86 protein-coding genes and 1 tRNA gene (1 of these 87 only partly in view) are annotated in these 87,499 nt (G+C 63.7%); 47 read left to right on the forward strand and 40 right to left on the reverse strand.

Features of this window, described 5'->3' with window-relative positions; genetic code table 11:
- Window positions 1-201, reverse strand: partial view of an AAA family ATPase gene (locus tag C0V76_RS14495; RefSeq protein ID WP_101943328.1) — the start only. It extends 1,347 nt beyond the left edge of the window; only the first 201 of its 1,548 coding nucleotides appear in the window; its start codon is at window positions 199-201; the stop codon falls past the left edge of the window.
- A 170-nt stretch (window positions 202-371) separates the two neighbouring features.
- Between C0V76_RS14495 and C0V76_RS14500 the strand changes: the two genes are divergently transcribed.
- The 5 genes from C0V76_RS14500 (at window position 372) to C0V76_RS14520 (ending at window position 6,003) form a co-directional block, all read left to right on the forward strand.
- On the forward strand, window positions 372-1,025 hold the full coding sequence (locus tag C0V76_RS14500) for a cell division ATP-binding protein FtsE (protein WP_101943329.1): 654 nt from the start codon (window positions 372-374) through the stop codon (window positions 1,023-1,025).
- Entirely contained in the window at window positions 1,022-1,930 is a 909-nt protein-coding gene (gene ftsX / locus C0V76_RS14505; RefSeq protein ID WP_101943330.1) for a permease-like cell division protein FtsX, read from the forward strand. Before C0V76_RS14500 ends, ftsX begins: the two co-directional genes overlap by 4 nt.
- Before the next feature lie 215 nt (window positions 1,931-2,145).
- Window positions 2,146-3,162 (forward strand): D-xylose ABC transporter substrate-binding protein, encoded by a 1,017-nt coding sequence (gene xylF / locus C0V76_RS14510; protein ID WP_101943331.1) that lies wholly within the window; start codon window positions 2,146-2,148, stop codon window positions 3,160-3,162.
- Between the two features lie 85 nt (window positions 3,163-3,247).
- Window positions 3,248-4,777 carry a xylose ABC transporter ATP-binding protein gene (locus C0V76_RS14515; RefSeq protein ID WP_101943332.1) on the forward strand — a complete coding sequence of 510 codons (1,530 nt, stop codon included), beginning with the start codon at window positions 3,248-3,250 and terminating at the stop codon, window positions 4,775-4,777.
- 80 nt (window positions 4,778-4,857) lie between these two features.
- A complete protein-coding gene (locus C0V76_RS14520; RefSeq protein ID WP_101943333.1) occupies window positions 4,858-6,003 on the forward strand; it encodes a sugar ABC transporter permease in 1,146 nt (381 codons plus the stop codon).
- A gap of 22 nt (window positions 6,004-6,025) precedes the next feature.
- Here C0V76_RS14520 and C0V76_RS14525 read toward each other — a convergent pair whose 3' ends face one another.
- Window positions 6,026-6,892: a metallophosphoesterase gene (locus C0V76_RS14525; RefSeq protein ID WP_158239251.1), complete on the reverse strand. Its 867-nt coding sequence runs from the start codon at window positions 6,890-6,892 to the stop codon at window positions 6,026-6,028.
- Window positions 6,893-6,977: 85 nt separating this feature from the next.
- Between C0V76_RS14525 and C0V76_RS14530 the strand changes: the two genes are divergently transcribed.
- The 3 genes from C0V76_RS14530 to recG are packed head-to-tail and all read left to right on the forward strand — an operon-like array spanning window position 6,978 to window position 10,188.
- Window positions 6,978-7,652: a MarC family protein gene (locus tag C0V76_RS14530; RefSeq protein WP_101943335.1), complete on the forward strand. Its 675-nt coding sequence runs from the start codon at window positions 6,978-6,980 to the stop codon at window positions 7,650-7,652.
- 52 nt (window positions 7,653-7,704) lie between these two features.
- Window positions 7,705-8,085, forward strand: coding sequence for a RidA family protein (locus tag C0V76_RS14535; RefSeq protein ID WP_101943336.1), 381 nt, complete (start codon window positions 7,705-7,707; stop codon window positions 8,083-8,085).
- Window positions 8,086-8,091: 6 nt separating this feature from the next.
- Window positions 8,092-10,188 carry an ATP-dependent DNA helicase RecG gene (recG, locus tag C0V76_RS14540; protein WP_101943337.1) on the forward strand — a complete coding sequence of 699 codons (2,097 nt, stop codon included), beginning with the start codon at window positions 8,092-8,094 and terminating at the stop codon, window positions 10,186-10,188.
- Between the two features lie 6 nt (window positions 10,189-10,194).
- Here recG and C0V76_RS14545 read toward each other — a convergent pair whose 3' ends face one another.
- Window positions 10,195-11,025: an HDOD domain-containing protein gene (locus C0V76_RS14545; protein WP_101943338.1), complete on the reverse strand. Its 831-nt coding sequence runs from the start codon at window positions 11,023-11,025 to the stop codon at window positions 10,195-10,197.
- Window positions 11,026-11,144: 119 nt separating this feature from the next.
- Here C0V76_RS14545 and ubiA point away from each other — a divergent pair, with 119 nt between their 5' ends.
- Genes ubiA through C0V76_RS14565 form a run of 4 tightly spaced genes read left to right on the forward strand, consistent with a single transcriptional unit; the run spans window position 11,145 to window position 14,396 of the window.
- A complete protein-coding gene (gene ubiA, locus C0V76_RS14550) occupies window positions 11,145-12,011 on the forward strand; it encodes a 4-hydroxybenzoate octaprenyltransferase (protein WP_101943339.1) in 867 nt (288 codons plus the stop codon).
- The gene (locus C0V76_RS14555) at window positions 12,011-12,466 is read left to right on the forward strand and encodes an MEKHLA domain-containing protein (RefSeq protein ID WP_101943340.1); all 456 of its coding nucleotides are present in this window, start codon (window positions 12,011-12,013) and stop codon (window positions 12,464-12,466) included. Before ubiA ends, C0V76_RS14555 begins: the two co-directional genes overlap by 1 nt.
- 2 nt (window positions 12,467-12,468) lie before the next feature.
- Window positions 12,469-13,962: a 4-hydroxy-3-polyprenylbenzoate decarboxylase gene (ubiD, locus tag C0V76_RS14560; protein ID WP_101943341.1), complete on the forward strand. Its 1,494-nt coding sequence runs from the start codon at window positions 12,469-12,471 to the stop codon at window positions 13,960-13,962.
- Window positions 13,963-13,973: 11 nt separating this feature from the next.
- Complete coding sequence (locus C0V76_RS14565; protein ID WP_216821748.1) at window positions 13,974-14,396, forward strand: hypothetical protein; 423 nt, start codon at window positions 13,974-13,976, stop codon at window positions 14,394-14,396.
- On the opposite strand, the gene C0V76_RS14570 is transcribed toward C0V76_RS14565, so the two are convergent.
- The 4 genes from C0V76_RS14570 to C0V76_RS14585 all read right to left on the reverse strand — a co-directional run bounded on the left by C0V76_RS14570 (window position 14,397) and on the right by C0V76_RS14585 (window position 18,170).
- Window positions 14,397-14,579: a DUF3079 domain-containing protein gene (locus C0V76_RS14570; protein ID WP_101943342.1), complete on the reverse strand. Its 183-nt coding sequence runs from the start codon at window positions 14,577-14,579 to the stop codon at window positions 14,397-14,399. It abuts the gene before it with no gap.
- An 85-nt stretch (window positions 14,580-14,664) separates the two neighbouring features.
- Window positions 14,665-15,669, reverse strand: a complete 1,005-nt coding sequence (locus C0V76_RS14575; RefSeq protein WP_101943343.1) for a GTP-binding protein — start codon at window positions 15,667-15,669, stop codon at window positions 14,665-14,667.
- 141 nt (window positions 15,670-15,810) lie between these two features.
- Complete coding sequence (locus C0V76_RS14580; RefSeq protein WP_101943344.1) at window positions 15,811-16,005, reverse strand: YbdD/YjiX family protein; 195 nt, start codon at window positions 16,003-16,005, stop codon at window positions 15,811-15,813.
- 104 nt (window positions 16,006-16,109) lie between these two features.
- The gene (locus tag C0V76_RS14585) at window positions 16,110-18,170 is read right to left on the reverse strand and encodes a carbon starvation CstA family protein (RefSeq protein ID WP_101943345.1); all 2,061 of its coding nucleotides are present in this window, start codon (window positions 18,168-18,170) and stop codon (window positions 16,110-16,112) included.
- Between the two features lie 276 nt (window positions 18,171-18,446).
- Here C0V76_RS14585 and C0V76_RS14590 point away from each other — a divergent pair, with 276 nt between their 5' ends.
- The 4 genes from C0V76_RS14590 to C0V76_RS14605 all read left to right on the forward strand — a co-directional run bounded on the left by C0V76_RS14590 (window position 18,447) and on the right by C0V76_RS14605 (window position 22,615).
- A complete protein-coding gene (locus C0V76_RS14590; protein WP_101943346.1) occupies window positions 18,447-19,811 on the forward strand; it encodes a cache domain-containing protein in 1,365 nt (454 codons plus the stop codon).
- Between the two features lie 14 nt (window positions 19,812-19,825).
- Window positions 19,826-20,455 carry a response regulator transcription factor gene (locus tag C0V76_RS14595; protein WP_101943347.1) on the forward strand — a complete coding sequence of 210 codons (630 nt, stop codon included), beginning with the start codon at window positions 19,826-19,828 and terminating at the stop codon, window positions 20,453-20,455.
- Window positions 20,456-20,614: 159 nt separating this feature from the next.
- Window positions 20,615-21,598: a hypothetical protein gene (locus C0V76_RS14600; RefSeq protein WP_101943348.1), complete on the forward strand. Its 984-nt coding sequence runs from the start codon at window positions 20,615-20,617 to the stop codon at window positions 21,596-21,598.
- Window positions 21,599-21,754: 156 nt separating this feature from the next.
- Window positions 21,755-22,615 carry an NAD(P)-dependent oxidoreductase gene (locus C0V76_RS14605; protein WP_101943349.1) on the forward strand — a complete coding sequence of 287 codons (861 nt, stop codon included), beginning with the start codon at window positions 21,755-21,757 and terminating at the stop codon, window positions 22,613-22,615.
- Between the two features lie 76 nt (window positions 22,616-22,691).
- Here C0V76_RS14605 and bfr read toward each other — a convergent pair whose 3' ends face one another.
- Both bfr and C0V76_RS14615 read right to left on the reverse strand, forming a co-directional pair.
- The gene (gene bfr / locus C0V76_RS14610) at window positions 22,692-23,171 is read right to left on the reverse strand and encodes a bacterioferritin (protein WP_101943350.1); all 480 of its coding nucleotides are present in this window, start codon (window positions 23,169-23,171) and stop codon (window positions 22,692-22,694) included.
- Window positions 23,172-23,345: 174 nt separating this feature from the next.
- The gene (locus tag C0V76_RS14615; RefSeq protein WP_328824905.1) at window positions 23,346-23,642 is read right to left on the reverse strand and encodes a bacterioferritin-associated ferredoxin; all 297 of its coding nucleotides are present in this window, start codon (window positions 23,640-23,642) and stop codon (window positions 23,346-23,348) included.
- 198 nt (window positions 23,643-23,840) lie between these two features.
- Between C0V76_RS14615 and C0V76_RS14620 the strand changes: the two genes are divergently transcribed.
- Window positions 23,841-24,980, forward strand: coding sequence for a hypothetical protein (locus tag C0V76_RS14620; protein WP_101943351.1), 1,140 nt, complete (start codon window positions 23,841-23,843; stop codon window positions 24,978-24,980).
- 31 nt (window positions 24,981-25,011) lie between these two features.
- Here the strand turns inward: C0V76_RS14620 and C0V76_RS14625 are convergent, their stop codons facing one another.
- The 7 genes from C0V76_RS14625 to add form a co-directional block, all read right to left on the reverse strand.
- Window positions 25,012-26,415: an ABC transporter ATP-binding protein gene (locus C0V76_RS14625; protein ID WP_101943352.1), complete on the reverse strand. Its 1,404-nt coding sequence runs from the start codon at window positions 26,413-26,415 to the stop codon at window positions 25,012-25,014.
- Window positions 26,412-27,212, reverse strand: coding sequence for an ABC transporter permease (locus C0V76_RS14630; RefSeq protein ID WP_101943353.1), 801 nt, complete (start codon window positions 27,210-27,212; stop codon window positions 26,412-26,414). Before C0V76_RS14630 ends, C0V76_RS14625 begins: the two co-directional genes overlap by 4 nt.
- A complete protein-coding gene (locus C0V76_RS14635) occupies window positions 27,205-28,179 on the reverse strand; it encodes an ABC transporter permease (RefSeq protein ID WP_101943354.1) in 975 nt (324 codons plus the stop codon). The genes C0V76_RS14630 and C0V76_RS14635 overlap by 8 nt, the downstream gene beginning before the upstream one ends.
- On the reverse strand, window positions 28,176-29,735 hold the full coding sequence (locus tag C0V76_RS14640; protein WP_101943419.1) for an ABC transporter substrate-binding protein: 1,560 nt from the start codon (window positions 29,733-29,735) through the stop codon (window positions 28,176-28,178). The genes C0V76_RS14635 and C0V76_RS14640 overlap by 4 nt, the downstream gene beginning before the upstream one ends.
- An 8-nt stretch (window positions 29,736-29,743) precedes the next feature.
- Complete coding sequence (locus C0V76_RS14645) at window positions 29,744-31,879, reverse strand: TonB-dependent siderophore receptor (protein WP_101943355.1); 2,136 nt, start codon at window positions 31,877-31,879, stop codon at window positions 29,744-29,746.
- 83 nt (window positions 31,880-31,962) lie between these two features.
- Window positions 31,963-32,376: a hypothetical protein gene (locus tag C0V76_RS19685; RefSeq protein ID WP_143707435.1), complete on the reverse strand. Its 414-nt coding sequence runs from the start codon at window positions 32,374-32,376 to the stop codon at window positions 31,963-31,965.
- 344 nt (window positions 32,377-32,720) lie between these two features.
- The gene (gene add / locus C0V76_RS14655; RefSeq protein ID WP_101943357.1) at window positions 32,721-33,767 is read right to left on the reverse strand and encodes an adenosine deaminase; all 1,047 of its coding nucleotides are present in this window, start codon (window positions 33,765-33,767) and stop codon (window positions 32,721-32,723) included.
- Window positions 33,768-33,954: 187 nt separating this feature from the next.
- Between add and C0V76_RS14660 the strand changes: the two genes are divergently transcribed.
- From C0V76_RS14660 to C0V76_RS14735, 17 genes are all read left to right on the forward strand, one after another.
- Window positions 33,955-34,932, forward strand: coding sequence for a BMP family protein (locus C0V76_RS14660; RefSeq protein ID WP_101943358.1), 978 nt, complete (start codon window positions 33,955-33,957; stop codon window positions 34,930-34,932).
- Between the two features lie 18 nt (window positions 34,933-34,950).
- Window positions 34,951-35,958, forward strand: a complete 1,008-nt coding sequence (locus tag C0V76_RS14665) for a LacI family DNA-binding transcriptional regulator (protein WP_101943359.1) — start codon at window positions 34,951-34,953, stop codon at window positions 35,956-35,958.
- Window positions 35,955-37,538 carry an ABC transporter ATP-binding protein gene (locus C0V76_RS14670; RefSeq protein WP_173894004.1) on the forward strand — a complete coding sequence of 528 codons (1,584 nt, stop codon included), beginning with the start codon at window positions 35,955-35,957 and terminating at the stop codon, window positions 37,536-37,538. Before C0V76_RS14665 ends, C0V76_RS14670 begins: the two co-directional genes overlap by 4 nt.
- A complete protein-coding gene (locus C0V76_RS14675; protein ID WP_101943361.1) occupies window positions 37,535-38,689 on the forward strand; it encodes an ABC transporter permease in 1,155 nt (384 codons plus the stop codon). Before C0V76_RS14670 ends, C0V76_RS14675 begins: the two co-directional genes overlap by 4 nt.
- Window positions 38,682-39,632: an ABC transporter permease gene (locus tag C0V76_RS14680; RefSeq protein WP_101943362.1), complete on the forward strand. Its 951-nt coding sequence runs from the start codon at window positions 38,682-38,684 to the stop codon at window positions 39,630-39,632. Before C0V76_RS14675 ends, C0V76_RS14680 begins: the two co-directional genes overlap by 8 nt.
- 2 nt (window positions 39,633-39,634) lie before the next feature.
- Complete coding sequence (gene cdd / locus C0V76_RS14685; protein ID WP_101943363.1) at window positions 39,635-40,063, forward strand: cytidine deaminase; 429 nt, start codon at window positions 39,635-39,637, stop codon at window positions 40,061-40,063.
- 1 nt (window position 40,064) lies between these two features.
- A complete protein-coding gene (locus C0V76_RS14690) occupies window positions 40,065-40,856 on the forward strand; it encodes a purine-nucleoside phosphorylase (protein WP_216821749.1) in 792 nt (263 codons plus the stop codon).
- A 17-nt stretch (window positions 40,857-40,873) separates the two neighbouring features.
- Window positions 40,874-41,653: a deoxyribose-phosphate aldolase gene (gene deoC / locus C0V76_RS14695; protein ID WP_101943365.1), complete on the forward strand. Its 780-nt coding sequence runs from the start codon at window positions 40,874-40,876 to the stop codon at window positions 41,651-41,653.
- Window positions 41,654-41,664: 11 nt separating this feature from the next.
- Entirely contained in the window at window positions 41,665-42,990 is a 1,326-nt protein-coding gene (gene deoA / locus C0V76_RS14700; protein WP_101943366.1) for a thymidine phosphorylase, read from the forward strand.
- 1 nt (window position 42,991) lies between these two features.
- The gene (locus C0V76_RS14705) at window positions 42,992-44,212 is read left to right on the forward strand and encodes a phosphopentomutase (protein WP_101943367.1); all 1,221 of its coding nucleotides are present in this window, start codon (window positions 42,992-42,994) and stop codon (window positions 44,210-44,212) included.
- Window positions 44,209-44,547 (forward strand): hypothetical protein, encoded by a 339-nt coding sequence (locus C0V76_RS19690; protein WP_143707436.1) that lies wholly within the window; start codon window positions 44,209-44,211, stop codon window positions 44,545-44,547. Before C0V76_RS14705 ends, C0V76_RS19690 begins: the two co-directional genes overlap by 4 nt.
- A gap of 44 nt (window positions 44,548-44,591) precedes the next feature.
- On the forward strand, window positions 44,592-45,005 hold the full coding sequence (locus tag C0V76_RS14710) for a biopolymer transporter ExbD (protein ID WP_101943368.1): 414 nt from the start codon (window positions 44,592-44,594) through the stop codon (window positions 45,003-45,005).
- The gene (locus C0V76_RS19950; protein ID WP_158239253.1) at window positions 45,005-45,709 is read left to right on the forward strand and encodes an energy transducer TonB; all 705 of its coding nucleotides are present in this window, start codon (window positions 45,005-45,007) and stop codon (window positions 45,707-45,709) included. The genes C0V76_RS14710 and C0V76_RS19950 overlap by 1 nt, the downstream gene beginning before the upstream one ends.
- A gap of 79 nt (window positions 45,710-45,788) precedes the next feature.
- Complete coding sequence (locus C0V76_RS14720; RefSeq protein WP_101943369.1) at window positions 45,789-48,152, forward strand: TonB-dependent receptor; 2,364 nt, start codon at window positions 45,789-45,791, stop codon at window positions 48,150-48,152.
- A 33-nt stretch (window positions 48,153-48,185) separates the two neighbouring features.
- Complete coding sequence (locus C0V76_RS14725) at window positions 48,186-48,833, forward strand: MotA/TolQ/ExbB proton channel family protein (RefSeq protein ID WP_101943370.1); 648 nt, start codon at window positions 48,186-48,188, stop codon at window positions 48,831-48,833.
- A gap of 14 nt (window positions 48,834-48,847) precedes the next feature.
- Window positions 48,848-51,622: a S1/P1 nuclease gene (locus tag C0V76_RS14730; RefSeq protein WP_101943371.1), complete on the forward strand. Its 2,775-nt coding sequence runs from the start codon at window positions 48,848-48,850 to the stop codon at window positions 51,620-51,622.
- A gap of 200 nt (window positions 51,623-51,822) precedes the next feature.
- On the forward strand, window positions 51,823-54,507 hold the full coding sequence (locus C0V76_RS14735) for an ExeM/NucH family extracellular endonuclease (RefSeq protein ID WP_143707437.1): 2,685 nt from the start codon (window positions 51,823-51,825) through the stop codon (window positions 54,505-54,507).
- Between the two features lie 205 nt (window positions 54,508-54,712).
- Here C0V76_RS14735 and dacB read toward each other — a convergent pair whose 3' ends face one another.
- The 3 genes from dacB to C0V76_RS14750 are packed head-to-tail and all read right to left on the reverse strand — an operon-like array spanning window position 54,713 to window position 58,153.
- Window positions 54,713-56,119: a D-alanyl-D-alanine carboxypeptidase/D-alanyl-D-alanine-endopeptidase gene (dacB, locus tag C0V76_RS14740; protein ID WP_101943373.1), complete on the reverse strand. Its 1,407-nt coding sequence runs from the start codon at window positions 56,117-56,119 to the stop codon at window positions 54,713-54,715.
- Between the two features lie 56 nt (window positions 56,120-56,175).
- On the reverse strand, window positions 56,176-57,018 hold the full coding sequence (gene fghA / locus C0V76_RS14745; RefSeq protein WP_101943374.1) for an S-formylglutathione hydrolase: 843 nt from the start codon (window positions 57,016-57,018) through the stop codon (window positions 56,176-56,178).
- A 10-nt stretch (window positions 57,019-57,028) separates the two neighbouring features.
- Window positions 57,029-58,153, reverse strand: coding sequence for an S-(hydroxymethyl)glutathione dehydrogenase/class III alcohol dehydrogenase (locus C0V76_RS14750; RefSeq protein WP_101943375.1), 1,125 nt, complete (start codon window positions 58,151-58,153; stop codon window positions 57,029-57,031).
- 121 nt (window positions 58,154-58,274) lie between these two features.
- Between C0V76_RS14750 and C0V76_RS14755 the strand changes: the two genes are divergently transcribed.
- Complete coding sequence (locus C0V76_RS14755) at window positions 58,275-59,177, forward strand: LysR family transcriptional regulator (protein ID WP_101943376.1); 903 nt, start codon at window positions 58,275-58,277, stop codon at window positions 59,175-59,177.
- 404 nt (window positions 59,178-59,581) lie between these two features.
- On the opposite strand, the gene C0V76_RS14760 is transcribed toward C0V76_RS14755, so the two are convergent.
- Window positions 59,582-59,902 (reverse strand): helix-hairpin-helix domain-containing protein, encoded by a 321-nt coding sequence (locus tag C0V76_RS14760; protein ID WP_101943377.1) that lies wholly within the window; start codon window positions 59,900-59,902, stop codon window positions 59,582-59,584.
- Complete coding sequence (locus C0V76_RS14765; protein WP_101943378.1) at window positions 59,899-60,717, reverse strand: helix-turn-helix domain-containing protein; 819 nt, start codon at window positions 60,715-60,717, stop codon at window positions 59,899-59,901. The genes C0V76_RS14760 and C0V76_RS14765 overlap by 4 nt, the downstream gene beginning before the upstream one ends.
- A gap of 63 nt (window positions 60,718-60,780) precedes the next feature.
- On the opposite strand from C0V76_RS14765, the gene C0V76_RS14770 reads away from it, so the two are divergent.
- Window positions 60,781-62,178 carry an SLC13 family permease gene (locus C0V76_RS14770; protein WP_101943379.1) on the forward strand — a complete coding sequence of 466 codons (1,398 nt, stop codon included), beginning with the start codon at window positions 60,781-60,783 and terminating at the stop codon, window positions 62,176-62,178.
- 505 nt (window positions 62,179-62,683) lie between these two features.
- On the opposite strand, the gene C0V76_RS20475 is transcribed toward C0V76_RS14770, so the two are convergent.
- The 6 genes from C0V76_RS20475 to C0V76_RS14800 all read right to left on the reverse strand — a co-directional run bounded on the left by C0V76_RS20475 (window position 62,684) and on the right by C0V76_RS14800 (window position 66,442).
- Window positions 62,684-62,983, reverse strand: coding sequence for a hypothetical protein (locus C0V76_RS20475; RefSeq protein ID WP_101943380.1), 300 nt, complete (start codon window positions 62,981-62,983; stop codon window positions 62,684-62,686).
- A 69-nt stretch (window positions 62,984-63,052) separates the two neighbouring features.
- The gene (locus tag C0V76_RS14780) at window positions 63,053-63,370 is read right to left on the reverse strand and encodes a hypothetical protein (protein WP_101943381.1); all 318 of its coding nucleotides are present in this window, start codon (window positions 63,368-63,370) and stop codon (window positions 63,053-63,055) included.
- Between the two features lie 429 nt (window positions 63,371-63,799).
- Window positions 63,800-65,149 (reverse strand): HAMP domain-containing sensor histidine kinase, encoded by a 1,350-nt coding sequence (locus C0V76_RS14785; RefSeq protein WP_101943382.1) that lies wholly within the window; start codon window positions 65,147-65,149, stop codon window positions 63,800-63,802.
- Window positions 65,146-65,853: a response regulator gene (locus C0V76_RS14790; RefSeq protein WP_101943383.1), complete on the reverse strand. Its 708-nt coding sequence runs from the start codon at window positions 65,851-65,853 to the stop codon at window positions 65,146-65,148. The genes C0V76_RS14785 and C0V76_RS14790 overlap by 4 nt, the downstream gene beginning before the upstream one ends.
- Before the next feature lie 19 nt (window positions 65,854-65,872).
- Window positions 65,873-66,151: a hypothetical protein gene (locus C0V76_RS14795; protein ID WP_101943384.1), complete on the reverse strand. Its 279-nt coding sequence runs from the start codon at window positions 66,149-66,151 to the stop codon at window positions 65,873-65,875.
- 60 nt (window positions 66,152-66,211) lie between these two features.
- On the reverse strand, window positions 66,212-66,442 hold the full coding sequence (locus tag C0V76_RS14800) for a hypothetical protein (protein ID WP_101943385.1): 231 nt from the start codon (window positions 66,440-66,442) through the stop codon (window positions 66,212-66,214).
- Between the two features lie 179 nt (window positions 66,443-66,621).
- On the opposite strand from C0V76_RS14800, the gene C0V76_RS14805 reads away from it, so the two are divergent.
- On the forward strand, window positions 66,622-67,233 hold the full coding sequence (locus C0V76_RS14805; RefSeq protein WP_101943386.1) for a glutathione S-transferase family protein: 612 nt from the start codon (window positions 66,622-66,624) through the stop codon (window positions 67,231-67,233).
- 22 nt (window positions 67,234-67,255) lie between these two features.
- Here the strand turns inward: C0V76_RS14805 and C0V76_RS14810 are convergent, their stop codons facing one another.
- Window positions 67,256-67,501, reverse strand: coding sequence for a hypothetical protein (locus tag C0V76_RS14810; protein WP_101943387.1), 246 nt, complete (start codon window positions 67,499-67,501; stop codon window positions 67,256-67,258).
- A gap of 221 nt (window positions 67,502-67,722) precedes the next feature.
- On the opposite strand from C0V76_RS14810, the gene C0V76_RS14815 reads away from it, so the two are divergent.
- Window positions 67,723-68,652, forward strand: coding sequence for a VTT domain-containing protein (locus C0V76_RS14815; RefSeq protein ID WP_101943388.1), 930 nt, complete (start codon window positions 67,723-67,725; stop codon window positions 68,650-68,652).
- A gap of 22 nt (window positions 68,653-68,674) precedes the next feature.
- Here C0V76_RS14815 and C0V76_RS14820 read toward each other — a convergent pair whose 3' ends face one another.
- Window positions 68,675-69,583, reverse strand: coding sequence for a LysR family transcriptional regulator (locus C0V76_RS14820; protein ID WP_101943389.1), 909 nt, complete (start codon window positions 69,581-69,583; stop codon window positions 68,675-68,677).
- Window positions 69,584-69,686: 103 nt separating this feature from the next.
- On the opposite strand from C0V76_RS14820, the gene C0V76_RS14825 reads away from it, so the two are divergent.
- The 3 genes from C0V76_RS14825 to C0V76_RS14835 all read left to right on the forward strand — a co-directional run bounded on the left by C0V76_RS14825 (window position 69,687) and on the right by C0V76_RS14835 (window position 71,752).
- Window positions 69,687-70,577 carry an MBL fold metallo-hydrolase gene (locus tag C0V76_RS14825; protein ID WP_101943390.1) on the forward strand — a complete coding sequence of 297 codons (891 nt, stop codon included), beginning with the start codon at window positions 69,687-69,689 and terminating at the stop codon, window positions 70,575-70,577.
- 72 nt (window positions 70,578-70,649) lie between these two features.
- The gene (locus C0V76_RS14830) at window positions 70,650-71,345 is read left to right on the forward strand and encodes a DsbA family protein (protein WP_101943391.1); all 696 of its coding nucleotides are present in this window, start codon (window positions 70,650-70,652) and stop codon (window positions 71,343-71,345) included.
- Between the two features lie 14 nt (window positions 71,346-71,359).
- Window positions 71,360-71,752 (forward strand): nuclear transport factor 2 family protein, encoded by a 393-nt coding sequence (locus C0V76_RS14835; protein ID WP_101943392.1) that lies wholly within the window; start codon window positions 71,360-71,362, stop codon window positions 71,750-71,752.
- 19 nt (window positions 71,753-71,771) lie between these two features.
- On the opposite strand, the gene C0V76_RS14840 is transcribed toward C0V76_RS14835, so the two are convergent.
- The 11 genes from C0V76_RS14840 to C0V76_RS14890 form a co-directional block, all read right to left on the reverse strand.
- Complete coding sequence (locus tag C0V76_RS14840; RefSeq protein ID WP_101943393.1) at window positions 71,772-72,641, reverse strand: LysR family transcriptional regulator; 870 nt, start codon at window positions 72,639-72,641, stop codon at window positions 71,772-71,774.
- A 145-nt stretch (window positions 72,642-72,786) separates the two neighbouring features.
- Entirely contained in the window at window positions 72,787-73,914 is a 1,128-nt protein-coding gene (locus tag C0V76_RS14845; RefSeq protein ID WP_101943394.1) for an FAD-dependent monooxygenase, read from the reverse strand.
- Window positions 73,914-75,239 carry a Xaa-Pro aminopeptidase gene (gene pepP, locus C0V76_RS14850; protein WP_101943395.1) on the reverse strand — a complete coding sequence of 442 codons (1,326 nt, stop codon included), beginning with the start codon at window positions 75,237-75,239 and terminating at the stop codon, window positions 73,914-73,916. The genes C0V76_RS14845 and pepP overlap by 1 nt, the downstream gene beginning before the upstream one ends.
- Before the next feature lie 42 nt (window positions 75,240-75,281).
- Window positions 75,282-75,977 (reverse strand): N-acetylmuramate alpha-1-phosphate uridylyltransferase MurU, encoded by a 696-nt coding sequence (gene murU, locus C0V76_RS14855; protein WP_101943396.1) that lies wholly within the window; start codon window positions 75,975-75,977, stop codon window positions 75,282-75,284.
- Entirely contained in the window at window positions 75,974-76,990 is a 1,017-nt protein-coding gene (locus C0V76_RS14860) for a PhoH family protein (protein ID WP_101943397.1), read from the reverse strand. The genes murU and C0V76_RS14860 overlap by 4 nt, the downstream gene beginning before the upstream one ends.
- Before the next feature lie 21 nt (window positions 76,991-77,011).
- Window positions 77,012-77,764: an amino acid ABC transporter ATP-binding protein gene (locus tag C0V76_RS14865; protein WP_101943398.1), complete on the reverse strand. Its 753-nt coding sequence runs from the start codon at window positions 77,762-77,764 to the stop codon at window positions 77,012-77,014.
- Window positions 77,765-77,768: 4 nt separating this feature from the next.
- The gene (locus C0V76_RS14870; RefSeq protein ID WP_101943399.1) at window positions 77,769-78,422 is read right to left on the reverse strand and encodes an amino acid ABC transporter permease; all 654 of its coding nucleotides are present in this window, start codon (window positions 78,420-78,422) and stop codon (window positions 77,769-77,771) included.
- Between the two features lie 69 nt (window positions 78,423-78,491).
- Window positions 78,492-79,292 (reverse strand): amino acid ABC transporter substrate-binding protein, encoded by an 801-nt coding sequence (locus tag C0V76_RS14875; protein ID WP_101943400.1) that lies wholly within the window; start codon window positions 79,290-79,292, stop codon window positions 78,492-78,494.
- Window positions 79,293-79,382: 90 nt separating this feature from the next.
- Complete coding sequence (locus C0V76_RS14880) at window positions 79,383-82,055, reverse strand: zinc-dependent metalloprotease (RefSeq protein ID WP_101943401.1); 2,673 nt, start codon at window positions 82,053-82,055, stop codon at window positions 79,383-79,385.
- Between the two features lie 37 nt (window positions 82,056-82,092).
- Window positions 82,093-83,427 carry a tRNA (N6-isopentenyl adenosine(37)-C2)-methylthiotransferase MiaB gene (miaB, locus tag C0V76_RS14885; RefSeq protein ID WP_101943402.1) on the reverse strand — a complete coding sequence of 445 codons (1,335 nt, stop codon included), beginning with the start codon at window positions 83,425-83,427 and terminating at the stop codon, window positions 82,093-82,095.
- Between the two features lie 31 nt (window positions 83,428-83,458).
- The gene (locus tag C0V76_RS14890) at window positions 83,459-83,812 is read right to left on the reverse strand and encodes a hypothetical protein (protein ID WP_101943403.1); all 354 of its coding nucleotides are present in this window, start codon (window positions 83,810-83,812) and stop codon (window positions 83,459-83,461) included.
- A 200-nt stretch (window positions 83,813-84,012) separates the two neighbouring features.
- Between C0V76_RS14890 and C0V76_RS14895 the strand changes: the two genes are divergently transcribed.
- From C0V76_RS14895 to erpA, 6 genes are all read left to right on the forward strand, one after another.
- Window positions 84,013-84,089: transfer RNA gene (locus C0V76_RS14895), tRNA-Met, on the forward strand.
- Between the two features lie 525 nt (window positions 84,090-84,614).
- Window positions 84,615-84,866 carry a 30S ribosomal protein S16 gene (gene rpsP, locus C0V76_RS14900; RefSeq protein WP_101943404.1) on the forward strand — a complete coding sequence of 84 codons (252 nt, stop codon included), beginning with the start codon at window positions 84,615-84,617 and terminating at the stop codon, window positions 84,864-84,866.
- Between the two features lie 14 nt (window positions 84,867-84,880).
- Window positions 84,881-85,390, forward strand: a complete 510-nt coding sequence (rimM, locus tag C0V76_RS14905; RefSeq protein ID WP_101943405.1) for a ribosome maturation factor RimM — start codon at window positions 84,881-84,883, stop codon at window positions 85,388-85,390.
- Window positions 85,387-86,181, forward strand: coding sequence for a tRNA (guanosine(37)-N1)-methyltransferase TrmD (trmD, locus tag C0V76_RS14910; protein WP_256376425.1), 795 nt, complete (start codon window positions 85,387-85,389; stop codon window positions 86,179-86,181). Before rimM ends, trmD begins: the two co-directional genes overlap by 4 nt.
- A gap of 79 nt (window positions 86,182-86,260) precedes the next feature.
- On the forward strand, window positions 86,261-86,626 hold the full coding sequence (gene rplS, locus C0V76_RS14915) for a 50S ribosomal protein L19 (protein ID WP_101943407.1): 366 nt from the start codon (window positions 86,261-86,263) through the stop codon (window positions 86,624-86,626).
- 136 nt (window positions 86,627-86,762) lie between these two features.
- Window positions 86,763-87,116 carry an iron-sulfur cluster insertion protein ErpA gene (gene erpA / locus C0V76_RS14920; RefSeq protein ID WP_101943408.1) on the forward strand — a complete coding sequence of 118 codons (354 nt, stop codon included), beginning with the start codon at window positions 86,763-86,765 and terminating at the stop codon, window positions 87,114-87,116.
- Window positions 87,117-87,499 lie beyond the last annotated feature (383 nt).

The raw sequence follows: 87,499 nt of genomic DNA on the forward strand, positions 1-87,499 counted from the left end.
CCAGTTCTGACGGCGATCTCCGCCGTACTGGAAATTGGCGTGACTCAAACCGTCGGCAATACTCCATTCGTAGAGTGCGCCGCCTGCTTCCGCTGAAATCTTGCGCAACAGCGCCCGCGCGCGGGGCTCTTCATGGGTTTCAATGCACAGGATCGGAAAGCGCGAGGCCAGCGCGTGGCGAAGGGCGTCAAGATCGTTCATGGCGTGCTTTTCGCGTGGGAGATGACGGGCGATTGTAATCGCTGCCTTCGTTTGCCTGCCGTGGTCAGCCTGGGCTGCGCAGGACCAGTGGCAATGCTGCCGGTTTGCACGGGCGCCGATGGGCCGCTTTGCGGGTAAACTTCTGGCTTTCCCTGCCGGCCTCATTTTCCATGATCCGTTTCGAACGAGTCACCAAACGCTACCCCGGCGGCCACGAGGCGCTGGCCGACGTGAGCTTCGAGATCCGCCACGGCGAGCTGGTGGTACTGGGCGGCCACTCGGGCGCCGGCAAGAGCACCTTGATCAAGCTGATCGCTTCGCTTGAGAAGCCCACGGCCGGCAAGGTGTGGGTCAGCGGGCAGGACGTGGGCAGCCTGCGTCCGAATCAGGTGCCGTACCTGCGTCGCAGCCTTGGCCTGGTGATGCAGGAGCATCGCCTCCTCACTGACCGCACGGTGTTTGACAACGTCATGCTGCCGCTGCTGGTGACCGGTTATCCGCCCAAGGATGCAGCCAAGCGCGTGAGCGTAGCGCTGGAGAAGGTCGGCATGGGCGAGTTTGAGCAGGCCATGCCGCTGACGCTTTCGGGCGGCGAGCAGCATCGCGTGGCGATTGCCCGCGCGATCGTCAATCGCCCTTCGGTGCTGATCGCTGACGAGCCGACCGCCCATCTCGACCCGGCCTATGCGCGCGAGATTGCGGCGCTGTTCCGCTCCTTCCATCAGGCCGGGGTCACCATCCTGCTCGCCACGCATGACGAGACCCTGTTCTCGCCTTACGGCTCACGCCGCATCGAACTCGACCATGGGAGGCTGGTGGCATGAGCATCGCCCTGTTTCCGCACCGCTTGGCCTTGCGCCAGGCGTTTGCTCGTCTCACCGCCAAGCCGCTGGCGACCTTCCTTTCCGCGCTGGTGGTGGCCATTGCCCTGTCCTTGCCGGCACTGGGCCTGGTGCTGATGGACAACCTTGGCGGTCTGGCGCGTGGCGTGTCCGGCAAACCCGAGATCAGCGCCTTCCTCAAACGCGAAGTGAGTGCCGAGCAGGCCCAGCGCGTGGAAAACCGCCTGCAGGCCGATAAGCGCATTGCCGCGCTGCGTTTCGTGCCGCGTGATCTGGCGCTCAAGCAGTTGGCCGCACGCGGCGGCTTTGCTGATGTGAGCGGCGCACTGGTCGAGAACCCTTTGCCGGACGCCTTCATCATCGAACCGACCGGTGAGAATCCGGCGGTGTTCGAAGCCATCCGCACGGCACTGGCCGCCATGCCCGAGGTGGCGCATGTGCAGCTCGACTCGGCCTGGGTTGAGCGGCTGCATGCCGCTGTTGAGCTCGGGCGCTGGTCCATGTTGCTGCTCGCCGGCTTGCTGGGTGCGGCGCTGGTGATCGTGACCTTCAACACCATTCGTCTGCAGATTCTCACCCAGCGCCACGAAATCACGGTGAGTCTACTGCTGGGCGCCACGCGCAACTTCGTGCGTCGCCCCTTCCTCTATTTCGGCCTGCTGCAAGGCCTGCTCGGCGGGTTGGTGGCCTGGGCCCTGGTCGAAGGTGTAATGGCGTTGATCGCCCCGCGCATCCAGGATCTCGCCCGCAGCTATAACATCGTGCTCGACTTGCATGGCCCGACGCCGCTGCAGGCTGCCGGCCTGCTGGCATTCGCCGCGCTGCTGGGCTGGTTGGGGGCTGGGCTGTCGGTTCGCCGCCACCTGCACGACGGGGCAGTCGATTGAATGAGGCAGAAGCGGGCTTGCTAGTCTGGCGCGGCAAACCTGTATTGCAAAAGTAGTGTGGTCGCACTAAGTTGGCTGCCTGCTGCATGCATGACCTGAAAACAAGAATATGTTCGTCTGATGTGCCGCTGGACCCTGCTGCCGGACATCCGGCTGCGGGCATCGAGAGAGGCTTCGGGACTCCCGGTCTCTCTGTGCAACCAAAGGAGACCCTGATGAGCCGTTTTACTACCCGTCGTACCGTTCTGGCCGTTCTGGCGGCTGTATCCACCCTTGCATCCCTGCCGGCCTTCGCTTCGAAGGACAAGCCGGTGATCGGCTTCTCGATTGACGATCTGCGCGTGGAGCGCTGGACGCGCGATCGTGACTATTTCGTTGAGGCGGCCAAGGGGCTGGGGGCCGAGGTCAATGTGCAGTCGGCCGATGCTAACGAGCAGCGCCAGATCTCGCAGATCGAGAATCTGATTGCCAAGAAGGTCGATGTAATCGTGATCGTGCCCTTCAACTCCAAGGTGCTTACCAACACCGTGAAGGAAGCCAAGAAAGCCGGCATCAAGGTCGTGTCCTACGACCGTCTGATCCTGAACGCTGATATCGATGCCTACATTTCCTTCGACAACGAGCGCGTCGGCGCGATGCAGGCGGAAGGCATCGTCAAGGCCGTCCCCAAGGGCTCTTACTACCTGCTGGGCGGCGCACCGACCGACAACAATGCCAAGCTCCTTCGTGCGGGCCAGATGTCGGTGCTCAAGCCTTACGTTGACAAGGGGGACATCAAGATTCTTGGCGACCAGTGGGTCAAGGACTGGAACCCTGAAGAGGCCCTGAAGATCATCGAGAACGTGCTGACCAAGAACGCCAACAAGGTGGATGCCATCATTGCCTCTAACGACGGTACTGCAGGCGGTGCGGTGCAGGCGCTGGCTGCCCAGAAGCTCGCCGGCAAGGTCGCAGTATCTGGTCAGGATGCTGAGTTGGCGGCGGTCAAGCGCGTGATTGCCGGTACCCAGGCCCTCACGGTTTACAAACCGATCCGCGAAATCGCCGCAGGCGCAGCCAAGCTCGCCGTGCAACTGGTGAAGGGCGACAAGCCCGCCTTCAATGCCCAGCTCGACAATGGCGCGAAGAAGGTTGATTCGGTGCTGCTCTCGCCGACCACCATCACCAAGGCCAATGCCGATCTGCTGGTGGCTGACAAGTTCTTCACCAAGGAACAGTTGGGTCTGAAGTAAGAAGCGTCTGTCGCGTCAGCACTCCTGCCCGGTAGGGCGGAGTGCTGACGCGACGGCTTCTGTTCCAAGCCGGTCTGGAGGTTGCGTGGCTGAATACCTGTTGGAGATGCGTGGCATCGTCAAGGATTTCTCTGGCGTGAAGGCGCTGAATGGAATCGATCTGGCGGTGCGTGCCGGTGAGTGCGTAGGCCTGTGCGGCGAGAACGGCGCAGGCAAGTCCACCCTGATGAAGGTGCTCTCAGCGGTGTATCCGCATGGCAGCTGGACGGGCCAGATCCTGTGGAATGGCCGGGAGCTCAAGGCACGCGGCATTCGCGAAACCGAAGAGGCCGGCATCGTGATCATTCACCAGGAACTGATGCTGGTGCCGCATCTGTCGGTCACTGAAAACATCTTCCTTGGTAACGAAATCACCGGCTTTGCGGGCACGCTCGATTACGCCGCGATGCATCAGCGCGCGGCCGAGCTGATGCGTGACCTGAAGATGCCAGAGGTGAATGTGGCGCTGCCGGTGTCGCAGTACGGCGGTGGCCACCAGCAATTGATCGAGATCGCCAAGGCGCTCAACAAGAAGGCACGCCTGCTGATTCTCGATGAGCCGACGTCCTCGCTGACCAAGGCCGAAACGGCGATCCTGCTCGACATCATTCTGGATCTGAAGAAGAAGGGTGTGGCGTGCGTGATGATCTCGCACAAGCTCGACGAGATCGCCGCCGTGTGCGACACGATTAGCGTGATCCGCGACGGCACCCATGTCGGCACTCGGCCGATGGGCGAGCTGTCGGTGGACCAGATCATCACCATGATGGTCGGGCGCGAGATCACCAACCTTTTCCCGCGTGAAGAGCATCCGATCGGTGAGGTGATCTTCGAGGCGCGCAATGTCACCTGTTTCGACGTCGACAATCCAGCGCGCAAGAAGGTGGATGACGTCTCCTTCCAGTTGCGCCGCGGCGAGGTGTTGGGTGTGGCCGGGCTGGTGGGTGCCGGGCGCACCGAACTGGCGATGGCGATCTTCGGCTGTTACCCGGGTAAGTCCGAAGCCACAGTGCTGCTCGATGGCAAGCCGGTGCACATCAATTCACCACAGACGGCCGTGAAGTCAGGCTTGTGCCTGGTGCCGGAGGACCGCAAACGTCACGGCATCGTGCCGTTGATGGGGGTGGGGCACAACATCACGCTGTCCGTGCCCGAGCAGTTCAGTCGCTTTGGTGTGATCGATCAGGCCGCCGAGATGCAGACCATCGAGAAGATGATCCGCCGCATGCGCATCAAGACGGCGACCCCCATGTTGCCTATCCAGGGCCTTTCCGGCGGGAATCAGCAAAAGGCCGTCTTCGCCAAGATGCTGCTGCCCTCGCCACGGGTGCTGATCCTGGACGAGCCGACGCGGGGTGTTGATGTCGGCGCCAAGTACGAGATCTACAAGCTGATGATGGAGCTGGTAAAAGAAGGCATGTCCATCATCATGATCAGCTCCGAGCTGCCGGAACTGCTGGGCATGAGCGATCGGGTGTTGGTGATCGGCGAGGGGCGCCTGCGGGGCGACTTCATCAACAGTGGCCTGAGCCAGGAAACCGTGATGGCCGCCGCCATCGGGCAGACAGAGACGTAGGTGCGACTTCAGTCGCATGTCACAAGCGGATGGCCGACTGAAGTCGGCCCTACAAGAAAAGAAATGGGCAGGGTATTGATATGACATTTTTCCGCAGTCTTCAGCAGGTTTTTTCGCGCTACAAGATCCTTGCCTTGCTGATCGCCATCGCGCTGATCTGGAGCTTCTTCACCTGGCAGAGTGAGGGCGCTTTCCTGACCGCGCGCAACCTTTCCAACCTGCTGCGCCAGATGGCGATCACTGCGATGCTCGCCTCCGGCATGGTGTTCGTGATCATCGCCGGTGAAATCGATCTTTCGGTGGGCTCGATGCTGGGCTTGCTCGGTGGTGTGGCGGCGGTGCTGGATGTGAGCTTCCATCTGCCCTTTGGCCTGAACCTTGCCATCGTGCTGACGCTGGGTCTCTTGCTGGGGCTTTTCAACGGCTACTGGGTGGCTTACCTGCGTGTGCCGTCCTTCATTGTGGGCCTGGCTGGCATGCTGGTGTTCCGCGGCATCCTGTTGGCGGTGACGGATGGCTCCACCATTGCGGTCGAATCCGAGACCTTCATTGGCTTCGGTCAGGCCTACCTGCCGATCAGCGTGGGCAATGTGCTGGCAGTCCTGCTGTTCGTGATGCTGGTGGTGCTGACCCTGCGCGCTCGCGCCAACCGTGTGCGCTACCAGCTGGCGGTGCCACCGTTGTGGCAGGAGCTTGGCAAGCTGGCGGCGATTGCCATCATCATCGCAGGCTTCGTCACGGTGCTGAACAGCTACGAGGGCATTCCGGTGCCGGTGCTGATCATGCTGATCATCCTGGGGGCTTTTTCCTTCATGGCGCGCAACACCGTGTTTGGCCGGCGTATCTACGCGGTGGGCTCCAATCTGGAGGCGACGCGCTTGTCCGGCGTGAATACACGGCTGGTGAAGATGGCCCTGTTTGGCCTGATGGGCCTGATGTGTGCGCTGGCCGGCCTGACTAACACCGCGCGGCTGGCCGCTGGTTCTCCCTCGGCCGGCAATATGGGCGAGCTCGATGCAATCGCCTCCTGCTTCATCGGCGGTACCTCGATGCGCGGCGGCTCCGGCACCATCCTTGGGGCGATTATCGGTGCGCTGATCATGGCGAGTCTGGACAACGGCATGTCCATGCTCAGCGTCGAGAGTTACTGGCAGATGATCGTGAAGGGCTCGATCCTGCTGCTGGCCGTATGGATAGACGTGGTGTCGGGTTCCAGCGAGCGCTGAGCCTGGCTGCAATAGGGCCAGCTCAGGGCTTGGCCCGGCAGTTATCCATGCCGGCGTCGAGTGGAGCTTGGTCGCCTACCGACATGAAGGCCCAGCGGTAGCTGGCAGGCTTGAGGCGCAACAGCAGCACGCCATGCTGTCCGTAGATGCGCGCCTCGCTGCCCGCCTGCTGGGTGCCCTCGGGATACAGACCCGCGCCGCCCGTACCCACCACGAAGTGACGGATCCCGCCGCGGCTGACGGGCCGGCCTTCGGTATCGAGGCGGGCGAAACGCTCGTAGTGATGATCGTGCCCGCTCAGCACCAGATCGGCGCCGGCTGCTTCGAGCAGCGGCAGGGCGGTCCGCATGCTGGCATCGTTGCCATGCGGGCCGGAGCTGAATACCGGGCGATGCCACAGGGCCAGCAGACAGCGACTCCGATTCGCGGCGAGATCCTGGCGCAGCCAGTCCAGCTGGGAGCGGGCTTCTTCGTCCTTGAGTTCGCTGTTGAGTGACACGATGTGCCAGCCACCCAGCTTGCGGCTGTAGTAGCCACGGCGTTGCGGCCCGGCAATCCTGCCGAAGTAGTCGAAGTAAGCGTCGGCCTTGCCGGTGCCGTAGTCGTGATTGCCAGGCGCGGGCAGGCTACGGCGGCGGAAGCGGCCCCAGGTCGGCTCGAAGCAATCGGCATACTCCTGGGCTGTGCCCAGCGGGTAAGTCAGATCGCCGGTCAGCGCTACCCAGGCTCCGGGAATGCGTGCTGCCAGTGCGGCTGTGCGGGCTGCGGCAGACTCCGCTGCCGGTTTGTTGTCGCATTGCGCAATGTCGCCGACCACGATCAGCGGTACTTCGGCGGCCACGCTGGTCAGAGGCAGCAGTAAGGCGATCAGCAGGCAGAGTGGGCGCATGACGGCAGCGGGCAGGGCAGATGTGGCATGCTCGCACCCGGAGTGCTGCCGATCAAGCGCGGTGGCCCAGTTGAAGGGAAATTGAATGCAAGCCCTGATCGAATTTCTGCAGGCCACGCTGGTGGTTCCGCTGGCCTTGCTGCCCATCATCAATCCGCTCGGTGGTGCGGCGCTGTTCGCCAGCATCACGGGCGGTAGTGAGCGGTTGGCCAAGCCCATGGCGCGCCAGGTGGCGATCAATGTCTGGATCATCCTGATCGTGGCGATGCTGGTGGGTTCCTATGTGCTGGAGCTGTTCGGCATCTCTCTGCCCATCGTGCGGGTGGGCGGGGGGCTGTTGGTGGCCGTGACTGGCTGGCGCATGCTCAATGATGAGGGGAGCGATGCCGTGCGCGATGCGGTGGCGAACGAAACAGCCGAACTCTCATCGCAGGAGATTGCCAAGCGCAGCTTCTTTCCGATGAGCTTTCCGCTCACTTCCGGCCCGGGCTCCATCGCCACCTCCATCGCGCTGGGTACGCGCTTTCCGCATACGCCGACCAACTATGTGCTGGGCGTGATCGTGGCTGCGATTGGCGCCGCGCTTACCGCTGCAGTCGTGTTCTTCTGTTACCGCTATGCCGTGCGCCTGCAGAAAAAGCTGGGTGACATCGGTGTGATTGTGGTGGCACGCATGTCCGCCTTCATTCTGCTGTGCATTGGCATCGAGATGATGTGGGGCGGCTGGGTGGATCTGAACCGTGCCCTCCTTATCCACTGAAACTGTTTTGATCGGCTAGACTTTCCCGCTTCCCCCGTACCAGGAGTTCAGCATGTCCGCTCAGGTCATTTCCACTGCCGCAGCGCCTGCCGCCATAGGCCCCTACTCGCAGGCCGTGCGCGCCGGCAATACGGTCTATCTTTCGGGCCAGATCGGCCTCGATCCGGCCAGCGGCCAGCTGGCCGAAGGGTTTGAAGCCCAGGCCGTGCAAGTGTTTGCGAATCTAAAGGCAGTGATTGAAGCCTCCGGCGGCACGCTGGCGAATGCGGTGAAACTCACCATCTATCTGACCGATCTGGCCAACTTTGCGCGCGTCAATGAGTTGATGCAGCAGCATTTCGCAGCGCCTTATCCGGCGCGCGCCACGGTCGGTGTGAGTGCCCTGCCGCGCGGGGCGCTGGTCGAGATCGATGCGGTGCTGGTGCTCGACTGAAGCATCTTGAGCGACGCGCCCAAGCCCCGGAAAACGCGGGCGGCCCGGACTGACAGGCCGGCCGGTGAGGATGCACCCGCACGCAAGCCGGTCTCGGCTCTCACCGGCCGGCTGCACAAGCTCGGCATCTACAATGATGCCGACATGTTGCTGCATCTGCCGATGCGTTATGAGGACGAGACCCGAGTCGTCTCCATCCGCGAGGCCGCCCCTGGCCTGCCGGCTCAGATCGAGGCCGAGGTCGAGCATTCCGAGATCACCTTCAAGCCGCGGCGCCAGCTGGTCGCCAAATTGCGCGATGACAGCGGCGTGATCTATCTGCGCTTCCTGAACTTCTACCCTGCGATGCAGAAGCTGCTGGAGCCCGGGCGCCGCGTGCGCGCCTTTGGCGAAGTGCGCAGCGGTTTCTGGGGCGAGGAGATGATTCACCCGCGGGTTCTGGCGGTGACAGAGGGCGAGGCCTTGCCGCAATCGCTTACGCCGATCTACCCGTCCACCGCCGGCTTGGCCCAAGCCGCGCTACGCAAGCTGGTGCTGCGAGCTTTTGAGCGCTCCAGCCTGGTTGATTTTCTGCCTGAAGCCTTGCGCAAGAGCCTGCGCCTGGCTGGCTGGGAGCGCAGCCTGCGCTTCCTGCATCAGCCGCCGCCCGAAGCCAGCCAGGCCGCGCTGGAAGAGCGCAGCCATCCGGCCTGGCGGCGTGTGAAGTTCGACGAATTGCTGACCCAGCAGATCCAGTTGCGTCGTGCCTACATCGAGCGCCGCGCGCATGCTGCGGCGAGCCTGCCCGCGCAGGGGCGCCTGCCCGCCCAATTGATTGCCGCGCTGCCCTTTGCGCTGACGGGTGCGCAGGCGCGTGCGGTGGACGAAATCGCCCGCGATCTGGCTCAGGCGTATCCGATGCAGCGCCTGCTACAGGGCGACGTGGGCAGTGGCAAGACCATTGTGGCTGCGCTGGCCATGCTGCAGGCGGCCGAGAATGGTCTGCAGGCGGCCCTGATGGCGCCGACCGAGATTCTCGCCGAACAGCATTACCGCAAGCTGGACCAGTGGCTCACGCCGCTTGGCATCGGCGTAGCCTGGCTCTCGGGCTCACAGAAAAAGAAGGAGCGCGCTGCGATGCTGGAGAAGATCGCCAGCGGCAAAGCGCTTCTGGCCGTGGGCACTCATGCGCTGATCGAGGATACGGTGGGGCTGGAGAAGCTGGGCCTGGCGGTGGTGGATGAGCAGCACCGCTTCGGCGTGCGTCAGCGCCTCGCGCTGCGCGAGAAAGTGGCCGGCCGCCTGCCGCACATGCTGATGATGAGCGCCACGCCAATCCCGCGCACGCTCGCCATGAGCTATATGGCGGATCTGGATGTGAGCGTACTCGATGAACTGCCGCCGGGCCGCACGCCGATCGTGACCAAGCTGGTGGCCGACTCGCGCCGCGAGGAAGTGATCGAGCGCGTGCGTGATGCCTGCCGCGAAGGGCGCCAGGCCTACTGGGTGTGCCCGCTCATCGAGGAGTCTGAAACGCTGCAGTTGCAGACCGCAGTCGAGACCTACGAGACCCTGGCTGCCGAGCTGGCTGAACTCAGGGTCGGGCTGGTGCATGGTCGCTTGAAGCCGGCTGAGAAGGCAGAGGTGATGGAGGCCTTCCTGCGCAACGAAACCCAGGTGCTGGTGGCGACCACAGTGATCGAGGTCGGCGTGGATGTGCCCAACGCCAGCCTGATGGTGATCGAGCACGCCGAGCGTTTCGGTCTGGCGCAATTGCATCAGCTGCGCGGCCGAGTCGGGCGCGGTGCGGCGGCCTCCACCTGTGTGCTGGTGTATGCGCAGCCGCTGTCACAGAACGGCCGCGAACGCCTCAAGGCCATCTTCGAAACCACCGATGGCTTCGAGATCGCACGGCGCGACCTGCAGTTGCGCGGCCCGGGTGAATTCATCGGAGCACGCCAGAGCGGTGTGCCGCTGCTGCGTTACGCCGATCTGGAGGCTGACGTGGATCTGATCGAAGTGGCCAAGCAGGCCGCTGAAGAACTGCAGGCCCGCTATCCCGAAGCGGCAGATGCCTTGCTGCGCCGCTGGTACGGCGGGCGGGCGGAGCTCCTCAAGGCCTGATATTGCTCAGGAGTATTGCTCGGAGCCGGCGCCAGCCGCCTCGCGCATCTTCACCAGTTCGACCAGCCAGTCGACTTCTTCCAGCCCCAGGGTGCGCACGATGGCGTGGTTGACGCGCGAGAGGATCACTTCGTCCGGCAAATCCTGTTCGATACCGAAGGCCAGCGAGGCCGCTAGATGGACGACGCCCGCGTAGGGCGTTGCACCCTCGGCATCCGGCTTGATGTAATGCAGCAGCGCATCCTGAATCTCCAACGGGAAATGCCACTGCCTTGCCAGTTCGGCGCTGACTTCGGCATGGTTGAAAGACAGGTTCAGGCGCTCAAGCGCCGCCAGTTCGCCCACCGAGAGGTTGCGGCAATTTTTGGCCACCTGCTGCCCGATCTCCGGGAAGCTTAAATTGATCAGCAACTGTCCGATGCGGTGCATCAAGCCTGCCGCATAGGCATATTCTGGATTGATGCTGGCCAGCCTGGCGAGCGCCTTGGCAGTCTGCGCCGTGAGCTGCGAATGCTTCCAGAAGCGCGCCAGATCGATGCCTTCCACCCGGGCGATGGCGCCGGTGACGCCCGAGGCGATCACGATGGAGCGCAGCGAGTTCAGGCCAATCATGGCCACTGCGTCATCGATTCCGCCCACCGTCTTGCGTCCGCCGTAGTAGGGCGAGTTCGCCAGGCGCAGGACGCGCGCGGACAGCGACTGATCCTGCCGGACCTTGGCGATCAGGTCTGCGAGGTCTACATCGTCCCGGCCCAGCGAGGAGATCAGTTCCTGAACGATGGCAGGGATGGTCGGAAGCTGGGGCAGTTTCTGGAACAGGCGATCAACGGGGCGCATGGTGTCTCTCTGCTGGTGGTGGGCTTGTCGACCGGCTTACGGCTTGCCAGGAGTCGCCTTGAGTGCCCTTTGGGGGCGACGCGGGCTATCATCGGCCCATCTCACCCGGAACTGCCCTCATGACGCTACTGGAACGCCTGGATGCCTACGAAAAACTGATGCGTCTGGATAAGCCCATCGGCACCCTGCTGCTGCTGTGGCCCACCTTGTGGGGGCTGTGGTTTGCGGCCAGCGGTCTGCCCAATCTGTGGGTGCTGTGGATCTTCGTGATGGGCACGGTGCTGATGCGCTCGGCTGGCTGCGTCATCAACGATTGGGCTGACAGAGACTTCGACGGTCATGTCGGCCGCACCCGGGAGCGCCCGCTGGTGATCGGCTTGGTGTCCGGGCGCGAAGCCCTGTGGCTCGCCGCCGCGCTGGCACTGCTGGCCTTCGTCCTGATCCTGCCGCTCAACCGGCTGGTGATCTGGCTCTCTATCCCGGCGGTGTTGCTGGCCGCGAGCTATCCCTTCACCAAGCGCTTCTTCGCCATCCCTCAAGCATATCTGGGGGTGGCCTTCGGTTTCGGCATCCCGATGGCTTTTGCGGCGCAGACCGGCACGGTGCCGGCGCAGGCCTGGTGGCTGCTGGCGGCCAACGTGTTCTGGGCGATTGCCTACGATACGGAGTACGCCATGGTTGACCGTGAGGACGATCGAAAGATCGGCATCCGCACTTCAGCGCTCACCTTCGGCCGCTTCGACATTGCTGCGATTGCGATCTCCTATGCGGCCTTCCTCGGTTTGATGGCCTGGATCGGTTATGCCGACGGGCGTCGGGGCGCCTATTTCGTTGGCGTCGGCCTTGCCACGCTGATTGCGCTGCATCACCTGTTCCTGATCCGTGATCGTGAGCCCGCTGCCTGCTTCAAGGCTTTTCGCCATAACAACTGGCTCGGGCTGGTGGTGCTGGTAGGCCTGTTGGCCGATCATCATCTGCATCCCTGATGACCCAGAGCGAACTCGTGGCCCTGATCTGCGCCTCGCATCAGCGTCTGCTGGGCGTGCCGCTGGCCGATCCTGCATTGAGTGCTCTGGCCGCTGCGCGCTGGCTGGCTGAAGAGGCGCCGTTTTGCGTGCTGGCGCATGAGGCGGGAGTGGATCCGCGCTTCATCTTCGCCAATCGCGCGGCCTGCGAATGTTTCGAATATCCGCGCGAAGAACTCGTCGGGCTGCCTTCGCGCCTGTCGGCCGAAGCGCCGGATCGCGCCGAGCGCCAGGCTTTGCTCGATGCCGTGGCAAGCAAAGGTTTTGCGACCGGCTACCGCGGGCTGCGCATCGCGAAGAGTGGGCGGCGCTTCTGGATCGAGGACGTGACGGTGTGGAACCTTGTCGATGAGGCGGGCGTCACACAGGGGCAAGCGGCCACTTACCGGCGCATCACGCCGCATGAAGGAAACTGAAGATGCAATACAAGGACCTGCGCGACTTCATCGCCCAGCTCGAAGCCATCGATGAACTGAAGCGCATCCGTGTGCCGGTGGATACCTATCTGGAAATGACCGAAATCGCCGACCGCGTGCTGCGCGCGGGTGGCCCAGCATTGCTGTTTGAAAAACCGCATACACAGGGTGTGGCGCAGGCCATGCCGGTGCTGGCCAATCTTTTCGGGACGCCGCGGCGTGTTGCGCTCGGCATGGGGATTGGTGAAGAGGCTTCGACAGACTGGCAGAAGCCGCTGCGCGAAGTGGGCAAGTTGCTGGCCTTCCTGAAAGAGCCGGAACCGCCCAAGGGCTTGCGCGATGTCTGGGAAAAATGGCCGGTGCTCAAGCAGGTGATGAACATGGCGCCCAAGGTAGTGAGCCGCGCGCCCTGTCAGGAGATCGTGTGGGAAGGTGATGAGGTCGATCTGGCGAAATTACCCATTCAGCATTGCTGGCCGGGGGATGTGGCGCCGCTGATTACCTGGGGGCTGGTGGTGACGCGCGGCCCCCACAAGTCGCGCCAGAACCTCGGCATCTACCGCCAGCAGGTGCTGGGCAGGAACCGCGTGATCATGCGCTGGCTGGCGCATCGCGGCGGTGCGCTGGATCTGCGTGAGTTCCAGCAAGCCAACCCCGGCAAACCCTTTCCGGTGAGCGTGGTGCTGGGCTGCGATCCGGCCACCATTCTCGGCGCGGTGACACCGGTGCCGGACTCCTTGTCTGAGTACCAGTTCGCCGGACTCTTGCGCGGTGCCAAGACCGAGCTGACCAAGTGTGTGGGCAACGACCTTCAGGTGCCTGCCTCGGCTGAGATCGTGCTCGAAGGCTTCATATACCCGAATGACATGGCGCCGGAAGGTCCTTACGGCGACCATACCGGCTACTACAACGAAGTGGCCGAGTTTCCGGTGTTCACCATCGAGCGCATCAGCATGCGTCGAGAGCCGATCTACCACAGTACCTATACCGGCAAGCCGCCGGATGAGCCGGCGATGCTGGGCGTGGCGCTGAATGAAGTCTTCGTGCCGCTCTTGCAGAAGCAGTTTCCCGAGATCACCGATTTTTACCTGCCGCCTGAAGGCTGCTCTTACCGCATGGCGGTGGTGAGTATCAAGAAGGCCTACCCAGGCCATGCCAAACGGGTGATGTTTGGGATCTGGAGCTTCCTGCGCCAGTTCATGTACACCAAGTTCATCATCGTGGTGGATGAGGATGTGGACGTGCGCAGCTGGCAAGAAGTGATCTGGGCGATTACCACGCGCATGGACGCGACACGCGACACCACGCTGGTCGACAACACCCCGATCGATTATCTGGACTTCGCCTCGCCGGTGGCCGGGCTGGGCAGCAAGATGGGGCTGGATGCGACCAACAAGTGGCCGGGCGAGACCCAGCGCGAGTGGGGGCGTACCATTCAAATGGATGCGGCCGTGAAGCAGCGCGTGGATGCTCTGTGGAACGAGTTGGGCCTTTGAAAGGGATATCGATGAGCGACAACAACACCCTGGATGTGATCGAAGGCGAAACCTTCACGCCAGCCGACCCGAAGCTGATCCAGCTGACCCACATGCTTTACGCATTGCATGCGGTGGGGCTGGTGATCGGCGCCTGGTCGCAGGCCGCAACCATGGTGGGGGCTTTCGTGTTTGGCTGGACCTCGATCATCGCCATCATCATCAATTACGTGAAGCGGGATGAGGCGAAAGGCACTTTCCTCGAAAGCCACTTCAGCTGGCAGGCCGACACGTTCTGGCGTTGCCTGATCGTGATGTTGATCGGCCTCGTGCTTTACATGCTGATCGTGGGCTTCTTCATCAACTGGCTGGTTTTCGGCCTGGTAGGCCTTTGGGCGGTGTATCGCATCATCAAGGGCTGGCTGGCGCTGCAGGCCGCCCGTCCGGTAGCTTGATCAGGAGGCTGCATCTGGAGCTTCGCGCTGCCAATCCAGCCAGTCGTCGCCGAACCATTCGATCGGGTGAGCCGTGCGCTCGGAGCCGTTGCCGCAGGCCATGTCGGTCGCGGCGCAGTATTTGTCGCAGCCCCAGCAGATGCGCTCGGGGTGTTTCGGATGGGTCGGGAATTTCTTGGCCATGCTGCACCGCCTTCTTTAGCGCGGCCTGAAAACTCGCCGCTGACTCAATGATCCTCCTTGAGCGCGCGGCGGGCCCTATTCTGGATCAAGTTCCGGCGCAGGCGGCAAAGCCCGCACGCAGAGTGTCCTGCGGCAAATCGCGGCCGATCAGCACGATGCGGCTCTTGCGTTCGGCGTCGGACTCCCAGGGACGGCCGTAGTCGAAGCCGGCAATGCGATGCACGCCCTGGAAGACCAGGCGCTTGTTTTCTCCCGCAATCGACAGGATGCCCTTGTAGCGCAAGAGATCGTGGGCGTGCTGCTCGACCAGCTGATCGACGAAGGCTGAGACGGCGGCCATGTCCACCGAGCCCGGTGCTTCGAGCAACACGGTTTCGATGGCGTCATCCCAGGAGCGGGCGGGCTTGCCGCCCAGCGCATTCAGCGGTCTGGCGGCCGTGTTGTGGCGGAACGGGTTGGCGGGGGGCAGGCCTTTTTCATTCAGGGCGAAGCCGCCGGTGGCGAGGAGTGCGGGCCAGTGCTGGTCCAGCTCGCGCACATCCAGTTGCGGGGCGCGGGCGTTGATGGCGGCGAGGCGTATGGGTAGAGCGTCCGGTGTCGCCAGATCAGTCTTGGTGAGGATGATCCAGTCGGCGTAGGCAACCTGGGCGGCGGCGACGCGCTCGCGGTCCAACTGCCCGGTGGCATGGCAGACGTCCACCAGAGTGATCACGGCATCAAGCTGGAAGCGGTGGCGGAGTTGCTCTTCCCAGAAAAAGGTCTGCACGACCGGACCAGGATCGGCGAGGCCGGTGGTTTCGATGAGCAGGCGATCGAAGGCGAGTTCGCCGGCGTCGCGCTTGCTGAGCAGATCGGCCAGGGCGATGGCCAGCTCACCACGCACGCTGCAGCAGATGCAGCCATTGGAAAGCTCCACGATGGCCGTGGCCTGAGGGGCGATCAGGGCACCGTCGATGCCTACCGCGCCGAACTCGTTTTCCACGATGGCAAAGCGCACGCCGGGATTGGCCGCCAGCAGGCGGTTGAGCAGGGTGGTCTTGCCTGCGCCAAGAAAGCCCGTGAGCAGGGTGACCGGAATGAGATCAGTCATGGTGGGAGTCCTGTAAGCGGGTTTTGGCGGAGGGCATGAAAACGCCCCTCCTGCCTGGAGCCCAAGCGGTGAAGAGGGTGACAGGGATCAATCTTGCTGCACTCGGGAGGGCTGTGAGAGCGAGGTCAGTGCCGCTTCCACCTAGCAGCACTTCCCGGCGCCACCGCCGTAGCGGGCCTCCTGGCGCTCGCGGAAGAACTCCTCATAAGTCATCGGCGTGCGCTCCGGATGTTTCAGCCGGGTGTGCTGCACGTAGCTGTCGTAGTCGGGCAGGCCCACCATCATGCGGGCGGTGTGGCCGAGGTACTCACCCATCTTGGCTAGGTTCTGGAACATCCGTCGTCTCTCTGGTCACGGGTTTTTTCTGGCTTGCCGCCTCGGTGAAGCGGCAGGCCGGAAAAAGCCCGGCAGGCATTGCCTGCCGGATACTTTCGTGGCGCTCAGGCTCGCTCGGGCAGCGCCTGATAAGGCGTTTCCTGAGTGGTGACGCGGGCGTCGGCACGTGCCTTCATGCAGGCGCGGAAGCCGAAGATCATGATCGAAACCACCACAAACATGAACAGCCCGCACAGCGCCGCATCCAGGTAGTTGTTGAAGATGATCTGCTGCATCTGGGCCACGCTCTTGGCCGGGGCCAGCACTTCACCGCGTTCGGCTGCGGCAGAGAAGCGTGCGGCATTGGCGAGGAAACCCACCTTCGGGCTGGCATCGAAAATCTTTTGCCAGCCGGCGGTGAGGGTGCACATCAGTAGCCACACGGTGGGCACGATGGTGACCCAGGCGTAGCGCTCGCGCTTCATCTTGAACAGCACTACGGTGCACAGCGTTAGCGCCATGGCTGCGAGCATCTGGTTGCCGACGCCGAAGAGCGGCCACAGGGTGTTGATGCCGCCCAGCGGATCGACCACGCCCTGATACAGGAAGTAACCCCAGGTGGCGACGCAGAGGCCGGTGGCGATCAGGTTCGGCCCCAGCTTGTCGGTGCGCTTGAAGCCCGGGATGAAGGCGCCCAGCAGATCCTGCAGCATGAAGCGGCCGGCACGCGTGCCTGCATCTACTGCGGTCAGGATGAAGAGGGCTTCAAACAGGATCGCGAAGTGATACCAGAAGGCCATCATGGCCTTGCCGCCCAATGCGCCGGAGATGATGTGGGCCATGCCCACGGCCAGGGTCGGAGCACCGCCGGCACGCGAGATGATGCTCTTCTCGCCCACGTCGGCAGCGGTCTGGATCAGCACGTCCGGCGTGATCACGAAGCCCCAGCTGGAGACCTTTGCCGCCACTTCGACGGCTTCCTTGCCGATCACGGCTGCCGGGCTGTTCATTGCGAAATACACGCCTGGATCGATCACTGAGGCGGCAACCAGTGCCATCACCGCAACGAATGATTCCATCAGCATGCCGCCGTAGCCGATGAAAGCCGCGTGGCTTTCATTCTCAAGCAACTTCGGCGTGGTGCCGGAGGCGATCAGGGCATGAAAGCCGGAAACCGCGCCGCAGGCGATGGTGATGAACAGGAAGGGGAACATGTTGCCGGACCAGACCGGGCCGGTGCCGTCGATGAACTTGGTGACGTGCGGCATCTGCATCATCGGAGCCACCACCACGATACCGATGGCCAGACCAAGAATGGTGCCGATCTTCAGGAAGGTGGAGAGGTAGTCACGCGGAGCGAGCAGCAGCCACACCGGCAGCGAGGCGGCTACGAAGCCGTAGCCAACGAGCATCCAGGTCAGCTGGGTGCCGGTGAAGGTAAACATCGGGGCCCAGGTTTCGCTGGCCGCCACCTGGCCGCCAAGCAGTATTGAGCCGATCAGCAGGATGAAGCCCACCACCGAAATCTCGCCGATCTGGCCCGGGCGGATGTAGCGCATGTAGATGCCCATGAAGATCGCGATGGGAATCGTCGCGGCCACCGTGAAAGTGCCCCAGGGGGATTCGGCCAGCGCCTTCACCACGATCATCGAGAGCACCGCGAGGATGATGATCATGATCAGGAAGGCGCCGAACATCGCGATCACTCCGGGGATCGGGCCAAGTTCGCTCTTGACGAGATCGCCGAGGGAACGGCCGTCACGACGGGTCGAGACGAACAGCACCATGAAATCCTGCACCGCCCCGGCCAGCACCACACCGGCTACGAGCCACAGCAGGCCGGGCAGATAGCCCATCTGCGCGGCGAGCACTGGGCCCACCAGCGGGCCGGCGCCGGCAATCGCGGCGAAGTGGTGGCCGAAGAGCACGTTCTTGTTGGTCGGAACGTAGTCGAGGCCGTCGTTATGGCGTACCGCCGGGGTCATGCGGGTCGGGTCGATGCCGACGACCTTGTTGGCGATGTAGAGGCCGTAGAAGCGGTAGGCGGCCATGTAGATGCCGACGGCGGCCGTCACCACCCACAGGGCGCTGATGGTTTCGCCACGCGACAAGGCGATGTAGGCCAGGCAGAAAGCGCCGATCAGCGCCAGCGCGGTCCACCCCAGCTTGGGCAATATGCGGTTCATTGTGTCTCCTCCATGTCATCGTGCCCGTGCAGGGCATGAATGCAAGGCTGTTGGTATGGGCCTAGCGCTTGAGGCTGAGCCTTGCGCGTTTCCGCCCGTGGGGCCCGGCGCTGCTTTGCCGGGCTGCGCTGAGTATGGTTGGCTGCGCAAGCAAAAAAATCCGCATGACTACGCAGGCAGGCTCCGTGCCGCCACATAGGGGAAAACGGCATTCGGGACCGAATGGCGGAAAGTCCGGCTGTTGCCTAAAGCCCTTCCGGATTAGGATTCGGCGCCATGAACCTGCGTCTGAAGGTCCTTCTGCTGGCGGTTGCACCGCTGCTCCTCGCCATCGCCGCGATCGCTTCTGTGGTGCGCATCGAAGCGCGTGCGCTGGCCGACGCCGAGACCCAGGCCGTGTTGCCGGTGCTGGAGTCGTCCCGGCGGGCCGAGCTCAAGCATTACGTGGATCTGGCGCTGGGCGCGATCGAGCATCTGCATGGCATGGAGGATCAGGCTGTAGCCCGTAGTCAGGCGCTGACTATTCTGCGTCAGCTCGATTACGGAGAGGACGGCTACTTCTTCGTCTACGACCAGCGGGGGCGCAACCTGATGCACCCGCGCCAGCCGCAACTGGTGGGGCAGGATCTGTGGGAGTTGCGCGATAACAGCGGTACGCCCACCATACAGCGCCTCGTGGTGCAGGCCAAGCAAGGCGGTGGTTATGTCGAGTTCATGTGGAACCGGCCTTCCACCGAGCGCACCGAGAGCAAGCTTGGCTATGTGCAGCTGGAGCCACACTGGGGGTGGGTGATCGGCACCGGGATTTATCTCGACGACATGGCCGAGGCGCGCCTGCGCATCGACAATGCTGCCAGCCGGGCCATCTCCGCCACCATGGTGATCATTACGGTCATTACCGGCACGGCGATCCTGATTGTGGCTGTCTGCGGTTTCGCGTTGAACCTCTCCACCCAGCGCAGTGCCGAGGCGCGCATGCGCGCGCTGGCACATCAGGTCGTGCTGTCACAGGAAACCGAGCGGGCACGAGTGGCCCGCGAGCTTCACGATGGCGTGAGCCAGCTGCTGGTGTCGGTCAAGTTCCTCTTCGAGTCGGTACAGGAGCGCGTCGGCAGCCTCGGTGGCGAAGGCCGCGATGTGCTGATCGAACTGACCGGAAAGGGCGTGACCCGCCTGCACGACGTGCTGCGCGAAGTGCGCCGCATCTCACATGATCTGCGCCCCACCGCACTCGATGATCTGGGCCTCAAGGCGGCCCTGGCCCAGATGCTCAATGAATTTGGCCAACGTACCGGGCTCGCTGTGCAGCTCAAGGCAGAGGACAGCCCTTCGCTGCCCGGTCCGGTCGCTACGGCCCTGTTCCGCGTGGTGCAGGAAGCGCTCACCAACATCGAGCGCCACGCCCGCGCGTCCGAAGTGAACCTCACCTTGATGAGCCGGCCGCATGCCTTGCGTCTTACCATCGCCGACAATGGCCGCGGCTTTGATCTTGAAGCGCTGATCGCGCAGCCGCGCAGCGGGCTCGGCCTCACCAGCATGCGCGAGCGCATCGAAACCCTCGGCGGCATCTTCGTGATGCGTGCCAGCGAGGCCGGCACCAGTATCGAAATCGTGCTGCCGGCCAGCGCACTCCGGAATTGAAGGAAGGACGGAATATGGAAGCATCCCGCGTCAAACTCATGCTCGTCGACGACCACCCCCTGGTGCGCGACGGGCTGCGCCTGCGCCTGGCCACTGTGCCCGGCTTCGAGATCATTGCCGAGGCCGACGATGGCATCGCTGCGCTGGCTGCGCTGGAGCGCCAGGAGCCCGATGTGGTGCTGATGGACATTGCCATGCCCGGCGCCAACGGCATCGAGCTGGTGAAGAAGCTGCACGAGCGCTATCCACAGGTGCAGGTGATCATGCTCACCATGCACGATCAGCCGCAATACGTTGTCGAGGCCTTCCGTCAGGGCGCCCGCGGCTATGTGCTGAAAGACAGCCCGGCGCAGGAAATCGTCGCTGCCATCCACGCCGTGATGGCTGGCAAGCGCTACTACTCCGCCGGCGTGGCCGACGCCCTGGCTGCCGGCGCCACCCCCGCGCCACTCCTCACACAGCGCGAGCAGGAGGTACTGACTCTGATTGCCGAAGGCCGCTCCAGCAAGGAAATCGCCTCCAGCCTGAACCTCTCGGTGCGGACCGTGGAGACCCACCGCCTCAACATCAAGCGCAAGTGTGAGCTAGAAGGCGCCTCGGCACTGGTCAAGTTCGCGGTGGAGCGGAAGTGGACCGGGCTTTGAGGGGGCGCGGCTGTAGGCGCAATGACCGCGAATGCTTTTCGTGGGAAACGGGCGACGCCTGCAGAATGATGGCTTAGCCGTGCCCACCGGTGTGTTGGGAAAACCCCGGCTCATCTTTCAGACCGCGCTTGCACCCAACCCTTTTACGCCTCCTACCTGATGATCGTTCCTGACTACTGGGCGGAAGCCCGCCAGCAGCATCGCGCGGCTGGCAAGCAAATCACCATCCGTCGCTGGGGCTGGTCAAGCAGCAGTGAAGACGATGCGCGTGCAATGGCCGAAGCTCGTGCGGCAGAGGCCTTGCAGCGTCTTCTGGGTGGAGAGAAGCTGACGCGCCGCGAGCCCAAGGCGGCCTACAACGGAGCCTTCGGCGTTCCCATTCGCGAAGAGGTGTTGTCCCGCCACGGCGAAGAGGTCGTTACCCGAAATTCATATGGCGCGCACTGCCTCAACACCCCGCGTGCGCTATTTGCCGATGTGGATTTCGCGAGCACCCCGCGGGCCGGACTGCGTTTCGCTGTGTTCGGATTGCTGGCGCTGCTGGCAGTAGTGATCGGCGGATTCCATTTGCGGAGCTGGGGCATCGCGGGAGGTTTGTTGTTATTGGCCCTGCTATTGACCGGGCCGCTTGCCGGAGGCATGGATCGCCTGAACCTGTTGCGCAAGGGCGGGCATGAACGCATCGCCCGGCAGCGTCTGATGGATTTCCTGGCCAGGCATCCGGCCTGGAACGTGCGCCTCTATCGTACGCCGGGCGGCTTCCGGCTACTGGCCACACATCAGGCCTTCGAGGCATCCGCACCCGAGGTGCAGCAGTTCTTTGCGGCGATCGGGGCGGACCCGGTCTATGTGCGTATGTGCAGCAACCAGCAATGCTTTCGTGCCCGGCTGACGGCCAAGCCCTGGCGGATCGGCATCAGCGATCATATGCGCCCCCGCCCCGGGATCTGGCCGGTGCCCCCGGATCGGCTGGGCGTCCGGCAGCAATGGGTGGCGGCTTACGAGCGGGCGGCAGCCTCGCATTCAGCCTGCCATTTCGTCGAGTCACTGGGCTCCGGCAAGGTGGATCCGGAAATCAGCGCGGTGGTGGCCTTGCATGACCGCGAGGCGCGGGCGCACGAGTTTGCGCTCGCCGTTGCCTGAGAAGCCCGAGCTCGGCGGCGGGGCTGCCGGCCCTCTCATATAGCAAACATCAGCCCGCTGCCATTGGCAGCGCCGGTTTGCTGACGCACCATTACGGCCTGTCTGCCGGAGGCTCGCTCCGGCGAGCGTGAGTGCTGAATTCATAGGAGTGTTGTTGTGGCAAGAATCGGTTTTCTGGGGCTGGGCATCATGGGGCGGGCGATGGCCGCCAATCTGCTCAAGGCGGGTTTTGAAGTAACAGTGTGGAACCGCTCGGCAGCCAAGTGCGCGCCGCTGGTGGCGCAGGGGGCGGCTCAAGCGGCTACGCCGCGCGAAGTGGTGGAAGCCTGTGATTTCACCATCGCCATCCTGGCCGACCCGGCCGCGGCACGCGAAACCGTGTTCGCGGCCGATGGCGTGCTGGCAGGTATGTCTGCGGGCAAGGGCTACATCGACATGTCCACCGTTGATGATGCCACCGCCCGTGAGATTGCTGCCGCGATTGCCAGCAAGGGTGGGCGTTTTCTCGAAGCGCCGGTGTCCGGCACCAAGAAGCCGGCGGAAGACGGTACGCTGGTGATCCTTGCCGCGGGTGATCAGAGTCTCTACGACGAAGCCGGGCCGGCTTTCGACAAGCTCGGCAAGAAACGCGTGTTTCTCGGTGACGTGGGGCAGGGCGCGCGCATGAAGCTGGTGGTCAACATGATCATGGGCTCGATGATGGTGGCCTTGAGCGAAGGCCTGGCGCTGGGGCTCAAGGGCAATCTGGATGGCGCCAAGATCCTCGAGGTGATCGAGGCGGGGGCGATGGCCTGCCCGATGTTCAAGGGCAAGGGGCCGATGCTGCTGAACGATGACGCCAGCACCAGCTTCCCGCTCAAGCACATGCAGAAGGATCTGCGCCTCGCGCTGGCCCTCAGCGAGGAGCTGGGCCAGTCCCTGCAGGCGGCCTCTGCTGCCAACGAGGTGTTCAAGCGCGCCAACATCGCCGGGCATGGTGACGACGACATTGCTGCGGTGTATCGCGTGGTGCGCTGAGCCGCTTGTCGCAGGCTGCAAAAAGGCCCGGTCAGCCATAAGCTGCCGGGCCTTGTTACATCAGAGATCAGGCGGATCAGGAGCCTTCGGGTTCGAGCTGGCTTTGCAGGTAGTTCTGCAGCCCCACCTTTTCGATCACTTCGAGCTGGGTTTCGAGGTAGTCGATGTGTTCCTCGGTCGCTTCGAGGATCTCCATCACGATGTCGCGCGAAACGAAGTCGCGCACGGACTCACAGTAGGCGACGGCTTCCTTGAGGTCGGCGTGGGCCGTGACTTCGAGCTTGAGATCGCCGGCCAGGCACTCCGGCACATTCTCGCCGATCAGAAGCTTGTTGAGATTCTGCAGGTTGGGCAGACCGTCGAGCATCAGGATGCGCTCGATCAGCATGTCCGCGTGATGCATTTCCTCGATGGACTCCTTGTACTCGTGCTTGCCGAGTTTCTCGAAGCCCCAGTGCTTGTAGATGCGGGCGTGAAGGAAATACTGGTTGATGGCGCTCAATTCGTGGGTGAGCTGGCGGTTGAGCAACTGAATGACTTTCTTGTCACCTTCCATGCTGGGACTCCTCTCAAGGGCTGGGGGCGTACCGCGTGGAGAGGGGCTTCTCCGCCGCAGGCATGAGTCCATTGTGCACAAGACAAACGCCATGCATCAAGGTCAATTTAATGAATGACCCTGATAGGCATGGCGCGGAAGGTGCGCGAGGAAGGAGTGTGGAGCACAAAGCCTTCAGGCGGTTGCGAACTCCCTCTGGCCGAGCCCATCTCCGGCGACATGCAACAGGGGGATTGTTCTGTGCGGTGCTGCACTCGCCTCCTTCAGGCAGGCGTGGGCACACTGGGCGCATCGGCCGCAACTGCTGGCCACTCCGAGCGACTCGCGCAGGTCGCGCACCGTGCGTGCGCCATCGGCCGCAGCGCGTGCGATATCGCGATCAGTGACAGCATGGCAGACGCAAACATACATGGCGGTACCCGGGGTGCGTGGTGGGGTGATGGATTGAAAGATAATGCGATCCGTTCTCATTTGCAAGCCTATCTTTGCTGGATTGGCTGTCACCGCCGTCGCAGGGCAATTCGTCTGTTCCGTGTCTGCTGCAGCAAAGCCCGGCGCTGCCTGGTCCAGCCAGGTGTTGGAGTCCTGCCGTGCCGCCAGGCGGAGGCGCTTATCGCTTGAATGCCGGCGTGCTAGGGTCGCGGGCATGTCCCGACTCCCGGTTTTCTCATGAGCACATCCGATTCAAGCTGGCGCCAGATTGCCCTGTGTGCCTGGGGTAGCCAGTATCTCGCCGGCGGCAATGAGCTGGACGACTGGTTCCGCCACGGCGTGTTCTGGGAAGCGCCCCAGCTGTTCCGGTCCTTGCCAGGACGGACACTGATCGCCGCCGATTTCTGCGCCTGGCTGTTCTGGCTCCGATCACGTGGGGCCATGCGTCTTACCCTGCATGCGACGGAGTCCGGGCAGGTTCCCGCAGGCGAGGATTTCTACTGGGGGGAGCGACTGATCTGCGTGCATTTTGCGGAGGGCTGTGAGCGCTGGCTGACGGGGGAAGAAATACCGGGCTGTACGGACGCCAACGACGCCGCGCTCGAAGCCGCACGGGAGGCGAGTGGCGAGTGGAGCTGGGTGCCTGATCCAGGGGCGTATGCCGGCGACATCGAAACCTGGTGGTGCCTCGGCATGGGCGAGGCGATTTCGGTGCCGGAGACCGACTGGAGCGCCAGCGCCGCGCGCCTTCAGGCCGAACTCTTTCCGGAAGATGGCTTGCGCGGCAGGTGGCGTCTGCCAGACCAGACAGAGCTTCGCGCAGGCAACAAGGGAGACGCGGAGTGGTCCAGCTTGCCGACCTTGCCGCACTCCCGAAGCCTGACCCTGCCGCATCGCCTGCTCGATTATCTGCATGGCGAGCAGGCGCGCTTTTCAAACGACACGCACCCCAAGAATGAAGGCAATCTTTATGTGTGCGCCAGTGCCGAGGAGGCCGCGAGGATTGATCACTGGGGTGAGCGGCTCGATGCCTGGGTCGATACCTTGCAACGCGCCGCAGCCAACGAGCGTCGTTGGCGTGAAGGGGGGAAAGGCGGCTCGATGCTGATGCCTGCGCTGCCTGATGCCACCGTATCGGCCGCGCAGCAGGACGCGGCCAGCGTCCCGGTTACCGAGACGAACCCGCCCTCTGCGCCGCGCGTGATCGAGCAGCCTGCGGCCCAGGCGCGCGCCATCACCCCGCTGTTGATCGATGGCATCGTACTGGCTGTGCTCTGCGTGCTCATTGTCGCCCTGGCAAAGGTGCTCAGCCGCTACGAATGGATCAGTCTGCTGATTGCCTTGCCCTGGATGCTATACGTGCGGCGCCGCCAATAGGCGTTCCCCGGGCGAGCCGGCCTCCCCATGGTCAGTGCGCAGCAAACACCTGCTGGCGCTGGCCGAAGACCCGCGCAATGTCTTCGTCATGGGTGACCAGCATCAGCGCTGCGCCGCTTTCATCCATGGCGTCGCCCAGCAACTCAAGCGCCTGACGCTGGGTGAGCGGATCGAGGCGGGAAGTGGGTTCGTCCGCAAACAGCAGGGCGGGCCGGGTGCATAGCACGCGCGCCAGGGCGATCCGTTGCAGTTCGCCGCCAGAGACTTGACTGGGGCGGCGCCTGAGCAGACTGGCGTCGATCTTCAGGCCATCCAGTCGGGCTTGCAGCGCAGACCAGGCCTCGCCGTGCAGCCGGCAGGCATCGCGCAGGCTACTGCCCAGGGGTTGTCGCCCTGGAAAGGAGGCCACGGGGTCCTGATACAGCTTCTGCAAGGCGGTGGCCGCGAGGCCGGGCGCCCGGATCACGCTGCCGGCATCGGGCCGCAGCAAGCCCAGCAACACGTTGCCCAGGGTGCTCTTGCCGGTGCCGCTGGGGCCTTGCACGACGAAGCGCTCGCCGGCGTGCAGATCGAGGTCCAGCGCATGAAAGAGTGTTTTACCGTTGAAGGCTTTGCTGAGCCCGCGTCCCTGCACGATGAGCGGCCCGCTGGCGGGCGCGTGGCGTGCGGACCAGTGCGCGGGGTCAGCCGCAATCAGCTCACGGGTGTAGGCCTCGCTCGGCGCGCGCAGGATGTCAGCGGTCTCGCCCGCCTCGATCAGTTCGCCCCCGCGCAGCACCAGCATGCGCCCACCCAGGGCCTCGGCCACGCGCAGATCGTGGGTGATCAGCAGCACCGCGCCGCCAGCTTCGCTCACCGCGCGCAAGCTTTCGGTGACATGCGTGCGCCAGTGCGCGTCGAGTCCCTTGGTGGGCTCGTCAGCAATCAGCAGGGAGGCACCACCGGCCAGCGCCATGCTGGTCACGGCGCGCTGGGCCATGCCGCCGGAGAGTTGCCAGGGGTATTGGGCAGAGGCCGCGCCGAGGCCGGCCTCCTGCAGTCGCTCAGCGGCCTGCTCGGCAGCAACATGAGCGGGCAGCCCCCGGACCAGGCGGAAGACTTCTTCAAGCTGCGATCCGACGCGACGCACCGGATTCAACGCCAGGCTGGGTTCCTGGGGCAGAAGACCGATCTTGCGGCCCCACAGCGCGCGACTCGCTTGCGTGTCCCGGGCGGCACTGCGCTGCCCTTGAATGCTGACTTCACCGGCTGCGACGAGCCCGGCCGGCAGGTTCCCCATTAAGGCGTCTGCCAGCAGAGACTTGCCCGCGCCGCTTTCGCCCAGGATGGTCAGCACTTCGCCGGCCCTCAGCGTGAAGGAAAGCTCGCGCAACAGGCGCTGGCTGCCGGCGTGCACCGAGATGCCGGAGGCTTCGAGGATGAGGTCCGTATTCATGTCAGTTCCTTGTCACCTGCCAGCAGCATCATGCCCAGCACCAACAGGATCAGCAGCGTAACCGGCGCTGCGATCAGCCAGGGGGCTTCACTGTAGAAAGGGAAAAATTCGATCATCATGACGCCCAGTTCCGGCGTCGGCGGTTGCAGGCCGACCCCGATGAAGCCCAGCGCGGCCAGAGCCAGCACGGCTTGCGCAGCACTCAGCGGCAACAAGGTGGCCAGCAGCGGCGTGAGCGCAGGCAGCACATGCCGACGCAGGATGTAGCGCTTGCCAAAGCCCAGGAGGCGCGAGGCTTGAACCGCATCGCCATGCAGGACCGGCCGGCTGGCGGCGCGCGTGACCCTGAAATATTCCACCCACAGTGACAGGGCCAAGCCGACGTACAGCGCCCAGTACTGCCCCGGCGCAATGGCCGCGAAGAGCAGCACCAGCAGCAGGCCGGGCACGGCCATGCAGGCGTCGGCCAGCATCACCAGCCCGCGCTCGATGCGACCGCCGCACCAACTGGCGGTCACTCCAGCCAGCACACCGGGCAGTGCCGCACTCAGTGCCGCGAGCAGCGCCAGCCCGAGTGAAAGTTGGGCGGCGTGGGCGAGGCGCGCCAGTACGCTGCGGCCGAATACATCGGTTCCCAGCCAGTGGCTGGCGCCTGGGGGCAGCAGGGAGTCTCCGAGGGATTGCGTCGCCGGATCGATTCCGATCAGTGCCGGGCCCAGCAGGGCGAAGCAGGCGATCAGGATCAGCAATCCCAGGCCGCCATGCCGCGCGAGGCGGGCGGAGAAGGTCTCAGGCATCGGAGGCTCCGGGCTTGCGCTGGCGCGGATCGATGGCAAGCATCAGGGCGTCCAGCAACAGATTGAAGAGGATGAAGAGCAGGCCCATGCTCAGTGCCGCCCCCTGAATGACGGGAACATCACGGGCGAACACGGCATGCACCAGTGCGTGGCCCACACCGGGCCAGGCGAAAAGACTTTCGACAACCACAGTGCCTTCCACCAGCAGCACCAGATGAACGCCCAGATAGGCCAGCACCGGCAGGGCCGCCAGCGGCAGGGCGTGGTGCAGCAGCGCCTGAAAATCCGACAAGCCCTTGCTGCGGGCGAACTCGCAGGCTGGCGAGGCCAGCGCTTCACGCACCGCGCTGCGACTGATGCGTGCCAGCCCGGCGGCCAGACCGAGGGCCAGGGTCAGGGCTGGCAGCCAGAGGGTGCCGCCCTGATCGTCGTGTGCTGCGGGCAGCATGCCCCAGTGCACCGCGAGCAGCAGCATCAGCAGGATGCCCAGCAGGAAGGCCGGCGTGGCACGCAGGACAACCGCGAACAGCAACGCGATCCGGTCTGCGACACCGCCCGGCCGAAGTGCGGCAGCGATGCCCAGCGGCAGGCCGATCAGCAATGCCAGCAGCAGGGTGGTGACCGCCAGATCGAGACTGGCGGCGAGATGGTGGGCCATCTCGTGCCATACGGCTTCGCCGCTGACCAGCGAGTGACCCAGGTCCAGGCGTAGGAGCTGGCCCAGCCATTCCAGCCAGGCTTGCCACAGCGGGCGTTGCAGTTGCAGCTCTTGCGCGACGGCGCTGGCGGCGGCGCTGCCGACGAAATCGTAGCCGTAGCGGCTGGCGGCGATGCGCATCGCCATGTCGCCGGGTAGTGCCCGTACCATCAGGAAGCAGACGCTGCCGATGATCAGCAGGAGCGCCAGGATCTGGATCGCGCGCCGCAGCAGCAGCCCGCGCCAGGCGGAGGTTTGGGTCGGGCTCATGCTTTCCACCTCATGCCAGTGAGGCGGAAGCTGCGTTCCAGTGGATCCAGGCTCACACCTTCGAGGCGTTTGCTGATCGCGACGTTCTGGCGATACCAACACACCGGGATCAGGGGCAGCTCTTCATGCAGGGTCTGCAGCAGGCGTTTGCGCTGGGCGGCGAGTTGCGCCTTGTCGAGCCCACCGCGCACCAGGCGCTGCAGGGCGTCGACAGCGACCGGGCTGGACCAGTGTGTGGCGCCCCAGTCGCCGCCGTGGGGGCCGAAGTCCTGCGCCAGGGTGCCGGTCGGGTCTGGTACGGTGGCGTAGTTGCGCGCGGCAAGGCCCATCTGCAGGCTGCCGTCGCGATGGGCCAGCGGAATGTCGCCGGAATTGCCGATGCTCACGCTCACTGCGAAACCCGCCTGGCGCCATTGATCCTGCAGCGCGGCGGCAAGCACCGGCAGCTCCGGGCGATCCGGGAAGGTCTGCAGCTTGAGGCGCAGCAACTGGCCCTGGGCGTCATGCCAGCCTTCGGCGCCGAGCGTCCAGCCGGCCTGCTGCATCAGTTGTCTGAGCGCCACCGGGTCGCGTTTGAGCGCCGGCAGGGACGGATCGTGCCAGGCGCCCAGCGAAGGGGGCATCAGCTGGCTGGCGGCTAGCTCCGGGTCGCGCAGCAGGGCACGCGCGATGCCGGGCCGATCGATGGCCAGACTCAGGGCCTGGCGCACGCGCAGATCCTTGAGTCCGGGGAGACCGGCATTCAGTTTGACAACCAGGGTGCGCGGCAGGGTCACCGAGGCGATGCTGAGCGATGTGCGCTGGCGCAAGCGGGTGATGCTGACGGGGTCCAGGTTGTACGCCAGATCGGCCTGGCCCGATTCGGCCATCAGGGTGCGGGTTTCGGCGCGCCCGGCGGCCATGTAACGCACCTGTGCAATGGCAGGGCGAGGGCCATCGTAGTGCTCGGAGAGGCGAGTCTCGACCTGATGCGGGGCCTCCAGTTTGCTGATCCGGTAGGGGCCGCTGCCGATGATCTCGCGCACCGTCCCCTTCGCTTCGAAACTGGCGGGCGCGAGGATCATCGTGCTGCTGTGCGCCAGCAGGCTGAGTAGCGGCATGTAGGGGATCGCCAGGCGGATCCGGAGCAGTTTTTCGCCTGCCGCTTCGATACTGCGGATAGGCGCCATGCTCAGCACTCCCGGCGGAGTGCGTGCCAGGTTCAGGCTGCGCGCCACGGCCTGTGCCGTGACCGGGCTACCGTCATGGAAGCGTGCGCCGGGGCGCAGTTCGAAGTGCCATTCGAGGCCATCCGGCGAGGCCTTCCAGCTCGCCGCGAGTGCCGCCTCCGGCGTGCCGTCGTCCCGCGCGTCAAGGAGGGTTTCCGTCACCTGAAGGCGGGTGAAGATATAGCCGCTGGCGGCAGGAGCAAGACCACTGATTTCCCATGAGGAAACGATCAGCAAGGGCTTCACGGCAGGCTGTGCGCGCAAGGGCGGACAGGCCAGCACCAGGGCGCCGAGGCCAGCGCCCTGGAGAAGACGGCGGCGAAGGCCGTCGGGTTCAGGCTGGGTCATGGTCATTCTCAGAAGCTGTACTGCGCGCCAAGGGTGAAGCTGCGGCCGCTGCCGGGCGACACCCACAGCGTGCTGTAGGAGCTGGTGTAGTAAGTGGTGTCGAAGAGGTTGTCGATATCCAGCGTGAGGCGCAGCGACTTTGTCGGGCGCCAATATGCATTCAGGCGCACTGTGGTGTAGGCCGGCAGATTGAAGGCGGGGCTACCGGCGTCTGCTTCGGCCTGGGTGCGGGCCTGGCCAAGACGCTCGCCGACGTAGGTCGCTCCTCCTCCGGCGCCATAGCGCTGACCATTGCTGAACGCGTTCTCGTACATCGCCATGGCACTGGCGACCACCGCAGGCACATTGAGCAGACTCTCGCCGATGGCCAGGGTGTTGTCGCGCAGTACTTCGACCTGGGTGTAGGACACGGCGCTGTTGACGCGCCAGCGGGGGGTGATCTGGCCGGAAAACTCCAGCTCGGCGCCACGGCTGCGGACTTCACCCGCGGCGACCGAGTAGCTGCTGTTCTGCGTATCCGTCGTCAGCACGTTCTGTTTGCGGATCTGGAACAGCGCGGCGTTGGCGGCCAGCTTCTTGTCCGCACTTTCCCACTTGCTGCCCAGTTCGAAAGAGCGCCCCTTCTCCGGCTCGAAAGCTTCACTGTTGCGATCAGAACCCGCATTGGGGCGGAAGGACTGGCCGCTGTTGGCGAACAGTGTCCATTGCTTCGAGGGCAGCCAGCTCAGCCCCAGACGTGGCGAGGTGGCGGAGGGGGATTGCTCCGTGGTGGTGGTGGTGCGACGGTTCTGCAGCGACTGGCTGTAGTTGTCCACGCGCAGGCCGGCCATCAGGCGCCAGGCTTGCGCCAGACTGATCGCGTCTTGCAGGTAGAAGGCGTTGTTGCGCTGGGTTTCGTAGGTGTCGGTGTTGGCACCCGGCGTGGGTTGAGCCTGCCCGTAGACCGGATCGTAAATGTTGATCGCATAGGGCGAGGCTGCGCTGGGATTGGCGCGCAACATCACCGTATCCATGGTGTAACGATAGGTTTCGTAGCCGAACAGGATTTCGTGCGGCGTGCTGGCGAGCTCAAGATTGCCTTGCAGCTCGGCCTGGAAGCCCAGATCCTGCGAGTCGTAATCGCGGTAGCGGCGCTGGCGGCGCAGACTGCCATCGCTTTGCAGGGCGGACGCCTCTGTCGAGTAACCCTCAAGGCTGGTCTCGCGCTCCGAGAGCACAAAGCGACTCAGCCAGGCATCGTTCCAGATGTGGGTCAGGATGGCCTGTGAGTTGGCGTTGCGCAGGGTGATCTTGCCATCCGAGGGCTCGCCAAGGAAGCGCTCGCGCGGGATCTGGCCGAGCTGCCCATTTACAGCGACCACACCGCGATCAAGCGGCGCTGCATGGCGCAGGTACTCGCCGACGAATTCAAGCTGGGTGTCGGCACCCATTTTCCAGGTGAAGGCGGGGGCTACAACCTGCCGGTCCGAATCCGTGTAGTCGCGGAAACCGTCACGGCTTTCGGCGGCCAGGTTCAGGCGATAGGCCAGGCTTTCGCTTAAGGGGCCGGTGCTGTCCAGCGCGGTACGCCAGTAGCCATGGCTGCCCGCGTAAGCCTCGATCGAGTTGGCGGCTTGCCACAAGGGGCGCTTGGATACGATGTTCAGCGTGCCACCCGGTTCGCTGCTGCCATACAACGCGGCGGCCGGGCCCTTGAGGAACTCGATACGCTCCACGCTGGCCAGATCTCGCGGCGCGTTGAAGCCACGGCTGGCCGTCATGCCGTTGAGCAGGGTAGCGATACCGGTGTTCTCGTTACCGGGTAGTCCGCGCACGGCGACGTTGTCCCACAGGCCGCCAAAACTGTTCTGGCGCGAAATTCCGCCCACAAAGTCAAAAACATCGTCCAGGCGCGTGGCACCCAGATCGTCGATGGCCTGCTTGGTGAAAACGCGGATCGATTGCGGCACTTCACGCACCGGCAAACTGGTCTTGGCGGCAGTGGCTTCTTCCGAAAGATAGCTACCGCTACTGCTGCGCCCCACCACGGTGATGGCCTCCAGCTCGGCAGGAGCTGGCGGGGTCTGGGCCTTTGCGGCCAGCGGCGAAAGCGTGGTCAGGACGGCGAGGCTCAGGTGCTTGATATTTAGCTTGGGGGTATTCATGGACAACTCCAGAAGGCAGACGTGTGCGTATCCCGGCCGGGCGCGGGGCGTTGGCCAGAGGGTGTGATACGGGGAGCCTGGGCTCAGGCAGCGTCTGGAGGGTCGCGGGGGAAGTGCAGCCAGCTGCGGGTGAGGGCTGGCGGAGCAGGCAGCTCATGCTTTGGCGCAAGGCTGAGGCTGAGTGGATGGTGTGCCTCTGGTGGCGCAAGCCTCGGCGCGATCAGGTGGGCAAATATCTGGCACTGGCTGCAGAGGCGGTGAGTCAGGCCTTCGTCGCTATCTGCTGGGGTGGTCTGCTCGAAGCTGGTCTGCGGAGGCTGCTCGAAGTGCTGTGCCCAATGCAGGCTCCAGATGAGCGAGGCGTTCAGCCAGAGGATCAGGAGCAATGCGCGCAGGATCAGCAATTGTCCGCGTGAGCGCAGACCGGCCCCCAGCGCATGTTTTTGGCGGGAGACGGGCCTGAGCTGCTTGAACGGAAAGAGGGTGGGGCGTCTCATGCGTGGCGCGACAGCTTCAGGCGCCGTGTCAATGGAAGGGTGCGGATTCCAACACAAGCCATTCTTATATGCAACTACGTTGCGTATGAAGATGTGCCTGCCGCAGACACCAAAGCCCATGCCAGGGCTTTGGTGCGCGCAGCGAGGAGGATGCAGGGCAGGCCACTGTTTCCGGAGTGGTCCGGGAGGCCGCTGGATTGGCTGCGAAGAGTTTCAGAATCACCGCAGAGCGCTTTGGGGTATCGCGGAGAGCGGGCTCCGCCATGCCCCAAACTTGCGCCTGTTTCACCGCTTTGGTGCTAGGCAATCGTTTGCGCAAACGATTGCCCGCTGTTTCAGACCTTTCAGGCAGTGGAGCGTACGAGCCATTGATCGAGTGCTTGCATGGCTTTCAGGCGCTGGGATTCTTCCAGGAACGAGGCCCTGATGGCGTGCCGGGTCAGGCGTACGGCTTCGGTGACGGAGAGCCCCAGGTGCTGCTCCAGACTGGAAAACTCTTCACTGAGCGTGACGCCTGACATCAGCCGGTTATCGGTGGAGCAGGATACCGACAAGCCTGCCGCCAGCATGCGGCGGATCGGGTGCTCGGAGAGCGATGCCACCGTGCCGGTATGCACGTTGCTGCTGGGGCAGACTTCGAAGTGCAGGTTCAGGGCGCGTGCCTCGGCGAGCCAGGCCGCGCCGGTGGCGTCATCCGGGGGCGCCATGATGTTTACGCCATGGCCGATGCGGCGGGCGCCGATCTGCGCGGCTTCCAGCACGCGGCTGCCAAGGTCCGCTTCGCCGGCGTGGCAGGTCAGGCCCAGCCCGGCCTCGCGGGCCACGAGGTAGGCCGCTTGGTGGCTGCCCGGCGGGTAATTGAGCTCGGCACCGGCCAGGTCAAAGCCGACGACGCCTTGATCGCTGTAGCGCGCAGCCAGGCGGGCGGTGCGCAGTGAGGCTTCCGGCGTATCGGTGCGCATGGCGCAGAGGATCAGGCCGCTGGCCAGGCGGCTTTCCTTCAGGCCGCTCAGCAAGGCTTCGACGACCGCTTCCGGTGTGATACCAAAGGGCTCCAGCAGCAAGGGCGCCATGCGGAATTCGGCCAGCACGCAGCCATCTAGAAGCGCGTCCTCAGCCGCCTCGAAGGCAACGCGCTGGCAGGCGGCTGCGCTGGCCATGGCTTCAACGGTGAGGGCAAAGCCTTGCAGATAGCGCACCAGGCTGCCCGAGTTGGCGTTGCTCTGCATCCATTGCGCCAGTTCTGCGGCGCTACCGGCAGGCACGGCAATCCCGCGCTCGGCGCACAGGTCCAGCAGGGTCTGGGCCCGCAGGCCGCCGTCCAGATGCTCATGCAGCAAAGCCTTGGGCATGGACGGCCAATTTACGGTGCCGGGGGTGGGGTGAGTCATTGTTGTTGTCCTTCCTGGATTGATCTGATCTTGGAGCAAGAATTGCTCGTCCTGCAACAGCAGGTTTCAGGCCAGCACGAGCGTCACATTTCTATAACCAAAGTTGGCATGGAGCCTGCTTATACTTTCTCAATGCAAACGTTTGCAGAGCGCGAATCAAATCCCTTTGATCACAGGAAGCCAACAGATGAGTAACGCACTGAAATTTGTTCATCGCATCGGGCTGATGAGTTTAGTGCTGGGTTGTAGTGTCGCAGCGGCCGAGCCAGGCATCGTCTATGAACTGGGCGGCAAGTTCGACAAATCTTTCAACGAGGCGGCCTATCGCGGCGTCGAGCGCTGGAGCAAGGAGACCGGGCAGCGCGTGGCTGAATTCGAGGTCTTTGCCGAGACCCAGCGCGAGCAGGCATTGCGCCGGATGGCTGAGCGCGGCACCAATCCGGTGATTGCGATCGGTTTTTCACAGCAGTCCGCCGTTGCCAAGGTTGCCAAGGATTTTCCCGGGAAGCGCTTCGTGATCATTGACGAAGTGGTGCCCTTGCCGAACGTCCAGTCGATCCTGTTCAAGGAAAACGAAGGCAGCTACCTCGTTGGCGCACTGGCGGCGCTCTCCAGCAAGAGCGGCAAGATCGGTTTCGTTGGCGGGATGGATGTGCCGCTGATCCGCAAGTTTCAGTGCGGTTACGAGCAGGGAGCGAAGTTCGTCAATCCGGGGGTGGAGGTGATGGCCAGCATGACCGGCACCACCGGGGCGGCCTGGAACGATCCGGCACGAGGCGGTGAGCTGGCCCGGGCGCAGTTCGCGCGTGGCGTCGATGTTGTGTTTGCGGCGGCCGGTGGCACCGGGACCGGTGTTTATCAGGCGGCCAAGGATGCACGCAAGCTGGCCATCGGTGTCGACAGCAATCAGAACTACATGCAGCCGGGCACTATGCTGACCTCGATGATCAAGCGGGTCGATGAAGCGGTGTATCAGGCGCTGGTGACTACACGTACGGGGCTCTCCGTGATGGGCCTCAAGGAGGGCGGTGTGGATTACGCGCTCGACAAATACAACGCGGCACTGATCTCTTCAGAGATGACCAAGAAGGTCGAGACGATCAAGGCCGACATCATCTCCGGTCGTGTGAAAGTTCCCGACTATGTCAATGGCGTTTGCAAGTAAGCCGACAGGATACAAGGCATGAGTACGATCAAGGATGTCGCCGCGCGGGCCGGCGTGTCGTTCACCACGGTTTCCCATGTGCTCAACGGCACGCGGCGGGTGAGCGATGCAGCACGTGCCAGGGTGGAACAGGCAGTGGCCGAAATGGGCTATGCGCCCAGCGCCGTGGCGAGGGCACTGAAAACCAGTGAAACCTTCGTGTTCGGTGTGCTGGTGCCCAACATCACCAACCCCTTCTTTGCCGAGCTGACGCGCGGAATCGAAGAGCGCTGCCGGCAGACGGACTACTCGGTGTTCCTGTGCAATACGGACGATGAGTCCGAGCTGCAGACGCACTATCTGCAAACTCTGCTCGAGCGGCGCGTGGATGGGCTGCTGCTGGCGGCGGCGGCTGGTGAGCCGGAGCCGCTGGTCCGGCGTCTGGGTTTTGCGCGCGTGCCGACGGTGGTGGTAGAGCGGCGTATTCCGGGTCTGGAAGCGGATCTGGTGCGGGTCGATCATGACGCGGGGGCGCGCCTGGCCGCGTCCCACCTCGCGGCGCTGGGGCACCGGAGGATTGCCTGCCTGTCCGGCCCGTCGCGTTTCCAGGTCAGTCGCGAGCGCACGGCAGGCTGGGTTGCTGGCTTGCAGGAGGCGGGTATCGAAATCCGTGCCGACTGGATGCTGGAAGGGGATTTTTCCGCGGCGGCTGGCCATGCGCTGGCGCATGAGTTGCTCCGCCAGCGAGAGGTGACGGCCATCCTGGCCGGTAACGACATGATGGCCATCGGGGTGCTGCGTGCCGCGGCCGAACTGGGCGTGTCCGTACCCGGCGAGTTGTCCGTGATCGGTTTCGACGGCATCGATATGGGCAGCTATATGTTCCCGGCATTGACTTCGGTCGGTCATCCGATCCGCGAGCTGGGCGAGATGGCGGCATCGGTGCTGCTCGAGCGTCTGGGCAAGCGTGTGTTGCCGGTCCGTGAGGTAGTGATGGCGCCGCACCTGATCGAGCGTGCTTCCACCGGACCGGCGCCGAAAGGATGAACATGACTGAACAGGTGGAAGTGAAGCCTCTGGCCGTGCGGATGCACAACATCCACAAGCGTTTCGGCACGGTGCAGGCCAACGATGCGGTGAGCCTGAGCGTGCGGGCTGCGACGGTTCATGCGCTGGTGGGCGAGAACGGCGCGGGCAAGAGCACCCTGATGTCGGTGCTGTATGGTTTCTATCAGGCCGATGAAGGCGAGATCGAGATCGAGGGCCGTCCGGTCCGGATTCCCGATGCGCATGCCGCCATCGCGCTGGGGCTGGGCATGGTGCATCAGCACTTCATGCTGGTCGACCGGCTTAGCGCGCTCGACAACATCCTGCTCGGCGCGGAGCAGGGCTTCTTCCTGCGCCGGGCCCAGGCCATGGCGCGCGAGCGCCTGCTGGCGCTGATGCAGAGCAGCGGCCTGGTGGTGGATCTGGATGCGCGGGTGGGGGATCTGAGCGTTGGAGACCGGCAGCGTCTTGAAATCCTCAAGGCCCTGTACCGGGGTGCCCGCATCCTGATTCTGGACGAGCCGACTGCGGTGCTGACCCCCGCCGAGACCGAGCAGCTGTTTGCCGTGCTGGCCAAGCTGCGCGAGCAGGGCTGCACCGTAATCCTCATCACTCACAAGCTCAAGGAGGTGATGCGCCTGTGTGATCAGGTGACGGTGATGCGTGCCGGGCGTGTGGTGCATGAATGCGCCATTGCCGAGACGACGGTGGAGCAACTGGCGGAGGCCATGGTCGGGCGCAAGGTTTCGCTGGGGCGAAGCGAGCCCGCGGAAGAGGTGACAGGAGAGATCCGCCTCGTCGCAGAGGGTTTGCGCTTCACTGATGCCATGGGCTGTGTGCGGCTGAAAGAGGTGAGCCTGAGCCTGCGTGCCGGCGAAATCGTGGGCGTGGCCGGCGTGGCCGGCAATGGTCAGAGCGAATTGCTCGCCGTGCTCTCGGGCCTGGTAAGCCCCCAGGCGGGGCGTTTGAAATTGGGCGCGCAAACGTTTGGGGTTATGCCCGGCGAGCGCTGGCTGGATCCGCGCATAGCACGTCAGCTGGGCCTGGCCCATGTGCCGGAAGATCGTCACGCACGGGCCATGGTGATGGACTTCCCGGCGTGGGAGTCTGCTGTGCTGGGCTACGAAGCGTTGCCTGCCTATAGCCACAAGGGCTGGATGCGGCGTGCCGCGATGATGGCGGCAACGGCTGCGATGATGAGCCGCTTTGATGTGCGCCCGCCGCTGCCGCAACTGGGCAGCTCGAAATTCTCCGGCGGCAATCAGCAGAAGCTGGTGCTGGCGCGAGAGATCGGTCAGAACCCGGTGCTGCTGCTGGTGGGGCAGCCGACGCGCGGCGTCGATATCGGCGCCATCGAATTCATTCACGCCCGCCTGCGGGAGCTGCGCGATGCCGGCTGCTCGGTGCTGGTGGTGTCGAGCGAGCTGGATGAAATCCTGGCGCTGGCGGATCGCGTGCTGGTCATGAATGCCGGACGCATTACGGGTGAGTTGCCGATCGAGGCGTGCGATGAGAAAACCCTGGGCATGCTGATGAGCGAAACCGACGTCGCCCAGGTGGCTGAGGAGGCCGAGGCATGATCAGCTTCTTCAAATCGGGCGCGACCCCACCGATGCCTCGCTGGGCAGAGCTGGTGCTGATGCCGCTGGTCAATCTCGCCATCGCGTTTGCGCTGGCAGGAGGCGTCGTGGCGCTGGTCGGGCAGGCGCCGGGGCTGGTGCTGGAAACCTTGCTGCAGGGCGCTTTTGGCAGTCTGCGCGGAGTGTCTTACACGCTGTATTACACGACCAGCTTCATCTTCACCGGACTGGCCGTGGCGCTGGCTTCGCATGGCGGGCTATTCAATATCGGTGCGGAGGGGCAGGCGAGCATCGGCGGCCTGGGCATTGGCCTGCTGGCGCTATGGCTCTCGAACAGCCTGCCCTGGTATCTGATGTGGCCCCTGCTGCTGATTGCCGGCATGAGCTTTGGGGCCCTGTGGGCCGCCGTGCCGGGCTATCTGCAGGCCTGGCGGGGCAGCCATGTGGTGATCACCACCATCATGTTCAACTTCATGGCCAGCGCCTTGCTGAGCTATCTGCTGGTGCATCAGCTCAAGGTCAATGACGGCATGGCCGTGGAGAGCGCTCCCTTCGGCGCATCGGCCCATCTTTCCGGGATTCATCAGGTGCTGGCGAGCCTGGGAGTGGAATGGCCGTCTTCCCCGCTGAATCTCAGCTTTGTGCTGGCGCTGGGGGCGGCCGTGGCGGTGTATCTCCTCTTGTGGCGCAGCCGTGCGGGTTTTCGCCTGCGCGCTTTTGGCTCCAGCGCCAGCGCTGCCGAATATGCCGGTATCAATCCGCGTCATCAGACTCTGTTGGCGATGGCCTGCTCGGGAGCGCTGGCCGGGATGGTCGGGATGAATGAGATCGCTGGCGTGAATGACAAGTTGCTGCTGGATTTCGTGGGCGGCGCAGGCTTCACCGGCATCGCGGTGGCGGTGATCGGGCGCAATCATCCGTTCGGGATCGTGATGGCCAGCCTGTTGTTTGGTGCGCTGTTTCAGGGGGGCGCGGAAGTGGCTTTCGAAGTCCAGGGCTTCACCCGCGACATGGTGGTGATGCTGCAGGGCCTGATCGTGTTGGTCTCCGGCGCAATGTCGCATGTGGTGGCCGGGCCGGTGGCGCGCCTTGTGCATGCGTGTTCCCGCCGTGAGGCATCTTTTACCGAAAAGGAGACGCAGCATGGATGAGCTCATGCTGGGCACCCTGCTGGCCTCAACCCTGAGGGTGGCGACCCCGCTGATCTTGTGCGCGCTGGCGGGCGTGCTGGCGGAGCGTTCCGGGGTGATCGACATCGGCCTGGAAGGCAAGATGCTGTGTGCGGCCTTCGCTGCCGGTGCCGCCGGTGCCGTCTGGGGGAGCAGTTTTGTGGCCCTGGCGGCCGCCATTGGCGTGGCGTTCGCCCTGTCCATGCTGCATGGCTATGCCTGCGTGATCCATCGCGGGGATCAGGTGGTATCGGGTATGGCGATCAACATCCTCGCGGCGGGGCTGACCGTGGTGCTGGGCATTGCGTGCTTCCACCAGGGCGGACAGACCCCCGCGTTGCCCGATGAAGTGCGCCTGCGTGCCTTGTGGCCGGAAGCGCCGGAGGTGCTGGGGGATCTGATCGGCAATGGTCTGGCCGGCTACAACGTGCTGGTCTATCTGGCGCTGGCACTGGTGCCCGGGGTCTGGCTGCTGCTGCAGCACACCCGCTTCGGGCTGCGCTTGCGTGCTGTTGGCGAGAACCCTCACATGGTGGATGCCGCCGGCGTATCGGTGCATGGCCTGCGCTTCTCGGCACTGGCGCTCAACGGGTTGCTGTGCGGCCTGGCAGGCAGCTATCTGGTGCTGGCCCAGAACGCCGCGTTCGCCCCGCATATGACTGCAGGGCGGGGCTATATGGCGCTGGCGGCGATGATCTTTGGCAAGTGGCGCCCCTTGCCCGCCCTCGCTGCCTGCCTGCTGTTCGGTTTTCTCGATGCACTGGCCATCCGCCTGCAGGGCGCGGTGCTGCCTGTCATCGGTGAGGTGCCGGTGCAGTTCATCCAGGCACTGCCTTATCTGATGACCGTGATCCTGCTCGCCGGGTTCATGGGCAGTTCCCAGGCCCCGGGGGCTTTGGGTCGTCCCTATCTCAAGGAGCGCTGAGCATGTCAGCCATTGTTTTACCTGAATCGATTCGCACGGCCCTGTGGAAGACCGCGCTGGATGCACAGCTGCGGGCTTACGCGCCGTATTCGCACTTTCTCGTTGGCGCGGCGGTGCTGGATGAGCATGGCTGCATCCATGCCGGCTGCAATGTCGAGAACGCGGCTTACCCCGAGGGCGTATGCGCTGAAGCCGGGGCGCTCAGCACGATGGTGCTCGCCGGCAGCCGGGCAGTGAGAGCCGTGCTCGTCGTGGGTGAAGGCCCGGGGCTGGTGACGCCCTGTGGCGGCTGCCGCCAGAAGCTGCGTGAATTTGCCTTGCCCAACACCCCCATTCTCATTGCAGACAGGCAGATGGTGCGCGCCAGCTTCACGCTCGCCCAGCTGCTCCCAGAGAGCTTTGGTCCGGAACATCTTAAAAATGACAAATGACATGAACGCAGCAGAGAAACTGAAAGCGCTTTACCCCCAGCACAAGCCCCGCGTTGCGGTCGTGCTGGGATCGGGCTGGGGAGGGCTCACCGGACATGTCGTCGATCCGGTGCGGGTGCCTTACGCTGAGCTGCCCGGCTTTCCCGAGGCTACCGTGCAGGGCCATGGCGGCGAGCTGTGGCTGGGGCGAATCGGCCAGACCGAGGTGGCTGTCATGAGTGGGCGCAAACATGCCTACGAGGATGGCGTGGTTGACGGCATGCGCCTGCCGCTGGAAACGCTCAGGGACATTGGCTGCGAAGCGATCGTGCTGACCAACGCTGCGGGTAGCCTGAGGCCGGCCATGGAGCCTTGCAGCCTGATGTTGATCAATGACTACATCAATGCCACCCAGCGCTCGCCGCTGGTGGGGGAGATGGGCAGCGAGCGTTTCGTGGACATGAAGGATGCCTACGATCCCGCGCTGCGCCGGGTGGCGCATGAGGTGGCACGCGAGAGCGGCACCCGTCTGCACGAAGGCGTTTATCTGTGGAGCTTCGGCCCCCAGTTCGAAACGCCAGCGGAAATCCGCATGTTCGAGCTCATGGGGGCGGATGCCGTGGGCATGAGTACGGTGCCGGAAACCATTCTTGCGCGGCGCATGGGGCTGCCGGTGCTGGCCTTCTCGCTGATTACCAATATGGCGGCGGGGCTCTCTGGCGAGAGTCTCAGCCACTCTCACACACTGTCCCAGGCCCGAGCTGCCGGCGACACCGCCAGCGGCCTGCTGGCACGCATCATTGCCAATCTCTGAACTGCGGAGTCTTACCGATGAATACCGAACAACTGCAGCAAGCCGCGCGGATCGCCTTGGCCAGTCTGGATCTGACCACACTCAACAATCACGATACCGAAACGGACGTCGAACGGCTGTGCCGACGCGCTCAGGGCGCTTTTGGTCAGGTCGCGGCCGTGTGTGTATGGCCGCGCCTTGCGGGTTATGCGCGCAATCGTTTGCCTGACAGCATCCGGGTGGCCGCCGTTGCCAATTTTCCGGATGGCTACGCGGATGTTGAACGCGCTGTGCGGGATACCCGCGAGATTGTGGCTGCCGGTGCGCAGGAAGTGGATCTGGTGCTGCCCTGGCAGCATGTGCTGCGCGGCGATGATGCCGCTGCACTCAAGGTGATGCAGGCCACACGCGAGGCCTGCCCGGACCTGACCCTGAAGGTGATTCTGGAAACCGGCATGCTGCTGCAGCACGAAGCCATCGCCCGTGCCTCGCGCCTGGCGCTGAAGGCTGGTGCCGATTTCCTCAAGACCAGTACCGGCAAAACCACCATCAGCGCCACGCCCGAAGCTGCGCGCCTGATGCTCGAGGCGATCCGGCAGGATCCCGCGGCCGAAGGGCGTGTCGGCTTCAAGCCTTCCGGCGGAATCCGCACGGTGAGTGATGCGGCAACCTACATCGAACTGACCCGCAGCCTGCTGGGCGAGGCGGCACTTTCTGCAGAGCGTTTCCGGATCGGCGCCAGCAGCGTGCTGGACGATATCGAGCGGGTGCTCTCCGGCGAGGCCTCGCACAGCAGCGCCGCCCCTGGCGTCTACTGAAGGGGGCAGGCATGCTTGCACAGGAAGTCATACGGCATAAACGTGACGGTCTGGAACTGTCCTCCGCAGAGATCGATCACTTCGTCGATGGTCTCACCCATGGCGGCTGGAGCGATGCCCAGGCAGCCTCGATGGCCATGGCCATCTTTCTCAATGGCATGAGCCAGACTGAAAAGGTGAGCCTGACCCGGGCGATGATGAACTCCGGGGATGTCTTGAAGTGGGGCCAGGCCCATCTGCCGGGGCCGGTGCTCGACAAGCATTCCACCGGCGGCGTGGGCGACAAGGTGAGCCTGCCGCTGGCGCCGATCCTCGCCGCATGTGGTGCCTTCGTGCCGATGATTTCGGGGCGTGGCTTGGGCCATACCGGCGGAACGCTCGACAAGTTCGACAGCATTCCCGGCTATCAGACCGCACCATCGCTGGAGCGCCTGCGCGCCTGCCTGACGGAAGCGGGCTGCGCCATCATCGGCCAGACCGGTGAGCTCGCGCCGGCAGATCGGCGCCTCTACGGCATTCGCGACGTGACCGCAACCGTCGAATCCATTCCCCTGATCACGGCCAGCATCCTGTCGAAGAAACTGGCGGCAGGCTTGCAGGGCCTGGTGATGGATGTGAAGACGGGCAACGGCGCTTTCGCTGCCAGTCTCGAGATGGCTCGCGCCCTGGCGCAATCGCTGGTGGAGGTGGCGGTGGGTGCGGGCTTGCCAACGCGGGCCTGGATCACCGACATGAATCAGGTGCTGGGCGACTCCTGCGGCAATGCGCTGGAAATGCATGAAGCGCTGGCCTTGCTCAAGGGGGAGCCGGTGGATGCGCGTCTGCTGGAGCTGACCCGCGTGTTGTGTGCCGAGTTGCTGTGCATCGGCGGCATTACGGCGGATTTTGGTGCCGGGCTGGAACGTGTCGACGCTGCCCTGCGTAGTGGTGCGGCGCTGGAGCGCTTCTCCAGCATGGTGTTTGCGCTGGGCGGGCCGGCAGACTTTGCTGAGCGTCCGAATCAGTATCTGGCTGCCGCCCCGGTGCGTGGTGACTTCGTTGCGCCATATGCTGGATGGGTCTCTGGTGTGGCAACGCGGGATATTGGCTTGCTGCTGATCGAACTGGGCGGCGGGCGTCGCCAGACGAGTGACCGCATCGATTATCGCGTGGGCCTCACCGGGGTGGCTGGCATCGGCCGGAAGGTGGCCGCCGGTGAGGTGCTGGCGCATATTCACGCGGCAGACGCGGCAGGGCTGGCGCTGGCACAGGCACAACTGGCAAAGAGTTTCACGCTCAGCGAGGCGCCGGTGCAAACACGCCCGGTGCTGGTCGAAGCCTGCCGGGGAGGCGTTTAGCATGGCGCGCGCCATTGTTGTGGTGCTGGACTCGCTTGGCATCGGTGCGACGCCGGATGCCGGGGCCTACGGGGATGCCGGAGCCAACACGCTGGGGAACATCGCTGCCCGCTGTGCGGTGCAAGGCCAGCCTCTGAAACTGCCCAATCTTGCCCGCCTCGGTCTGCCGCAGGCCGCGCAGCTGGCAAGCGGGGTCTGGCCGCAAGCCATGCCGGTTGATTTCTCGCCCGTGGGAGCCTGGGCCGCTGCACGCGAACGCAGCCGCGGCAAGGATACGCCCAGCGGGCACTGGGAACTCATGGGCTGCCCGGTCGAATTTGACTGGGGCTACTTCCCGCGCGCCGAGTCACCGGCAGAAAACGTTTTTCCTGCTGCACAACTGCAGCGCTGGCTGACCATCTGCGATCTGCCGGGCAGCCTTGGCAACACCCACGCCAGTGGCACCGAAATCATCGAGTGCTTTGGCGACGAGCATGTCCGTACCGGCTGGCCGATCTGCTACACCAGCAGCGACAGCGTGTTCCAGATCGCCGCGCACGAAGAGCATTTCGGTCTTGCACGGCTGTATGACATTTGCGAGAAGGCGAAAGTCATTTTCGACGAACTGAACATTGCCCGGGTTATCGCACGTCCCTTCGTGGATGCCGCGCCCGGGCAGGCGCAGCGCTTTCGCCGTACCGGCAACCGGCACGATTACACCACGCCGCCGGTTTCCCGCACCTTGCTGGATGCGCTCGTCGAAGCGGGCAGGGAAGTTCACGGTGTGGGCAAGATTCGCGACATTTTTGCAGCGCGTGGCGTCACCCACCATCACGCCGCCGACGGCAATGCCGCACTCTGCGAAGCAACGCTGGCCGCGATGTCGGCCTGTGCGTCGGGTGGGATGGTGTTCGCCAATCTGGTCGATTTCGACATGTTGTATGGCCATCGCCGTGACATTCAGGGTTACGCCGATGCACTGCGAGAGTTCGATGCTTTCCTGCCGCGCCTTCTGGCTGCGATGCAGGACGGTGATGTGCTGGTGCTCACGGCCGACCATGGTTGCGATCCCTCCTGGCCTGGCAGTGATCACACGCGCGAACACGTACCGCTGCTGTTTGCCGGTGCCGGCGTACCTGCCGGGCGTTCCCTCGGTGTGCGCGAGAGCTTTGCCGATCTTGCCCAGACCCTGGCTGCACACCTCGGGCTGGCGCCTGTGGCGTGCGGTGAGAAAGCGTGGTGAGCGGAATGCACCAAGAGGGAATTTCCTGCACCAAGCTGGATGCCGAAAGCGGGAAATTTTTCCGCCTCGGGGCGCATTTCATCTCCTTGTCACGCGGCGCGCAGAAAATCGCCGCTGTTATATCTAAAGACATACTCGATTGTTTATTTACGTCATTACAAGGCAAACGTTTGCATTCTGGTTTTAACCGTATGGAGACGGTGTTTTACTGTCCGTTTGGCGGAAATTTCCTGAAAACGGCTGTTTTGAATTTTTTAAGTAATTTGAAGCAAAAAGTGGCATTCAAATTGCTAAAAGGTATCTGCAAGCACAGTTTTTCCGTGTGTTGCCTGTAAAGAGCGCAAACGTTTGCTTAATCAGCCGAAGAGAGTCGTCAGCCATGTTGCATTTTGAAGAGCCGCCCCCCCGCAAAGCCCGCATCGAGATCATCCCGATGATCGACGTGATGATGTTTTTGTTGATCTTCTTCGTGTTGATCAGCCTGAACGTGATTCCTGCCTTCGGCCTCAAGACGACGTTGCCCGATAGCAAGACCGCTTCACGGGCGACGGTCGATGAGGCGCCGATCGTGGTGTCCTTGCAGGCGGATGGCTCCGTGGCGCTGGACGGGCAGCTGCTGGCGTCCGAGCAGTTGGGCGGAGCGGCGAAGGCCGCGCATCAAAAAGATCCTAAAAAGCGCTTCATCGTCAGTGCGGATCAGACCGTGCAGTGGAAAGGCGTGGTGGCTGCGATGGATGCCTTGCGCGAGCAGGGGATTGAGTCGATCACCTTTGCGACCAAGCGGGTGCAGTGATGATCCTGGAATCCATCTACGGTCATCGCGATCCGGCTGCTGTTGGCGGCATGCTGATCGTCATGGCCGCCCTGTTCGGAGCCTGGCAGTTCATGCCGCCGCCTCCGCAACTGATCTCTGCGCGGGATGAAACCGTCATCACGATGGAGGATCTGCCGCTGCCTCCTCCTCCTGAAGCACCGCCGCCACCGCCGAAAGTGGAGCCGCCTCCGGAGACCCCGCAGCCAGTGGTGAAGGCTGTTCAACCCACTCCGGCACCCACTCCGACGCCAACGCCGATGCCAACACCAGCCCCGGCCGCTCCGTCGCCGACTCCGGTGCCGACGCCGCAGCCGCCCACCCCGGCTCCGCCACCGCCACCCCCGCCGCCACAGCCTGTGCGTGCCGCATCGGCCTCTGCCGATCAGGCCTACGAGGCGAACCTGCGGGCCTATCTGGAAAGCATCAAGCGCTATCCGAACAGTCGTGAGGCAAGGCAGTTGCGCCCCACTGGCGTGGTCAAGATCTGGATCGAGATCGACCGTGAAGGCCGGCTGCTCGATGCCGGCGTCGAGACTTCGTCCGGAACCATGTTGCTGGACAAGGAGGCCCTGCGCACCGTGCGCAATGGTCGATACCAGGCTTTCCCCGGTGAAGCTTTTACCGGTCAGGGCATGCGCCGCTTTGCGGTGCCCATCGAATACGTGCTGGAAGGAACTTCGTGATGCGTCCCTCCTGCGCTTTTGCAAGTACTGCTTTGTTCCACTCCTCTTCCGCCCCCGAACTTAAAGAAGGCAGCCCATCATGCGTACATACACTTTGAAACCCCTCACGCTCGCAATCATTGCCATGCTGGCTTCTGGCCAGCTGCATGCGCAGCAGACCTCTGAGCTCAGCAAGATCACCGTGACCGGCGAGGGCGACAAGCTCGGCACCGGCCTGCTGGTCGATGAAGACAGCCCCAAGGCCAAGAGCACCGTGACCAAGGCACAGCTGGACAAGACCCGCTCCAGCTCTAACGCCTTCCAGGACCTGAATCTGCTGCCGGGTGTGAATGCTTCCAGCACGGATCCCACCGGCATGTCGGGCGGCAATCTCCGCGTGCGTGGTTTTAACAGTGACCAGATGGGCTTCACCGTTGATGGTGCTCCGGTGAATGACTCGGGCAACTTCGCGGTCTATCCGCAGGAGCTCACCGACAAGGAAAACATGTGTGACCTCTTCGTTACGCAGGGGGGCACCGATGCCGAAGCGCCGCACGTGGGCGCATCGGGCGGCAATATCGGCATGAACAGCTGTGGGCCGACCAAAGAGATGCGTTTGCGTGTCGCGCAATCGTTTGGCCAACTCGATTACCTGCGCAGCTATGTGCGCGTGGATACCGGTGAAATCGGCAAGTTCAAGGGCTATCTCTCCTACTCCAAGTCCAGCGTCGACAAGTGGAAAGGGGAGGGCGAGAACAACCGGCAACACATCGATAGCAAGCTCGAGTATGACCTTGGCAAAGGCTCGCGCTTGTCCATGGGCATGCTGGCCAACGAGCTGATGAACCACAACTATCGCAGCATGACGCTGGCCGAAATCGAAGCGGAAGGTTACAAGGCCGATTACAGCGGCGACATGCCCAAGCACGTGACGCCGGTGAATGGCACGGCGCAAACCGAGAGCGCAGGCTCGGTTAACTACTACGACTACGCTCGCAACCCCTTCAAGAACTACCTGCTCACGCCCAAAGCCAATCTGCAGGTGGGCGAGCGCACCCGTCTGGATATCGAGCCTTACTACTGGTACGGCTACGGCGGCTCGACCTACCCGACCACCATCACCGAATCGAAGAGCAGCAGCAATGTGCACGGTGGGGTGTCCGACATCAACGGCGATACCGATGTGCGCGACCGGGTGCTGGTGCTGACCGGCTCGATGACCGAAACCAACCGCCCCGGCATCAACGTCAAGGCTACCCACGATCTGGATAACCACAAGATCACCACCGGTCTATGGTTTGAGCGCGCACGTCACCGTCAGACTCGTCCCGCCACCTATGTGGACAACAGCGGCACGGTGCTGGACTGGTGGCTTGATGACAGCGACGCGCTGATCAAGTATCAGGATGGCAATCCGTATCAGGCGCGTGACTGGCTCACCATCTCGACGGGCAAGAGTGCTTTCCTGCAAGACACCATCGACCTGATGGACAGCCGCCTGCAAATCACGCCTTCCGTGACCTACAAGGTGCTTCAGCGCGATTTCCGCAACTTCTCCAACAACGGCACCGCCTCCACCTCCGCGACCTCGGCTGCCGGTAATGGCTATCTGGATTACCGGGTGGTCGAAAAGTATCAGCAGGTGCAGCCGGGCCTGGGTACTTCGTTCAACATTACCGACAAGGTGCAGACCTTCTTCGGTGTGGCCAACAACTTCCGTGCGCCGAGCAACTCCGACTACGCCAACCTGATCAGGACTTACTCCGGAAACACCATCACCAGCATGTATGACGTACCGGTGAAGCAGGAAAAGTCCACCAACTACGATCTCGGTACGCGCTTCAAGGGCGACTGGGGCAAGGCTTCCGTTACGGCTTTCTTTGTTGATTTCCGTGACCGGATCGCCTCCAGCTACGACCCGACCCAGGGCTACAGCCACTCGTGGAACGTTGGGGATTCGACCACTCACGGCCTAGAACTGGAAGGTGGTTCCGCGCCCTATCATGGCTTCAGCGTGTATGGCTCATTCAGCTACACCCTCTCGAAGATGAAGGAGAACATGCCTTCCGGCAGCACGACTTACTACGCCACCGCCGGCAAGCAGTTCCCCGATACGCCGAAGTATCTGGCCTCGCTCTCTCTGCAATACGCCTATGGCCCGTACATGGCCAACCTGGCGGCCAAGTACACCGGTGAGCGTTACCTGACCCTTGTGAATGACGTGTCCATCCCGAGCTACACCCTGCTGGATCTGAACACGGCCTGGAGCATGCCCTTCAACGGCGTGTGGGGCTTCAAGAACCCGACCCTGCGTTTCAACATCAGCAACCTGACCAACAAGAAGTACTACGTTGCCAATGCCGGCAGCGGCTCCAACGTCACGATCTCCAACGACGTCGCCGCACCGAAGGTCTATACCGGCGCAGGCCGCTTTGCCAGCATGACTTTCCAGGTCGATTACTGATCGAACCGAACCGCAACATCAGGAAACCGAATCATGAACTTCAATCTTCTGCATGAAATAGTCCTCGCCGCGATGGTGGTCCTGCTGGCGCTTGCCGTGGCGGTGATCATCGAGCGCTTCATCTACTACAGCTTCGTCGAGCGTACCCGCAAGCGTCTGGGCAAGGCGCTGGCCAGTGGCGATTCGTCCGCCATCGAAGCGGCGGTGGGTGCAGCGCGCACGCCCCATGGCCGCATCATGGCCGGAGTGTTGGCCTTTGCCGGCGCCTCCAAGGATCAGTTCGAAAACAAGGTCCAGGCGCTCTACCTGCAGCAACAGAGCAGCGTGAAACGACTGTTGTGGGTGATCGACACCACGATCACGCTGTCTCCGCTGCTGGGTTTGCTGGGCACCATCCTGGGCATCATCGACACCTTCAACGCGCTGGCCACGCAAGGGGTGTCCGATCCGCAGGCGGTCAGTCAGGGGATCGGCACCGCCCTGTTTGCCACCGCGGCGGGGATCGGCATTGCGGTGTTCTGCCTGGTGTTCCACAACTATTTCAACGAGCGTGTGGAGCGCATCAACGAGCAGCTCAAGGTGGTGGCGCTGGAGCAGGCCGGTGCCATGGGGGGTGAAGAAATGGAGGTCCGTGGCGGTCGCGAGCCCGCCCGGATTCAACCCAAGGCCGTTGCCGCCTGATCCTGGAGAATGTGATGAATGCGAGACTGCTGCGTCCCTTGTGTCTGTTGATCGCCACCCTGGGCTCCAGTGCGGCGCTGGCCTGGAATTCCGCTGGCCATCAGGCCGTGGGCGCCATTGCCGACCGCCTGCTGGAAGGGAGTTATGCCGGCCAGATGGTCCGCCAGACTCTGGGGGGCATGAGCCTGGAAACCGCCGCGGTGTGGGCCGATTGTGTGAAGGGCACGTCCTCGAAGGATGGCGTGAATTTCACCTATACGGCCAATCCGCAGCGCTTCACCGAGTGCATCCCCTTCAACACGCCTGAGCAGCAGGCTCGCATCATCGCCTTCGTCAAGGCCAACTGGACCCAGTGCGGTACGGCACAGGGCAACGAGTGGTGCCACAGCCAGTATCACTACACGGATGTCGCGCCGCAACGCGAGCGTTACGACCGCAAGTTCGCCGGCACCAGCGATCACGATGTCGTACATGCCATCCCGGCCATGCTGGCGGTGCTCAAAGGCCAGACGCCGCCGGCTCCGTTCCAGATTGCAGACGCCCGCGAGGCGCTGATGCTCTTGAGCCACTACGTGGGCGATCTGCACCAGCCTTTGCATGTTGAGTCGATCTATCTGGGCGCGGATGGCAAGCCGGTCGATCCGGACGAGCATGGCCTGGATCACGCCAGCGAAACCGCCGGTGGCAATTTGATTTTTGATGGCAGCAAACGTTTTCATGCGTTCTGGGACGACATCCCCCTGAACCTGGCCGTGCAGGGCGAGGGCTTTGCCGGAATGCTGGCGCGGGCGCGCCAGGTGACCACCCCTGTGGGAGACGCCAGTGGCTGGGCACAGGCCTGGGCGACCGAGCTGGTGCAGACCGGCAAGGCGGTGTACGCGCCGCTGAGTTACACGCCGCGTCCCGCGCAAGCCAATAGCTCTTCCGCCGCCGGCTGGTCGGCCAGCGGGATGACAGATGCGTATCGCAAGCAGGCTGACCAGCTCAAGCAGGCGCAGCTGGCTCTGGCCGGTGCCCGGCTGGCGAAAATGCTTCAGGCCGTGTGGCCCGAGCCCAGCAGCATGGGGCCGCACAAGGCCGGCGTGAGTGTGCGCCTGATTGCATTCAACGATTTTCACGGCAATCTGGAGCCGGGCAGTCTGAGCCTGGCCTGGACCGATCCGCTGCAGCCCGAGACGCGCGCGCGCATTCCGGTCGGTGGTGCTGCTGCGCTGGCTGGAATGATCAAGGCCCTGCGCAGTGAAGTGCCAGCCAGCCTGGTGCTCGAAACCGGTGATCTGGTGGGCGGCTCACCCTTGGTGTCGACCCTGTTCCGGCATGAAAACACCATCGCCCTGATGAATGACATGGGGGTGGATGTCGGGGTGCTCGGCAATCACGAGTTCGACGCCGGCATCAAGGAACTCAAGCGTCTGGAGAAAGGTGGTTGTGCTGCCAGTGCGCCGGATTCGATGACCAGCTCCTGCGCCGAGGGCGCGTATACCGGCATGAAATTCAGCCTGCTCGGTGCCAACGTGCGTGACGCCCGCAGCGGCAAGGCCTTGTTCGCGCCCTATACGATCCGCAAGGTGAAGGGCATTCCGGTGGCCTTCATTGGTGCGGTGACGCGCGAAACCCCCAGCGTGGTGGTGCGCTCCTCGATTGCAGGCCTGCGTTTCGACGACGAAGCCAACACCCTTAACCGCACCGCACGGCTGCTGCGCAAGAACGGCATCAAGGCCATCGTGGCCATGGTGCATGAGGGGGGCGAAATTGGCAGTGAAGAAAAACCGGCTGACTGGAATGACGCGAGCTGCCCGCAGGCCAAGGGGGCGATCTTCGAGATCGCCAAGCGCACCACGCAGGATATCGATGTGATCTTCTCGGCGCATACCCACCAGGGCTACCGCTGCGTAATCGATGGGCGTCCGGTGATGCAGGCGGTCAATTATGGCCGTGGCGTGTCGGTAGTCGATCTGGTGCTGGATCCGAAAACCCATGATGTGGATCGCCAGCGCACCGTGAGTGCCAATCTGCCCGTGGTGGGAGAGCGCACGACCTTGCTGCAGCGCCTGCAACTGGCGCGGGTGACCGCCCCGGCTTTCAGCGGCGCACTGCTCAACGCCCAGCCGGACCCGGCTATCGCTGCCCGGGTGGAGGCCTTCGTGCAGCAGGCCGCGCCGAGGGCGCAGCGGCCGGTGGCACGGGTGACGGCTTCCTTTGTGCGTGGTGAAACCCGCAGCGACAGCACGGTGGGCCGGCTGATAGCCGATGCGCAACTGGCTGCCGCCCGCCCGGAAGACAAGGGCGCCGCGCAGATCGCCTTCCTCAACGAAGGTGGCATTCGCTCGGATCTGCTGTGCAAGGAGGCCAATGGCTGCACCGTGGGCTTTGGGCAGATCTTCGCCATGCAGCCCTTTGGTAACAACCTGGTGGTGATGACGCTGACTGGCGCACAGATCAAGACGGCGCTGGAAATGCAGTGGCCCGCCGGTGCAAGCAAGCCGCGCTTCCTGCAACCCTCGGCTGGTTTCAGCTATGTCTGGCACGACGATGCTCCGCTGGGCAGCCGGGTCAGCGACATCCTGCTTGAGGGGCTGCCGCTGGAAATGACTAGGGAATATCGGGTGGTGGTGAACAACTTCCTCTCGGAAGGGGGCGATGGCTTCCTGGTGTTCCGCGACGGGCGCAATCGGCAGGCTGGTGGCCAGGATATCGACGCCTTGCTCGACTACATGAAGCCCAGTCTCGCGGCAGACGGTAAGGCTTTTGCGCCAGACGCCCAGGTGCGCGGCAAACGCATGCCTTGATTTGAAAAGGGCCGGGTTCTCCGGCTCGCCAGAATGACCAGGCCGGTTTGTGTTCCTGCCCTTGCCGGGCGGGAAGGGCTTTCTGCGCCTGAAAATCGGATCAAAGGGGCCACAGAGCCTCGAGAACATGCGTCGGTTGACGGTCCGCGTGGCGGGCCGGGCCGGCAAAGAGCATTCACTCTCAACCCCGGGGAAGTCAGATGGTCAAGTTAAAACAGCAGTATCCCGCGCTATCGGCGATGGTCGCCGGCGCGTTCGCTCTGGGCCTTGCGGCCTGTGGTGGTGGTGGCACCAGCAGTTCGGAGAGTGCCGTCGCCAGTGGCAGCAGCGCAGGCAGCTCCGGTGCGAGCAGCAGCGCCGCTGCCTCGTCGGCCAGCAGCACCAGCGCTTCGAGCGCGTCCAGCGTCGCCTTGCCGGCCTGTGCCACGCCCACTAATCCTCTGCAGGCCATCACCGCTGTGCAGGGCAGCACCGACACCAGCCCGCTGGCCGGGCAGGCCGTGGCGGTGCGCGGGGTGGTCACCGCCATCTTCCAGGCCGATACGCAACTGAAGGGCTTCTTCATCCAGCAGCCGGTGGCCGATGCGGATCCCTTGACCTCCGAAGGGCTCTTTATTTACGCCCCCAGTGCAGCCACTGTGGCCGTGGGCGATTACGTGCAGGTTGAAGGCAGCGTTCTGGAGTACAAGTCCAGCAGCGATACGCGCGCACTGACCGAGATCAGCGCGCCGACCGCCATCAGCGTGTGTGGCAATGGGCTCTCCATCGCGCCTGTTGCCCTGAGCCTGCCGCTGACCAGCGCTGATGCAATGGAAGCCTATGAAGGCATGCTGGTGAAGTTCGAGCAGACCCTGACCGTGACCGACGTATCCGACCTCGGCCATTACGGTTCGGTACAGCTCTCCAGCGGCCGCCTGTGGGAGCCCTACAACCATCCGAGCCTGAGTGCCAGCGCGGCCACCAGCGCCAACGCCCTGAATCGCATGATTCTCGACGATGGCAGTACCAAGGCCTACCCGAATCCAATCCCCTATCTCAGCGCGAGCGACACCAGCGGTACGCGCCGCGTGGGGGATACGGTGGCGGGCGTCGCCGGTGCGCTCACCTGGAGCTCCAACGCCTGGCGTGTGCATCCCTCGGCCGCTCCTGCATTCGTTGCCAGCAATCCGCGCAGCACCGCACCGGCGAGTGTGGGTGGCACGCTGAAAGCCGCGCATTACAACCTGGAGAATTTCTTCACCACCCTGGGCTCGCGCGGGGCCGTTTCGTCGGGCGATTTCACCCGCCAGCGCGCCAAGCTGGTGGAGGCCATCGCCGGGATTGATGCCGATGTCCTGGCCCTGATCGAAACGCAGAACGACGCGGGCTATTCGCTGGATAATCTGGTCACCGCCCTGAATGCCAAGATGGGCGCAGGCACCTACCGCTATGTCGATGCCGGCATCGCCGGGGACGATGAAATCACCTCGGCCATGATCTACAAACCCGCCAAGGTCAGCCCGGTAGGCAATGCGCAGATCATCACTGACAGCAACTTCGCGGTCTCCGGGGGGATTCGCCCATCGATCGCGCAGCGCTTCGCGGCGCTGAGTAATGGCGGCATGTTCTGGATGGTGGCCAACCACCTCAAGAGCAAGGGTTCCTGCCCGAGCAGCAGCTCCAGCGTTGAAGCAGATTACGGTCAGGGCTGCTGGAATGCTTCGCGGGTGACTCAGGCCAAGGCCTTGCGTGACTGGGTGGCTTCGCTGGTGAGCAGCTCCGGCGAGAGCGATGTGCTGATGATGGGCGACTTCAATGCCTATCTGAATGAAGATCCGCTGGCGGTGCTGGAAAGTGCCGGCTACGAGGCCGTGCTGCGTCGTTTGCCTGCCGAGCAGCGTTACAGCTACCAGTTCGACGGCACCACCGGCGCACTGGATCACGCCTTTGCCAGCAGCAGCCTGAAGGCGCAGCTCAGCGGTATCAGCGTCTGGCACATCAACTCAGAAGAGCCGGAGATCATCGACTACACCACCGCGAGCAAGACGGATGACCGCTATGCGGTGAGCCCGTATCGCGGCTCGGATCATGATCCGGTGGTGGTGGGGCTGACTCTCGGTGCCGATGCGGCGGTGGCTGCGACCACGCTGAGCGCCAGCGTGCCGAGTACCGGCACGGCGGGCACGGCGGTCAGCATCACGAATCTCTCTGCCAGTAATGGCAGCAGCCTGAGCGTGAGTTGGGGGGATGGCACGACGGAAAGCCTGGCCACCACGGTGACGGGCGCAAGCCATACCTATGCCGCAGCGGGCAGCTACTCGATCACCCTGACGCTCACTGGCAGCGGTTTGCCGGCCAAGCGCATCAGCACGATCAAGATCAGCGCAGCCAGCACGGGTGGCACGACGAGCGGACCGGACCTGTTCTTCAGCGAGTACATCGAGGGCACCAGCAACAACAAGGCGCTTGAGATCTACAACCCGCTCTCGAGCAGCGTCGATCTGTCGGCCTATACCGTTCGCATGTATGCCAACGGCGGTACGACTGCGACCAACTCGCTGACGCTCAGCGGTAGCCTCGCCGCAGGCGGGACGCTGATCATCCGCCACCCGAGCTTCACAACCACCTACACCTTCCCGGCCAGCGCGATCAGCAGCAGCGTGACCAACTTCAATGGTGATGATGCGGTGACCCTGGAGAAGAGCGGGGCGGTGATCGACGGTATCGGCGTCTTGGGTGTGGATCCTGGCGTGTCGTGGACCAGCGGTAGCGTCGCGACCCAGGACAAGACCCTGCGCCGCAAGGCCGGCGTCACACAGGGCAGCATTCCTGGCACGAGCTGGGATGTGGCCGCCGAATGGGATGTGTATGACGTCGACAGCTTTGGCGGTCTGGGGGCGCGCTGAAGGGTGAGCCGGGCTGGATCGGGAAGCGAAGGCCCGATCCAGCCACGGACGCTGTTCAGAAACTCTCCGGAAAGCCTGATTGGACGCTCGCTGAAACAGGGCAGAGAGCGCTTTTTATCCGGTGCGGGCCGCAAGGCGCGCACCGGTTTTTTTTATGTGCCGCCGCTGGCGCAGAGCGCGGCCCGCCTCGTCAGCGCCCGCGGGCTTAGTGTTCGTAGATCCAGCGCAGCGTGGCTTCCACCGTGTTCTCGGCGGCGGGGGCGCGGGGGTGATTCAGCAACAGCGCAAACGCCTGCCAATTGCCGCTGGCATCCTGCACATAGCCGGCCGCGCTCTTCACACCATCGAGGGTGCCGGTTTTCACATAACCACGTCCGGCCAGCGGGCTGTCGACGAGGCGCGTGCGCATGGTGCCGTCCTTGCCAATCACCGGTTGGGCCATCAGGAATTCGGGCATGCGCGGGCTTTTCCACGCGGCGCGCAAGAGTGCGCCGAGCTGGGCAGCCGTTGTGCGCTCCACGCGCGAGAGGCCGCTGCCGTTCTCCAGTACCCATTGCGCTGGATCCAGCCCCTGCCCGGGCATCCAGGCCTGCAGACGGGCGATGCCCTTCTCGGGCGTGAGCGCGCCGCCACCGTCATTGCCAAGCGCCAGCAACATCTGACGGGCCATCACGTTGTTGGACCACTTGTTCATGTCGCGCAGCACTTCCGGCAGCGTGGGGGATTCCCAGCTGGAAAAGGCTGTGATGGCTGCCGGTACGCTGCCACGCTGAACTTCACCGAACCAACTGCCGCCGAGCTCCTGCCACTGGGCGCGGATCACGAGGCTGGCCCAGCGCAGGCTGTCGTCCACTTTGAGGTTGAGCTGGCGTTCGCCGCAGCTCTGGGCGAGGCGGCCTTCCAGGGTGAGCACGAGGCCCTTGCCTTCCGGTGTGAAGGCGCCGCGCAGGCCGCTGCGCCAGTCACCGCAGGCGCCCGGAGTACTCTTCAGGTGATTCACGATGCGCAGCGGCGTGGCTGGGGTGAGCGGCGCGACCTCGACCGGCGTATTCGGAGTGCCGGCCGTCAGGCGCAGGCTCAGGGCGCCGAAATTCACCAGAAAGGCATCCGGCTGGGCGTTGTAGGCGCGGTGCTGGGCTTCGTCGAAAGGCGCGCCGGGCGGGGTGGTGGCGAAGAGGCTGGTGTCGATCACGATGTTGCCGCGGATCTGGCGCAGGCCGCGGCTTCGCCAGTCGCGCAGCCACTGGCCGAGGCGATCCCAGGTGAGCGCAGGATCCCCGCTGCCAGCGATCAGCACATCACCCTCGAGCACGCCTTCGCGCAGCACTCCGCGCAGGCTGGCCTGGGTTTTCCAGGTGTGGGCCGGGCCGAGCAGGTCCAGCGCAGCGTAGCTGGTCAGCAGCTTCATGACCGAGGCCGGGTTCATCAGCTGCTTGGCATTGTGCTGCACGCTGGCTGCGCCACCCGCGGCGGGAGCAATCCACAGGCTGACGGATTCAGGAGGCAGGCCGGCCTCGCGTGCGGCGCGGGCAAGGGGCTCGGGCAGGGCGGCCTGGCTGGCCAGCGAGAGGCTGGCCAGCAGGCCCAGGGCAACATGACGGATGCTTTTCATGGGCGCATTGTAAAGGCCCAGCCCGGCTGCCCACGCGCTTCAATTGCGCGCCCGGCTCAGCCTAGCGCGCGGGCGTGGAACTGCAGGTGCTCGTCGATGAAGCTGGCGATGAAGAAGTAGCTGTGATCGTAGCCGGCTTGCAGACGCAGGCTGAGCGGGTAGCCGGCGGCCCGGGCTGCCGCTTGCAGGGCTTCGGGCTTGAGCTGGGCTTCGAGGAAGTTGTCGCGATCCCCTTGGTCGACCAGCAGCGGCAAGCGCTCTTCGGCCTGGGCGATGAGCAGGCTGGCATCCCATTCACGCCAGGTGCTGCGATCCTCTCCCAGATAGCGGCTGAACGCCTTCTCACCCCAGGGGCAGGCGGTGGGCTGGCTGATCGGGGCAAAGGCCGAGATGGAGCGGTAGCGTCCCGGATTGCGCAATGCTGCGACGAGTGCGCCGTGCCCGCCCATCGAGTGGCCGGAAATGCTGCGCGCATCGGAGGCCGGGAAGCTGGCTTCGATTAGCGCCGGCAGCTCATGCACCACATAGTCGTGCATGCGGTAGTGGGTGTTCCACGGGGCCTGAGTGGCGTTCAGATAAAAGCCCGCGCCGTGGCCGAAATCCCAGGCACCGTCCGGATCGCCCGGCACATACATGCCGCGCGGGCTGGTGTCCGGCGCCACGACGATGATCCCCAGTTCGGCGGCCATGCGCAGCGCGCCGGCCTTCTGCATGAAGTTTTCATCTGTGCAGGTGAGGCCGGAGAGCCAGTAGAGCACGGGCAGCGGCTTGCCCAGTTCAGCCTGTGGCGGCAGGTAGATGGCGAACACCATGTCGCAGGCGAGGGTGCTCGAGCGATGGCGGTAGCGCTTGTGCCAGCCGCCGAAGCTCTTGTTGCAGGCGATGTTTTCGAGGCTCATGGCGCGGCGCTCAGAAGTGGATCACGGTGCGGATGCTCTTGCCTTCATGCATCAGGTGGAAGGCTTCGTTGATCTCGGCGAGCGGCATGTTGTGGGTGATGAACACGTCCAGCGGAATCTCGCCGCTCTGGGCCTTTTTCACATAGCTGGGCAATTCGGTGCGGCCCTTCACGCCGCCGAAGGCCGAGCCGCGCCAGACGCGGCCAGTCACCAGCTGGAAGGGGCGGGTGGCGATTTCCTGCCCGGCACCGGCGACGCCGATGATGGTCGATTCGCCCCAGCCCTTGTGGCAGCACTCCAGCGCCGCGCGCATCAGCTTCACATTGCCGACGCACTCGAAGGAGTAATCCACGCCGCCGTCGGTCATCTCGACGATGACATCCTGGATCGGGCGTTCGAAATCCTTGGGATTGACGAAATCGGTGGCGCCGAGCTGCTTCGCGATTTCGAACTTGGCCGGGTTGATGTCCACTGCGATGATGCGGCTGGCTTTCGCCATGCTTGCGCCGATGATGGCCGCGAGACCGATGCCGCCGAGGCCGAAGATCGCGACGGTCGAGCCTTCGGTAACCTTGGCGGTGTTCAGCACCGCGCCGATGCCGGTGGTGACGCCGCAGCCGAGCAGGCAGACCTTCTCCAGCGGCGCTTCCGGCGGGATCTTCGCCAGCGAGATCTCGGGCAGCACGGTGTATTCCGAGAAGGTGGAGCAGCCCATGTAGTGGTAGATCGGCTGGCCCTGGTAGGAGAAGCGCGTCGTGCCGTCTGGCATCAGGCCCTTGCCCTGAGTGGCGCGCACCGCCTGGCAGAGATTGGTTTTGCCGGATGTGCAGAACTTGCACTGGCGGCATTCGGCTGTGTAGAGCGGAATCACGTGGTCGCCCACGGCCAGCGAGGTGACGCCTTCGCCCACCGCTTCGACAATGCCGCCGCCTTCGTGGCCGAGAATGGCCGGGAAAATGCCTTCCGGATCATCGCCCGAGAGCGTGAAAGCATCGGTATGGCACACGCCGGTCGCCACGATGCGCACGCGCACTTCACCCTTCTGTGGCGGAGCAACATCCACCTCGACGATCTTCAGGGCTTCACCGGCGGCAAAGGCAACCGCGGCACGGGACTTGATAGTGGTGGCGGACATGGGGCGTCTCCTTGGGTTTATCAGTGTGCCGGCGAGTCTAATTGAATGATGTGGCGGGATAATTGCTGTTGATGGGAAAGACTGTTGCTAGTGAGGGATAATCCGGGCGAGGAGAAAAAGCATGAATCGCTGGGAAGGCCTGGAAGAATTTGTCGCCGTGGTGGAGTGCGCGAGCTTTTCGCGTGCAGCCGAGCGGCTGCGGGTGTCGTCCTCGCATGTGAGCCGTCAGGTGGCGCTGCTCGAAGAGCGCCTGCAGGCCCGTCTGCTGTATCGCACCACGCGTAAGGTGTCGCTCACCGAGGCCGGGCAGACCTTCTTCGCCCGCTGCCAACGCCTGATCGAGGAGCGCGACGAAGCCTTTCTCGCCATTACCGACCTGCACCGTGCGCCCACCGGCTTGCTGCGCATGACTGCGGCGGTGGCTTACGGCGAGCGCTTCATCGTGCCGATCGTGAATGCCTTCATGGTTCAGTATCCGCAGTTGCGCGTGGAGATCGAGCTCACCAACCGGGTGATGGATCTGGTGCACGAGGGCTTCGACCTGGCGATTCGCCTCGGCCGGCTGGAGAACTCCTCTCTGGTCGCCAGCCGCATCGCTCCGCGCGCGCTTTACCTGTGCGCTGCGCCGGCCTATCTGGAGCGTTACGGCCGGCCGCATTCGCTGTCGGAACTGGCCGGCCACAACTGCCTGATCGGCACCGGCGATACCTGGCCCTTCCGCCAGGACGGCCGCGAACACCTCTTCAAACCCGCCGGAAACTGGCGCTGTAATAGCGGCCAAGCCGTGCTGGATGCGGCCTTGCGCGGCCTCGGCCTGTGCCAGCTACCGGATTACTACGTGCTCGATCCGCTCCGGCGTGGTGAGCTGGTGTCCCTGCTTGAGGCCAATCAGCCGCCGGATACTGCGGTGTGGGCCGTATCGCCCCAGCGCCGTTACCCGCTGCCCAAGGTGCGGCTGCTGGTGGAAGCGCTCAAAGCCGGGCTGGCTGGTTTGCCGGAGTATCAGCCGGGCAGGGACACGTAGGGCCGGCTTCAGCCGGCGGGGCCCGGACTTGCGTCGGTTTGTGCGGCTGAGGCCGCACCTACACAGGGATAGCCGGCCAGTCTCGCATGGGGTGTGTAGGGCCGGCTTCAGCCGGCGGGGCCCGGATTTGCGTCGGTTTGTGCGGCTGAAGCCGCACCTGCACAGGGATAGCCGGCCAGCCTCGCATGGGGTGTGTAGGGCCGGCTTCAGCCGGCGGGGCCCGGGTTTGCGTCGGTTTGTGCGGCTGAGGCCGCACCTACACAGGGATAGCCGGCCAGCCTCGCATGGGGTGTGTAGGGCCGGCTTCAGCCGGCGGGGCCCGGGCTTGCGTCGGTTTGTGCGGCTGAAGCCGCACCTACATAGGGATAGCCGGCCAGTCTCGCATGGGGTGTGTAGGGCCGGCTTCAGCCGGCGGGGCCCGGACTTGCGTGGGGCGCTCGCTCGGCCAGCGCAGCTTTCCTGATCGCCGTGAAAGCCCACCAAGGGCGAGCGGGCTCGCCGTTCATGAAACAGGTCACCGACATGAAGACGTCAATCACGCAAGGATCATGGCGCAGCCCGGTTTTCTCGCAAAGCCGGTGATACAGCTCGAACGGACACATTCCAGCAAGCTGCGATGCCTCGTTGATGCCAATCAGGCGCAAGTCCTCGGCAGAAGCCCTGCCAATATTGGGCAAGTCCGTGAGCCGGGCAATGCGGGTTCGATCAACTTTAAGAGGGTTCATGGCGTCTCGTCAGTGGCGATCTGGCCGAAGAAATTCTGCGGTGAGCGACCGAAGTGTTGCCCGAACGCAGCTACGAAGGCGCTAGCGCTGCGATAGCCCAATGAGTGCGCGACAGTGGTACTGCTTTTGCCCTGCCGCAGGAGCTCGATTGCATTGAGCAAGCGCAGGCGGCTACGCCACTGGCGGAAGCTCATCCCCGTTTCAGCGACGAAGAGTCGCTCCAGCGTGCGCACGCTGGCGCCGGCGATCCGGCTCAGCTCCGGCAGAAGGCGCTGCTCGTCCGGATGGCGCAGCAGGTGGCCGATCAGCCGGCGCAGGCGAGCGTCCTGTCCCGCCGGCAGGTTCTGTGGCGTAGCTTCAAGCCCCTCGATCTCATCAATGGCGACCAGCCCGAGCCGTTGGCGGCACGCGTTATCGTTCGCAGCGCTTGCCGAGGTCAGGCGCAGGATGATCTCGCGCATCAGCGGGGTCAGCAGCAGCATGCTGCAGCCGGGCGTTTGCTGGCGCACCGGAATGCTCGGGTCTATGTACAGGTTGCGGGTGCGTGCGCTGGTTTCGGTCACGAGTTGGTGTATGTGGCCTCCGGGAATCCACACGGCATGGCTGGCCGGCACGATCCAGACGTCCACCTCGGTGGTCACCCGCAGTACCCCCTCGGCGGCCCACAGCAGCTGACCGCGTGGGTGGCTGTGAGGGGCGATGCAGGCTTCGGCCTCAAGATCGCGACCGTGGCTCAGCACCGGTTGCTCGGGGTCGAGCACGAAGGCTGCGTGACTGGGGGTGTGGGTTGGCGTGTTGGCGACATCGTTTGGCATTTTTGTATTCTATGACGACAGTTCGGTCGCGGTATGCTCGTCATGCCTAACCGGAGTCTTTCAATGAGCAAGCTTTTTTCTGGCAAGAACCTGTTTGTGTGGGCCGCCGTCGTGCTCGCCCTGTGGCTGGCTTTGGGGCCGGCTTCCAGTGCCGATCCGCGCGCAGCGCACAGTGCTGCGGTGGTTCTGGTGACGCTGGTGCTGTGGAGCACCGGCGTACTGCCGCCCTTCCTGACCAGCCTGATCTTCTTCGGGCTGGTGCTGATCTTCCGGCTGGCGCGGCCGGATCTGATTTTCTCCGGTTTCGGTTCGGCTGCCGTGTGGCTGATCGTCTCCGGCTTCGTTATCGGCACGGCAATCAGTGTCTCCGGCCTGGGGAAGCGGCTGGCCGGATTTCTGGCGCCGCATCTGGCCAGTAGTTATGCCCGCATGATCATCGGGCTGAGCATTGCTGCGAGCTTGCTGGGCTTCGTGATGCCGTCCTCGGTCGGGCGGGCCGTGGTGATGCTGCCCATCGGCATGGCATTGGCTGATCGTGTCGGTTTTCGCGCCGGCTCGAACGGGCGCATCGGCATCGCCGCCGCACTGGCGCTGGCCTGCAATCTGCCCAGCTTTGCGATCCTGCCCGCGAACATTCCGAACATGATCCTCGCCGGCGCGAGCGAAACCCTGCACGGTGTGAGCTTCGGCTATACGAGCTATCTCACGCTGCACTTCCCGCTGCTCGGCATCCTCAAGCTGGCCTTGGTGGACTGGCTGGTTCTGACCCTGTTTCCGGATCGCATTCACCCGCAGGATGGCCTCATCGCCGACACGGTCGAAGCCGACAAACCGGGCGAGGGAGCCATGCAGTGGCGCGTGGGCGCGATTCTGCTTGCAACGCTAGCGCTCTGGATGACCGATAGCTTGCACGGCATCAATCCCGCCTGGGTCGGTTTGGCGGCCGCCGTGGTCTTGCTGCTGCCCGGCATCGGCGTGGTGGCGCCGAAGAGCTTCAACAGCGCCATCGACTTCGGGGTTGTGCTGTTCGTTGCCGCGGCCCTTGGGCTGGGCGCGCTGGTCAACGATTCCGGTCTTGGCAAGTTGGTCGGCGAGTTTCTGCAGCAGGTACTGCCCTTGCAGATTGGGCGCGAAGCGCTGAACTTCTTCTCGCTAACGCTGATGTCCGTGTTGACCGGGCTGGTGACGACGATTCCCGGCGTGCCGACTGTGCTCACCACGATGGCGCCCGAGCTCGCCAAAGGCTCCGGCTTCAGCCTGCCGGCGGTGCTGATGACCCAGGTGATCGGGTTCTCCACCGTGCTCTTCCCCTACCAAGTCGGCCCGCTGGTGGTGGCGATGCAGCTCTCCGGCGAGAAACTCGGCCACCTGCTGAGGATCACGCTGCCGCTCGCGTTGCTGACCCTCGTGCTGGTGATGCCGCTGGACTATTTGTGGTGGCGCCTGCTGGGCTGGATCTGAGCGCTAGAAGATAGAGCTTCCTGTAGAAGCGCGGCCCGGCGGGCGTCTTCAGACAGTACTCACGGAAAGCGCGGCGGCGCTTGCTTGAGTGGGGCGGCCGGTTGAAGAGGGCCGTCGGCCGTCCCTGCACCACCCCGACGGGGTATCCGGTACGGGATGATCTCGCGCCGTAGCCCTTCAACCTCGCAGGCTTAGGAGAGTTTTCATTCGGGACCTATGCCAGCAATCGACCCTTTACGGTCGGTCAGGAAATCAGGGCGTGGACGTTCAGGCGTAGGGCGCAGTGGAAACTGCGCCACTCGGAACAACGCACGCGGTCACGTACGGGGGCAACATCCGGTGCGGTTGGCACCGCACCCTACGCGTCAGGCATACCTCGACGACTCTGCCGCACGAGGTGAACGAGGGGGTTGTCAGAGCGGGTCAATGACCCGCCCTACAAGGCTGCCTGGCTGTAGGGTTAGACGAATCTTCGGTCACTCTGCGGTTTCTCAGGTTGAACGTGCTACCTGTACCACTTTGATGAATGGTATTTCTCAGGTATGTCTTGTTCCGACGGGTCATCAAATCCCATTGCTTCCAACTCATTAAACCATCTGTCTCTCTTGGACTCGGGAAGCTTCGTGCCACACAACGGACAGAATTCGATGCTGATTACAGCAGAGCCACCGTCGTGGATGATGATCCCGTACTCATCGAACTTTTCGAAATACGAAATCAGTGCATCGGGACAAGAGAACTGATCGGAGTGCACATCGCACTGCCGTTCAATTTGCGCTGTCATGGCTTCGCAGCAGTGTTTCATGGGCAATCGTCTAACGTCTTAATTAAGCCGCGCCGCGAAGCGGCGTCGGCTTGAATGAATTGTTAGCCATCAACCATCGTTGGTCACGCGAATTATTACAGCGCCCGCAATACCGATGCTGACCTTGGAAGTAACCGATACATCGTACTCATCACTCACATCCTCGCCGTCAGCATCTTTGTGCGTCGCGGAGCCCGTGCCGCTGGCGGTGACAGTGATAGTTCCTGCTTCCAAATCAACTTCTTCGACTTCAATCGAGTCCGCGTCGATATCTAGAGAGTCCACGTTGCCTTCATAACGTCCGTCGTCGACTGTAATGCCGGTCCAATCTCCGTTTCCAACTTGTCGTTCAATTGCATCCTTGATGGCATTCCGGGTGTCGTTCACGAGAGCTCCTTCTATAGAGTGGTGAAAATCTGTCATTGATGGCTAACGTGTTATAGGGATCAGTTTTGCCGCATAACATCGGAACGTGCTCCCTAACATGGCACGACCGACCAGCGAAGATTGGCTTCCAGAGCGGCTCTCCACGATTCCGATGTAAAGATGAACAGCATTAACAGAGTCGATAAAAACCTCACTCTGCAGATTACAGTCCGGGAGCAACGAACGGCTGCTTTGTAGCGGCGAATCAGGACGTCCGTTTCTGGCCGTTTGCGGCCATTCTAGTCCTTTGGCATTAACAGCCGCAAAGGCGCAAGTTGCACGCTTGGCTTGGTCTGCCCAGTTTCAAGGTGAGTGCTCTTCTGAATGCGCGGCTCTGCCGATAGCTGCCGGGCTGTCACGTCAGCCAGCGCACTGCGGGCGGATTTGCGCCTACGCCCGGGCGGGCGCTTGCAGCGGGAGGATCAGTTCGAAGCAGCTACCGCCACCCTCGCGGGGCAGGTGCTGCACGCTGCCGCCGTGGAGGCCGGCGATGCGGCGAACCAGGGCGAGGCCGTAGCCGGTGCCTTCGCCGCGCTCGGCGCTGCCGGCGAGGCGGTAGAAGGGTTCGAAGATCTTTTCGCGCTCGGCTTCGGGGATGCCGGGGCCACGGTCGAGCACGTGCAGTTGCACGCAGGCGTCGCTGCGGCGGAAGACTTCGATTTCGGGGGCGCTGCCTGGCGCGTAGCGGCGGGCGTTGTCGAGCAGGTTGCGCAGCAGGTGGCGCAAGAGGCGCAGGTCGCCCGGCACGCAGAGGGCTTCGCCACTGGCGCTGGCGCCGACCCGGCTGCCTTCTTCGGCGGCCAGGCCGAGCAGGTCCACTGGCTCGATCTGCAGGCGCGGGGCATCGTCGGCGAGGCGGCTGGCGAGCAGCAGATCGCCGATCAGGCCGTCGAGCTCGGCAATGTCGCGGGCGACCTGGGCGTGCAGATCCGGGCGATCACCATCGAGCAGATCCAGGGCCACACGGATGCGTGCCAGCGGTGAGCGCAGTTCGTGCGAGGCGGCAGCGAGCATGGCGCGCTGGCTGCTGACCATGGCTTCGACGCGCTCGGCGGCCTGGTTGAAGCGGATCGCCAGCTCGGCGATTTCGTCACAGCCATCGACCTCCATGCGCGTGGACAGGCGGCCTTCGCCCCATATATCGGCTTGCTGCTGCAAGCGCTCGATGCGCCGGGTGAGGCGGCGGGCGACCGGCCAGGTGGCGAGGGCGATCAGCAGTGAGCAGACGACCAGCCAGACGATGAAGAGAATGTGGGCGCGTTGCCCCCATTCCATCATTACCAGGCGGCCATCGGGCAGGATGAGGCTGGCTTCGCTTCGCTGCTCGGGCGTCAGGCGTGGCGGCATGTCTTCGCCGGCCCGGGCAATGGCATCGCCCTGCGGGCTGTAGAGGCCGACTGCGCCATGCATGATGCTGGCGATCTCGCCCAGGGTGGCGGTGAGCGTCTGCACCGGGGCGTCTGCGGGCAGCAGGCGGACGAGCAGGGCGCGGGTGTTTGCATCCAGTGGCCTGGAGCCGCGATCACCTGCTATCCAGCCGGCGGCAGCGGCGAGCAGGCCGACCAGCAGCACCACGGCCATGAAGCTCAGGTAGATCTGCCGGTACAGGCGGATATGCACGTAATGGCGGCGTTGCCGATGCTGCTCATGCCATTCGCGGTGACGCGTACGCCAGTCGCAACGGGGTTTTGCGTCTTCTGCCTCACAGCGAGTGCGGTGCCAGGGCCAGGTTTTCTTCATGCGCTCTCGTCCTGGCGTTGGGCAAAGACATAGCCGGCGCCGCGCACGGTGACGATGCGGCGCGGCTCCTTGGGATCATCTTCGATGGCGGCGCGGATGCGCGAGATGTGCACATCAATCGAACGATCGAAGGCTTCCAGGGCGTCGCCCCGCGCCAGCTCCAGCAGTGCCTCACGGGACAATACCCGGCCGGCATGGGTGGCCAGCGCCCACAGCAGCGCGAACTGGTGGGCGGTGAGCTCGCACAGGCGGCCATCGAGGCGGGCTTCGAGGGCGCCTTTGTCGAGCTCCAGGCGGCCAAAGCGCAACAGCGCCGGCGAGGGCGTGCGCTGAACCTGGTTGTGGGCGCGGCGCAGCAGGGCATGCAGGCGGGCCAGTAATTCACGCGGGCTGAAGGGCTTGGGGAGGTAGTCATCCGCGCCGAGCTCGAGGCCCACGATGCGGTCCACTTCCTCGCCACGTGCGGTGAGCATGATGATGGGCAGTGCGCTGTGTTCGCGCAGCCGCCGGCACAGCTCAAAGCCATCGCCATCGGGCAGCATGGCGTCGAGGATCAGGGCTTCGAAGGCCTCGCTGCGCAGCAGGCGCTCGCCCTCGGCGATGCTGTGCGCAGGGGTTACGGCGAGGCCGCGGGTGCCGAGATACTCGCCCACCATGCGGGTGAGCGGGGCATCGTCATCGATCATCAACAGGCGTTCAGCCATCGGGTTCCCTGTGCGGATTTCAGTGCGCGCGCGAGTGCTCGGTCACCACGCGGCCGTCAGCGTAGATCAGCACGGTGCTGTCATGCCCATGTCCCTTGCAGTCCGGGCACAGGGCCCGCATCTGCCGCAGGCCCGGCGGCCAGTCGCGCGTGTCCTGCAAGGTCTTGCTGCGGCCGCAACCGGGGCAGCTCAGCTCTACCGGCGAGCGGGCCCACGATAGCGCATCCTTGCGCACTGCGGCATCCGGCAGGCCCGGTATGGCGGCCGGGTGTGAGGAGGGCGTGGCTTCTTTACGCATGTAAGTCTCCAGGTCAGGCGCGGTGCGGTTTCTGAACGGCGGCTGGCCGTACTGGCAGCATCAGGGGCGCAGAACCGGAATCTTGTCGATTTCCTGGGCGGCCAGCTTCGCGCCCGTTGCGCTGCCCGCTTGCGAGAATCGTGTGCCGGCGCAGAAGGCGACGCCTGCGACCAGCGCGAGCACGATGACGGTGCCGAGCAGCTTGCCCGCGCAGCACCGCTTGCCGCCCCGGTGAGCCTTGTCGGTGCTGCAACAGCGTTTCTTCGCCGGAGTGTCCTGATTTGTGTCCATGTTGTGTGTCCTGAGTCTCTGCCGGGGTTGGCAGGACGCAGTGTGGCCGCCATGAGTTGCCCGCGTTTCTCCGTAATGTAAAGAAACATGAAGTGCTGCTTGCGCGCCATGGCGCTGGAGCCCGGCGGCCATGCGTGGCAGGATGGCCCTTCCTGCTACTTACTGACGAGGCTCTCCGCATGCTGATGCTTTTTCATGCCCCCGGCACCTGCTCGCTGGCTTCGCTGATCACCCTCGAATATGCCGGCGCGGATTACACGGTCCACAAGGTGGACTTCTCGGCCAACGAGCAGCGCAGCCCGGCCTTTCTGGCGCTCAATCCGAATGGCCGGGTGCCGGCCCTGCAGTGCGCGCGGGGCGTGCTGACCGAGACGCCGGCGATCCTGCTCTATCTCGCACAGACCTATCCTGCCGCCGCCCTGGCGCCGCTGGAGGATCCGTTTGCACTGGCGCAAGTGCAGGCCTTCAACAGTTACCTGTGTTCGACCCTGCATGTGGCGCATGCTCACCGCGTGCGCGGCAGTCGCTGGGCCGACGATCCGGCGGCCATTGAAGCCATGCGGCGCAAGGTGCCCGAGAGCGTGGGCGCTTGTTTTGCGCTGGTGGAGGCCCACTTGCCTGCCGCCGGTTGGGTCAGCGGGGCGCGGGCCGGCATCAGCGATTTCTACCTGTTCACCGTGGCGCAATGGCTGGAAGGCGATGGCCTCGATCCTGCGGCCTATCCAAAAGTCATCGCGCATCGTGAGCGTGTCCGCGCGCTGCCTGCGGTGCAGAAGGCGCTGGCGGTCTGAGTGTTATGCCGGGCGTCTCGCCTCAGCCTTGTGCTGCCTGGAGCGTGGCTGCGAGTGCGTCCAGCTCCTCGCTGAGCGTGCCGCGGCTGCGGAAGTGGCGCCCAGCCTTGCCATACCAGTACTCGGCATCTTCAAGATCGCCTTCCTGCACATGCAGCAGCGCATGCAGCCAGGCTGCCGTCGGGGAGTCATCGAGCTGAACCAGGTTGTGAGCCTCGTTCCACTTGCCTTGGCGCATCAGGGCCAGGATCTCGGGCAAAGGGGTCATCCGCTTCTCCTCTTGTTCAGGCATACGTATCTTGAGTGTTGGCTCACGCAATGATTGTCTGGCAGGCGAGCTTTAATGTTTGTTAGGCCTGTTGCCTGACACTTGCTAAGCTCTGAATTGGCTTCCTGGTGTGCAAGCAGCGCAGCACAGGGGGTGATGGTGCCGGTTTGAAGCGGCACGGGTCATCAGCAGCCTCACGACATTCGTTGATTGGGTGGGTCATGGAAATAGCACAGATCACCCGTGCGCTGCAGCAGGATGCAGTCACGGTTGTTTTTCTCAACGTTCTTCTGCAGCAGATCGGTCTGCCGGTGCCTGCGGTGCCGACGCTGTTGTTGGCGGGGAGCCTCGCCACGACGCCTTCGGCACTGGGCCAGGTGCTGGCGGCAGCACTGGTGGCCTCGGTGATTGCTGACTGGTTGTGGTACTGGTCGGGTCAGCTCTTCGGCTACCGGGTGCTGGCCGGCCTGTGCAAGCTCTCGATCAACCCTTCTTCCTGTGTCAGCGAAACGGAAGCGCGCTTCATCCGCTGGGGCCTGCCTTCGCTGGTGGTCGCTAAATTCATCCCTGGCTTTTCAACGGTAGCGCCGCCGATTGCCGGTGCCTTGCGCATGAATCAGCTGAAGTTCTTGCTGGCTGCGGGCGCCGGCGCGGTGCTGTGGGCTGGCCTGGCACTGAGCGCGGGCTGGCTCTTGCAGGACACCGTCAGAGCTGCCATCGCCTTGCTCGAAGCGCATACCCGCACGGCACTCGTGCTGGTGCTGGTCTTGCTGGGCGGCTGGCTTAGCTGGAAGCTGTGGCAGAAATTCCGCTTCCGCAAACTCGCTGCACTTCCCCATATCACTGCCGACGAGTTGATCGCGGCCATGGCGGAGGGCGATGCGCCGCTGGTGCTCGACTTGCGCGGAGCGGCGATGGCAGCCGAAACCGCGGCGATCCCGGGGGCAAGGCGGACGACGCTTGCATTGCTGCTGATTGACGCCGGCGAGTGGCCGAAGGATCGCCCTGTTGTGACCCTGTGTGCATGCCCGGAAGACGCCAGCGCGAAACATGCGGCGCGCCAACTGCTGGATGCCGGCTATCTCTCCGCCCGGCCGCTGAAAGGTGGTTATGAAGCTTGGTTGGCGGCACAGCCTCCGCAAGCGCTATGAGACGCGCCATTTCCTCCCGCGCTTAAAGGCTTTGATCCCAGGGCGCCGGGTCGCCGGCAAAGCGCGCGGCCAGAAAATCCACCAGCAGGCGCAAGGCCAGCGGCTGGTGCTGGCGCGAGAGATAGATGGCATGGATGCCCAGCTCCTCCGGTTCATGATCCGGCAGCAGTTGCACCAGGCGGCCTGAGCGCAGCTCATCCCCCAGGTAGTAGGTGGGCAACATGCCGACGCCCGCGCCCGAAAGCACAGCCCGCCGCAGCACGGCGGTCTCATTGGTGTGGAAGCTCCAGTCCACCGGCACCGTCAGCGTCTCGCCGCCCTGCGTGAAGCGGTATTGCTTGCCGATACCGAAAGCGTGCGCAATGCAGCGGTGCTGGCGCAAATCCTCTGCCACACGTGGCACGCCGTGCTTTTTCAGGTAGTCCGGTGAGGCGCACAGCTTCGAGCGGCAGCGCGCCAGTGGCCGCGTGATCATCGCCGGGTCCAGGGTGTTGGTGATGCGCACCGCCAGGTCGACCCGCTCACCCACCAGATCGGCTGCCTTGTCGCCCACCGACAGCACGATTTCCACTTGCTCATATTGCCGCTGGAAGTCGACCAGCGCCGCTGTGAGCTGGGCATCCGCAAAGGAGCCGGAGCTGGTAACGCGCAGCACGCCAGCGGGCTCACGGCTGCGTTCAGCCGCGAGGTGCTGCGCCTCTTCCGCGAGCTCAAGCAGCTGCCGGCAGGTGGGTAGCGCGGCGAAGCCGGCATCGGTGAGGCTGACCTTGCGCGTGGTCCGGTGCAGCAGGCGGGCGCCGAACCAGTCTTCCACTGCGGCGAGATAGCGGCTGACCATTGCGGCCGACATGTCCAGATGTTCAGCGGCCTGGGTGAGGCTGCCCCGGTCGGCCACTTCCACAAAGACGCGCACAGCTGTCAGGCGATCCATTTCGTCGATCCATGCAATAAATATTCAACTGATACGAACTTTATCAACTGGAGTGCAAAACATAAAGTTCGTTCCACAGCAAACCCACCCAAGGAGATTCACCATGTTCCAGCCCCGCAGCATCGTCCGTTTCATTGTGCCCGCCCTGACCCTCGGCGTCGTCGCCGCCACCGGTGCGAATGCGCAGACGCCTGCGCCGCTCACGGTCAAGGTCTATAACGCCGATGGCAACAGCTTCCATGTCAATGCCGTGGTGGTGAGCGGCAAGACTGAAGCGATCGTGATCGACAGCGGCTTCACCCGCGCCGACGCCCTGCGCGTGGCGGCCAATGTGCTCGACAGCGGCAAGACGCTGAAGACCATCTTCATCAGCAACGCGGACCCGGATTTCTACTTCGGCGCCGAAGTGTTGAAGGCCTATTTTCCGAACGCTCAGGTGCTGACCACCCCGGCCGTGCGCGAGAAAATCGAGGCCAAGCTGGCCGGAAAAGTGGCGTTCTGGGCACCGAAGATGGGCGCTAATGCACCGCACAAGCCGATCGTGCCGGATCTCCTGCAGGGCACCCGCCTGAGCGTGGATGGCGAGACCATCGAAGTGCGCGGCACCACGGGTGAGCTGGCCCATCGCCCCTATGTGTGGATTCCGTCGATCAAGACCATCGCCGGCAACATCGCGATTTTCGGCAACCTCCATGTGTGGACGGCGGATACCCAGAAGGCCAGCGAACGCAAAGCCTGGTTCGCCCAGCTCGACGAGATCGAAGCGCTCAAGCCGGCTACCGTTGTGCCGGGCCACATGGCTGCCGGCACCGCGCTGGACGTGAGCGCCATTCGCTACACCCGCGATTATCTGCAGCGTTTTGATGTGGAAGGGGCCAAGGCCAAGAGCGGTGCCGAGCTGATCGACGCCATGAAGAAGGCCTACCCGCAAGCTGGCCTGGGCATCGCGCTGGACATCGGCGCCAAGGTCAACAAGGGCGAAATGCAGTGGTAATCCGCTGAAAATCTCCCGCGGCGCACTCACCAGGGCGGCGCGGGAGCTTTGCACTTTTAAAGGACGCTCATCATGTCAGCAACGACCCTGCATTACTTCTATGACCCCCTGTGCGGCTGGTGCTACGGCGCCGCGCCGTTGGTGAAGGCTGCCCGCGAAGTCCTACCCGTGATCCCGCATGGCGGCGGCATGATGACCGGCGCCAGGCGCCAGCCAGTCACCGCGCAGCTACGCGATTTCGTTAAACCGCATGACGCGCGGATTGCCCAGCTGAGTGGGCAGCCCTTCGGCGAGGGCTATCGCGATGGGTTGTTGCATGACACGGAGGCCGTGTTCGACTCCGAGCCGCCGACGGCAGCCATGCTGGCGGCCGAAGCGCTGGCCGGGCGCGGGCTGGACATGCTCGCCCAACTCCAGATTGCCCACTATGTTGAAGGGCGCCGGATCGCGGATCGTGCGGTGCTGATCGAAGTGGCCGCCAGCCTTGGTCTGGAAGCGGAAAGCTTCGCCGTGGCGCTGGATCACCAGTCGGGCGAGGCCGTGCAGGCGCATATCCAGCAGACCCGGGCCTTCATGGCACAGATGGCCGCTCAGGGCTTCCCCAGCTTCGTGCTCGAAACCGGGGGCGTCTTCAAACGCCTGGATGTTGCAAGTTATCTGGGGCGTGCGCAGGATTTCCAAACCTTGCTGCGCAATCAGATTCACTCCGCGACCGCGCCTGCTACAGGTGAGGCCTTTGGCTGCGATGCCGATGGCTGCGCGCTCTGAAACAGGAAACAGTCATGAAAACCAATCTGCAGATCGTCACCGAACACTACGCTGCATCAGCACGCCAGGATCTCGCCGCCATGATGGCGGACGTCTCCCCTGAAGTGGCCTGGACCGAGATGGCCGGCTTCCCCTGCGCCGGCACCTGGATCGGCCCCGACCAGGTCATTGCCAATGTCTTTGCTGTGCTTGGTAGTGAATGGGAAGGCTACAGCTTCGCGCTGGAGCAGATCATCGATGGTGGTGAGCAACTGGTCGGCATCGGCACTTACTCCGGCACCTACCGCAAGACCGGCAAGCCGATGCAGGCGCGGGTGACGCATGTGTGGCGCCTTTCCGAAGGGAAGATCGTCCGCTTCGAGCAATTCACCGACACCTTGCTTGTCGCGCGGGCCATGCACACATGATGGCTCGGCAGCCTGGACCTCAGCCGATCATGGCTTCAAAGGCCAGTGCGCCCTGACTCACCGGGCGGCGTGGCAGGCGCAGGCGGAAGAGCTCGCGGCTGATTTCGCCTTCGACAAGTTCCACGACCTGCACGCGGCCCAGCGCAATCGCATCGGCCGCGGCTAGCTCCGGCACCAGCCCCAGGCCGAGCCCTGCCGCAGCCATCTGTACGATGATCTCGTTGCTGCCGGCTTCCAGCGTGCGCGCGGGCTGGATGCCGAGCCGTTCCATCTCGTGTTCGACGACCGAGCGGCTGCCCGAGCCGGGTTCGCGCAAAAGCCAGAGTTGGGACGAGAGATCGGTTGCGCGCTGCTTGCGTCCGGCCGGGAAGGCCTTGGCGGCTGCCACGATCAACATGCGCTCGCGGCGCCAGGGGCGAATCTCGAGACGCTCGTCATCGATATGGCCTTCCACCAGCGCCACATCCACATCGCAATCGAGCAGCCACTGGGCGACTTGCTTGGTGTTGCCGGAGAGCAGACGCAGGCTCACGCCGGGGTGCTGGCTGGAGAACTCGGCGATGTATTTCGGCAGCCAGTAAGCCGCGATGGTGGTGGAGGCGCCGATGGTGAGGCTGCCGCGCTCCAGCTCCGAATAGGCCTGCACGGCCTCGATGGCGGCACGCTCCATGGCGAAGATGCCACGCGCGTATTTGTAGAGCATCTGGCCCGCTTCCGACGGCCTGAACGAGCGTCCGCCGCGTTCCAGCAACACCACCTGCAACTGGTCTTCCAGCTCACGGACGGCTTTCGATACGGCCGGCTGGCTCACGCCCTGCACTTCGGCTGCGCGCGAGAAGCTCTTCTGTTCGATGACGGCGGCGAAGATGCGGAGGAGGTGGAGGTTCATGGTATTGGGTGTCTGGTGTCGGAAGTCGTTGGGCGGTAGGGCGGAGTGCCAACTCCGCCAGCCTGGTCAACGCATCTGGTGGAGTTTCACTCCACCCTACAGCAGTGTCGTACGTGGCGACGCATTCAGCGTTCAGCCCTGAAGTTCAAGGCCAGGCCCTGGCCCCGTAAATCATGCGTTTGGCCACAAAGTGGCGCAGGGGAGGCAGGACTTCGAGCGCGGCGAGGCCCGCGCCGCGCAGGCCGGAGATCAGCGGGTTGTGGGTGGAGAAGCCGCGCACCAGTAGATCGGTAAAGCCGGCGGCGCCTTCGCGGTCCAGCTTGCGGCGGGCTGCATAGCGGGCCAGCAGCTCCGGCGCGCCGGGGTCGCTCGCGCCGGTGAGCGTGTCGGCCAGCTCCCAGGCATCGCGCAGCGCCAGGTTGAAGCCTTGGCCAGCCACCGGATGCAGGGTCTGGGCTGCGTTGCCAAGCCATACGCAACGCGGGGCGGTGATCTCGCGGCGCATGCGCAGGCCCAGCGGATGGTGGGCGCGCTCGCTGATCGAGTTGAGGGTGGCGAGGCCGCCCAGTGCACCATTCAATGCGCCGAGCCATTCCGCCTCGGGGGCGGTGAGCAGGCCTTCTGCCTCCTGTGCCGGCACGGTCCACACTACGGCGTAATCCTGTCCGAAGGGCAGCAGGGCGATCGGCCCGCGGGCGGTGAAGCGTTCGTGGGCCAGGTTCTGGTGTGGCGCAACGGGGGTGGCGCGGCACAGCAGGGCGTGTTGATCGTAGTCGCGGATGCGGGTGGCTTCCTGCTCCGGCACGAAACCTTCGCAGCGCAGCAGCAGGCGGGCCTGGCTGGTGGCGTGCTGCAGTTGCAGTTCGATGTAAGCGGCCTCGGGTTGGCTGCTTTCGAGGCGGGTTTCTTCATGCAGCGGAATGCCGGCGGCCTGCACCTGTCTGAGCAGGGCCGCGTGCAGGGCGCTGGCGCCGAGGACGTAGCCCAGCGCGGGCAGACGTTGTTCGGCGGCGCTGAGCTGACTGCGCGCGAAGCCGCTTTGCTGCGAGATGGTGATGTGGGTGATCGGCGTAGCCAGGGCTGCGGGCCAAGCGCCGAGCAACTCGAGCAGCTCACGGCTGCCGTGCGAGAGGGCGAGGGTGCGATTGTCCTGCTGGGTGGCCGCGAGGCTGCGGGCGTCGAAAATCTCCACTGCCTGCCCGCGTCGCGATAAGGCCAGCGCCGTGGCCAGCCCGAGCGGGCCGGCACCGATGATGGCAATCGGTGGGGCCATCAGGCGAGTGCCTCCGCCATGCAGGCTTCCACATCCTTGATGCATTTGGGCGCGGCGGAGGTGAGTACGTCCGGATGATTGCCGGTGATCAGCACGTCATCCTCGATGCGCACGCCGATGTTCCAGAAGGCTTCGGGAACGTCGTCGGCCGGGCGGATGTAGCAGCCGGGCTCGATGGTCAGCACCATGCCGGGCTCGAGATCGCGCCAGCGGCCGCGCTGCTTGTATTCGCCGCAGTCATGCACATCCATGCCCAGCCAGTGACTGGTGCGGTGCATGTAGAAACGGCGGTAGCTGCTGGTTTCGAGTACTTCGTCGAGGCTGCCGCTGAGCAGCTTCAGATCCAGCATGCCCTGAGCAAGGATGCGTACGGCCACGTCGTGCGGATCGTTGAAGTATTTGCCGGCCCGGCATTCGGCGATTGCCGCTTTCTGGGACGCGAGCACCAGCGCATAGACGTCGCGCTGTGGGCCTTCGAAGCGGCCGTTCACCGGGAAGGTGCGGGTGATGTCGGCGGCATAGCTGTCGAACTCGCAGCCGGCATCGATGAGCAGCAGTTCGCCATCGCGTAGCGGCTGGTTGTTGGCGTTGTAGTGCAGCACGCAGGCATTCGGGCCACCGGCGACGATGCTGGTGTAGGCCGGGAACTGGCTGCCGCTGCGGCGGAATTCGTGCAGGATTTCGGCCTCGATCTCGTATTCCATCATGCCCGGGCGGCAGGCCCGCATGGCGCGGCGGTGCGCGGCTGAGGTGATTTCGGCGGCGCGGCGCATCAGGGCGATTTCGTTGGCATCCTTGAAGAGGCGCATCTCGTCGAGCTGCACGCGCAGGTCGCAGATCTCGGTCGGCACGCTGATGCCGTTGCGGGCGCCGGCACGCACGCTGTTCAGGGCGTCGGTGATGCGGCGGTCCCATTCTTCATCGTGACCTAGCGAGTACCACAGCGCCGGCTGGTTGCCGATCAGCTCGGGCAGGCGCTTGGCCAGCTCGCTGACCGGGTGGGTGGCATCCATGCCGAAGCGCTCGCGCGCGGCTTCGGGGCCAAAGCGGAAGCCATCCCAGATCTCGCGCTCTTCGTTCTTCTCGCGGCAGAACAGCACGCTGCGGGTTTCCTCTGCGCTGGCGATCAGCACCAGCACGGCTTCGGGTTCGCCGAAGCCGCTGAGGTAGTGGAAGTAGCTGTCGTGCCGGTAGGGGTAGTCGCTGTCGCGATTGCGGCAGCGCTCCGGTGCGGTGGGCACGATGGCAATGCCACCGCCGGCGGCGCGGATCTGGTCGGCGAGGCGGGCGCGGCGGGCAGCGAAGGGGGCGAAATCGAAGTTCATCGGCAATCTTCTTGTTGTGATGAGGCTTGGGGTGTTTTCAGATCAGGCAGCGCTCCGGCGCTTGAGTTCCTCGTCCAGCGCGATCAGGCGTTGCGGGGTGCCGACGTCTTCCCAGCGGCCGTGGAAGTGTTCGCCGGAGAGGCGTCCGGCATCAATGGCCTTGAACAGCAGCGGTGCCAGCTTGGCTTTGGTGCCGGGCTCGGTTGCAGCGAACAGCGAGCTGCGATAGAGCCCGATGCCGGAGAAGGTCAGGCGGGCGCCGCCTTCGCGCAGCACCTGGCCGCTGGCGTCGAGCACGAAGTCACCGTCCGGATGCTGCGGTGGGTTGTCGACCAGGGCAAGGTGGGCGTGCTGGCCCTGGGTGATGCGGGTCAGCGCGCGGGCACAGAAGGTGGCGTAATCGAGTTCGCAATACACATCGCCATTCACGACCAGGAAGGGCACGTCGCCCAACAGGGGCAGGGCGGTGGCGATTCCTCCGGCGGTTTCGAGCGCTTCGCCCTCGCGCGAGTAATCGATATTCACGCCCCATTCGCGGCCGCTGCCCAGCGTTTCTTCAATCAGATGACCGAGATGGGCGTGGTTGATCACGATGTCGTGAATGCCGGCGCGTGCGAGGCGCTCGATGTGCCATGCGATCAGGGATTTGCCTCCAACCGAAAGGAGGGGTTTGGGGCAGCTGTCGGTGAGCGGACGCATGCGTTCGCCGCGTCCGGCAGCGAGGATCATGGCTTTCATGGCTGGGCCTGTGAGGTGGAATCCGGGCTGGCATCCCGTTTTTCGGCGGCGCGTTCGTAGGCATCCACGATGCGGGCCACCAATGGGTGACGCACCACGTCTTCCTTGGTGAAATGAGTGTAGGCAATGCCGCGCACTTCGCCGAGGGTCTTCACTGCGTCGAGCAGGCCGCTCTTGTGGCCGCGCGGCAGATCGATCTGGGTCAGATCTCCAGTGACGACGGCGCGCGAGCCGATGCCGATGCGTGTGAGGAACATCTTCATCTGCTCGGGCGTGGTGTTCTGTGCTTCATCGAGAATGATGAAGGCGTTGGCCAGGGTGCGGCCGCGCATGAAGGCCAGCGGGGCGATCTCGATGCACTGGCGCTCGAACATTTTGGCCACGCGCTCGAAGCCCATCAGATCGTAGAGCGCGTCGTAGAGCGGGCGCAGATAAGGGTCGACCTTCTGCGCGAGGTCGCCGGGCAGAAAGCCCAGGCGCTCACCAGCCTCGACCGCCGGGCGGGTCAGGATGATGCGCTGCACCTGCTCACGCTCGAAGGCGTCCACCGCGCAGGCCACGGCCAGATAGGTTTTGCCGGTGCCGGCCGGGCCGAGGCCGAAGGTGATGTCGTGGCTCTGAATGGCGCGCAGGTATTCGTTCTGGCGCGGGGTGCGGCCGTGCAGATCGCTGCGGCGGGTGAGCAGGGTGGGCGCGGCAGGGCTGGTGTCATCGCGCTTGGCGAATTCGATCAGGCCAAGCTGGATATCTTCCACCGTGAGGTGCTGGTCGGCACGCCGGTAGAAGGCCTGCAGGGCGTTGCGGGCGATATTGATCTGGGCGCTTTCGCCGTGCAGGGTCAGCAGCTCGCCACGACGCGCGATGGCCACATCGTAGGCCGCTTCGATCTGACGCAGGTTCTCGTCCAGCGCGCCGCACAGGTTGGCGAGCCGGGCGTTGTCTGGCGGGGCCAGCTGGAGTTCAAGGCGGCGCGGCCGGGAGGCGGGAGCGGGCTTGCTGACGGGAGTGACCACGAAGCGATTCCGGAAGCTGGATCAGAGCATGTTATCGAGAAATGCGCAGCTGCGGGGATGCGCCGGGCTGGCGAAGAACTCAGCCGCCGGGCGTTCCTCCACGATCTCGCCGTGGTCCATGAAGATCACCCGATTGGCGACTTCGCGCGCAAAGCCCATCTCGTGGGTGACGACCAGCATGGTCATGTGCTCATCGGCGAGCTGGCGCATGGTGCGCAGCACTTCGCCGGTGAGCTCGGGATCCAGTGCCGAGGTGGGTTCGTCGAAGAGCATGATGTCCGGCTCCATGGCCAAGGCGCGTGCGATCGCCACGCGCTGCTTCTGGCCGCCAGAGAGGCGCGCTGGGTAGGCGTCGCGCTTGGCCGAGAGGCCGACCTTGGCGAGCAGGGCTTCGGCCTTGGGAATGATCGCGTCGCGACTCATGCCTTTCACGGTGATCGGCGCTTCGATGATGTTCTGCAGCACGGTCATGTGCGGGAACAGGTTGAAGTGCTGGAAGACCATGCCCATGCGCCGGCAGATGCGGCGCACTTCGGCTTCCGGGGCGTAGCGGGCCTGGCCGGCGGCGTCGGTGTCGGCCAGCACATCGCCTTCGATCTCGATGCGCCCGGCGTCGATGGTCTCCAGATGGTTCAGACAGCGCAGGAAGGTGCTCTTGCCGGAACCCGACGGGCCGATCACGGCGATGACTTCGCCCTTGCTCATTTCGAGCGACACGCCCTTGAGCACTTCGTTGTGGCCGAAGCGTTTGTGCAGGCCGCTGGCCTTGATCATGGGCTTATTCGTCATGGGCTGCGTAGCGTTTCTCGAGGTACTGGAAGCCCCAGGTCAGGAGCAGGGTCATCAGCAGGTAGAAGGCGGCGGCGACCACGAAGGGCGAGGTGGTGAAATCGCGCTGCACGATCCCGCGCGCGGCGCGCAAGAGATCGTTCATGGCCAGCACGTAGATCAGCGAGGTGTCCTTCACCAGCGTGATGGTTTCATTCGACACCGGCGGTAGGATGCGGCGGATCATCTGCGGCAGCACGATGCGGCGCATGGTCTGGGCATAGGTGAGGCCCAGCACCTTGGCGCCCTCGTACTGGCCGCGGTCGATGGACTGGATGCCGGCGCGGAAGATCTCGGCGAAGTAGGCCGCGTAGTTCAGCACGAAGGCCACGATGGCGGCAGGGAAGTCTGGCAGGCGGATGCCGATGCCCGGCACGAAAGGCAGGGCGAAGTAGATGAAGAGCATCTGCAGCATCAGCGGTGTGCCGCGCATGAGCCAGATGTAGCCATTCACGGCGACCGACACGGCGGGCCAGCGAGAGATACGCCCCAGCGCGAGGGCAAGGCCCAGCGGCACAGCGAGGACTAGGGTGATCAGGAAAACCTGGATCGTGATGCCCGCGCCGTCGATGAGCTGGGGAAGAATCCTGAGTATGTAATCCATGCGGAAGCCTTCAAGACACAGCCGGCCCCGTGGGGCCGGCTGTGCGGGTGATGCAGGGGTGTGCGTCGCTTACTTGACGATGTTCTTGCCGAACCACTGCTCGGAGATCTTCGCAGCTGCGCCATCGGCCTTCATATCAGCCATGGCCTTGTCCAGCTTGCCGAGCAGTTCGCTGTCGTCTTTGCGCACGCCCACACCGTATTCTTCGGTACCGAAGTTGTCGGCCAGCACCACATAGTCGGCAGGCTTCTTGGCTGCGTAGTAACGGCCCACCACTTCGTCGACCACGATGGCGTCGAGCCGGCCGGCGGAGAGGTCCATCAGCGCGGTGACGTTGTCGCCGAACTGCTTGAGTTCCTTCAGCGTCTTGCCGGCCGGATCTTTGTTCACGGCATCCACAGCGGACGATCCTTCCTGCACACCGACGATCTTGCCGGCCAGTTCGGCCTTGGTCTTGATCGGCGAGTTGGTGGCCACGATCACGATCTGGTGGTTTTCGAGATAGGGCGCGGTGAAGCCGATGTTGGCGCGGCGCTCTTCGGTGATGGTGAGGCCGTTCCACAGCACGTCGATACGCTTGCCGTTGAGCTCGGCTTCCTTGGCGCTCCAGTCGATGGGCTTGAATTCCACGTCCATGCCCAGGCGCTTGGCGGCTTCCTTGGCCATATCGATGTCGAAGCCGACGAGCTCGTTCTTCTCATCGCGGAAACCCATCGGCGGGAAGTGATCATCGAGACCCACGACGATCTTGGTGGCAACTACAGGTGCCGAGGCTTCGGCGGCGATCTGGGTTTCTTCCTTCTTGCCACAGGCGCCAAGCAACAGGCTGGTGGTGAGGGCGGCAGCGACAAGCGCGGTCAGTTTCTTCATGTTCGGAAGACTCCGGAAAATTCAGTACGGGCCCGCACGGGGCGAAGCCGCGATTGTCTACCTGCGGCTCGCGCCGGGCAAGCCGTAGCGTTACGGCTGCGTGCGCAGCAGCGGTGCGTGCAAGGCCTCGTCCAGCGTCGCGAGCGATTCCTGCAAATGTGCGCGTGCTTCCACGCTGCGCCCGCCCTGCGGCAGGGCCGTGCGCAAGGCGAGCTGCAGAGCGCTGGCTTCGTGGCGGGCCAGGGCGCGCACATCGGCGGGTGCGGTGCCTGTCGCACCACTGCTGGCACCACTGCCGCGCAGGATCAGGTTGCTCAGCCGGCTCAGGTGAGCCCGCTGCAGGGCGCGGCGCTGCTGCGGGATGTCCGTGCCGGCCCTGAGTTCCTGCCAGATGTCCTGGCGTAGGGTGGCGTGCAGTTCGGCCAGACTGAAGCGATCGCTGACCAGCAGCTCGGCTTCGAGCAGGCGCTGACTGACACGGTCCGAGAACAGCAGGTCCAGTACCGTGCTTTGCTGGCGCAGCACGCTGGCGCCGATGCTGGGCTGTGGCTCAAGGCTGAGCGGTTCGAAGTAGTCCGGCGCGAGGCGGCGCAGCAAGGCCGGCTCGATCTGGAAGCTGGCGGGCTGGAACAGCCCCTGAGAGAGGGCCGCAAGTGTTGCGCGCTGGACCGAGGCGGGCAGTGGCGTAAACACGTCACGCCGGGCCGGTGAAGTGTGGCGGCTGATGCTGACGCCGCCGATGTTGCGTGCCGCATTGCTGGCGGCCATGCCGAGCTGGCTGAGGCTGCTATTGACTGCCGCGCGTGTTTCCCGGGCTTCCTCTTCACGACCGGAAGGGGGGTGTTTGGCCAATGCATCCCACAATTCGCGGGCGAGCTGCAGGCGCAGGCGGAACCAGGCCACCGGATCATTGCCCAGGTCGTAGCGGGCGACTGCCGGATCGATGCCGGCGGAGAGCACGTTGCCGTCAAAACTGCCAGCGTCGAAATCGTCGCCGTAGCTCAGCAGCGGATCGTTTTCGGCGCGCCCGGCAATCTTGCGCAATTGGGCGCGTTCTTCCTCGCGTGGTAGTGGGGTGTAGCCGTACTCGATGGCCCACAGGTCGTAAGGGCCCAGCGTTTTCTGGGTCAGAGCGACCTTGCCTGCGCTGGCAGGGTGCTGATTGAGCGGGGTGTAGTCCATTACCGAGGGGGCCAGACCGTTCCGTTCCACGAAGGCCGGGTCGCGCAGCTGGGCCAGGGTGTAAGCCGAGGAGGCGCGGAAGTTGTGGGTGAGCCCCAGGGTGTGACCGACCTCGTGCATCACCACCCAGCGCAGCACGTCCTTGGCGAGGGCTTCTGCTTCAGGGCCGTCCGGCTCTATTTCGCCGCGTGCAGCGGCCAGTTCGAGGGCCTGGGCGAGGTCGGCGAAGCTCGCTTCTGCAAAGTCGCAGGGTTCGTCGTGCTCGTGGGTGTGCGCTTTGCGCGGGAAGTCATAGAGCGCGGCCCGACGCGCACCGCGTGGGCGGAAGTCACTGATCACGATATCCGCATCGAGGATTTCGCCACTGCGTGGATCGACGAGCGAGGGGCCGATTGAGGCGCTGGCATCGGTGCCGAGCAGCCATTGCACGGTGGCGTGCTGGCGGGAGGCGCTGCGCCAGGGGGCGTCGTCGGCCTGCTGCTCGACGCGAATCGCATCCTTGAAGCCGGCACGCTCGAAGGCGGTGTTCCAGCTGAGGATGGCCTCGCGCACGGTGTCGCGGTATTGCTCGGGGATATTGCGATCCAGCCAGTAGGTGATTGGCTTGACGGGCTCGGACAAGGGGGCCGCCGGATCCTTCTTCTCTAGCCGCCAGCGTTTGATTACGTATTCGCGTGGATGGGGCGCAAGGTTGCGATCGTAGTTGTAGCGCTGGCTGCGGAAGTAACCTACGCGTGCATCGGCTGGGCGGCCCGCCATTTCGGTGGGCAGCGGCGAGAAGCTCACGGCAAAGCCGAGGAACATGCTGCGTGCATCGGGCAGGGTGCCCGGCGTGGAGGGCTGAACCGCCTGGCCGGGGGTCGGCACTGCCAGCGAGGCGGCGGCGTAGTGGCTCAGCAACTCGACCACAGTTTCCTCGCTGTTGCTGCGCACCTGCTGGATCAGGCTGTTGGCCCGATCGAACTGGTAGGGCTGGCGGTAGGTGCTTTGCAGCTGGGCCACGCTGGCTGAAAAGTCGGTCAGCAGCAGGGCGTTGAGGTCAACCAGAATGGCGCGGCTGCTAGGGTGGGGCTGGCTGAGAATGGCTGCGCCGCCACGCAGGCTGTCCGAATAGGCGTCTGCCACCGCGAACTGCATTGGTTTGCTGCTGGCGACGAAGCCCGCGTTGCGTTCGATCCACTGAACACGGTCCGACAGGCGCACGAACTTGCCGATGCCGGACTCCAGCATCATGCCACTCCACAACCAGCGCTCACCGATGCCGCGGCTGCGTTGGGTGGTGAAGAAGAAAGGCTGGGCGAAGTCGCTCTCCTTGAGTTCCAGGAGGTAGCGCTCGTCCTTCTTGTAAATGTTCAGCCAGCCGGGCAGGCGGGTGAAGTCCTTGATGAGCTCTGCGTAAGACGGGAGCTTGCTGGCCGCGCTGCTGGCACTGCCGTTTGACCCGGGGGGGGCGGTCGCGATGGGTGCAGAGGCCGACGCCAACGGGACCGCCACGGTTTTGGCTGTTGGTTTTTTGGGTGTGGTGCCGCTGCTGACAGCTTGCTCGGGTGCTGCCGCGCAGGCAGCAAGGGCTGCGAGCACGACACCGAGTGACGCCAGTTTCAGTTGTTCAGACCGCTTATTCCGCAATCTCCACCTCGCCGCGCAGCGAATGCGGCAGCGCCGCGGTGATCTTCACATTGATGAAGTGGCCGATCTGGCGAGGGTTGCCCTTGAAGTTCACGACGCGGTTGTTGTCGGTACGCGCGGCAAGTTCGCCCGGATCTTTCTTTGAGCGGCCTTCCACTAGCACGCGCTGGGTCGTGCCGACCATGCTGGCGCTGACCTCACTGGCCAGCTCGTCGATACGCTTTTGCAGGCGCGACAGCCGTGCGAGCTTCAATTCCTGCGGCGTGTCGTCGTGCATCTCGGCTGCCGGCGTGCCGGGGCGGCGGCTGAAGATGAAGCTGAAGGAAGCATCGAAGCCGATCTCGTCGATCAGCTTCATGGTGGCTTCGAAATCGGCCTCTGTTTCGCCGGGGAAGCCGACGATGAAGTCAGTTGACAGTGAGAGGTCCGGCCGTGCTGCGCGGAGTTTCCTCACCACCGATTTGTATTCGAGGATCGTGTAGCCACGTTTCATGGCCGCCAGCACGCGATCCGAGCCGGCCTGCACCGGCAGATGCAGGTGGGAGACCAGCTTGGGCAGCTTGGCATAGGCCTCGAACACGCGTTGGGTCATCTCGCGCGGGTGCGAGGTGGTGTAGCGGATGCGCTCCACGCCTGGAATTTCATGCACGCATTCGAGCAGGAAGGCGAAGTCCGCCATTTCTTCCGAGCCCGGTTCCACGGGGGCGCGCCATGCATTCACGTTCTGCCCGAGCAGGGTGATTTCCTTCACCCCTTGCTCCGTCAGTCCGGCGATTTCGGCCAGCACATCGCCGAGCGGACGATAGATCTCGTCGCCGCGCGTGTAAGGCACGATGCAATAGGTACAGAACTTCGAGCACCCTTCCATAATCGACACGAAAGCCGAAGCGCCCTCGACTCGGGCGGGCGGCAGGGCATCGAACTTCTCGTTCTCAGGGAAGCTGATGTCCACCTGCGACTTGCCGGACTCGCGGCGGGCCTCGATCAGCTCGGGCAGGCGGTGCAGGGTCTGCGGGCCGAAGACCACGTCTACATAAGGCGCGCGTGAAATGATCGCCTCGCCTTCCTGAGAGGCCACGCAGCCCCCTACGCCGATGATCAGCTTGGGATTCGATTGTTTGAGGTGCTTGACCCGACCCAGGTCGTGGAACACCTTCTCCTGCGCCTTTTCGCGCACGGAGCAGGTGTTGAAGAGGATCACGTCGGCTTCTTCGGGGTTGTCGGTTTTGACCAGTTCTTCACCGGCGGCGAGTACGTCGGCCATCTTGTCCGAGTCGTACTCGTTCATCTGGCACCCGAAGGTGCGGATGTACAGCTTCTTCATCAGGTCACTTCACTGCAGGTTGGGGCAAGGCTCAGAACACTTTCCACCAGGGGGTGTCCGACTTCAGCTTGGGCGCGGCAACCGCGTCTTCGGCCGCCGTCAGGATCCAGACCTTCTGGGCTTCGCCTTGCGCGTTGAATTTCACACGAACGATATAGGTTGAACTGCCCAATGACTGGGTCAGCACAACCAGATTGTTTTGATTGACGATCACGCCGCCGACAGAGAGTCGAACGCTCAGGTTGTTGAGCTTCAGCTGGCGCTCCCCGATCACCTGCATCTCAGCCTTCAGTGCATCGTCCGGAATGGGGCGTACCGGATCGGTTTGGGCCATGGCAGCACCCGTAAGCATCAGACACAACACGAATTTCAGGAGAGATTTCATGGCGCGCACGAGGTTTCAAGGCTGGTTGCGGGAAGGGGCGCATGGTCAGTCATCACCCTGCCAAAGTCAATCCAGCTCCGCCCAAGTGCATGAATTAACGATGCTTTGACGGTGCGCGCGCAGGCGGCTCCTCCGATTTGCCTGCATTCAGGGCATTGCAAAGCTCCGCGACCCTCGCTATAATCGCCGGCTCTTTCGGGGGTGATGTAGCTCAGATGGTTAGAGCGATGGATTCATAACCCATAGGTCGGCGGTTCGACTCCGCCCATCACCACCAGCGAATCAAATACTTAGCCTGGCCGAAAGGCCGGGCTTTGTGTTTTTGGGCGCAGTCTTCCGGGCCGCTTGAGGGTCGGGCGCTGAAGCCCAACTGGTTGTTTTGTTGTTTGGTAGTGCCGCTTTAGCTCAGTGGTAGAGCAACCGCCTTAAAATTGACATGAGTGCCCCTTGGGAAACCTTGGGAGTAGAACTGCTCAAATTCGGGGAAAGCTTTGTTCGCAAGAGCATGCCAATCCCGAGCCAAGCCCTGGAGACGGGGAAGGTGTAGAGACTAGACGGGCAGCGCCTAAAGCGAAAGCCAGGGTGAAGGGATAGTCCAGACCACGAACGCTTTCGGGCGGCGTCGAAAGACGAAGTGGTACGGTAAGCGGTAGGTCGTCTGTTCAATCCAGACAAGCGGCACCAGTTTTTTCCGTCTTTCGTTCCGGTTGTTCGGAGCGGAAGGTATTGATCTGCCCGTTCGGCAGCTATATGATTGCCGGTTTTCGGTAATTCGCTACCGGATTTTTCAGGATACTGAACCATGGTTGTTATCCGTCTTGCACGTGGCGGCGCCAAGAAGCGCCCGTTCTTCAACATCGTTGCGACCGATTCCCGCAATCGTCGCGATGGTCGTTTCATCGAGCGCGTGGGTTACTACAACCCCGTGGCTTCCGGCGCCGAACAAGGCCTGTCGGTGAATGTGGAACGTCTGGCTTACTGGCAGCAACAGGGCGCCCAGTTGTCGCCCACCGTTGCTCGTCTGGTCAAGCAGTCTGCCAAGGCAGCTGCCTGATTGATCGACAAGCCATGATCGTGATGGGGCGCATAGTCGCCCCTTTCGGCATTCATGGCTGGCTGAAGGTTCAGCCGCTTGGTGATGATCCGATGTCATGGCGGCGTATGCCGCAGTGGTGGGTCGGCCCTGATCCGGATTCCGCAAAAGCGGAAGACTGGCGCCCGGTTGTTTCGAGCGGTCTGCGGCCCCATGGCAAGCTGATTGTCGTGGCGCTGGAGGGAGTTGCAGATAGAACAGCTGCCGAGGCTATCGATGGTTGGTTTCTCGCTGCGCCCCGGGAGGCTTTGCCGAAGCCAGGCAAGGATGAGTATTACTGGGCTGACCTGATCGGGTTGCGCGTGACAGGTAAGGCCGGCGTGCCGCTAGGCGTGGTGCGAGGGCTTATCGAGACAGGCGCTCACGACGTTCTGGAAATTGCTGATGGCGAAACAGAGCGACTGATTCCTTTTGTCGCAGCCTACGTGTTGGATGTGGATCTGGCTGCCGGCCTGATTAGCGTCGACTGGGGGGCGGACTGGTGAGTCAGGTTTCTGCTGGCTTGCGGCGTTTTGATGTAGTAACGATTTTTCCCGAAATGTTCGCAGCGGTTCGCGATTTCGGAGTGTCCCGGCGAGCGGTTGACCGGGGCTTGTGGCAGTCACAGTGCTGGAATCCTCGTGATTTCACGGTGGATCCGCATCGTACGGTTGATGATCGCCCGTACGGAGGTGGGCCGGGCATGGTGATGCTGGCTGAGCCTTTGAGTAAGGCGATCTCTGCGGCAAAAGCAGTGCAAAAGGAAGTGCTTGGTGTAGCGGGGAGGGTGGTTTACCTCTCGCCGCAAGGCAGCCCATTGGATCATGCTGGGGTGGTTCGACTTGCGCAGGAGCCGGGGTTGATCCTGCTCTGCGGGCGTTATGAGGGCATTGATCAGCGTTTGATTGATGCCGAAGTGGATGAGGAAGTCTCCATCGGGGATTTTGTGGTTTCCGGTGGTGAGTTGCCGGCAATGTTGTTGATGGATGCCATCATTAGGCTATTGCCGGGCGCTTTGAATGATGCGGATTCGGCAGCGGAAGACTCCTTTGTTGCGGGATTGTTGGATTGCCCGCACTACACACGCCCTGACAACTATCGCGGCGTTTTGGTGCCGTCGGTACTGATGTCTGGCAATCATGCGCAAATCAAACGATGGCGCTTGAAGCAGGCCTTGGGCCTGACCCGGCGAAAACGACCGGACATGCTGGAAGGTCGTGAGTTGAGTCGCGAAGAGAATTTGCTGCTTGAGGAATTCAAGCGGGAAAGCAGTGCTCTGGTTCGCCGGAGCGAATAACCAAGGCACGTATCAGGTGGCGACCTGCTCTGCGTGAAGGGTCCGAAGCGGACCGTGATTGTTAAAAATGGAGATACGCATGAATCTGATCCAGCAACTCGAGCAAGAAGAAATTGCCCGTCTCGGCAAAACCATTCCTGAATTCGCTCCTGGCGATACCGTGATCGTTCAGGTTAAGGTGAAGGAAGGCAACCGCGAGCGTCTGCAGGCGTACGAGGGAGTCGTGATTGCCAAGCGTAACCGTGGCCTGAACTCGTCCTTCATCGTTCGCAAGATCTCTTCGGGCGAAGGCGTGGAGCGCACCTTCCAGTCCTACTCCCCGTTGGTGGCCAGCATTGAAGTGAAGCGTCGTGGCGATGTGCGTCGCGCCAAGCTCTACTACCTGCGCAGCCGCTCGGGCAAATCGGCTCGCATCAAGGAAAAGCTGGAGCTCAAGAAGGCCTGAGCTTTTGCTTCAGATGTTTTGCTAGACGCCTCGCCTTGTGCGGGGCGTTTTGCTGTACGGGCCAGAACCTGTTGGCGCAGATCAGGTCCAATGGCACTATATGAGCACCAACCCGTGCTTCCCTGCAGGAGAGAACATGAACACAACTACCGCTGAAATGCCAGAGCTGCTGGTCTTTACTGACAGCGCAGCCAACAAGGTCAAGGAACTTATCGACGAAGAAGGCAACGCCGAGCTCAAGCTACGCGTGTTTGTCTCTGGCGGCGGCTGCTCCGGCTTCCAGTACGGCTTCACCTTTGACGAAGAGGTGAACGAAGACGATACCCAGTTGCAAAAAAATGGCGTCACCCTTTTGATCGACTCCATGAGCTATCAGTATCTGGTGGGGGCCGAGATTGACTACACGGACGGACTCGAAGGCTCGCAATTCGTGATCCGCAACCCGAACGCAACAACAACTTGCGGTTGCGGGTCCTCTTTCTCGGTGTAAGCAACCGATGTTCGAGCAAACAAAAGGCCGCGTAAGCGGCCTTTTGTTTAGGGGTTTGTGGGGTTTGGCGGTGGGGCCAGGTGGGGTAGGCAGTTTCTTTGCTTAAATGCGACAAAGCTGTTGACGTACCGGGGTTCAGTCTCCATAATCTCGCTTCTCTGCTGATGACGCGAAAGCGAAACAGCAAGAGGGTCAGAAAGTGCTTCAGGCCTAGGTTTGAAGCAGGTTCGGCAGTCAAGTTTTGGTTTGAGTGGTTCTAAAGAATTTCTCAAAAATGCTTGACAAGGTGTTTAAGGGGTGTAGAATGCGCCCCTCTCGCAAACGATGCAGCGCAGTAAAAAGCGTAGCAAAGAATGCAAAGCCCGGAAACGGGATGCTCTTTA

Source organism: Uliginosibacterium sp. TH139, from assembly GCF_002855595.1.
Classification (GTDB): Bacteria; Pseudomonadota; Gammaproteobacteria; order Burkholderiales; family Rhodocyclaceae; genus Uliginosibacterium; species Uliginosibacterium aquaticum.

Coding starts and splice junctions, on each gene's coding strand:
- C0V76_RS14500 (WP_101943329.1), top strand. CDS start 372: ATGATCCGTTTCGAACGAGTCACCAAACGCTACCCCGGCGGCCACGAG.
- ftsX (WP_101943330.1), top strand. CDS start 1,022: ATGAGCATCGCCCTGTTTCCGCACCGCTTGGCCTTGCGCCAGGCGTTT.
- xylF (WP_101943331.1), top strand. CDS start 2,146: ATGAGCCGTTTTACTACCCGTCGTACCGTTCTGGCCGTTCTGGCGGCT.
- C0V76_RS14520 (WP_101943333.1), top strand. CDS start 4,858: ATGACATTTTTCCGCAGTCTTCAGCAGGTTTTTTCGCGCTACAAGATC.
- C0V76_RS14525 (WP_158239251.1), bottom strand. CDS start 6,892: ATGCGCCCACTCTGCCTGCTGATCGCCTTACTGCTGCCTCTGACCAGC.
- C0V76_RS14530 (WP_101943335.1), top strand. CDS start 6,978: ATGCAAGCCCTGATCGAATTTCTGCAGGCCACGCTGGTGGTTCCGCTG.
- C0V76_RS14535 (WP_101943336.1), top strand. CDS start 7,705: ATGTCCGCTCAGGTCATTTCCACTGCCGCAGCGCCTGCCGCCATAGGC.
- C0V76_RS14545 (WP_101943338.1), bottom strand. CDS start 11,025: ATGCGCCCCGTTGATCGCCTGTTCCAGAAACTGCCCCAGCTTCCGACC.
- ubiA (WP_101943339.1), top strand. CDS start 11,145: ATGACGCTACTGGAACGCCTGGATGCCTACGAAAAACTGATGCGTCTG.
- C0V76_RS14555 (WP_101943340.1), top strand. CDS start 12,011: ATGACCCAGAGCGAACTCGTGGCCCTGATCTGCGCCTCGCATCAGCGT.
- ubiD (WP_101943341.1), top strand. CDS start 12,469: ATGCAATACAAGGACCTGCGCGACTTCATCGCCCAGCTCGAAGCCATC.
- C0V76_RS14565 (WP_216821748.1), top strand. CDS start 13,974: ATGAGCGACAACAACACCCTGGATGTGATCGAAGGCGAAACCTTCACG.
- C0V76_RS14570 (WP_101943342.1), bottom strand. CDS start 14,579: ATGGCCAAGAAATTCCCGACCCATCCGAAACACCCCGAGCGCATCTGC.
- C0V76_RS14575 (WP_101943343.1), bottom strand. CDS start 15,669: ATGACTGATCTCATTCCGGTCACCCTGCTCACGGGCTTTCTTGGCGCA.
- C0V76_RS14580 (WP_101943344.1), bottom strand. CDS start 16,005: ATGTTCCAGAACCTAGCCAAGATGGGTGAGTACCTCGGCCACACCGCC.
- C0V76_RS14585 (WP_101943345.1), bottom strand. CDS start 18,170: ATGAACCGCATATTGCCCAAGCTGGGGTGGACCGCGCTGGCGCTGATC.
- C0V76_RS14590 (WP_101943346.1), top strand. CDS start 18,447: ATGAACCTGCGTCTGAAGGTCCTTCTGCTGGCGGTTGCACCGCTGCTC.
- C0V76_RS14595 (WP_101943347.1), top strand. CDS start 19,826: ATGGAAGCATCCCGCGTCAAACTCATGCTCGTCGACGACCACCCCCTG.
- C0V76_RS14600 (WP_101943348.1), top strand. CDS start 20,615: ATGATCGTTCCTGACTACTGGGCGGAAGCCCGCCAGCAGCATCGCGCG.
- bfr (WP_101943350.1), bottom strand. CDS start 23,171: ATGGAAGGTGACAAGAAAGTCATTCAGTTGCTCAACCGCCAGCTCACC.
- C0V76_RS14615 (WP_328824905.1), bottom strand. CDS start 23,642: ATGAGAACGGATCGCATTATCTTTCAATCCATCACCCCACCACGCACC.
- C0V76_RS14620 (WP_101943351.1), top strand. CDS start 23,841: ATGAGCACATCCGATTCAAGCTGGCGCCAGATTGCCCTGTGTGCCTGG.
- C0V76_RS14625 (WP_101943352.1), bottom strand. CDS start 26,415: ATGAATACGGACCTCATCCTCGAAGCCTCCGGCATCTCGGTGCACGCC.
- C0V76_RS14630 (WP_101943353.1), bottom strand. CDS start 27,212: ATGCCTGAGACCTTCTCCGCCCGCCTCGCGCGGCATGGCGGCCTGGGA.
- C0V76_RS14635 (WP_101943354.1), bottom strand. CDS start 28,179: ATGAGCCCGACCCAAACCTCCGCCTGGCGCGGGCTGCTGCTGCGGCGC.
- C0V76_RS14640 (WP_101943419.1), bottom strand. CDS start 29,735: ATGACCCAGCCTGAACCCGACGGCCTTCGCCGCCGTCTTCTCCAGGGC.
- C0V76_RS14645 (WP_101943355.1), bottom strand. CDS start 31,879: ATGAATACCCCCAAGCTAAATATCAAGCACCTGAGCCTCGCCGTCCTG.
- C0V76_RS19685 (WP_143707435.1), bottom strand. CDS start 32,376: ATGAGACGCCCCACCCTCTTTCCGTTCAAGCAGCTCAGGCCCGTCTCC.
- add (WP_101943357.1), bottom strand. CDS start 33,767: ATGACTCACCCCACCCCCGGCACCGTAAATTGGCCGTCCATGCCCAAG.
- C0V76_RS14660 (WP_101943358.1), top strand. CDS start 33,955: ATGAGTAACGCACTGAAATTTGTTCATCGCATCGGGCTGATGAGTTTA.
- C0V76_RS14665 (WP_101943359.1), top strand. CDS start 34,951: ATGAGTACGATCAAGGATGTCGCCGCGCGGGCCGGCGTGTCGTTCACC.
- C0V76_RS14670 (WP_173894004.1), top strand. CDS start 35,955: ATGAACATGACTGAACAGGTGGAAGTGAAGCCTCTGGCCGTGCGGATG.
- C0V76_RS14675 (WP_101943361.1), top strand. CDS start 37,535: ATGATCAGCTTCTTCAAATCGGGCGCGACCCCACCGATGCCTCGCTGG.
- C0V76_RS14680 (WP_101943362.1), top strand. CDS start 38,682: ATGGATGAGCTCATGCTGGGCACCCTGCTGGCCTCAACCCTGAGGGTG.
- cdd (WP_101943363.1), top strand. CDS start 39,635: ATGTCAGCCATTGTTTTACCTGAATCGATTCGCACGGCCCTGTGGAAG.
- C0V76_RS14690 (WP_216821749.1), top strand. CDS start 40,065: ATGAACGCAGCAGAGAAACTGAAAGCGCTTTACCCCCAGCACAAGCCC.
- deoC (WP_101943365.1), top strand. CDS start 40,874: ATGAATACCGAACAACTGCAGCAAGCCGCGCGGATCGCCTTGGCCAGT.
- deoA (WP_101943366.1), top strand. CDS start 41,665: ATGCTTGCACAGGAAGTCATACGGCATAAACGTGACGGTCTGGAACTG.
- C0V76_RS14705 (WP_101943367.1), top strand. CDS start 42,992: ATGGCGCGCGCCATTGTTGTGGTGCTGGACTCGCTTGGCATCGGTGCG.
- C0V76_RS14710 (WP_101943368.1), top strand. CDS start 44,592: ATGTTGCATTTTGAAGAGCCGCCCCCCCGCAAAGCCCGCATCGAGATC.
- C0V76_RS19950 (WP_158239253.1), top strand. CDS start 45,005: ATGATCCTGGAATCCATCTACGGTCATCGCGATCCGGCTGCTGTTGGC.
- C0V76_RS14720 (WP_101943369.1), top strand. CDS start 45,789: ATGCGTACATACACTTTGAAACCCCTCACGCTCGCAATCATTGCCATG.
- C0V76_RS14725 (WP_101943370.1), top strand. CDS start 48,186: ATGAACTTCAATCTTCTGCATGAAATAGTCCTCGCCGCGATGGTGGTC.
- C0V76_RS14730 (WP_101943371.1), top strand. CDS start 48,848: ATGAATGCGAGACTGCTGCGTCCCTTGTGTCTGTTGATCGCCACCCTG.
- C0V76_RS14735 (WP_143707437.1), top strand. CDS start 51,823: ATGGTCAAGTTAAAACAGCAGTATCCCGCGCTATCGGCGATGGTCGCC.
- dacB (WP_101943373.1), bottom strand. CDS start 56,119: ATGAAAAGCATCCGTCATGTTGCCCTGGGCCTGCTGGCCAGCCTCTCG.
- fghA (WP_101943374.1), bottom strand. CDS start 57,018: ATGAGCCTCGAAAACATCGCCTGCAACAAGAGCTTCGGCGGCTGGCAC.
- C0V76_RS14750 (WP_101943375.1), bottom strand. CDS start 58,153: ATGTCCGCCACCACTATCAAGTCCCGTGCCGCGGTTGCCTTTGCCGCC.
- C0V76_RS14755 (WP_101943376.1), top strand. CDS start 58,275: ATGAATCGCTGGGAAGGCCTGGAAGAATTTGTCGCCGTGGTGGAGTGC.
- C0V76_RS14760 (WP_101943377.1), bottom strand. CDS start 59,902: ATGAACCCTCTTAAAGTTGATCGAACCCGCATTGCCCGGCTCACGGAC.
- C0V76_RS14765 (WP_101943378.1), bottom strand. CDS start 60,717: ATGCCAAACGATGTCGCCAACACGCCAACCCACACCCCCAGTCACGCA.
- C0V76_RS14770 (WP_101943379.1), top strand. CDS start 60,781: ATGAGCAAGCTTTTTTCTGGCAAGAACCTGTTTGTGTGGGCCGCCGTC.
- C0V76_RS20475 (WP_101943380.1), bottom strand. CDS start 62,983: ATGAAACACTGCTGCGAAGCCATGACAGCGCAAATTGAACGGCAGTGC.
- C0V76_RS14785 (WP_101943382.1), bottom strand. CDS start 65,149: ATGAAGAAAACCTGGCCCTGGCACCGCACTCGCTGTGAGGCAGAAGAC.
- C0V76_RS14790 (WP_101943383.1), bottom strand. CDS start 65,853: ATGGCTGAACGCCTGTTGATGATCGATGACGATGCCCCGCTCACCCGC.
- C0V76_RS14795 (WP_101943384.1), bottom strand. CDS start 66,151: ATGCGTAAAGAAGCCACGCCCTCCTCACACCCGGCCGCCATACCGGGC.
- C0V76_RS14800 (WP_101943385.1), bottom strand. CDS start 66,442: ATGGACACAAATCAGGACACTCCGGCGAAGAAACGCTGTTGCAGCACC.
- C0V76_RS14805 (WP_101943386.1), top strand. CDS start 66,622: ATGCTGATGCTTTTTCATGCCCCCGGCACCTGCTCGCTGGCTTCGCTG.
- C0V76_RS14810 (WP_101943387.1), bottom strand. CDS start 67,501: ATGACCCCTTTGCCCGAGATCCTGGCCCTGATGCGCCAAGGCAAGTGG.
- C0V76_RS14815 (WP_101943388.1), top strand. CDS start 67,723: ATGGAAATAGCACAGATCACCCGTGCGCTGCAGCAGGATGCAGTCACG.
- C0V76_RS14820 (WP_101943389.1), bottom strand. CDS start 69,583: ATGGATCGCCTGACAGCTGTGCGCGTCTTTGTGGAAGTGGCCGACCGG.
- C0V76_RS14825 (WP_101943390.1), top strand. CDS start 69,687: ATGTTCCAGCCCCGCAGCATCGTCCGTTTCATTGTGCCCGCCCTGACC.
- C0V76_RS14830 (WP_101943391.1), top strand. CDS start 70,650: ATGTCAGCAACGACCCTGCATTACTTCTATGACCCCCTGTGCGGCTGG.
- C0V76_RS14835 (WP_101943392.1), top strand. CDS start 71,360: ATGAAAACCAATCTGCAGATCGTCACCGAACACTACGCTGCATCAGCA.
- C0V76_RS14840 (WP_101943393.1), bottom strand. CDS start 72,641: ATGAACCTCCACCTCCTCCGCATCTTCGCCGCCGTCATCGAACAGAAG.
- C0V76_RS14845 (WP_101943394.1), bottom strand. CDS start 73,914: ATGGCCCCACCGATTGCCATCATCGGTGCCGGCCCGCTCGGGCTGGCC.
- pepP (WP_101943395.1), bottom strand. CDS start 75,239: ATGAACTTCGATTTCGCCCCCTTCGCTGCCCGCCGCGCCCGCCTCGCC.
- murU (WP_101943396.1), bottom strand. CDS start 75,977: ATGAAAGCCATGATCCTCGCTGCCGGACGCGGCGAACGCATGCGTCCG.
- C0V76_RS14865 (WP_101943398.1), bottom strand. CDS start 77,764: ATGATCAAGGCCAGCGGCCTGCACAAACGCTTCGGCCACAACGAAGTG.
- C0V76_RS14870 (WP_101943399.1), bottom strand. CDS start 78,422: ATGGATTACATACTCAGGATTCTTCCCCAGCTCATCGACGGCGCGGGC.
- C0V76_RS14875 (WP_101943400.1), bottom strand. CDS start 79,292: ATGAAGAAACTGACCGCGCTTGTCGCTGCCGCCCTCACCACCAGCCTG.
- miaB (WP_101943402.1), bottom strand. CDS start 83,427: ATGAAGAAGCTGTACATCCGCACCTTCGGGTGCCAGATGAACGAGTAC.
- C0V76_RS14890 (WP_101943403.1), bottom strand. CDS start 83,812: ATGAAATCTCTCCTGAAATTCGTGTTGTGTCTGATGCTTACGGGTGCT.
- rpsP (WP_101943404.1), top strand. CDS start 84,615: ATGGTTGTTATCCGTCTTGCACGTGGCGGCGCCAAGAAGCGCCCGTTC.
- rimM (WP_101943405.1), top strand. CDS start 84,881: ATGATCGTGATGGGGCGCATAGTCGCCCCTTTCGGCATTCATGGCTGG.
- rplS (WP_101943407.1), top strand. CDS start 86,261: ATGAATCTGATCCAGCAACTCGAGCAAGAAGAAATTGCCCGTCTCGGC.
- erpA (WP_101943408.1), top strand. CDS start 86,763: ATGAACACAACTACCGCTGAAATGCCAGAGCTGCTGGTCTTTACTGAC.